Source organism: Idiomarina loihiensis L2TR, from assembly GCF_000008465.1.
Lineage (GTDB): Bacteria > Pseudomonadota > Gammaproteobacteria > Enterobacterales > Alteromonadaceae > Idiomarina > Idiomarina loihiensis.
In genome coordinates, this window is record NC_006512.1 from 2,534,847 (window position 1) to 2,650,189 (window position 115,343).

Consider the following 115,343-nt stretch of genomic DNA (forward strand, 5'->3'; position numbering starts at 1 on the left):
CGACTTACCGGATGACTGCGAAGACTATGTTCACCGTATAGGCCGCACAGGTCGCGCAGGCGCCAGTGGCGCTGCAATAAGCCTGGCGTGCGAAGAGTACGTATACAACTTACCGGCTATTGAAGACTATATTGGTCACACCATTCCGGTCACCAAATACGATGGCGATGCTTTGCTTTCTGATTTACGACGTCCGCGTCCAATTCAGCGCCGTCGTCGTCATAACTCAGGCGGAGGCAAGGGCAAACCTCGCGGCCGTCGCTCGGGACCTCCGCGCAACGCGTCATAATATGCCAGCCAAAAAGCGCAAACTTGCTGCCATCGACATGGGATCCAACAGTTTTCACCTGTTGATGGCAGAAGTTTCAATGACGGGGTTCTTTCCTAAACCCCGGATTCTTTCCCAGCATAAGCAGAAAGTTCGTTTAGCCGACGGCTTGAACGACAATGACAGCATAGACGACGCTGCCATTTCCCGTGGCATAGATTGCCTTACTCTGTTTGCCGAAGAGCTTAAGCGCTTCCAGCCTTTTGCAGTAAAAGCGGTAGCAACTGCGGCGCTGCGCAAAGCCAGTAATCAGAAAGAACTTCTTGCACGCTTTGAGTCGACATTAGGCTTCCCCATTGAAGTTATTACCGGAGAGAGTGAAGCTGAATTTATTTATGCCGGGGTTTGTAGTGCGTCACAATGCCGGGATAAAGTTCTGGTTATTGATATTGGTGGTGCCAGTACTGAGGTTGTAGCCGGTAATGGAACTCAGGCCAATGTGCTTCATAGTCTGGATATGGGCTGTGTGGTGTTTCAAAACCGTTTCTTTAAAGGTGGAGAAATTAACCCGGATAATGTAGAGCTGGCCATTCAGGCCGCTACCAAACTTATTAGGCCCTACATCGCTGATTATCAGCAGCATGGATGGCTACGAGTTCTTGGCGCCTCAGGTACTTTTCGTGCACTTACTGAAATAGCGGCGGCAGAGAAACAACCGGGGCTTACTCAAATCTGGTTAAGTGAACTGATTCAGCGTTGTATCCGGCAGGGGCAAGTTGAGTGTCTGAATTTTGCCGGATTACGTGATGACCGCCGCACTGTTCTAATGGGCGGAATCACTATACTTTTGGCGGCACTGAAAGCACTTAGTGTGGACGATTTTGAGGTGACTACAGGCGCGTTACGCGAGGGGCTACTCGCGCAACTTGCCAATGAAATAACAGCTTAGCCTTTCTTCGTTGCCAGACGTTCAGCTACCGATTTTGCAAAGTAGGTAAGAATGCCGTCAGCACCTGCCCGCTTGAAACCCAGCAAACTTTCTTCAATAACGTCCTGACCCAGCCAGCCATTTTTAATGGCCGCCTGGAGCATGGCGTATTCACCACTGACCTGGTACGCAAAAGTCGGCACGCCAAAGGTATCTTTTGCACGGCGCACAATGTCTAAATAAGGCATGCCCGGCTTCACCATCACCATGTCAGCGCCCTCCTGAATATCCAGTGCAATTTCCTGCAGAGCTTCGTCTGAATTAGCCGGGTCCATCTGATAGGTCTTTTTGTCAGCTCCCTTCAGATTGCCGGCAGAGCCGACCGCGTCGCGGAATGGGCCGTAAAACGCGCTGGCATATTTAGCCGAATACGCCATAATTTGAGTGTTGATAAAGCCTTCGGCTTCCAGTGCTGAACGAATAGCGCCAATACGCCCGTCCATCATGTCCGACGGAGCCACAACATCTACTCCGGCACGCGCGTGAGACACCGCCTGCTTTACCAGAACCTCAGTGGTAATGTCATTGACTACATACCCGCTGTTATCAAGAATGCCGTCCTGACCATGGATGGTAAAAGGATCCAAAGCAACATCGGTCATTACTCCTAGCTCCGGAAAGTCAGCTTTTATGGCTTTGACTGCACGCTGAGCCAGACCGTTATCGTCATAAGCCGCCTCAGCCATCTCCGACTTAGCCGAAGCAGGAGTCACCGGGAATAAAGCGACCATAGGAATACCTAACTCAACCAACCGAGCGCACTCTTGCAACAACAGGTCAATGCTCACACGGTCAACGCCGGGCATTGAACTGACCTGCTCACGCTGATTCTCACCTTCGAGAACAAACATAGGGTAAATTAAATCGTCCACGCTTAATTGGTTTTCTGCCACCAGCCGGCGGCTAAAGTCATGGCGGCGTAAACGTCTTAGGCGTCTGCCCGGGAAAGCACCCTGATTTGTCATTCTTGACTCCTGATTGATTACTGCACCGCTAATCTGTCACGGCCTTCATGTTTAGCCGCATATAGCGCGTCGTCGGCGGCTTTAAAAAGCTCATCTACATTATCAAAAATACGTACGCTAGTGGAGATCACACCAATACTCAGCGTGATCTTAAGCAAACCAGCATCGGTTTTAAATTCGGTATTACGAACCTTTTCCAGTAACTGACTGGCAAAAGCTTCAGCCTCCTGAAGGTCGGTTTCCGGCAAAATAATGGCAAACTCTTCACCACCATAACGGCAGACAATATCAGCGGCTCGTTTAGCGTGCTGCTGCATCAATTTTGCCAACTGCTGCAGAATCTGGTCTCCGGCAAGATGACCATAGGTATCGTTAACTGGTTTAAAATGGTCGACGTCGACCATCAGTAATGCAAGCGGTAACTCGCGGCGTAATGTGCGCCGCAGTTCACGTTCCAGATGCTGTTGGAAATAACGGCGGTTATACAAACCGGTCAACGGATCTTCCGTATTCTTCTGTTCCAGCTCTGTGTTAACGTCCTGGAGCTCGCGCAGAGCAACTTGTAGCTCGAACGTACGTTCATCAACACTTTCTTCCAGCTCGCGGTTATGACGTTGCTCGGCCTGCAGCCGCTCTTTACGTTGCTCGCTGTAGCGTACGGCCAGAACCCAGGACAACAGCAGAATTTCAATACCTGAACCTATCATAATGGCATGACGCTGAATGAACATGCTGTCGATGATGCCCAGATACCCGAGAGAATTCACAACTACAGAAACGAGCAAGCTACACCAGGCTAAGGTGAAAATGCGGGCGTAAACAAAACCCTTACGCCACATATATACGCCCACAACCAGCAGGAATAAACAACCAGGTACAGCTAAACTCAACAACACATGAATGCTAACTCGATAGTTGGCAAAAATAGCAATTAGCAGACTCAAACCAGCAAGGAATGCCATCACCATTAACCCTCTGCCCCAAGTGTATCGATAACGTTTTAGTTCAAGGAGCTGATAAGCAAACAAGGCAGCGGTCAGAAAGGTTAGACTACCAAATATAGGAATTCCCTTATCCTGCAAATACAGAGAGTCAGGCCATAAATAATGAAAGCCAAGCCCCTCTAATGACAGCATCAATCCGGCAAAAAATAACGTGTAAAGCGAATACACACCAAATTCGGGCTCGCGCGATGCAATAAAACCGAAAAGGTTATAAACCGCCATACAAAGCAGTACGCCAAAGTAAATTCCTTCGGCAATACGACGATTCATTTGTGTCTCAAAAAAACCAACTTCGGTACGCACGGCAATAGGCAAACGCATTGAACTTTGCGTATTGGTCTTGATATAGATTTCACCGCCGATGTCGTTGGGTAAAGGAACCGCAAATTCTGACGTTGGTATTGGACGCTCGTCGAAAGGCAAAGTGTCACCCATTCGATAAGTTCTTACCCCTTCCGGACTCATGATATAAATGGTCAGCTCATCGAGCAAAGGGTAGGCAATATGCAGAATACGGTCGTAAGGCTTAGCCTCGAGTTTAAAGCGAAACCAATATTCATCCGTGGTGTAACCAAAGGAGGCCCGGTCTGTATCCAGCTTACGCCAGTCAGTTGGAGGTAAGCTTTTTGCGGTTTCTAAGTCCAGCTTTTGCTGACTGTTAGTGTATTCAATTGACAGTTCTGACTGGCTCTCAGGAAGTATTTGCGCTGCCGCAGCGGATGCAGAAAAAAGCAGAGCCACTAGAGCTAAAAATAGCCACAGCAGTGCACTTACTCCGGAAGTTTTAGTCACTGTTCTCTCCCAGCCCGAAAAACCGTTCCGTATTAGCATAGGTCAGCTCGGCTAAATGCTTTACCGACACGTCAAGATAATGAGCCAGAGCTTCTCCAACTACTGGTAAAAGCGCAGGCTCATTCATTTTAGGACGCGGCTTCAGCCCCCGCGGTAATAAAAACGGTGCATCCGTTTCAAGTACCAACCTGTTCAGAGGCAAATACGGCAAAGCTGACACCAGTTCCTGGTTACGTCGCTCATCACATACCCAACCGGTAATGCCAAACCAATGGCCTCGCTCGGCATAACGGTTCAGAGCTTCAACGCCACCGGTAAAGCAATGAGTTAAGCAGGGTGTTGAGTCATTACAATACTGGTTTAACAGCTCTATTTGAAGGTCGATTGCATCGCGTTCGTGCAAATACAGCGGAAGGTTTAGCTCATTAGCCAGTTCAACTTGAGCAACGAATACTTCTTCCTGAACATCGCGGGGAGAAAAATTCCGGTTGAAATCCAGACCACATTCGCCAATAGCCACAACATAGGGCAAGCCGGCCAATTCCCGTAACTGCTCTTTGTAATTTGCTGGCGCCTCGCCGGCGTCGTGTGGGTGAATACCCGCGGTCATCACCAACTTATCAGGATACTGATGACACAATTTAGCGGCTTGTTCTGCCTCTTCAATAGAGGTCGATATAATCAGCTGTTTTTGCACATTGGCCTGCTCGGCACGAGCCATAACTCCGTCCAGATCGCTCAACAACCGTTTGTTGGTTAAATTGACACCGGCATCAAACCACATCGTCGTCTTCCTGCGGGGTGGGTGTATACCAACGGCTAACTTGTAAACCTAACTCAAACAACAACCACATAGGTATTGCCAGTAAAGTTTGGGAAATAACATCGGGTGGGGTTAGCAACATACCAATAGCGAACGCACCCACAATAATGTAAGGCCGTTTTTTAGCCAGTGACTCACGGGTACAGGTACCGGTCCAGATCAACAGCATAATGGCAACCGGCGTTTCAAAGGCAATACCAAAAGCAACAAAAATAGCCAGAATAAAGTCCAGATAACGGGAGATGTCGGTGGCAACCGTGACCCCCTCCGGCGCTGCACTGCTGAAAAATGCCATGGCAAGAGGCAGAACCACAAAATAGGCAAAGGCAATACCGGCATAAAACAGCAAAGTACTGGTAGCCAAAAGCGGAATTACTAAGCGCTTCTCGCGACCATACAAGCCCGGCGCTATAAAGCCCCATATTTGCCACAGTAAATAAGGGACGGTAAGAGCCAGAGCCACGACCAAAGTTAATTTAAAAGGGGTAAAGAACGGCGCCGCAACGTCTGTGGCGATCATTTGCGAACCAACCGGCATGTTCATCAGCAGGGGCTGGGCGACAAAATGATAAATATCATTGGCAAAGTAAGCGAGCGCAGCGAACACAACCAGAATAACCAATACCGAGCGTAATAGTCGGCTTCTGAGCTCCAGCAAATGATTTAATAAAGGGGAGTCACTCATTACCTTTACCCACATCGGTTCCGGGTTTTTCTTTGGGTTCGGAATCTGGCTTAGAATAGGGTCGCTGAACCTCTTCTGCCGCACTTCTTAATTCGACTAGCGAGCGTTGCAGTTCCGGACTTAAATTTTCAAGGTCCTGACTCTCAGCTTGTCTCAAATGTTCGTGCAGCTCTTTAATACGCAGTTCATGGTCAAGCTCATTCTGTACTTTTTGAGAGTACTGCTTAATACTCGACAAGGTTCTCTGAAAGCCACGAATAGCCGAAGGCAGGCGCTCGGGACCAAGCACCAGCAAGCCGACTATCGCAATCAGCAATAACTCCCAGAAACCAATATCGAACATTTAAGATTTCCCGGATTTATCCGAATTGGACTTATCGTCATGTTCTTCTTTGTGCTGCAAAGAGTCGTCTTTATCTTTGCTGTCATCTTCGTCGCCCATAGACTTTTTAAAGCCTTTTACCGCATTACCTAAGTCTGAACCCAGGCTACGCAGACGCTTGGTGCCAAACAGCAATACAACAATGACCAACAAGATGAGTAACTGCCAAGGTGATACACCCATGTTATTTCCTACCGTTTAAGTTAAACAAATTCATTATTCTTTGTTTTCGGGCGAGTGCGCCAGGCCATAAGGCCCAGCAGTACAGTGACAATACCCGCTCCAATCGTCACTTCTGAAAGCTCAGTCTGGTTCCAGAGCAGTGTCGTACAAATTAAGCCGCTGCCGGTTAACACAGTCCAGAACAGCGACGTCGATGCTTGTCTTTGTGTTAATAGCTGCTGCTTACGTAACTCTCGCTCGCGCTCATCAATATTATGTTGTTGACGAAGGTTTTCATACAACATCATTGGCATTTCCGGCAGTTTTTCCGCCCAGTACGGCGCGTTCTCTTTTACCGACCGCACAATCGCGCGCCAGCCCAGCTGTTCCTTCATCCAGCGTTCAAGGAAGGGTTTGGCGGTTTTCCATAAATCCAGCTCCGGGTACAACTGACGCCCCAAACCTTCAATGTACAACAGGGTTTTCTGCAGTAATACCAGCTGCGGCTGAACTTCCATCTCAAAGCGTCGCGCCGTATTAAATAAGTTAATCAGCACATGCCCGAATGAAATTTCCGCCAACGGCTTCTCAAAAATAGGTTCACAAACCGTTCTTATGGCAGACTCAAACTCTTCAATATTGGTGTGTTTGGGGACCCAGCCTGAATCAACATGCAGCTCCGCAACTTTGCGGTAATCGCGGTTAAAAAATGCCAAAAAGTTTTCAGCTAAATAACGTTTGTCGTCGCGGTTCAGAGTTCCGACAATACCAAAATCAATACCAATGTAGCGCGGATTCAATGGGTCATCTTTCGCCACAAAAATGTTGCCAGGGTGCATATCGGCATGGAAAAAACTGTCGCGGAATACCTGAGTGAAAAAGACTTCAACGCCCCGCTCAGCCAGTTTTTTCATATCTACGCCGCGGGCTTTCAAGGTGGCAATATCACTCACCGGAATGCCATCAATACGTTCCATTACCATCACGTTGTGGCGGCTGTAGTCGCTGTAAACCACCGGAATGTATAACATGTCGGAGTTTTCAAAGTTGCGCTTCAGCTGTATCGCGTTACCGGCTTCGCGCATTAAGTCCAGCTCATCCAGCAGGGTTTTGCGATACTCTTTAACCACTTCTTTAGGCTTTAAGCGCCGCCCGTCGGGTAAATGGTGCGCAGCTACCGAGGCCAGGGTTTCCATCAATTCTAAATCCGCATTAATGGTCTCGCGGATATCCGGACGAATAACTTTTATAACAATATCCGTTAGCTCACCGTCTCTGGTTTTCAGTTTCCCAGTATGCACCTGAGCGATTGACGCTGAGGCTAAAGGCGTTGTGTCAAAATCTGCAAAACAGTCATGGATGCTCTGCAAGCCTAAGGACTTTTCGATAATACGCTGTGCGGCATGACCATCGAAAGGAGGAACTTTGTCCTGCAGGCGTGCCAGTTCAATTGCAATATCAGGCGGTAATAAGTCGCGGCGGGTTGAGAGCATTTGCCCGAACTTGACCCACACCGGGCCCAGCTCTTCCAGTGCCAGTCTTAAACGCACACCGGCAGGCTTGTCTTTATGCTTATTAGGCAACCAGAAAAAAGCATGGCGGCCTAAACGGATAGTCCAGGGCAACCAACCCGCAGGGATAAGATCATCTAACCCGTAACTCAGTAGTGTTTTGGTGATTTTGTAAAAGCGGCGCGTCCGCATCATTAACCCTTCTTCTCACGACACTGGCGTTCAAGGCGCTCGATTTGAGCCCGCAGCTGTTGTAAATCGGTTTTAAACTGGTCAAATTCAGCTCTTACCGGTAATAATTTCTTCTCTTCGGTCAACACACCATGCACCCAGCGCTGCTGCTGTTGCCAATGTGTTTTTACCTGCTCACGGCTACGTCGCCACAGCTTTCCCAGCCAGTAGGCAGGCGCGTCACCAACGGTTTTCGCGAGCTCAGCTTCCCAGTCAACGTTCAGCGACTTAAACAAGCTAACCACTTGTTGCGCCAGCATGGGGTCACCATCAATATCCAGTAAGTCCGCTTTTATCAGCCGCGTGAGGTTAGCGGTATCCTGCAACTCCGGCAATACACCCATTTCTGTTGCAATACGGCAATCTACTTCGCTGTCATCAGAGGTACTAAGCTGAACACCATGGGCATCGACACTCACAGTGACTTCAAAGGGCAGTTCCTTCAGATGAAAACGCAGGCGCTTACCGTCCAGCCGCCGCAAACGTTCCGCCGATTCCGGGTCACGGTGCAGCACATTGTTTGCTAACTTCTCGACCAACAAGATTGGAATAAGCGGTAATAACGTCATCAGAACTTATACCCTCGGTGCAGTGCAACCACGCCACCAGTCATGTTCTGGTAGTCGACTTTTTCGTAACCAGCTGCTTCCATCATTGACTTCAGTGTTTCCTGGTCCGGGTGCATACGGATAGATTCCGCCAAATACTGATAGCTGTCAGAGTCGTTAGCAACAACCTGCCCCATTTTTGGCAAAATGTTGAACGAATAAAAGTCGTACACCTGATTCAAGGTAGCCGATACCGGCTTAGAAAATTCAAGAATTAATACCCGACCGCCAGGTTTCAGTACCCGCAACATAGAGCGAAGAGCTTTGTCTTTGTCGGTGACATTGCGCAAACCAAAAGCAATGGTAATAACATCAAAGGTATTGTCATCAAACGGAAGTTCTTCCGCGTCAGCCTGCACGTAACGAACATTGCCAATAATGCCTCTGTCACGCAGCTTGTCACGACCCACTTTCAGCATAGCGTCGTTAATATCGGCCAGCACAACTTCGCCCTCAGCACCAACACGGCGTGAGAACTGAGCCGTTAAGTCGCCAGTTCCGCCGGCAATATCCAATACTTTCATACCACGGCGAACACCACTGCAGTCAATGGTATAACGCTTCCATAAACGATGAATACCAAACGACATTAAGTCGTTCATAACATCATATTTTGCCGCTACCGACTGAAAGACATCAGCGACCAGGTTTTTTTTCTGATTACGGGCGACTTTTTGATACCCAAAATCAATGGATTCTTCGTTTTTATCGTTCATTCAACTATCCCGAACTGATTTTGTACTAGTGTACTTGATGATCACACCTGAGCATAGTGGTCACGACGCGGTAACCAACGCTCAATTAGCGCTTCTGCGCTTTGCGGATAATGCTCTAATACGTGCTGAGCAATATTTTGGGCTTCTGGTATTAACGCTTCATCGCGCTCTAAGTCAGCCACTTTTAATTCAGCTAACCCTGTCTGCCGGTGGCCTAGCAATTCACCCGGCCCACGAATTTCCAGATCGCGCTGTGCAATCACAAAACCGTCGTTACTTTCGCGTAAAACGCCCAGCCTCTGCTGTGCAGTTTGCGATAACGGACTGTGATACAGCAGCACGCAATGACTGGCTACAGAGCCCCGGCCAACGCGGCCGCGCAACTGGTGTAACTGAGCTAAGCCCAGCCGTTCCGGGTTTTCAATAATCATGAGCGACGCGTTGGGAACATCCACCCCAACCTCTATGACCGTCGTTGCGACCAATAAGTCAATATCACCCGCTTTAAACGCCTGCATCACCTGTTCTTTCTGCTCATGTTTAAGCCGGCCATGCACCAGGCCAATACTCAAGCCCGGCAATTGCTCCTGCAAGTCATTGGCGGTGTCTTCTGCCGCCTGACATTCAAGTACATCGGACTCTTCAATAAGGGTACAAACCCAATACGCCTGACGGCCTTCAGTGGCACAGACCTCCCGCACACGCTCCACAATTTGTTCCCGACGGGTATCCGGAATGGCAACCGTGGTTACCGGTGTGCGTCCGGGCGGCAATTCATCAATAACTGATGTGGCTAAATCCGCATACGCTGTCATAGCCAAAGTTCGCGGGATGGGTGTTGCAGTCATAATTAACTGGTGAGGATGCACGCCGGCCTGAACGCCTTTTTCGCGTAATTGTAACCGCTGGTGCACACCAAAACGGTGCTGTTCGTCAATAATCACCAATGCCAGGCGCCGATACTCAACATCCGCCTGAAACAACGCGTGGGTACCAACCAGTAAATGAATATCTCCCTGCTTTAACTGTGCCAGCAATTCCCGACGGGACTTACCTTTGGATTTGCCGCTCAACCAAGCGACATTAATACCCAGGGGCATCAGCCACTGGCTAAAAGTAATGGCGTGCTGTTCAGACAAAAGCTCGGTCGGCGCCATTAAAGCCACCTGATATCCAGCTTCAATGGCTGCCAGAGCGCTGAGCGCAGCAACCAGAGTTTTGCCTGAGCCGACATCACCCTGCACCAGTCGCATCATTGGCTGACCTTGCGCCATATCGCTGGTAATTTCTTTCACCACTCTTGTCTGCGCGCCAGTGGGTGAAAACGGCAACTGCTTTAAAAATGCCTCTTGTAACGCACCATTGCCTTTTATGGTAAAGCCCGCCTGAGCCTGTCGAGCCTGGCGTAACTGCAGCAAACTTAACTGGTGAGCAATAAGTTCTTCCGATGCCAGGCGCTGCTGCGCGGGATGCTCGCCTTGCTCCAGCAGTGCCAGGGGAACATCCACCGGCGGCCGGTGCAGAGTCAAAATAGCCTGCTCTAAAGAAAGTTGATGGGGTCTTAAATTTTCAGGCAGCAGTTCAGGTAAAGAGCCGGGCTGAAGGTACGTCAGTGCCTGCTCGATGATCTTGCGCAAAATTCCCTGAGTCACGCCTTCTGTCATGGGGTAGACCGGCGTCAGAGTTTCCTGCATATTCAATGGCTCGCCAGCTTTGACCATTCGGTACTCGGGGTGAACCATCTCCCAGCCGGTCATGCCCCGACGCACTTCGCCAAAGGCTAGTAACTGCGTGCCTTGTGCGAATTGCTTTAGCTGAGCCGCGCTAAATTGAAAAAACCGCAGACTGATACTGCCGGTTTCGTCGCTGGCCTGACAAATCAGCATACGCTTACGACCGTACTTGATATCGGCGTGCCGCACCGTGACCAAAACATTGGTCGCCACACCCGCACGTAAATTTGCAACGTCAGTTACCTGAGTACGATCCTCGTACCGCAACGGCAGATGCAACAGTGCATCACTGACAGAGGCTAAGCCAAGCTTGCGCAGCTTAACCGCAACCTTTTCGCCCACACCTTTAAGTACCGTCAGTGGAATGTGCTGCAGTCCTTTTACCGCCACCTTTGCTCCTTATCTTGCGCGCATCGCCAGCCACCAGGCTTCATCAGCGACAATTTGTCCATTTTCATCCAGCTCCGGGTAAGGCATATTCTTACGTTTACACGCCTTTGCATAAATTGGATGACCACCTTCAAATAACACCCTGTGCCGCTCTTCGGCGCTGATATGTGTTTTATCGTATAAGCCAGCCTGCTCTCGTTGTCGCTGCGCTTCATACAGCATCACCGCGCCAGCAACAGAGACATTCAGTGACTGTACCATGCCTACCATAGGAATCATTACGTGATAATCAGCAATATCCAAAGCTTCATCGGTAACACCATACTTTTCCTGCCCCAACAGAATTGCAGTTGGTTTGGTGTAATCCACTTCACGAAAATCCACCGAGTGTTCCGACAAGTGAGTCACTACAACCTGCATACCCCGACCTTGAGTTGCCTCAAGCGCTTCACCAACCGTTTTATGATTATGGATTTTCACCCAGTTTTGACTGCCCAAAGCTGTACCACCCGACAAACGCGCCTTTTTGGTCAGCCATATGGCGTGCATTTCATGTACACCTATCGCATCTGCTGAGCGAACCACCGCAGACAAGTTATGGTTTTTATGCACGTTCTCCATGACAACGGTAAGGTCTGGCTGACGTTTGTCCAACATTTGGTTAATTCGTTGATATCGTTCAGGACTCATTGCTTTTTTATGAAAATAGGACTAGATATAAGCAGTATACCCGAGAGATTCGGTCAGAACTAACCCTATGCTCCACTCAGGATAATAAGAATAACAATGTCGTACTCCTACATTGCGCGGCAACCTATTTTAACCAGAGACCAAAAAGTTTTTGGTTATGAACTGCTGTTCCGCAACAGTACTGAAAACAGTTTTCCGAATATTGATCCTAACGAGGCCACCTCTAAACTGCTTTTGCAGCAACATTTACTGGGTGACATTCAGACGCTTTGTATGGGAAAGCAGGCATTTATCAATTTTCATGCCCGTACTTTGCTAAATGACTTCCCTTCTTTCCTCAACGCCCGCACAGTGTGGGTAGAGCTACTGGAAACCGTGGGGGTTGATGCGCCTTTATTAGAAGCATGCAGTGCCACTCGCGCCAAAGGTTACCGAATTGCATTGGATGATCATGATTTTGCCGGGCAATGGGAACCTCTCATTCCTATGATCAACATGGTGAAAGTTGATATCCAGGAGCAAGGTTTAGAGCTTGATGAAAAAATTCGCTTCTTTAAAGAAAAGGGCGTTCCACTGCTCGCGGAACGGGTTGAAACCCGGAGCGAGTTCGAGCGTTGCCTGGAGTTAGGCTTTGATTATTTTCAGGGCTTTTTCTTCGAAAAGCCGCAAATAGTCCAGCAGAAATCACTCGCGCCTAACCGCATTAGTATGCTGACATTGTTGTCTGAGGCGCATAAAAAAGAGCTCGACTTAGATACCATACGACAGGCCATTGAGCAGGACTTATCACTCACTTATAGCTTGCTTAAACTGGTCAACAGCGCACTATACGGCGGCCGCAAGAAGATTGAAAACATCCAGCATGCCCTGGTCTATTTGGGGACTACCGAAATTCGCCGTTTTATCACTCTGATTGTTTTAGCTAATGTGTCAGCAGGGCCGCCTGAAGAGTTGACCATTAAATCGGTCACCCGAGCGCGCTTTATGGAATTGGTTACGGTTGAAATTCTTAACGAAAAGCACCGTTCCAGTGCTTTTTTAACAGGCATGCTGTCATTACTGGATATCATTTTGGGCGTATCTATGCAGGAGGTGCTTAGACAGCTTCCGTTGTCTTCAGAAATTACCAAAGCATTGAAAAACCGCGAGGGTGTATGGGGATATCTGCTGCAAATGACCGAGCTTTATGAGCGCGGCGAGTGGGAAGCTCTGGATAAGCACCCGCTAAAACAAAAATTGAACGGCACCGATATTGGCCAGCTTTATATCGATGCCAGCCAATGGTGCCGTTTAGCCCTGTTCTAAATGCCTTAGCTCATCCGTTTACGAGAAACTTCATAGATATCCGTACGACGATCCTTTTTATTGGTCACTGAACCTTCATGGTGCAAATAACGCAGCTCATCCAGATTTAAGTCTGAGAACATTAGCATTTCCGTGTTCGGCGTGGTCTCCGACATGATCGCGTCATGCGGGAAGGCGAAATCCGAAGGAGAGAATACTGCCGACTGCGCATATTGCACATCCAGACTTTCCACTTCAGGCAAGTTGCCCACGCTACCGCAAATCACCACATAACACTCGTTCTCTACCGCACGGGCCTGAGCGCAATGTCGTACACGCAGGTAGGCGTTACGGGTATCGGTCCAGAACGGTACAAACAGAATTTCTAATCCTTCGTCCGCCATTATGCGGCCCAGTTCAGGGAACTCCACGTCATAGCAAATTAAAATGCCAATGCGTCCGGCGTCGGTATCGAACACTTTAACTTCGTTGCCGCCTTCAATGACCCAGTCGCGCTTTTCGTGCGGGGTAATATGCAATTTGTACTGCTCTTCTACCGAGCCATCGCGACGACACAAATACGAGACGTTATAAATACTATCTCCGTCCTGCACCGGCATCGACCCGGTAATAATATTGACGTTATAGCTCACCGCCATTTGCGACATTTCACGCTTAAACAGATCGGTGTACCCAGCCAGAAAACGAATCGCATCCATTTGCTGGCTCTGGTCAGTTAACCCCATTAACGGCGCATTGAAAAACTCCGGGAAGACGGCAAAGTCACTTTGATAACCCGACAGAGCATCAACAAAGTATTCCACCTGCTTCAGTAGTTCTTCTACCGACTCCACCGAGCGCATTTGCCACTGCACCGCTCCTACACGGACGTTCTGAATACGAGTTGTCAGAATATTGTCTGAAGGCTCGTACAGGAAGTTATTCCACTCCAGCAATGTGGCAAAGCCGCGTGACTTTTTATCTTCCGGAAGATACTTACCCAACAGGCGTTTTACGCTAAAGTCATTAGCCAACTGAAAGGTCAGAATCGGGTCATAAATTTCGCGCCGCTGCACTTTGTCCAGATACTGGCTTGGTGTTAGTTCATTTGCATATTTGTGATAATTCACAATACGACCACCGGCCAGAATAGCGCGCAGGTTGGCCTGTCGGCACAGCTCTTTACGTGCATCGTACAAGCGACGCCCCAGACGATAACCGCGATACTCCGGATGAATTAAGACATCCAGCCCATAAAGCGCGTCACCTTTTTTATTGTTAAGAATGGCCTCTCTGTGACCAATTAAATCGTCATAGGCGTGAGGGTTAGAAAACTTGGTGTAGGCCACCTTAACCGTTAAGGCGACACCGACAATGCGGCCATTATCTTCCAGACAAAACTGACCTTCAGAAAAATCTTTTATCAGCTTTTCTATAGTGAACTGGCTCCAGGAGCCGCCTATGTCTGTATAGACAGCATCCATTAATTCTTTTAACTGTTCGTAATCTTCCAGCCGCAAATTTCGTATTTGCAAATGCAGTTCATCGGGGCTCATTATCTTTATCCTGATCTAAAACAACTTTACCGACAGTCTACACGTAATTGGAATAAGGTTGCATCAGGATAATTAGCTGTATAAACTTCTGGACGTCCAAATAAAAACAAGAAGGCTGACACATGACCAATGCTTCGCCACAACCGGCTAGCGCTAAAGCGCTGTTACCTCTGGCTTTATTCTTGATCCTGTTCTTAGGAACCGGATTGTATTTTCAAAGCGAAGGGGTCGAATACGCGTTTTACCAATTACCCAGCCCGGTTGCGATTCTGCCGGCCATAGTCCTTGGTATTTTACTCAGTAAGCAGGCATTTGAAGAGCGCATCGAAACCTTCGTTGGCGGCGTTGGCGACAACAACATTATTACCATGTGTCTCATTTACTTGCTGGCGGGTGCGTTTTCGACGGTGGCAGAGGCAACCGGTGGGGTCGACGCGATGGTGGCACTTGGGCTAAATGTTATTCCGGCTTCTTTCCTGCTGCCCGGGTTGTTTATTATTGCCGGGGTTATCTCTACCGCTATGGGCACCTCTATGGGCACACTGGCGGCGCTGGCTCCGGTGGTTCTGGGCATTGGTGAAGCAACCGATATTAGTTTGCCGCTGCTGGCCGGGGTACTTGTTAGCGGTGCCATGTTTGGCGATAACTTATCCATTATTTCAGACACCACCATTGCCGCGACTCGTACACAGGGCTGCACCATGCGGGACAAATTCCGCGCGAACTTAAAAATTGCCATACCCGCGGCTATCTTTACCGTAATTTGGTTAGTCACTTACGACACCAGCCAGGTGCCTTTAGAAATTCCGGAAGCTAACTTATGGCTATCATTACCTTATTTCATCATTATTGTTTTAGCGGTTATGGGGCTTAATGTTTTTGCCGTACTCGGGCTTGGCATTGTATTAGCAGCCGCTTTTGGCATGTTCACTGTCGACTACGAATGGGTGGCTTTTAGTCAGGATATCTACGAAGGTTTTGGCAGTATGCAGGAAATCTTCCTGCTGTCGCTGCTCATTGGTGGCTTATCGGCGTTAATTCGTCAGCAAGGGGGACTCGCCTTCTTAGCGGGCTTTGTCGAAAGCGCAGCAAATAAGGTCAGTAAACACAAGCAGCGGGCATCGGCTATTGGTGTGGCCGCCCTGACAGCTCTGACAAATTTATGCGTCGCCAACAACACCGTCAGCATCTTATTGGCCGGAGAAGTTAGTAAACGCCTGGCCAAAGTGGGGAATTTAGCGCCGCGCCAAAGCGCCAGCTTATTGGATATTTTTGCCTGCGTCGTGCAAGGAGCTTTGCCTTACGGAGCACAGGCATTATTGATGGGAGCCAGCTTTAAAATCTCGCCGCTATCGGTCAGTCTGCATACGGGGTATTGCTTTATTCTGGCAGCCGTGGCTATTGCTATTATCATCTGGCGCCGCCCTCTGGAAGACAGAGAGCCAACACCGGAATCAGCTTAGTTAATAGGTACTGGGCAGCTCCATAATACCGTCAATTTCAATCTGCGCGCCTTTCGGCAACTGCTTTACGCCGATAGCCGCGCGAGCCGGATACGGTTCTCTGAAATGCTTCGCCATGACTTCATTTACAATGGCAAACTGCCCCAGATCGGTCAGGTAAATCTGTACCTTTATCATGTCCTGCAGTTCGCCGCCGGATGCCTCACAAACAGCCGTCAGGTTTTTAAACACCTGCTCGGCCTGGGCCGTGAAGTCTTCGCTAACGAGCTCCATACTTTCAGGAACCAGAGGAATTTGTCCGGAAAGGTATACTGTCGTACCAATTTTTACCGCCTGCGAATAAGTGCCGATAGCTGCTGGCGCTTTATCCGTTGAAATAATCACTTTAGACATATTACTTCCTTAAGCGCGTCACGCGCTGAACATCCGGCATCTTGCGAATATGACGGATCACATCCGCTAAATGCTTACGGTTTTTTATCGTTAAAGCCACATCAATGAAATAAATGTTGGCATCAATTTCTTCGGTCTGCAGACCATCAATATTGCAGCCCGTGGTTGCAATAGCCGATGTTAACTTAGCCAGCACGCCCTGATTATTGACAATTTCAATGCGAATTTCAGAAATAAACTCGGCTTCGGGTTTGTTATCCCACTCAACCGGGAAGTAACGCCCCGGGTCATCTTCATGGCCACGAACGTTTTTACACTCACGACGATGAATAACCAAACCTTTACCCGGACTCACATGGGCAATGATATCGTCGCCCGGAATGGGGCGACAGCATTTGGCAAAACTGACCAGCAGGCCTTCGGCGCCTTTAATCGAGAGGCTTTTTTGTGATGCGTTGTCATCTTTTATCGGTTGTAAGTCGCCTAAAAGCCGCTTCGCAATGGCCACCGACATCATATTGCCCAGCCCAATTTGTTTCAGCAAATTCTCACGGCTATCAATTTTTGTTTCCTGCAATACCCGCTTAAATTCCGCCTCTGGAATTTCGTCGTAACTGACCTGCCCGAGTGCTGAGCGAAGTAAGCGCTCACCCAACTGTTGCGCTTCGTCAGCTTCCTGACTTTTCAGGTACTGGCGAATTTTAGCCCGGGCTTTACCGGTTACCACAAAGTTTAACCAGGCAATATTCGGCCGCGAGTTAGGTGCTGTTTTTATCTCAACCGTTTGCCCGGTTTCCAGCGGTTTACTCAACGAATAAGTACGATGGTTAACTCTCGCACCAATACAGGTGTTACCAACGTCGGTGTGCACAGCGTAGGCAAAATCTACCGCGGTAGCGCCCTGAGGTAATTCGGTAATTCGGCCATCGGGACTGAACACATATATTTCATCGGGGAATAAGTCAGACTTTACGCTTTCAATGAATTCAAACGAGTTGCCAGCGCTTTGTTGTAACTCTAACAAGCTTTGCATCCACTTACGCGCGCGCACCTGAGCCGTGGTGCTGGAATCGTCCGATTGTTTATACATCCAATGCGCGGCGACACCGCGGTCGGCCATCAGATCCATCTCTTCGGTACGAATCTGAATTTCTACCGGCACCCCGTGAGGGCCTTTCAAGGAGGTATGCAAAGACTGATAACCGTTCGACTTTGGAATAGCAATGTAGTCTTTAAACCGCGTTTCAATAGGCTTATACAAATTGTGCAGCGCCCCAAGAACCCGGTAACAAGTATCGACACTGTCCACAATGACGCGGAAAGCGTATATGTCCATGACCTGTTCAAACTTCACTTCTTTGGCCTGCATTTTCCGGTAAATGCTGTGCAGATGCTTTTCACGGCCAGACACCCGTGCCTGAATATTGTTACCGTCCAGGCGCGAACTGATTTCACTTTGCACTCGCTCGGTAAACTCGCGACGGTTACCGCGGGCACGTTTTACTTCTGACTCAAGCAATTTTCCACGCCAGGGGTACAGCGCCCAGAAGCCCAGTTGCTCCAGCTCATTTTTAATATCGTGCATACCCAGGCGGTGCGCTAAAGGTGCATAAATTTCTAAGGTTTCACGGGCAATACGGCGGCGTTTGTCGGGGCGCAAATGCTGAATGGTGCGCATGTTATGGGTGCGGTCAGCCAGTTTAATCAGAATAACCCGGATATCCTGCACCATCGCCATAATCATCTTGCGGTAGTTTTCGGCCTGGGCTTCTTCTTTGGAGTTGAACTGCAACTTATCCAGTTTAGACACGCCCTCTACTAAACTGGCAACAGTTGCCCCAAAACGCTCGGCCAGATCTTCCCGGCTGGTTTCAGTATCTTCAATAACGTCATGGAGTAAAGCCGCCATTAAGGTTTCGCAATCCAGCCTCATGTCAGCAAGCAGGCTTGCAACCGCAACCGGGTGCGTAATGTAAGGCTCGCCGCTGCTGCGTTTTTGCGAACTGTGGGCTTCGTTTGCTACAACAAAGGCATCACGAATACGTTCCACCTGCTCGGACGGAAGATACTCACTAACCTGAGCCTTTAAGCCTTCAAATAAGTACACCAGTTAACTCCCCGGGTAATACCGGACTATGAATATACTTTCAGAATAAGGGGATTTGACGGAATTGCCAACGGCATTGATGCCGTTGGCGAACAGAAACTTTTATTCGATACCGCGTAGTGCATCTACCGCACGCAGTTCTTCAGCGTCTTGCTGCTTTTGAGCCGCCTGATCTTCAATATCAAGGCGTTCATTGTCGATAAGGCCTTGCTCTATTTCACGCAAAGCAATAACAGTTGGTTTTTCGTTTTTTGTTTCAACTAATGGCTCTTTACCATTGGCCAACTGACGCGCGCGGCGTGAGGCTAACAAAATTAAATCAAAACGGTTACCAACACGGTCTACAGCATCTTCTACAGTTACGCGAGCCATGGTTTACTCCCAATAAAGCGTGAGTCGTATTTTTCGAAAGGCTAAGAATTATACGGAATTAAGGCCTATTATCCAAGCAATTCCTTCAATACGCTTGAATATCTTATTTGCTGATGCGGCATTTTTTGCCGCTGAGCTAAAACAATATGCTCCAGCGATGCCAGGCTGTTGTTAAAGTCATCATTTACCAGTAGATAGTCAAACTCATGATAATGCGACATTTCTGCCTGAGCTTTTGCCATGCGCTCAGCAATAACTTCGTCAGAATCCTGTCCGCGAACACGCAAACGTTCCTCCAGAATTTCCAGGCTGGGCGGAACAATAAAAACCGAACGCACTTCAGGGTGATGTTCACGAACCTGTTGAGCGCCCTGCCAGTCAATATCCAGAAACACGTCTTTGCCTTCAGCCAATAAAGACTCTACAACTTTACGGGAAGTGCCGTAATAGTTGCCAAATACACGTGCCCATTCGTAAAATTCACCGGCATCAATACGTTGCTCAAATTCTTCAGTACTGAGAAAGTGATAATGAACGCCCTGTACTTCTCCCGGACGCGGAGCACGTGTGGTGGACGATACAGACACCTGCATAGACTGATCAGGATGCTTTTCCAACAAAGCCCGAATCAGGCTCGATTTCCCTGCGCCACTCGGGGCCGCAATGATAAACAAATTCCCTAACACCGGAGACGCGGTCATAACGGGTTCTCTTTTTAAGAAACGGACGATCACTGTTGGCGCGAAATAATAACACGGTTTCACACCTCGATGAAAATTGAGTAAAGTATGGCTTTTAAGGACTCGTGGTATTACTTTGCAGACTCAACCGGCGCCTGTCGCAAAACCGTCTAAATTCCCCCTGCTGTTCGGCTTGCTCGTACTGGTATTGCTAGGACTTAATTTACGTCCTTTGCTGACATCCGTAGGGCCACTAACCGATGAGCTACAAACCATCACAGGTCTGTCTTTCAGTGAGATATCGCTGTTAACGACACTACCCATTCTAATGATTGGCTTAATGGCCTTATTTGCCGGGCGGGTGACAACAGCTTTGGGTTACCGGCAAGGTATTGGGCTGGGCTTGTTGATTCTGTGCGCAGGCCTTACTGCCCGGCTATTTGAGCCGACCAGCACCAGTATGATTACCAGTGCTTTAGTGGGCGGAGTTGGCATTGCGTTACTGCATATCGTTATTCCGGAACTGACCAAACAACAGTATTTGAATCGTTTGGGTATGGTCACTGGCCTTTGGTCTGCGGCACTCATGGGCGGCGCGGCGCTAGGTGCTGTCGCGACTCCATGGGCTGCCAATTTATTACCTGAGCGCTTTCAGGCACTAGGCAGCTGGTCTCTTTTGGCGGCAATAGTGCTGATTATTTGGTACTTACCATTTAACCGCACACCAGTTGCCAGCATTCCTCCCCGGCACCTGTTACTGCGGGCTCACCGTTACTCCCGGGCTTGGCTTCTGGGTATTTATTTCGCCCTGGTGAATGCCGGATACGCCGGATTTATTGCGTGGATAGCGCCATTTTATGGTGAATTCGGTTGGCCCGCACAAAAAGCAGGGAATTTACTGGCGCTATTTTCTCTGGTTCAGGTTATCGGCGCTTTGCTGCTGCCGGCTCTCTCGCGCACACAAGACCGAAGGTTGTGGCTAACAGCCGCGGTACTTATTCAAATGGCAGGCTTTGCGGGGTTAAGCTGGTTTCCGACCGAAGCTCCCTGGCTATGGTCGGCACTTTGCGGCTTTGGCTTAGGTGGTGCCTTCCCGCTATGTATTGTTATGGCGCTGGACCATATCGATAACCCTGTGCAGGCAGGACGCCTGGTTTCTTTTATGCAGGGTATCGGTTTTATGTTTGCCAGCCTGATGCCGTTGTTGACCGGATGGTTCAGAGACGTTTACGGTAATTACAGTTTAGGCTGGCAGTTACATATTATTGTCGGCATTCTTATTTTGCTTATAACCTGGCAATTTAACCCTAACAGCTACCGTGACCTGTTTAACTTGCGGGAATAATTCTCGCAATTATATCATCGGCCAAGCTTTCCAGCTGCTGCCGCGGAATTTCTCGCCTGGCCATGGTTCGTAAACCAATAATATTCGTCTGTAATAAAAGGCCCAGACGTTCAGGAGACTGCGAACTACCAATTTCTCCTCGCTGCTGCGCCTGCTGAAACGCCTCTGTAAAAAGCTGCTCGAATTTTTCAAGATAACTTTGTACCGGCTCGCTAAACGCTTTGTCTTCCGGCGTAAATTCCAGCAAGGTTTTTACCAGCATACAAGCCTGCGTTGGTGCACAGGTTGCTGTCATTACCGCAATGTTACGAAGGTACAAACTTATTCCCTGCAGCACCGAAGATTTTTGCGCTAAGGCTTGCTTAAACTCTTCCTCTGCGAGAGAGGAATATTCTTCAAGGGTCTCTTTAAACAGGGCTTCTTTATTGCCAAATGCAGCATAAATACTTCCTGGCCTCATATCCATTTCTTCCTCTATGTCTTTCATAGAGGTTGCGTGGTATCCCTTGCGCCAGAAAAGCTTCAGCGCATTGTTAAGCGCTGTTTCCCGGTGAAATTTAGGCGTTCTGGGCATTATTTTTATCCTTAATTATTTACCTGAAGGCAAGTATAGACCTGCTTGTTGTTAATTTCACTTTAAGAAGTGTTAAGAAAACATGATCTAAATATCTCGGGCTCCACTATTAACCCATACATTTCGTACTTAGAGGTAACACAATGGAGATTGTTCAATTCGGTTCTGATGATATCGAAAACACTTTATCTAAAATGTCAGATGACAAGTTAAACGACATTGCTTTTGGCGCTATTCAGTTAGACGCTAGCGGTAAAATTATTCAATACAACGCCGCCGAAGGCGACATTACCGGTCGTGATCCGGGCGCTGTCGTTGGCAAAAACTTTTTTAACGAAGTGGCACCATGCACCAACAGCCCTGAGTTTAAAGGACGCTTCGACGAAGGCGTTAAAAACGGCAATTTAAACACCATGTTTGAATATGTTTTTGACTACGAAATGCAACCGACCAAAGTTAAAGTTCATATGAAAAAAGCTTTAACCGGCGACACCTACTGGGTATTCGTTAAGCGACTATAAAGTGACAGACTCACTTCAGCAGCACCTTATTGTTACTGTCATAGGCGATCTTATCGCCGATGAACTTGCGCGTATGCGTCCGGCTGAAAGTGAGTACTGGAAGCGTCGCCAATGGCATGAAGACGACACGTTAGTGGCAAAAAACAAGTCAACCAAAGACAATGGCGAGGATGACGTTGTAGTTGATTCGCTGGAACGACTGGCCTTAGCTGGCCGGGTAGTTCAGTTCTTTCATATGGGGGACAGCGGAGTGGAAGATTACCTTCTGCGCCGTAACAGTCTGGCTGAATGGGCTGAAGTTGTTCTGAAATCGCGGCAAGTTCACACCCAAAACTTAACAGTTACCACTTCCGGCAGCACCGGCCAACCCAAAGCCTGCGAGCATTCATGGAGTGCATTAGTTGAGGAAGTGAGAGAGTTTGTCCGTATCTTTGACAACGATTATGAGTTATCTCCAGTTCGTATTGTCGCTTTAGTGCCAAGCCACCATATTTATGGGTTTCTGTTTACCGTATTGTTGCCACATCTTGTTGATGCGCCGGTTTTGCGTGGTTTTAAAGCTTATAGCCACGTTCGCAACGGTGGCTTACGTGCCGGAGATGCTGTTGTCGGTTTCCCTGAGTTACTCACTCAGTTATCGTCAGAGATGCCACCATTACCGCCCGGAGTGCTTTTTATTAGCTCTGCCGGACCATGCCCGGCCAGTACGGTGCACCAGTTGTATGCTATAGGCGCAGCTCGCGCTGTGGAAATTTATGGTAGTTCCGAGACTGCAGGTATGGCTTACCGGAGTAAACCAGAAAATAACTACCGTTTGTTATCCCGCTGGCGCAAAAATACAGAAAACCATCAGCAACTAATTGATAGGCAAACAAAGGTTATTTACGAAATACCAGATAATACCCAGTGGCATACAGAGGATGAATTCCAAATCACCGGACGAGTCGACAAGGCGGTTTCGATACGAGGAATCAATGTGTTCCCGGCTCATATTGCTAAGTGTCTGCGTCAACACCCGGCAGTTGCCGATGCAACGGTACGCCCGATGAGATCCGACGAAGGCTATGGACTGAAGGCCTTTATTGTTTTACAGGAGAATATTAGTGAAACGGTAACTGAACAAAGTGTTCAAACCTGGTTAAGTGACAACCTCTGCGCTGCGGAAATACCGGAGCGAATTAGCTTTGGAGAGCAATTACCCATAAATTCCATGGGTAAGGCGCAAGACTGGAGTATCGATAACTCGCCAACGGGTAAGCCGTTAAATTAATTCAACGCACGTAATAACACATCGTCAAACCTCAGATCTGTTATTTGTGCAGACTCCAACGCTATTTTATGCTCAATGCCGTGCTGCTCTAACAACTGCCGGGTAGCCTGCAGGCAATTCTTATTTTGCTCTGCTGACAGCGTTGACATGAGTACAACGATAATTCCTTTTCCTAAGCAACCCGGAGTGTCGTAATCCTGAATGTTCTGACGGACAATTTTGCTGACGGCTTTTAACGTTTCTGCGTTATTTGCAACGCGCACGACCATGACATAATACTGATGCTCAGAATGAGCCTGGTATAAACTAAAGCGCCGTTGCAGAGACTGCAGCATAAGCCGTCGATTATAAAATCCGGTGTGCTCGTCATTGCCACCGGTTTCCCTGAGCTTGAGCTCAAGTTCTTTATAGTCGGTAATATTCTGCGTGGTACCAAAAATAATTTCACGCCCGGCTTCGTCAATGCGATAAATCCCCGACTGCCGTAACCATCGGATTTCACCGTCGCCAAGCATAATACGATGCTCGACATCTCTCGCGCCAGACTGTTTAACGGCATTAATTGCGTCGGTTACCGCTTGTCTGTCTTCGGGATGAGTTCTTTCTAAAGTCAGGGCTAATGAGGGCGTTACCCTGGACTTGTCCAAACCATGTAAATTGTACATGGTATCCGACCACTGCGACTGCCCGGTTTCTAAATCAAGCTGCCAATGCCCGAGCCCGGCAACTCGTTCAGCAAGCATTAAATTTCGCTGGTTCTCTTCAACTTTCAGCTCCAGCATTTTTCTCTCAGTAATGTCCAGCATCTGTCCATTCCAGAGTGTACTGCCGTCGGCCTGTTGACTGGTCACTGCGTGCCCGTATATCCAGCTTACTCTTCCATTTTTAATCACTCGATACTCTTTCACCCACAAATATTGATAGCGGGCAGAGTTGTGCATACTGCTCAAAACAGATTGTAAGTCGTCGGGATGAATAATTTCACTCAGCAATGTCACGTCATTTGCCAGTGACTCAGCAGAGCACCCAAAAATGGCCTCAACGCCCTGACTGACATAATTAAATTTCAATTGCCCGTCCGGTGAGCGTTCAAGCTGGTATAGCGCACCCGGTACCGAGTTTGCTAAATGTTCAAGATTAACCAAGCTTTTTTCAAAATCCATAAACTGCAACATGACTCTTTATCGACAACTATAACAGCCATAATCTTAACCTACAGGCCAGAAACTAGACAGCAAATAAATGCAAAGTGACCCATTACAAATCTTTTTAAGTAGTCTATATATAAATAAATCATAATAAAAACAGGAGCTTTTATGTCAGCCGAGAAGCAAAAATGGCATTCTGCAATTTTACTGCCAGTATTTCTTCCTGCGGTTATCGTTATAGCTTTACTGGTTATAGGCACTTTAAGTGCCCCGGAAAAAGCCGGCGAGCTGTTTGACTGGACACTGGCTGGTATTACCGACAACTTCGGTTGGTTTTATATGTTAGCAGTCGCACTTTTTCTCATGTTTATTATTGGTGTGGCCGTTTCAAGTTGGGGCAAAATTAAATTAGGACCCGACCATTGCGAACCGGAGTACAGTTTTACGTCCTGGTTCGCCATGCTATTTTCCGCCGGATACGGTATTGCCTTGCTGTTCTTTGGTGTATCCGAGCCCATACTGCATTATGCCGAACCACCGGCAGGCGCTGCAGAAACCGTAAGTTCAGCCAAGCAGGCTATGCAAATTGCGTATTTCCACTGGGGTTTTCATATCTGGGCTATTTATGGCTTAGTTGGCTTAGTACTAGCTTACTTTTCGTTTCGTCACGGGTTACCGCTTTCTATGCGTTCAACGCTCTACCCGCTTATTGGCGACAGAATCAACGGCCCTATTGGGCATACAGTCGATACCTTCGCGATCCTCGGCACCATGTTTGGTATTGCGACAACCCTTGGGCTTTCGGTTATTCAAATTAATGCAGGCCTCAACTACCTGTGGGAGGACATTCCGGTTGGTAAAACGGTTCAGGTTATTTCGATTGGCGTCATCACGTTAGCCGCAATCGCCTCGGTCGTTGCTGGTATGGATAAAGGCATTAAACGGCTGTCCCTGATTAACATAACCTTAGTCATATTCTTGTTGCTGTTTGTTTTCGCGGTTGGGCCGACTATCCATATTCTGGAAACCTTCTTGCAAAATACCGGCGCTTACATAAGTGGCATTGTAGAGCGCACCTTCAATTTACAGGCCTATGAGCGCAGTGACTGGATTGGTAACTGGACATTATTTATCTTCGGCTGGACCATTGCCTGGGCACCTTTTGTCGGGCTGTTTATTGCCAAAATCAGCCGCGGCCGCACCATCCGCCAGTTTGTTTTTGGCGTTATGCTGGTACCAACCATATTCACTTTCTTCTGGTTTGCCGTATTCGGTGACACAGCGTTGAATATGATCATGAACGAGGGTTACACAACCTTAATTTCAGAAGTTCAGGATAACCAGGCAGTAGCGCTGTTTAAGCTCTACGAAAATCTGCCTATGACCAGTGTCCTGAGCTTCCTGACAGTACTGTTAATCATCACCTTCTTTGTAACGTCATCGGATTCTGGCTCATTGGTTATTGATTCATTGTCCTCTGGCGGCATGATGGAAACGCCTGTCTGGCAGCGTGTTTTCTGGGCGAGCACTGAAGGTATTGTTGCATCCGTATTGCTCGTAGCGGGTGGGTTAGGAGCTCTGCAAACCGCAGCTATTACCAGCGCGTTACCCTTTGCGATCATTATCTTAATATCGGCGGCGGGTATGTGGCGTGCGCTCATAATTGAAGGTCATCAGTCTAAAAGTCTTCAGAGTCACCGCCATTCTCATCGTCGCGGAGTCAACGAGGGAGCCGACTATTGGAAAAAACGTCTGGCTGGGCTGGTAGACTTTCCGAATAAAGAGTCAGTACTTAAGTTTATCAACGGACCAGCTACCGAAAGCATGAAAAAGGTGCGGGACGAGTTAAAAGATCAGGACTGGCCGGCAGAATTCCGAGCTGACGAAGAGCATAACCGCATTATTCTCAGCGTTGAGCGAAAAGGCGACTTAGAATTTGCTTACGAAATTCGCTTAAAAGACTACCTGCTGCCAGAGTATGCTTTAACTAACGATGAAGGCAGAGAAGTTTATTATCGAGCTGAAGTATTCCTCAGACAAGGTGGGCAGTCTTATAATCTATATGGTTATGAGCAGACTGATATCATCAACGATGTGATTAATCAGTTTGAGAACTATCTGCACTTCCGTCATAACAGTCCCGGAGTTCTCCCGTGGGACCTTGAAAAGCATGACGAAGACCTGAATGAAGACCTTGAATCACAAAAGTAAAAGGAACGTAAAGAAGCCGCTCTCCGGAGCGGCTTTTTAGTGGTCGGACTGTTGATAGCAGGAGACATGTGCGAGAATAGCCATATTGTCAGTATGGAGTTTAACTATCACTATGGAACGTGTTGATACAAGCCCGCAAAAGCTAAGCCCGATGCCCAGCATGTTACTGCGTTCTCTGTTAACGTTACAACGCAGCGATGAGTCAGCAGCAGAGTCTGAAACTTTGCTCAAAGAGTATTCTATTCCTGCGCCAACAGCTAAGCATCTGAGCCGTTATCAACAGTCGTTTGGTGGTTTTGTCAGTGATGTTCCTCTGGCCATGCTGTACTGCATTGCGCAAAGAGCTCATTTATCGCAAATGCTTGATGACAGCTTTCCCTGGCCTGCGCCTGGTCTGGTTCATGTCAGTAATAAAATTGAACGCCACCAGGTTATTTCTGCACAAGTGCCTTTTCAATTAGTATCCAAAGTGAAAGTACCCAAACGTGGTCCTGATGTTTCTCCGCGCCGACTGCGGCCTCAATTTGTGGTTGAGTTCTGGCAAAATAATGAGAAAGTAGCAACATGCTCCAGCGTTTATCAGGTTATGAGCGGACAAAACACCGGGTCAACGAAGAAATCGACGCCTCCAATAAAAGCATTTGAGCCGGAAGCCGGCTGGGAAAATCTCAGTCACTGGCAATTAGGCAGCGGTATGGGCAGACGCTATGCGCGCATCTCCGGCGACTTTAACCCTATTCATTTGCATCCGCTGGTATCACGCTGGTTTGGCTTTGAAAAACCAATTATTCATGGCATGTATATGATGGCAAGAGCTCAGGCTGAGCTCGAGCAACGTCAGCAGAAACCTGTAACTTATATCGACGTTACCTTTAAGCGCCCAGTTATTTTACCTGCACGGGTACAGCTATGGGCGTCAGAGCAAGATGATAAAACCAAATACGAAGTGCGCAGTGCGGATCACAGCTCACTAAAGCTGGAAGGGTCAGTTCGTTTCGACTAACCCTTCCGGGGTGCCTTACTGGTGCTTATAAACCTTGCCGTCTTTCATCACGAAGCTCACATTTTGTAGTACCGTGATGTCCTCCAGCGGATTCCCTTTTACAGCAACAATATCGGCCAATTTGCCTTCTTCAAGATGGCCAATATTGTCATTTTTCAGTATTTTCGCTGCTGTTTTAGTCGCTGACTGAATTGCTTCTGCTTCCGATACACCGGCCTCTACCATGTACTGGAATTCAAGCGCGTTATCGCCATGCGCTGAAACACCACTATCGGTGCCAAAAGCAAAGTTCACACCAGCCTTATAAGCCTTAGCAAAAGTGTCCTGAATTTGGGGTCCTATGGCACGTGCTTTTGGTCTGACAACATCGGGGAAATAGCCGTCAATTTCAGCTTTCTTAGCAACAAATTTACCGGCCATAATTGTCGGAACCAAATAGGTACCATGTTCTTTCATTGCAGCAATCACTTCGTCATCCATGTAAGTGCCATGTTCCACCGAGGTGATCCCCGCTTTTACAGCACGTAACATACCGGCTTTGCCGTGAGCATGGGCTGCAACGTGAAAGTTATAATCGTTAGCAATATCCACCAGAGCTTTTAATTCATCATCGGTAAACTGTGGGTTATCGCCACTACTGGCCATACTTAAAACACCACCTGTTGCGGTAATTTTGATGAAATCAGCTCCATCTTTATAATGCTGGCGTACGGCCTCACGTGCGCCCGCCGCACTGTTAATGACACCGTCTTTTGGTGTGGGACGCCCCATGAGTTCTTCCTTCCAACCATTAGTAGGGTCGGCATGCCCACCTGTCGTTGCCAACGATTTGCCCGCAGAATAAATTCTGGGGCCATCAACGACACCGTCATTGATGGCATCGCGCAGAGCAATAGTTACATTATAAGAGTCGCCCGGATTTCTTACCGTGGTAAAGCCCGCATTCAGCGTTTTCATACCGTAGTGCTGAGCAGTTAAAGCGAGATCGGCCGGGTTTTCAGTAAACTGTTTTATGTATGAATTCGGCCCGGACTGACCGTCAAGGTGCACGTGTAAGTCGATAAGACCGGGTAAACAGGTATGAGAACTCAAGTCGGTAATCGAAGCATCATCACCGGGTCGGTTCACTTTTACAGCGGTAATTTTGTTGTCAGTAACTTCAATATAACGCTCACCAGCCAGACGACCACTCTCACTATCAAAAACGTTTCCGCAGTGCAGCCATTCACCGGCTTGAGCGGAATGCCCGGCTAAAGCGACAGTCAATCCGATAGCTATCTTTTTCAGCATAGTTCCCCCTAATCTTCATTCTGGTTATTGTTCTTCTTTGATACTCCGAACTCTAACCAATTGCAACGGCAGCGACCAGCATTGAGACAAAAAGTCAGTCTTTGTCGATAGTTACCGGAATAGGGGTCCCCCAAAACTCTCTAATTTGTGCATCATTACTTACTAATGAAGCAAGAGTATAGCCCGCCAGAAAGTCGTAGAAGGTTTCTTTCCCCTGATTGATCACATGTTTCAGCTCGCAAACAGGAAAAATAGCGCACTCGGGTTTATGGCAGTCGACCCAGTACTCATCACCCTCCAGTCTGCGTATGACTTTATCCAGCCGTATATCAGCCGGTTCAATAGCCAGCAGGAAGCCACCATTTTTGCCTCGACGTGTTTCAATTAGACCTTCTTTGCCTAATTGATGAACGACCTTATTTAAGTGATTGCGGGGAACATTGAATATGCCGCTCAACTCATCAATAGTGGCGCGCTTCGTATCCTCTTTTGCAGCCAGATACATAAGAACTCGCAGACCGTAATCTGTGTACTTTTTTAATTGCATGGTGGCGCCCTTTTGCCGTTATTCGCTCTGTTGCTTAAATGTCATTTGACGGCCCCCACGAGTGCTCAATATCAAGCGCCCTTTATCATCAATATTCACTTGATAAACTCGCTCCAGAACACTTCTGAACTCTTGAGAGAGTTCGTTAGCCTCGCCATTGCAGGCCATTTTTGTGCTTCCGGTAACCCGAATTTGAGCTAGTTCTCCACCCATGTTGTAGTTTCCAAAATAACGATTACAGCCATTAAAACCGGCAAGCTGGCTGTCTTTCAAAAACTGAATGGTTGCCGGCTTAGAATGTATCGCATGGCCTTCAAATTCAGAGAGCTCCCAGGTAGCCCCCTGAAGTAACCATTCGCTATCGCCACCGCAGCCAGAATACATGCGGTCAGATTCTTGTAAGTCGACCTGGTATGGATATAAACGTCCGCTCATCGAATCGCGACATAGTCTGTCAATAACAATAAGATGTTTATCGGTCGTCGACTCAATACGCCATTCATAAGGTTGCTCAGAAACAACCTCCGCTGCGACTAAATCAATAATTGCTTCGCTCTCAGGAGTGGTCAGTGCCATATGCTGTGGATTTACCGCCACTTGCCAAAAAGGCTCATTACCTCTTGCCGTAAAGTGTTTGGGTAAAGTGCCTTGCTCAACACACAGCGGCATTTCCTGACCCCGCCAGGTAATATCGGCTTCGTTACCTTTATTCCAGACTTGAGTTAATGGCTCTTTATCATTTGAGTAACGAGCTCCGGAGCCACTCACAGCCCGAGGTAACTCTTCCTGTTGCGACCCGTAACTTAACAGCACACCGTTTTCTTTTTGCAGTACACTGAGCTCGCTGGCACCACACTGGTAATATGTCGGCACTTGCTCTTTCGGAGTTAACAGGGCGCAACCTGACAGCAGCATTACAACGAGAATAGAGACACTTCCTTTCATATGTATCGCGGGCATACTTGCCATCCTTATATTTTTAACCGTTAAGTTAGAATTCTATAGATCGCGCTGGTAATTGCATTAATTCTTCCAAGTCTTTTTCAAATCTGTGGAAGCAGCGCCAGAATCAAGAGCTAGATCAAAAAACAACGGAATCTATTATTGCGAATCATTCTTATTTTAATTATCATCCCCTCGAATTTAATTAATCTAAAATAACTTTTTAATAAAGGTGAACCGAGTCCGTTATGAAGAAAACGATCTTAGCCAGCACCATATTGGCCGCTCTTGCAACTCCCGCTATGGCCAATAACGCCAACGGCGATACTGATATCGAGCAAATCAAAATTATTGGCAGTAAAACAGACGCCCGCAATGTAGCCGGCTCCAGCGCCGTCATTGACGAAGAACAGATGCGCATTGAAGTTCCGAGCGACATCAACCAGTTAATGAAAACCATCCCGGGTGTTTATGTCCGTGAAGAAGATGGCGAAGGCCTACGTCCGAATATCGGTATTCGTGCTGCAACAGCAGGGCGTGTCAGCAAGGTCACGCTGCTGGAAGACGGAGTCATGATGGCTCCGGCACCTTATTCAAACCCGGCCGCCTACTACTTCCCGACTACCTTCCGTATGTCATCAGTTGAAGTATTAAAAGGCGCTCCTTTACTGCGTTACGGCCCACAGACAACCGGCGGAGTTTTAAACCTGGTGACAACACCCGTTCCGGAAGACTTTGGCGGCCAGGTACTAACTGAATTTGGCGAAAACAGCAGCCGTGACATTCACGCTCATGTGGGCGGTACGAAAGGTCAATGGGGCTTTTTATTAGAAACCGTTCAACGCAGCAGTGACGGCTTTAAAGAAATTGACCGTAGCAGCCGCGATGCCGGTTTTGATATTGAAGACTACGTTGCAAAACTGCAGTGGACTGGCGAGCGCCAGAGCTTGTTGGCCAAAGTTCAATATTCAGAAGAAATCTCAAACGAGACTTATCTCGGTTTGACCGATGAAGATTTCGCTCAGAATGAAAACCGCCGTTACGGGCTGTCTGAGATTGACCAGATGGATAACTCGCACAAAGGCTACAGCTTAAACTACGCGTTTGAAGCGACGGATAATCTCACTTTCACTATTTTAGGCTACTACAACGACTATGCTCGCAACTGGTTCAAACTGGATGGCGGTAATGCGTACGTCAGTGCGGCTAATAACGGTGGCGCCGAGGCATTGGCTATTTTGCTAGGCACTCAGGACGAAGCCGGTCTGAACTACAAAAACAACAACCGTGCTTATGAATCAAAAGGCATTGAAGCCAATGCTCAGTTTGTTTTTGGAACTCATAACCTGGAAGTGGGTGTTCGTGACCACAGCGACGAAATGGACCGTTTCCAGCCAGTTGAAATTTATGATCAGGTTAACGGTAGCCTCGTCTATCAGGGCGAAGTTATGCCTACCGGCGGCAATAACCGTTTAGAAGGCGCTGACGCAATCAGCTTCTGGCTGACAGATCGGTGGCAGGCAACAGAAGACCTTAATGTACACTTTGCGCTGCGTTATGAAGACGTAGAGTCTTATCGTAATCAGTTTGCTGATACGGCTCGCGAGCAACTGGACAGCGCGCGTTCAAACGATAGCGACGAGTGGTTGCCGGGCGTATCCTTCACTTATGACGTCAACGATAACTGGCAGGTACTGGCCGGCGCACATAAAGGTTTTTCTCCTTTAGGCGGCGGTGCGAAAGAGTTCCAGGAACCAGAAACCAGCAATAACTACGAAGCCGGCGTTCGTTTTAACCAAGGTTCTTTCTTTGCGGAAGCTATTGGTTTCTACAGCGACTTTAGCGACACCACTCAGCAATGTTCAATTGCTAACCCTTGTGACAACGGTGCTGAGTCGGGTAACTACGTATTGGGTGAGTCAGTAGTTCGCGGTTTGGAATTCCAGGCGAGCAATACCTTTGAAGCAGGAAGTTTCTTAATACCTATTGATGTTACTTACACCTATACCAAGGGTGAAATTAGCGAAGACAACCTCAATAACCTTGACGGCGACGAGTTAGCTGACATTCCACAAAACATGTTCAGTATGCGTATTGCACTCGATAACCAACAAGGATGGGTAAATTATGTTGTCGCCAAATATGCTGACGAAATGTGCGTCAGCACCGGCTGCAACCGAAGCAACAGCCGCTTTGACAAAACGGAGTCCGTTTTTGTCACCGATTTTGTCAGCCGCTACGAAATGAACAACAACATGGCGGTTTATTTCAAAGTTGAGAACCTATTCGACCAACAGAAGATCGTTGCTCGCTCGCCACATGGTGCGCGTCCGAACAAACCTCAAAGCGCTTCTTTCGGTGTGGAATACACTTTCTAAAAGACAATCCCTCCCTGGATTTATCGTGGCCCCATTTTTATGGGGCCATTTTTTTCTGGGCCACCTTATTGCGCTAAGCTAATCAGGTAATCCGCTAACGCGCCCATGCCTGTTTTCTTAACACCCGCTTCGCGTTCTGCACTTTGATTATAGTTAGTGTTGGTGTTCACATCGTAAACGTACAGCTCGCCTTTTGCGTCTTCGATAAACTCAATGCCAGCCACATCAATATCATTGGCTTTTAAAAAGGCTTCCAGCGCAAAAATAATTTCATGGTCATTAAAGCGCTGCGTAATAGTGAATTTATTGGGTTGATTGCCATCAGCAGGCGCTTCGCTGGTTGGACAAAACGCATCATCCACACTGCAAACATCGGCAGGGCATAACTCGAAGCCTTGCTCAGTATTAACGTTAACCGCGTAAACAAATTTCTGCCCGACAAACTCGCTGCGCGTAATATGCGGTTGCTTTGGCTGAATATATTCCTGTAACAGCCAAATGCCATCTAAAGGCTCTTCATAATCATCGCTGTTTATGTAGCTCTTTAAGCCAGCAACATCATCAAACTTAATAACACCTAAGCCTTTACCACCGCGGTTAGGTTTTAAAATCAATGGCCACTCGGCAAATTTCTCAGCGGCCTCGGTCAGCAGCTCTTTCCCCACCACAGCCTGTGTTTTAGGCACGTTAAGGCCGGCTTTTTGTAATGCCGCATACTGCGACAGCTTACACACCTCCAGCGCTAGCACCCGGGTACCATTAACCACGGTTCTATTACTGTTTTCCAACCAGGTTAACGCCATGCGAGTCAGCTCCGGTGCAAAACGATGTCCTCTTGTATGCGAGGAGGCACTCATACGATTATAGTAAACCGCATCTTCCGGAAGCTCGGAAAAAGGTATAACCCCCGTATCCAGGAACCATTCTTTGGCTTGCACACCGCGCTTCTCAAACTCTGCTCTTAGTGGCACCAGCCACTCTTCATTTTCGTGCAGAATAACAATATCTCGCATGGTTACCTCTTAGCGTCTCAGCTGATGTATCAGCAGAACTACGACAATAAAAATAAGCCCTGACAACAATACCTGCCAGGGAACAAAAACGGCCAGCCCAAGACAACTGACTAAACCTAGTATGGATACCCATTTAGGCACAAAACGATCACTTTTTGTGACCTTCAGTGCCGCTAAATTCGTGATGCCATAATACACTAAAACCGTGAAGGCACTGAACGACCATGCGGTCTTTATATCACCAATTGCGACCAACACCAGCATGACAAAACAAGTTAACCAGGTTGCCGGTGGCGCCGAGGTTTGTTGGTCATTTAAGTTAGCAAAGCGCATTGGCAAATCGGCTCTGCGCCCCATGGCCAGAACCACCCGCGACACCCCCAAAATTAAGTTGAGAATAACTCCGCCCATAGCGACCACTGCACCCGCGGTGACCAACCATTGTATAGGTCCAGTTGGCAACAAACTCGCCAAAGAGAAGTGCTCCGCCTGGAAGTCCGCTATGCTGGGAAAATGCAAGAGCGCGCTACCAACCCCCAAATACAGAAGCGTCACAACCGCCAGAGTTAAAATAACGGCCAGCGGAATAACCTGACGCGGATTTTGTACCTCTTCCCCCATGGTGGCAATACGTCCGTAACCTGTGTAGGCAACAAAAAGCAGAGCTGCCGCCTGCAAAACGTGCCACCACTCGACCGAAGCCCGCTCAACAACGGCGGTTTGTTGATGACCTGTAATAATAAAAGCCAACAGAGCCACTATGCTCACCGTAACAATGGCTGCATTAACCCAGTTTGTGCGCTTAACGCCCCCCAGTACTAATAACGTAAATAGCACCAATACTGCGGCGGCTATCCACTGTGCTAAATATTCAGGTATTGCCGTGACATTCGTCACATACCAGCCTACCGCCAGCGCAGCGGTTGCCGCTGACGCACTTTTTGCTACTACGAACAAGCTACCCGCCGTTACGCCATAAGCCGGGGTCAGAAACCGATAACCATATTCATAGGTGCCGCCGCTTACTGAATGTGCGGAAGCTAACTGAGCCGAAGACAGGCCATTGCATAAAGCCGTTACTGCCGCAATGAGAATGGCCCATAAAACGGCACCACCGGCAATATCCGCACCAATACCCACACTAACGAACGCACCGGTACCTAAAATGGAACCCAGCCCTAAAACTATAGCTCCGGCCAGCGAGGTGGAACGCACGAGTTGTTGACTCATAGGCTGCCCTTTTTTCTTTCGTTGGTGATTCAGTCACTTCTCTATTATCTTACAGGGTAAAAGATGAACTGGATGTGACAACCACTTAATGAAACATTTAGCACTGGGGCCCATAACCGCCCTTATTGTATTACTCACAACACAGCTGGCAAACATGCCGTTACCCGCGGCTCTAACCTTAAGCACCGTTGTCTGGGTGGCCTGGTGGTGGGTAACCGAGTGCATCCCTTTACCTGTCACCTCATTACTGCCTTTTGTGTTGCTTCCAACGTTTGGGGTTATCGACACACAAACCGCCGCAGGCGCTTTAGGCGACAACATCATTCTGTTGTTTATGGGGGCATTCATGCTGGCCAAAGCCGTTGAAGCCAGCGGTGTTCATAAACGCATGGCTCTGTCTTTGATTGCCCGCATTGGTGCTGACAATGGTCGCAAAGTGGTTATTTCCTTTATGGCAGCAACCGCCTTTCTGTCCATGTGGATATCGAACACAGCGAGTGTTTTAGCACTTTTACCCGTTGCTTTAGCTCTGGCCGATGCCAGCGACGACGAAAATTTCCAGCGCGCTCTGCTGTTAGGCCTGGCCTACGCCGGCTCACTTGGCGGCGTCGCGACGTTAGTAGGAACACCACCAAATCTGATTTTTGCGTCTATTTACCAGAATATTACCGGCGTAGAATTCAGTTTTACCCGTTGGCTGGGCATTGGTTTACCCATGGTTCTGCTGGGGTTACCTATTATCGCACTTTGGTTAACGCGTAACGTCAAACTGTCAAAGCCACTTGAGTTGCCAACCACCAGTGAAATGACAACCTACGAAAAGCGCGTGCTGATGGTATTTGGTACTGTCGTCGTTTTGTGGATAACACGTACCGCTCCCTTTGGCGGCTGGACTGGATTGCTTGGCGTTGGCAGCCTCAATGACGCGACCGTTGCCCTGGCCGGCGTTGTCTCTATGTTTGTTATTCCTACCGGAAATGCGAAAAACGAGAAACTGTTAAACTGGCCGTTGGCTAGAGATATTCCCTGGGGCATTCTGCTATTATTTGCCGGCGGTATTTGCTTAGCCCGCGGCGTTATGGAAAGTGGGCTTGGCGAACTTATTGGTCAGTCTCTCACGGCGTTGGACGCTCTGCCATTGTGGTTACTGATTTTTGTTTTGAGTCTGACCGTATCCTTCGTTACAGAAGTCACCTCCAATACAGCAACTGCCACCTTGCTGATGCCAATTCTGGCTGCCACGGCAACAGCACTTGAGTTACCTATCGAGTTACTCATGATACCGGCGGTTATTGCCTGCAGTTGTGCCTTTTGCATGCCGGTGGCCACACCGCCAAACTCTATTGTTTTTGCCTCTAATAGAGTCACTATAAAAGACATGGCGAAAGAAGGCCTGGTACTGAATATTTTGCTGGCCATTGTCACAACACTAGTGGTATTAATTTTTGTCTAGTGCGCCGACAGCTCTGACAGGCTATAATCGCACGCTTTCATCTCCTCAAAAGGATCTGACATGAGCGACTTCCCAGCCTGCCCTGAGTGTAAATCAAGCTTCACCTACCACGATGGTACCTTATTAGTTTGTCCTGAATGCGGACACGAATGGTCTGAAAACGAGCCAGAAACAACTGACGATGCACCCACTTTTCGCGATGCCAACGGTGCACCACTGGAAGACGGCGATACTGTCACTGTCATTAAAGATCTTAAAATTAAAGGTTCATCATCGGTCGTTAAAGTCGGTACCAAAGTTAAGAATATCCGTTTAATTGATGATGACCATGACATCGACTGTAAAATTGATGGTATTGGTGCAATGAAACTGAAATCTGAATTTGTTAAAAAGGTCTAAAATCGGATACCGGAAATTACTATGAGAACGCTTTTAGCTGTCTGCCTTGTTCTTTTTTCGTCATTTACTTTCGGGAAAAGTAATGAACAAACTGTGGTGCTTATTTCAATTGATGGCTTTCGTCACGACTATATTGAAAAACATGACGCCAAAAACATTGCAGAATTAGCTAAAAGCGGTGTGCGCAGTAAAGGGCTTATTCCTGTTTATCCGTCAAAGACATTCCCAAATCATCTATCTATTATCACCGGCCGTTATCCCACTAATCACGGCCTGGTGGATAATAATTTTTACGATACCGAACGCCAGCAAAAGTACAGCATGGGCGACGGCTTAGAGGACAGTAGCTGGATTACCGCTTTACCCCTATGGAACCTTGCCGAATTTCAGGGCGTAAAAGCGGCGACCTTTTTCTGGCCTGAGTCTGATGCCCGCATTAATGGCCGGACGCCCAGTTACTTCTATCATTACAGTACACCGGTTCCTAATAGCCAACGAGTAGACCAAATTATTGAATGGTTAAAGTTACCGGAGAAAGCGCGTCCAAGACTGGTTACTGGCTATTTTTCTGTCGTTGACACCATGGGTCATCGGTTTGGCCCGGACGCTAAACAAGTGAAAGGTGCAGTTCAGCACGTTGATAAGCTTATTGGCGAGTTATGGCAGCGAATGCAAACGGAAGTGGATGCGCCGGTTAATCTGGTTCTGGTTTCTGACCACGGCATGGCGCCAATAAAGGCCAACAAGATGATTGATGTTAATGAGCTGAATATTGATGAAGAGCTTTTTAACGTTGTAAATGCACAAACTCGACTGCTTATTTACGCAAATGAGGAGACTTCGGACAAGCAAGTGGACTCACTCCGACAACGCTTGAACCAAATGGCTGATGCCCCCTTTTATACAGAATCGGAAGCAGCGTTGGCTCAACGGCACTTCGTGAATAGCCCACGGGTTCCTGCCATTGTTTTAGCAACGGATGCTCCTACCAGCTTCGCTACACGGCCGCGTGATCAGTGGTCAGACGGCGGCACTCACGGGTATTACGGCACCCGCGATATGGACGGCTTTTTTGTTGCAGCCGGAACCGGTTTTCATCGTGGCCAGCAAATTGAGCGTTTTGAGAACATCCATATATACCCAATGCTGGCAGAATTACTCAATTTAGATCTGCTCACCGAAATTGATGGCCGGGCTGACGTACTCCGGCCAATCTTAAAAGCGAATTAATTATCGTCAAGTTGCGGTGTTTTCATAAATATCGCGACTATTGCTGCCGTGATGGTGCCGACAACAAGGGCAAAAAGCATTGACTGAATAATATAGCTACCTAAAGTAAAATAAACTTCTGCTTGCTCAGCGTCCATCCCACCTTCATTAACAGCAAAGTTACTAACGTTTTCAAAATAATTCGGTGAAATAATAACGTGTGTTATCCACTGGCTAATTGGCGTTAAAACCGCCACCACAATGGCTATAATCAGACCACTGATGAATCCCTGCTTCCAAGTCATTGATCCGTTAAGATCTTTTTCTCGTTTTTCTCTAAGTGCTAATACATAAATGGCGATAGCAATAAGTGCAAAGAAGTTCGAGTAAGTTGAATGGTAAGCAATGTAATTGTCATGAAGACCAACTAGCCTTGCTATTAATACCCACAACATACTGACTATAATAAAAATAACGCCCCACTTTATTTCTGTTGTTCGTGTTTTAAGCATTCTGGATTACCCTTTTGTAAAGATCCCTAAAAACAATAGCACTATTAAGGGATAGTCTGTAATTATAGTCCCGTTTTAAACGAATTAATTCAGGAGGATTCTCGTGGAAATACCCAGCATGCTCGCTATCGTGGCTGCACTGTGGGTTGTTCTGGTGATAGCCGGCGCTTTTGAGGCCGTTCGCCATTGGGCACTTGTCCGTAAAATTCCAGTGCGAGTCCATGTAAATGGTACTCGGGGAAAAACCAGCGTTACCCGGTTAATTGCGGCAGGATTACGCAGTGGTGGTAAACGCATTTGTGCTAAAACAACTGGTTCTGCAGCAGCTATTACCGACCCGGATGGTCGCGAATTTCCTATTTACCGAATAAGCGGTGCAAATATTATTGAACAAATGCGCACACTCAAAAGAATGGCAGCATTAAAGCCTGAAATTGTGGTTATGGAATGTATGGCACTGCAGCCTCAGTATCAGTCTTTGAGTGAATTGCGAATGGTTCGCTCAACTGTTGGTGTTATTACCAATGCCCGTGCCGACCATTTAGATGTTATGGGCCCCGGTGAGAACGATGTCGCCTTAGCTCTGGCAGGTAGCACCCCACTAAAAGGCGACTTATTCACCGCCGAACGCGACTTACTGGATGTGTTTAAACATTCATGTAACGACCGTAAAAGTGAACTGCATGGCGTAACCGAGGACGAAGTTAACGCTATTACCGATGACACCATGAAGCGTTTCCGTTACGCAGAGCACGCCGAAAATGTTGCTTTAGCTCTGAATGTCTGCCAGCACCTTGGTGTTGACCGGGAGAAAGCTCTGGATGGCATGGTTGCATTAGAGCCGGAAGCGGGTGCCATGCAGGTTCTTCACGTTAACTACTTCAAGCGCGAAATTGTATTCGTCAACGCCTTTGCAGCCAATGACCCTGAGTCTACAGGACGCATTTGGGAAAATATGCTGGAAAAACATGGCGAAGAGCGACGTAAAATTGTTTTGATCAACTGCAGGGCTGACCGCCCCCACCGCTCTCAGCAAATGGCCGAAGACATCGTTAAATGGAGTCCCGCAGATAAATACCTGTTAATGGGCTCAGGAACCTTCATTTTCGTCCGTAATGCCGTGAAATACGGCCTTGACCCCGAAAAGCTACTTGTTATGGAAAATGCTGAGATGACCGAAATTACCGAAACTATTTTAGAAGAATCCGGCAGCAGCGCATTAGTTGTCGGTATGTGCAACATTCACGGAGGTGGCGAAGAAGTCGCTCGTTTCTTCCAGAACCGGGCAATCAAGGAGGAAGATTTATGATTGCATTAAACATTCTTGCCGTTGCCATTGGTGTCGGTTTATTTTTTACTTTGTTACTCACACAAACATTAGGTTTAGCCGCCGGCGGCTTGGTTGTTCCGGGTTATGTTGCATTGCAACTGACTGATCCTCTAAGCTTGGCTATCACGCTTGTTGCGGCGCTTATTACCTACCTAATTGTCAGAGTTATTGCCAGCTTCGCTATTATTTATGGGCGTCGCCAAACCATTATCATGATTCTTACCGGTTATCTCATTGCCGGCTTGATGGATTTATTCCTTGGTAACATTGTTAACTGGGTAGATTTGCAAATGATAGCAGGCGGTGGTGATGCACAGGCTCAAGTTGCCACTCTTGAATCTAGCTTTATGATGTCGATTATGGAAAGTAGCATCGTCGGCTACATTATTCCCGGGCTTATCGCTATTTGGTTTGATCGGCAAGGCGTACTGCAGACCTTATGCGGACTCGCAGTAACTGCGGTACTGGTCCGCTTGGCACTTATCATCATTATGCCGGAATCATTACAAATGTACGAAGCAAGCCAAGCATTTCAGATGCCAGGCTGGTAACAGGAGGACGAATCATGAGTAGTTTTACAAAGATTTATTGGCGTTCGTCGGGCGTACCAACCTGGGGACTTATTTTTCTTATCGTACTGTCAGTAATCGTTATGGTTTCTGCGGAAAATATAAAACAACGCGATCCCGTCGTTGATGACAATTACGCAACCATGGTTAATGCGTCAAAAATAATGCGTGAAGGTATGCAGGTTCTTAAACCGTTGCGCGCAAAACTGGCTCCAATTAACCCGGAGTTCGACCCCCAACGCTCTGGCATGGTTGGTTTGGAAAACAGTATTGTTACCACTAACCATGGTAGTCGCGAATCCAAACAAACCACGGTTAACCCTAATTGGGCAGCGGTCGCGGTCAAATTAATGGCAGATGCTGGTGTGCAGGAAGGAGATTTAGTTGCAGTTACGGTATCAGGCTCCTTTCCGGCAATGAACCTGGCCGTCTATTCAGCTATCGAAGCGATGGGAGCAGAAGCGATTATTATCGCTTCCGCATCATCCTCGCAGTGGGGCGGAAACGTACCCAACTTTCTATGGCTTGATATGGAGCGAGAACTCCGCGAAGCCGGCGTACTCAGTTCAAAACCCGTTTACGCTTCTATTGGAGGTATTGAAGATCGGGGAATTGGTATTCCCGAAGAAGGCATTACCTCAATACGAAATACAATAGAAAGAGCCGGTATCAATTTTATTGATCCTGCAAGCTACCAGGAAGCCGTCGCTGACCGTATTGCCATATTTCGTGAATATTCAGCTGACCGTCAATACAAAGCCTTCATAAATGTTGGTGGTGGCGCAACTATAGTAGGCCCTCCTGGTATTGATGATATGTTCAAGTCAGGTCTTCAGAGGGACGCTCCTTCACGAGCTTTTGCTGTCGACACCATGATGGGCTATTTCCTGCAAGAAGATATTCCGGGTATTCACTTTAGTGGCATTAAAGATATGGCCACACGACATGGCCTTCCGTTAATGCCACAAGAAGTTGTGCCCGTTGGCAATGGCGGTATCTATTCAGCAACCGTTTATAACCGCTGGTTAGCACTTGGTTTAGGCCTTGGTTTATTCGCCATGACCTGGCTTATCGTCCGCTCTGCACGCATCACTAGCTTGTGGCGCCGAACCGGCGAAAGCGGTAAGAGCACGAAACCGATGGTTTAATAGATACCAACAAAGAGGGAGTTACTCCCTCTTTTAGGCTAGCTTACATACTGGCTAATTTAGTGCTAAAACTAACAGTAATATATTAGCGCTTATTAGTGAGATGAGAGCATGAACAAAAGGAATATTGTCTGGGCGGTGGTCATTATTGGCATCGCCCTTTTCGTTTATCTTAGTATCAACAAAGAGTCGACTAACTATGAAGGCATTGCCAGTGGCAATGGGCGAATAGAAGCCGTCGAAATTAATGTAGCCACGAAAGTTGCCGGTCGCCTCGACAACGTATGGGTTGAAGAGGGTCAGTTCGTGCTCACCGGCGACAAACTGGCAAAAATTGATACCACCACTCTGGAAGCTGAACTGCTTCAAACCCAGGCACAGTTTAAACAGACTCAAAACGCCATCAATACCGCCAAAAGCCAAGTTAACCAACGGCGCGCTGAAAAAGACGCCGCACAGGCCTTATTAAAACAACGAGAATCTGAGTTAGACCTTGCCAAAAAGCGTCTGGCACGCGTACAGAGCTTGTCCCAACAAGGCTCTATGTCGGCCCAGGAGCTTGATGATGCAAAAGCCGCTGTTGTTAGCGCAGAGTCGGCGGTAGCTGCAGCAAAATCTCAAATTGCTTCTACTGAAGCGGCAATTACCACGGCCATCTCACAGCGAGAAGAAGCCGAATCTGCTGCTGAAGCAGCCAAAGCAACCATCGAACGTATCCAAATCCAAATTGATGATAGTACCCTTTTGTCTCCCCGTGATGGCCGCATTCAATACATAGTATCAAGACCTGGCGAAGTTATCGGGAGTGGCGGTCGAGTAGTTAATATGGTCGATCTGAGCGATGTTTACATGACTTTTTTCTTACCAACCCAGATTATTGGAAAGATTTCAGTCGGTAGTGAAGTCCGCATTGTATTAGATGCCCTGCCGGACTACCGCATTCCGGCTAATGTCAGCTTTATTTCAGACGTAGCTCAATTCACACCTAAAACAGTAGAGACCCAGGAAGAACGCGAAAAGTTGATGTTTCGGGTCCGGGCCAGCATTGATAAAAATTTACTAGAACAACATCTGGAACGGGTAAAAACCGGGCTTCCCGGGGTAGCTTATGTCAAACTTGATGGACAGGACAGTTGGCCTATTGAGCTACAATCGGAGCTTGACTGATGTCAACAGACAATGACTCAGTAGTAACACTTAGCGAGATCAATTATTGCTACGGGAAACAACAAGCGCTTGAATCATTATCGCTTACTATTCCTCATGGTAAGCTCTGCGGTTTTATTGGTCCCGACGGAGTAGGGAAGTCCACCTTACTCTCATTGATTTCCGGGGCACGCGCGCTACAAACAGGCCAATTACACGTGCTTGGTGAAGACTTGAGTCAGTCGCGTCAACGCAAACATTTGTATCGTCGTTTGGCTTACATGCCACAGGGGCTCGGCAAAAACCTTTACCCGACTTTATCGGTTGAGGAGAACCTCAGCTTTTTCGCACAACTTTTCGGCATTGACGGTAAACAACGTCGGCGCCGTGTCAGTCGCTTGCTAAAAGCCACTCGCTTATGGGAGTTTCGGGATCGCCCCAGTGCCAAGTTATCCGGTGGTATGAAGCAAAAGCTTGGGCTTTGCTGTGCATTGATTCACGAACCCGAGCTACTTATTCTTGATGAGCCTACCACTGGCGTAGATCCTTTGTCTCGTCGTCAATTCTGGCAACTCATTACTGATATTCGTCAACAGAACCCTGACATGAGCGTTTTAGTCGCTACCGCTTATATGGATGAGGCCGAAGGCTTTGACTGGCTCGCCACTATGAGTGCAGGGAAGTTATTAGCCGCAGGCTCTCCAGACGAATTACTGCAGCAAACGGCAACATCGACTCTTGAAAAAGCCTATATCAAATTGCTGGGTGCGGGATCCAATCAAGGCTTTGATAATACCGCGCGCCTCCCGATAAAAGAAACATCGATTGCTATCGAAGCTCAGGATCTTAGCATGCAATTTGGTGACTTTACCGCCGTAGATAAAGCAAGTTTTCGCATTAAAAAAGGCGAGATTTTTGGCTTCTTAGGCTCTAACGGTTGCGGTAAAACCACTACCATGAAAATGCTGACTGGTTTACTTACCGCAAGCGCGGGTAAGGCCTGGCTCTTTGATCAGCCAATTGAGAATAACCCTCTTGAAACCCGAAAACGTGTAGGCTACATGGCTCAAAGCTTCTCCTTGTATGGAGAATTAACGGTTTACCAAAACTTAAAATTACACGCCCAGTTATTCGATATTCCTAAAAACAGCATAGAAGACAGAATAGACGTCGTTGCTGAGCAATTCGATTTACAGCGACTGTTTCGGCAATTACCGACCCAGCTTCCTGTGGGGGAACGGCAGAGATTATCTTTAGCGGTTGCAATGATCCACCAGCCAGAAATATTAATACTGGATGAACCAACCTCGGGCGTTGACCCTGTTGCGCGGGATAACTTCTGGCAAATTCTGCTAAAACTATCGCGCGATCATGGTGTCACCATATTTATCTCAACGCACTTTATGAACGAAGCTGAGCGCTGTGATCGCATATCCTTAATGCATGCCGGGAAGGTTCTAATAACCGATACCCCCGAAGCTATTACTAAAAGCCGTAATAGTGATTCGCTGGAAGATGCCTTTGTCAATTATTTAGAAGAGGCATCTGACTCTCAGCGAGCTGAACAGTCGATGGAAGACTCACCAGAGCTGCAACATAATGAAAAACTGAAACTCAGTCACGGTTTCAGCATTAAGCGACTGCTCAGCATCAGTCACCGCGAAACCCTGGAGCTTATCCGCGACCCAGTTCGCTTAGTGATGGCCTTAGTCGGTAGCGTTATTCTGATGTTTGTTTTGGGTTACGGCATTAATATGGACGTTGATGAAATTGATTTCGCGGTATTAGACCGTGACCAGACCAGCACCAGCCGGGACTATATTTTAAGCTTATCGGGTTCTCGTTATTTTAATGAAAAAACACCCCTGACAAGCTATGAACAAGTTGACGATGCCTTAAAAGCCGGAGAAATCAGCTTAGCTATAGAAATACCCAGCGGCTTTGCTCGTGATATGCAGCGTGGAGAAAACGTCAGTATAGGAGCGTGGATTGACGGTGCGATGCCAATGCGCGCAGAGACCGCGCAAGGTTACATTCAGGGCATGCATATTGACTGGTTACAAAAACAGCAACAACAATTAAGTAGCCAGTCAACAAAGCCAGCGACGGTCGATATAGCGTCGAGATACCGCTATAACCCCGACGTTAAAAGCTTGCCAGCCATGGTGCCTGCTGTCATTCCACTGTTGTTAATGCTTTTCCCATCGATATTGACGTCACTGTCGGTAGTGAGAGAGAAAGAACTGGGCTCTATTACGAACTTTTATGTTACCCCAACTCGCAAAAGTGAGTTTTTTATTGGTAAGCAACTCCCCTATGTCGTTCTCGCAATGGCGAACTTCTTAATATTGGTTGCTCAGGCGTTGTTTATTTTTAACGTAGAACTCACCGGAAGTTTTCTGGCCTTCTCACTCGCGACCTTTCTCTATGTTCTGTGTGCAACCGCACTTGGACTTATTATGTCAGCTTTTCTTAACAGTCAAATTGCCGCGCTTTTTGGTACTGCACTTGCCACCATCCTGCCTGCATCGCAGTTCTCAGGAATGATCACACCGGTTACTTCGCTGGAAGGTTTTGCTAAGGTTATCGGCGAAATTTATCCGACAACTTACTATATGATTGTCAGCCGAGGCGTGTTTTCGAAAGCTCTGTCGTTTAATGAGCTGCAGGTCATGTTAGTCGGGCTCAGCATCGCAGCCATTCTCTTCATTGCCATTGGTATTAGCTTAGTCAGGAAACAGGAGCAATAAATGCGATCAGTTAAAAATATTGCTCATTTAGGTGTGAAAGAGCTCATTAGCTTGTCGCGTGACCCTATGTTACTGCTGTTTATTATGCTGGCTTTTACCGTATTTATTTATACCGCGGCATCCGCCACGCCACAAACTTTGTACAAAACACCAATAGCCGTTATCGACAATGACCGTTCCCAGCTTTCTAACCAACTGATCAACAGTTTCTTAATGCCTTATTTTTTGCCTCCGGAAGCGGTTTCAGCTCAAGAAGCAGATGAGCTTATGGACGAGGGGCGCTACACCTTTATTATTGATATTCCTGAAGGGCTGCAGCGTGATTTGCTAAGCGGTGAGCAGCCTCAGCTACAGCTCATTGTTGACGCCACTCGAATGAGTCAAGCCTTTACTGGTAACGGTTACATTCAATCTATTATTAATCGCGAAGTCAGCTCCTTCACGCAGTCCGACACTCAGTTACCTGTCGATATAGCCGTAAGGGCGCAGTTTAACCCAGAGCTTGATAGCGGATGGTTCAGTGCCATTATGGAATTGATTAACCAAATTACCATGTTGTCGATTATTTTAACCGGTGCAGCCCTGATAAAAGAACGGGAACACGGCACCATTGAACACCTTATGGTAATGCCGGTCAGCCCTTTTCAAATTATGGTCAGCAAGGTTTGGGCTATGGCCTTAGTGGTATTAGTTGCCTCTGCGTTCTCACTCACTGTGATAATTAAACAGGCGCTTGCTATACCTACCAGCGGTTCCTTAACACTGTTTTTATTCGGTACCGCTCTGCACCTTTTTGCCACCACGTCTATTGGCATTTTCTTAGGAACCTATGCCCGCTCTATGCCTCAGTTCGGGTTACTGTTTTTGCTCATTATTATGCCAATGCAGATACTCTCCGGCGGCATGACACCTTTTGATAGTATGCCGGCTGCAGTTCAGGCTGTGATGTACTTTGCTCCTACCTCTCACTTTACCGAATTTGGTCAAAGCATCTTATTCCGTGGTGCAGGGTTAGGCATTGTTTGGCCACAGCTACTTGCACTAAGCGGTATTGGAGCCTTATTCTTTTGGGTTTCCTGGCGCCACTTTCATGAGCGATTAGCGGATATGGTGTGAACTATTTTTTAAGTCATAACAATGACAAATAGCCTGCCAAGCGTCTTCTGCACTATCCACAATCTGGAACAAATCTAAGTCGTATTCTGCAATAGTGCCTTCTTCTACCAGCAAATCGAAATCGATTGCCCGACGCCAAAATTCAGAGCCCACCAAAACAATAGGAACTGGCTCAGACTTTTTGGTTTGTACCAAGGTTAAAGTTTCGAATAACTCGTCCAGTGTTCCAAAGCCGCCGGGAAAAGCAACCAACGCACGGGCTCGTTGCAGAAAGTGCATTTTGCGAATGGCAAAATAATGAAATTGGAAGCAATATTCCGGGGTTATGTATGGGTTTGGGCGTTGCTCATGAGGCAGTACAATATTCAGTCCAATACTTTCACCTCCGGCTTCCATCGCTCCCCGATTCGCAGCTTCCATGATGCCGGGGCCACCGCCACTGACAATCATCAGGTTTTCATCGTTGTGACGGAGATTGTGTTCGGTCGCTATACGGGCAAACTCCATTGCCTGCTGATAATAAGCGCTATTTTTTAATGCCCGCTGAGCACGCTTTAAGTTACCCTTTAAGCTGTCGTTTCCCGGTTCTTCTGCTAATGCCTGCTCGGCCATGCGAGCATCATGTTGCGCCTGTTCAGGGGATAAGAATCGAGCACTACCGAAGACAACAATGGTTGCGTCTATCTGATGCTTTTCCAGAGTTAACTGAGGCTTTAAATATTCCAGTTGCAAACGTACCGCACGCAAATCGTCCTGAAGTAAAAAATCATGATCGGCAAATGCCAGCTTATACGAACTTTGTCCTTCTATTTTTGCGATAGATTCTTCAGACTGCTTTGCTGAAATTAAGCGGCGTCGATGTAATTCATTTTCTGTCATGGGAAGTCCGTATACATGAATTTAATGGCAATCAATAGCGGCTAGTTTATCTTAAATACAAGGCAAAGCCTTTTGAATTATTCTTTCTCCAGCCGCATAGCAACCATACCGCTATTCTCTCCGGCTTCGTGGAAGCCAAGGCTTTTATAGAGTGACCGCGCCGGCGTATTTTCGGGGTATACATTCAACGTAATAAACCGCGTTTGCTGCTGCGCCCAGGCATTTCCCAGTAAGGCTTTTACAAACAACCGGCCCAGTCCTTTGCCTCTAACTTTCGGGTTAACAATAAGGCAGGCTATGTGAATACCGTTCTCGACTTTTTCATAAGCCTGGGCAAAACCAACCAGCTCTTCATTCTGGTAAAACCCAAAAGTCCCGCGTTCGTTACCTTTAATCTGTTGCCAGATGGCCTCAGCCGGACTGCCATACCGAACTTTATCGCCAAACCACAGCCGGAACTCGGCGGCATTCTCAGGCCAGGTCAGCGCCTCTTTTAACTCGTTGATTTCAGCTTTCTTTAACATCGCTCTTTGTTTTAACAATGGGTTTCCAACTTAAATTAGCACAGAAGAAAACCTAACGTCGCGTTAGTTCGCTAACTAAGGTAATGTAAGGCAAATAAAAAATGACCTCCTAAAAGATGCAACTAACGGCGCCATGCTAAGCAATACCAAACTGCACCAGCAACTCGCTTTACCCTTGATTATTCTCTCTCAATTACTGGGCACGTCCTTGTGGTTCAGCATTAACGGTGTCTGGCTTCCTTTATCGGCAGAGCATCACCTTAACGAAGCAGACTTAGGCGCTTATACCCTGGCTGTGCAGCTGGGCTTTATTATCGGAACTCTAACGCTGGCGTTAACCGGTTTTGCTGATCGTTACCGAGCCAGTCAGATATTTTTACTCTCGAGCATTGCCGGTGCCCTGGTTAATGCCCTATTTATTGTTGCAATTGATCACTCAACTCTCGGCTGGCTATTACGTTTCTTAACCGGACTTTGCCTGGCAGGAATTTACCCAATGGGAATGAAACTGGTGATATCCTGGGTTCCACGCTACGCTGGCAGTGCCCTTTCCTGGTTATTAGCCATGCTAACGCTCGGAACAGCGCTACCACATCTTATGCGTGGCATTACTCTGGACTTTTCCTGGGAAATTCCTCTTTTAACTTCGTCAATACTGGCATTGCTTGGCGGTTTATTAGTGGGCTGGCTTGGTAGTGGGCCTCATTTACCTAGCGTAGCGACACCCCAAACGTTACGTTCCGGATTACGCGCATTAACCCAACCTAAGTTTCGTGCCATAGCAATAGGCTACTTTGGTCATGCCTGGGAACTCTACGCCTTTTGGATGCTGACACCATTGTTGGTATTGCACCCATTAGCGACTCTCAACGTGCCGTTAGGCACAGTGCCATGGCTGGCCTTTAGCATTATTGCTATTGGTAGCCTGGGCTGCATTGGCGGCGGTATCATGAGTAAAAAAATAGGCGGTTTACGCGTTGCCCGACTGGCTTTATTCAGTTCCGGTGCTATTTGCTTACTATACCCTTTAATGACAGAGCTTCCGGCAGGGTTTATTTTCGCTTTATTACTACTGTGGGGACTGACTGTTATCGCCGACTCCCCACAATTTTCGGCACTAGCCGCCCAGTTTGCGCCAAAGGAGAATATTGGTTCGGCACTGGCTATAATGAATGCCATTGGCTTTTCTTTAACACTACCGGCAATATGGCTAACCAGCAATTTGTGGTCTATACATAATGAATGGGTAACCTGGCTTTTACTGCCCGGCCCCGTTATTGGTTTATGGGCAATGCGTAAATTATCAGCATAGAGAAAAAGCATGACGACAGAACGGAAAGACCAGCGTATCTACAAACACGGCATTTTCACCATTGTCGGGGTAATTGCTGCTTTAGCTCTTATTTTTCTTATTGCCAGGTTTGGCTAAGTGAGTACTCGCTACCCCTCACTCACCCTGCAATGTCAAAACTAAAGTACGGGCGCCACCATGATCTCTATGTTCACATAGGTATATACCTTGCCATGTTCCCATATTCAGACCACCTTCGGTAACCGGAACCGTCACGCTACTTCCCAGAATACTGGACTTTAAATGCGCGGGCATGTCGTCAGAACCTTCAAATGTATGCCGGTAATAGGGCGCATTCTCCGGTATCATTTCATTAAAGTGGCTTTCAAAATCCTGCCGCACTGTTGGATCAGCGTTTTCGTTGATGGTCAGGGACGCTGATGTGTGCTTTATAAATACGTGTAATAGCCCCACTTTAACCACGCCGAGTTGCGATAAAGCTTGCTCAACTTCATGAGTAATAAGGTGAAACCCTCGTGTTTTGGGCTTTAACTGAACTTCGGTCTGTTTAGTAAGCATATGTAAACCTATTTGCCGCTTATGAAAGCTTGCCATATGCTGACAGCATACAGAAAATAAAAGTATAACTTAAAGGAAGAATAACCATGCGATACTTAATTATAGTTTTTACCTTGCTATTCAGCAGCGCGGCTTTAGCGCAAGAGAGCGTAGAAGAGGCTACAACGAAAGCTGTCGAGGGCTTTCTTTATGGCGCCAGCATTAACGACCCTCAAGCTCACGACCGTTTCTGGGCAGATGAGTTAACTTATACCAGCTCCAGCGGTAATCGCTTCGATAAAGAGCACCTTATGTCCGGCGTGAAAAGCTCAAAAACCAAAGAACCGGAAAACGTCGAAGTTTGGTACGGTGCCGAAGATATCGAAGTAAAACAATTCGGTGACACGGTGGTTTTTAATTTCACACTAACCGCCGAAGAAGAAGGAAAAGTGACAAAATACTATTACAATACCGGCGTTCTCATTGAGCTGGATGGTCGCTGGCAGGCAGTTAACTGGAACGCGACTGAAGTCCCTGAATAAAACCGACATAAACGCCGGGGGTAAAAATGGCAAGAGCACACGCATTACATATTTTAGTCGAGACTAAAGATGAAGCCGAAAAACTAAAAGAGCAACTGACCAAAGGTGCTAAGTTTGCCGAGCTTGCACGTAAGCATTCACTTTGCCCCTCGGGCAAAAAAGGTGGTGACTTAGGCGAGTTTAGCCGCGGACAAATGGTTCCTGCTTTTGACAAAGTAGTGTTCGGCAAGCCCACTCTTGAAGTGCATGGCCCGGTCAAAACCCAATTTGGCTGGCACTTAATTAAGACGTTGTCTCGCAGCTAGCTAGCCGGGGCGGTGCCGGACTTAATTATTTTGTTCCGGCTCAACGCCTTTCTCGTTTTCAGATTTTACATAAATAGCAATGCCTTCTCCGGTTTTATCAGTCAACCCAAAAGCCTTACCCACACTCACTCCTAAGCCCAAGTTACCAGAGTATTTCCCGGCACCGGTGCCGACATAAACAGAGTTACCTTCTTTTTCACCCGTTTTTTGAAGCAAAATTCCATTCGCCCCAACTTTTGCCGCTTCCTGTTTCAGGCGCTTTAATACAGCATCCATTTTCGCCTGCTCACCAAAGCTCCATGAGGAGTCGCTGGTTGCTTCAATTAAGGCAATTTCCTCATAGTTATCTGGCTTTTCTAAATAGACTTTTACCTGCTCAACCGGAATTTCCGGACGGGCATCACCAATAAGCACGGAAGAAGACGGTGACGCACAGCCCGCCATTAACAACGCCAGACCAAAAACTAAACCATAAGAAATGTTGTGTTTCATAATACGACTCTCGTTTTTAATTCCATCCTTAATCAATAGCACAGAAGTGGAGATTTCACTCAACTCTTTCAATATCTTTAAGGAGCCGTAGAATGCAGTTGGAATAAACGCTGTTCATGCTTTATTAAAAGAGGAGCTTTCAATTGGCGCACCAAAAACCGCACCTGCCCAGTAAGCTATGTTCTGTTTGCCAGCGTCCGTTTATTTGGCGTAAAAAATGGAAGGACTGCTGGGGTGACGTTAAATACTGCTCTGAGCGCTGTCGAAGACAAGGTCGTCAAAACTAGCCACACCTGATGATACCGAGGGTCATCAGCGCCAATAGTCGGGTGGTATTTTCGCCAATATTTCATAAAATTCTTTAGCCGCTTTTCTTCTATGCTAGCGTGGTTTTGTAAAGATTGGAATGTGTATACTGAACCTACGAACATAAAATTACGTACTAAATCGCACAGGAGAAAACCTGCTTAAAACAGTGGACAATGGTTTTGCTTAAGCGTAACCATGTCCATATTCCTATTTACACCAGCCGGGTCTTATATTTTCAATGAATAAAGCCGCGTTCGCCGATCTTGCCGAATACATGGATTTGCTATTAGATGCGATTTGCGTTGTTAATAAGCAGCACCAGTTCAGTTATTTGAGCCCGGGTGCAGCCCGTGTTTTTGGCTATACCCCTGAAGAAATGATTGGTCGTTCAATGTTTGACTTTATGCACCCCGATGACCATCAGGCAACCATGGCTATCGCTCAACAAGTCAACTCAGGTAACGAGGTTGTTCAGTTCGAGAACCGATACATACGTAAAGACGGCTCAATAGTGCATTTGCTATGGTCCGCGCGCTGGTCTGAACGAGACCAGATGCGGGTTGGCGTTGCCCGGGATGTATCTGAGCAAAAGCAACTTGAAGCAGAACGTGAAGCTTTAATAGCGCGCTTAGAGCATATGGCACTGACCGATCCATTAACCCAGCTCCCCAACCGCGCACTATTTTATGACCGGGTTCGTACATCACAAACACGAGCAGAACGCGATGGCGGCGGCCTGGGTCTGTTGTATTTAGATCTCGATAAATTCAAAGTTATCAATGACGCCTATGGGCACGCAACCGGAGACCAGTTACTGAAGGGAGTTGCTGAACGGATTGCAGCTTCAGTTCGTGCAACCGACACGGTAGCGCGCTTAGGTGGCGATGAGTTTGTGGTACTTATTGATGCGGTTCCGACAACAGATGAAGGAGTCGATATAGTGCGAACCGTTGCTGAGAAAATTCGTCAGGCAATGCAGGCACCATTAATACTGCCGCATGGAGAAGAGGTTGTTACCGCCAGTATAGGAATGGCTCTGTGGCCTAAACACGGAGACACCGTAGACGCTCTAATAAACCGGGCAGATCAAGCTATGTATCAGGCCAAGCGCGGCGGTGGGAATCGACTAAGTGAATAGCCAATGAAAGCAGCGCATCACCGCAGAGTTAGTGCGGTGATGCGCTGTATTTAGGGAAAAGATTTAAGAACTTTTCGTTTCGCTAATATAGTCGTTAACGAATTGCTCAAGTACATTAAGTGGTACCGGACCACTACCCAGCACAACGTCATGGAATTCACGAATATCAAACGCATCACCAAGCTCTGATTTAGCTTTTTCGCGCAATTCAAGAATTTTGTTCATACCAATTTTATAGGCTGTTGCCTGGCCTGGCATAACAATATGACGCTCAACCATTTTCACGGCATCGGCTTTCGCGTTCGGCGTATTGTTCACGTAGAAATCGATACCCTCTTCACGAGTCCATTTTTTGTCATGGATACCGGTATCAACAACCAAACGCACTGCACGCCAAAGCTCCATAGCTAAACGACCAAAGTCAGAGTAAGGGTCTTCATAAAGGCCAATCTCTTTTGGAAGTTTTTCGGTATATAGCCCCCAGCCTTCTGTATAAGCCGTGTAACGGCCATACTTTCTGAAACTCGGAATACCTTCTAGCTCCTGCGCCATTGCAATTTGCATATGGTGGCCCGGAATACCCTCATGATAAGCCAAAGCTTCCATCTGATACGTCGGCATAGATGACATATCGTACAGGTTGGCGTAATAGATTCCCGGACGTGAACCGTCCATTGACGGCTGCTGATAGAATGCTTTACCTGCAGACTTCTCGCGGAAAGGCTCTACCGCTTTTACCGTTAACTCAGCTTTTGGTTTATTAAGAAACAATTCATCAAGGCGTCCACGCATGTCATCAATAACCGCAGTGGCTTCATCCAGATAACGTTGACGACCTTCTTCCGTACTCGAATAAGTAAAGTCGTCACTGTTGCGCATATGTACAAAGAACTCCTGAAGCGTGCCGTCAAAGCCAACTTCTTTCATAATGCCGCGCATTTCTTCGTGAATACGCTCTACTTCGTCCAGACCAATTTGATGAATTTCATCGGCAGTCAGGTCGGTCGTGGTGGTGCGTTTTAATGCGTTATTGTAAAAAGCTTCGCCATCAGGAAATTTCCAGGCGCCGTCTTTAGTATCCGCTTGCTCAGCAATGCCCTCTACTGAGGTGATCAAGCTTTCATAGGCCGGTTTTACTGATTCCAGCATCGCTTTTTTCGCCGAATCTAAAAGCTCATCGCGCTGACTGTCATCAATATCTAAGCCGTCTATTTTCTTAGAAAAGTCTGCCCATAACGCGCTGGGTTCACCATCATCAAACGGCGCACCGGTAATGATATTTTCACTGTCGCTAATGACATAAGGGTAAACGAACTTAGGTGCGATAATGCCTTTCTCAGCCCGCAGCTCCAGGTTCTCTGCCAACTGCTCAAATAATTCCGGCAGGCCATTAAGACGCGCAATATAGTCTTCTGCATCATCCACTTCGCTAATACCGTGCTGATTAATTAGCAACGATGCTACGCTGGAGTGCATACCGAACATTTGGTTAACCGGGTAGTTATAGTGACGCCATTTAAAGTCAGCAATGTCGTTTTCCAGCTTCTGCTTCATTAGCGTCCAGCTAATTTTAGTCTGCTCGTTAAGCTTAGATTCATCAATAGCCATTACCCGTTCCAGCTGTGCTTTCTGAAACTCTAAATCTTCTTTTGCGCGCTCTTCAGAAATATCGTCCCATTTATCCTGATCATCTTTAATACCAAGGTAAGACTGATACATAGGGCTGCGCATAACATTTTCCATGAAAATGTCTTCAAACAGCTTATTCGCCTTTTCCGATTCGGTTTGCTCCGCATTTTGGGTAGTGTTTTCAGTCGTCGCAGTTTTCGACTCCACAGTTGCCGTCGTCGCTTCTTCTTTGGAAGCGTCAGAGCAGGCTGTTGTCATTAACACTAGCGAGACCGCCAGCGCTATCTTTTTATATTCAAACACGTGTTCTCTCCTTTCAGTTTTCTAAACTTGATATCTGTTGTAGCACAGTATGTCAACGCAGGCACGACCACAGGGTAAATTGTTAAGGCAGGCAGCTGCTTATTGCAGTCTATGTTCCCGGCAGGCTTCAATTTGCGCCGCAGGCAAGGACTCACCTATTACCGGTTCAAGAGCTAACTGCACTTTTGGGATCAGTGCCTGAAACTCCGCCAGCAAAACCTCTTCGCTTACGCTTTCATTAAACACAAGTGTCACCTTTAAGCTTTGCGGGAAACGCTGATAATTAACCTCGTGCGTCAGCCAGATAAAACCTTCATGATCAAACTTTGCGGCTTCGCACATTTGAGTCAGTTCGCGGATTATCTCGCGCTCAATTTTTTTGTCCGTTTTTCGCATAGAAACCTTTCGTATTCGTTCAACAGAAAGCCTCGGCTATATTGGTATGGAAAGCGTATTTATTACGGTGCTCTATGCTGGTAGCATGTGGTTGTCGATAAGTTAGGTAGAAGCCTTATAACGCGTACTTCGCCCACCGCCTTCTGTTTTATAAAGCAGCCCTTGTGCAACCATATCCGCCAAATGTCGCGTCGCCGTTGCTTTGCTCACCTTAGCCACCGACTTATACTGCGATGCATTAATGCCGTCCGAAAAATCACCATCCAACAACCGGTTAAGCACCTTTTGCTGATTTGGTTGAATATTTTTATCCGCGTGGTGAGCCCAGAATTTTGCCTTAGCGACAACCCTGTCAATTTTTATTAGGGCGGCATCAACAGCCTCAGCAAGTGTTTGTAAAAACCAAACAAGCCATGGCGTTATATCAACCCCATGTTTCTGAGTATATTCCAGTATGTCGTAATAACCCGTACGATTTGCCAGAATCGCTTCAGACATCGCAAATAATCGAATACTTTGTCTGTCCGCCTGAGCCAGAGCTCTGTCGGTAAGCGCTCGAGTTATTCGCCCATTACCATCCTCAAATGGGTGTATTGTCACAAACCACAAATGGGCAATAGCAGCACGTAACAAAGGGTCATAGTGCAAGTCCTGCTGCGTTTCGTTGTACCAATTAACAAAGCTTTCGAGCTCTGTTTCTATATTGGCTCTTGGCGGGGCTTCAAAATGAACGGTCGGCCGTGTAATAGGCCCAGAAACAATTTGCATGGGTGCTTCACCGCGCAAAACGCCAGGCTCTACTTTTTGCATAAGTGATTCATGATGTTCAAACAACCACCTATGCCAGTTTAGTAGCCTTTCTAAGTTAATTGTCTCATCCAGGTCTGTTACTGCAGAGCGCATTAAACTGGCTAACCCTTCCGACGAACCATCTGTCTTTACCGGTGATTTGTCATTGATACCAAGTTGCCGAGCTAAGGAGGAGCGCACCGCGTACACATCAACTTTTTCACTTTCTATCGCCGACGATGCAACAATATTTGCCAAGAGCGTATCCAGACTAAACTCAGCGTCATTCTCAACTAGTGCAGATTTACCCTTTAGCTGACCAAGACGATCATAAACACCACGCAACAAAGGCGTCAGCTGTTGTTGCTGCCACACCATGTTCGGCCAGTCTTTGTGCTGCCAAAGCCACGCGGTCATTTGCTGATTACCTTAGTTGCTTGCGTCGTGAGCTGAATACTAAAGTTATTCGGCTCGATTTATGAGCCAAATAGTAGGTGTATTCGGCTCATTTTGCAAACATTGGTACTTCTGTACCTTTTACCTGCTAAAGCCAATACGGGACTAAATCTACTAAAAGACTACCTGCGATCAGATACATTACCGCACTGATTAATGCATTGATAATACGCCAGGTTCTTGGTTTATTCAGTTTGTTCGCAAGTTTTTTTGCAACAAATACCAGTGTATAGAACCAGGCTGCCGAGGCACATAAAGCTCCGGCAACGAACCACGGTCTATAGACTTGCTCAAAGCCAGCAGTAACACCGCCAACCAGAACAACAGTGTCTATATAAACGTGTGGGTTTAGAAATGTCATTGCAAAAGCCATCAATAATGCGCTTTTAAGCGATGTTCTTTTGCTTTCACCCTTTTCTATCGATAATCGACTTTCACCTTTTATCGCAGCTTTTAGCGCATTACTTCCATACCAGATTAAGAAAATAGCACCCGCTAAGCTCAGCATTTGCCCCCAGATGCTTTCAATCGAAAAGAGCGCGCCAACGCCAAATACGCCCGCACCAATAAGTAGAATATCGCCGATAAAGCAAACGGTCGCCGCTGCAAACGGATGATTATTCGTTAGCCCGGTTTTTAACAGAAAGGCATTCTGGCTACCAATTGCAATAATCAATCCACCAGAAATTACGGCACCCATAACGAATACACTGACAAACTCGAACATTATCACTTCCTGCGTTGTTCTAATCGTTTAAGTCAACGATAATGGAAATTATCGTCAGTTTAATATAAAGAAACAAATAGTCAATATAATGACCGATAAAGATAAAACAGCTATTAACGAAGCTATCGCAAAACGCGTTTACACCTTTCGTAAGCAATACGGAATGTCCCTTGATGAGCTGGCTAAAAATGCCGAAATCAGCAAAGGAATGCTAGTGCAAATAGAGAAAGGGCGTGCAAACCCAAGTATCGGAATTCTATGCAAATTAGCCAATGCACTTGCCGTTTCTGTGGCGGATATAGTAGCTGTATCAGACGACCCTAAAGTAACGATTCGACAGCCTCAGGACATTCCGACACTCTGGAATGGTGATCATGGGGGGGTTGCTCGACTGCTTGCAGGTTCAAAGGGCACAATCATGATCGAGTTATGGCGATGGTCTATGTTTCCCAAAGAACAATTTGTATCTGAGGCGCACTCTAAAGGAACCATTGAACTCATTCACGTTGAGGGGGGTTGTTTAGACGTTTTGGTGAATGAAGAAACTTATACTTTATCGGCAGGTGACTCAATGACCGCCGAAATGGACGTTGCGCACACCTACCAAAACAGCACTAACGAACCCGTTCACTTCACAATGACGGTCTACGAAAAGTCGAGGTAGAGGTCTCATTGAAAGTTTCTCTTCAAATATCAAATCAAATTTTGACCTATGGACCCAAGTATCGTGAATTCCAACAGGCTTTATCTAATAGTCGATCTTGAAGCCACCTGCTGGGACGGCAATGTTGAAGGTTTAGACCGAAAGCAAACCGTCGATGATATGGAAATTATCGAGTTCGGTTGTGTTATCGCGGAAGACAATGGCACCGTAAGAGACTACCGCTCTTTCATGGTGCGCCCACAATCACACCCTAACCTTAGTGAGTTTTGTACACAACTGACCAGCATCGCACAAAGTGATGTTGACGCGGCTCCTGTTTACCAAAGTGTTGTCCCTGAAATAGACCAGTGGTTAAAGAATTATAAGTTAGAGGGTTGGGGGTCATGGGGTAATTACGACAAAAACCAAATTAGCGCGGAGCAAAGACGTCATAACCTGGCGCCAGAGTTTTTCTCACTGTCGCACATGAACATCAAGCAAGAGTGGCGGCGGGGCAAAGTGAATAGTCGTAGCGCTGACTTAGCCAATGCTATGAAATATCATGGTTTATCGTTTGAGGGAACGCACCATCGCGGTATTGATGATGCGTTGAATATTGCCCCGTTGTTGCGGTTTACTGACTTATGAGATCGCACCTGCGATAATAACCGCAGGCTACGTCAAAATGCATTATTCGATGTTCTGGATCTGCTCACGCATCTGCTCAATCAAAACCTTTAATTCCACCGCAGCCGCGGTAATGTCAGAGTTGATAGACTTAGAGGCGAGTGTATTTGCTTCGCGGTTGAACTCTTGCATCATAAAGTCCAGGCGTCGTCCGCAAGGGCCGCCTTTTTTCAGTATTTTGCGGGCTTCTTCCACGTGGGCGTCTAAGCGGTCGAGCTCTTCGGCTACGTCGGTTTTCTGCGCCAGCATCACCATTTCCTGCTCTACGCGCTGCGGCTCTAACTCAACTTTAGCTTCTTCAAAACGGGTTAGTAAGCGCTCACGTTGCCAGGCCATCACTTCCGGCATGCGCTCACGCACAAAAGCCACCTGCGTGGTCACACCGTCGAGGCGTTCCTGCAGCATTTTATCAATGGCTGCGCCTTCGCTTTTGCGGTTCTCGATAAAGTCGTTAGTGGTCTTTTCCAGTGCGGCCAAAACGTCTTTTTGCAGCTCGTCCATGTCCTGGTCCTGAGCAGCAACAACGCCAGGCCACTTTAAAACATCAATAGGGTTTAACTGCCCTGCAGCGGAATGCTGACTCACCCACTTGGCGCTGGCAATCACGCTTTTTGCCAGGTCTTCGTTAATCGACAAAGCGCTTTGCTGCGCTTCGTCTACCTGCAGGCTAAGCTTGCACTCGACTTTGCCGCGCTGCAGCTTTTTACGAAACTGCTCACGTAGTGAATTTTCCAGAGAGCGAAAGGTTTCCGGCAGGCGGAAGTAGGTTTCCAGATACCGTTGGTTAACGGAACGAATTTCCCAAACTGCGGTGCCCCAGTCGGCTTTTTGCTCGTAACGAGCATAACCGGTCATACTTTGAATCATGTCGGTTCCTTTGCTGCTAAGCAGCCGTTGCGGATGACGTTGTGATAACAATGTGCGCTGATATTACCTGTGATCCCGACCAAGGTGAAGTCAAAGCCTCGATAAATAAAGATGTCACACTTATAACGGCCAACCTGACTTTATTACTGAGTACGCAACATTAAGCCACACAGTAAACCGCCGTAGCCGGCCACAACAAAGGAAATAAAAGATGAAATCCACAATAGCCGTTATTTTGTCATTCATAGTCAATGCCAGTATGAACCCCACGTTCGCCAATGAACACTCAGACATTCTTTCAAGTCAGGTGTCGGGTAGCGGACAGGATATGCTGCTAATACCCGGCCTTACCAGCGACAGTCGAGTTTGGCAGGATACTGCACATAAACTTAGTAAAAATTATCGGGTTCATCAGCTCAGTATTGCCGGGTTTGGTGACCAACCACATTACCGGCCACTACGGCAGCAATTTACCCAGCCCGTCATGGCTGCCATAACCAACTATCTAACTGACCATACCTCTGGGAATGCGGTGATTGTAGGTCATAGTCTGGGCGGCTTCCTCGGTTACCAGTTAGCCGTAGCCGATAAGCCTGCCATAAGCTGTGTGGTTGCCGTTGATGGCGTCCCGTTTTTCTCTGCATTGGTGACGAGGAACCCGGCCTTAACTGCAGACCAGGCCAAACCTCAGGCACAGCAATTACTGTCGGTTTATCAGCAAATGTCTGCAGCAACCATGGCGGCTCAAACAGCGCAGGGAGTCTCCCGTCACACCGCTTTAACTCAAGGGCAAGAACTTATTGTAGATATGGCTAAATCGTCCGATCCGAAAACGGCAGGGCGTGCTATCTATGAGTTGATGACAACAGATTTAAGGCCTCAATTAACACAACTGGAGATTCCGGTGTTACAGATGGCAGCAACGGGTGCATTTCCGAAAGAGCAACGCGCTGCCGCTATGACGCATTACCAAAAACAAGTCAGTGGTAGCAACCTGATAACCTTGGTAGAGTTTGATCAGGCGCGGCATTTTATTATGTGGGACCAGCCGCAATCCTTTATTCAGCAAACCACCGACTTTATCGAGGAGCGTTGTCATGCACAGTAACATCGCTGCGTTAACTCAACACGTCAAACACGCGCAAGCCGGTGATAAATCAGCTTTTGCTGAAATTGTTCAGTGCACACAAAACCTGGTTGCCAGTGTCGCGCTGGCCATTGTTCAGGACGTTAAAGCTAGTGAAGATGTGGCCCAAGAAGCCTATATACTGGCCTGGCAGAAAATGAACCAGTTGAAACAGGCACAAAGCTTTTTACCCTGGCTGCGGCAAACCACCCGCCATTGTGCTTATCAGTGGCTTGAGAAGGAAAAACACAATCACCGGCAACACCAAAAACCTCTCGACAAAGAGCTGGAACAGCTAATAGCAACTGAACAGCCAGATGAGGACTTTACACAGCAACAGCGGAACCAAATTATTGCACAAGCACTCACTCGCCTGCCCGATGACAGCCGCGATATTGTGCTGCTGTACTACCGAGAGCAACAGTCCAGTGAGCACGTTGCTGAACTGTTGGGTGTTGACGCCGCAACGGTGCGTAAACGTTTGTCCCGCGCCCGCAAAATGCTTGCGGCGAACTTACTGAGTCGAGTCGGGAAAGCCGCCTTACTCAGTGCTCCGTCACTCAGCGTCACCACGATACTCAGCTCGGCACTAACATTTGGCAGTCCACCGGCAGCAGCGGCTGGCTTATCCGCTTCCGGCGCACTCGGTAGCGGAATCAAGTGGATCACCTTTTTGGGTATTGCAGCCATTGGTATTTTTGCCGCTTTAGCCGGCTTGTTTATCGGCTCTCGTCAAGCACAGAAGTACGCCCCAACACACCAGGCGAAACAGCATCTGGTTCGTTTGCGAAATCGGGCAGCCGTATTCTTGGTCGTTATAGGCGGTTTGTTTTTTGCCAGTTATGAGCTGGACCCCGGCTGGATTCTTCCGCTTGCGACTTACAGTCTTTTAGTGACTGGCATCATGTACTATCAAGTTCAGGTGCAGCGTCACGTTAATAACCCAAAATCAAAACGCTGGAGCTGCTATTTAGGCGCCATTCTGGGTTTTGGTGGCGGGGGAATATCATTCATTGCGGGTTTAATCATGAGTGGCCGACTCTAGTCGGCCGTTACCTTAATTAGTTACCGCTTAGCGTGCTTTTCACGGTTCTTTTGTTTCTGTTCGGCGTTCTTTTTCATCATTATGTAGGCTGCGCCGCGGCCACCATGCGGTCGCTGTGCGCTATGAAACGCCAGTACAGGTTCCAGCTCGCGCAGCCACTTATTCACGTAACTTTTTATCAGTGCCGGATGCGGCTTAGTGTGCTTGCCCATGCCGTGGATGATTAAAGCCGTACGTACACCCGCGCCGTGACAATCTTTCACAAAGTTAAACAGTGCCGTGCGCGCCTCTACCAACGTATGGTGGTGCAAGTTCAAACTGGCTTCCATGCTGTAACGCCCCTGTTTAAGGCGTTTATACACTCCAGCCTGAACACCATCGCGATGAAACTCAATAACGTCCTCCGGCTCAACCAAGTCTACATACTCAGTCGATAAAAAGTTTTCGTTTTCAGCTTCTTCTGCCTCAGCGGCACGGCGGCGCTCTTTTTGCGCCAGCGTCGGTTCAAAAGCCTGCTTAATATCAGCAACTTCTTCACCCGCCAAGGGCGTTACGTCAGTCATTTCCTGACGAAACAACTCAAATTCTTCATCATCTGAACGCGACATACTGCCTCCCGCTCATATTCTTTTGCTCGGTCTAGTGTAATACGTTGCTGCGCGAATCGCGATCCATTAATCGTCCAATTCTGCTACAATTGCGCTCAATTTATACATCGCGACATTCACTCAGTAAGGAGATGACATGCGTCCAAGTGGCCGTACGGCACAACAAATTCGACCGGTAACCATTACCCGTAACTTTACCAAACACGCAGAAGGCTCGGTTTTAATTGAGTTTGGCGAAACCAAGGTGCTTTGTAATGCCTCGGTAGAAAGAGGTGTTCCTCGCTTTTTAAAAGGTAAAGGCCAGGGCTGGGTTACCGCTGAATACAGCATGTTACCACGCGCAACTCATACCCGTTCTGCCCGCGAAGCCTCCCGCGGTAAACAAGGCGGTCGTACCTTAGAAATTCAGCGCTTAATTGGCCGTTCACTGCGTACCTGCATCGACATGAGCGCCTTAGGTGAGCACACCATTACTATCGACTGTGACGTGATTCAGGCCGACGGCGGCACACGTACCGCGTCTATTACCGGTGCTTGTGTCGCCTTAGTTGACGCGCTGAACTGGATGCGGGCGCAAGGTATGGTCAAAGTGAACCCGTTAAAAGAAATGGTCGCGGCAATTTCAGTCGGTATTTTAGATGGCGAGCCGGTCAGCGATCTTGAATACATTGAAGACTCAAAAGCCGATACTGACATGAACATAGTGATGACAGAAGCCGGTAAGTTTATCGAAATTCAGGGCACAGCCGAGGGCGAAGCCTTCAGTTTTGACGAAATGAACAGCCTGGTTGAAATGGCGCGTCACAGTATTCGCGAGTTGATTGATATTCAGAAACAAGCTTTAGCATAAATTTGGTGTAACAGTAGGTGAGGAACCCTTCGGCAATGAAAGCGTATCAAAAAGAGTTTATTGAGTTTGCCATAGAGCGTGGCGTATTAAAGTTTGGTGAGTTTACCTTAAAGTCCGGCCGCACCAGCCCGTACTTTTTTAATGCCGGGCTGTTTAATAAAGGTTCTGACTTAGCACGCTTAGGCCGCTTTTATGCCGCCGCGCTGGTCGACTCCGGTATCGATTTTGATGTGCTTTTTGGCCCGGCTTACAAAGGCATTCCTATTGCCACTGCCACAGCGGTCGCCTTATACGACCACCATCAGCAAGACACCCCATATTGCTTTAACCGTAAAGAAAAGAAAGACCACGGCGAAGGCGGTAACCTGGTGGGCTCAGCGCTGGAAGGCAAAGTGATGCTGGTGGATGACGTGATCACCGCAGGCACAGCTATTCGTGAAGCCATGGAGATTGTCGAAACGAACGGCGCCGAATTGTCCGGTGTTCTGATTGCTCTGGATCGTCAGGAAAAAGGCAAAGGCGAACTATCGGCGATTCAGGAAGTTGAGCGTGATTTTAATGCCCAGGTGGTTAGCATTGTAAGCTTGAATGATGTCATCAACTTTTTGAAAGATGACGACACTTTTAACGAATATCTTCCCAAAGTTGAAGCGTATCGCGCCGAGTTCGGCGTCGCCTGATACGAATGTGCGTAGCCTGACGTTTACGTCAGGTCCAATATCTCACCTGACATGAATGTCATATATGGTCCCCTCCCGTTTTGCAACGGCAACTCGTGGTAAATGTCGGGGCGCTCGCATATATACGGCCTGTTTATGGTGCGCGCTTTGCGCACCTGGCCTGGATGAACTCCGCACGACAACTGGCTTATCAGGCTAACGTACTTTATGTACGGACGTTCAACAGTCTCAGTTGTCGTCGGTTTACCCTATTTTACCATCCTGTTGACGTTTGCAACTCCCGGAAGGAATGAACCTTCGCTGTGCTCTTTTACTGAATGCTGTTAAGCAGCAGTCATCCGGTAATCTTCTTTATTCTTTAACATCGCCCAGATTATCCGGGCGTGCTTGTTAGCCAGTGCCACCGCTGCAACGTTGTTGCCTCTGCGTTTAGCGACATCCTGTGCCCAGAGGCTCAGCCTGTCGTGGCGCTGTTGTGCCACCCGCAGTGCCGAGCGGGCGCCATGCACCAGCAGTGTCCTGAGTTTGGTGTTCCCTTTTTTGGTAATACCGCCTAAACGGTCTTTACCGCCACTGCTGTTTTGCCGTGGTACCAGTCCCAGGTATTCCGACAGGTTGCGGCCGCGTTTAAATTCACTCACATCACCTATCAGTGCCAGCAGCGAGGTCGCTGTTATCGGTCCGATACCCGGCAGGGTCATCAGCCGCTGACTGTCTTCATTCCTTTCGGCCTGTGTCGCTAAGTGCTTATCCAGCGCTTTAACTTCTTCATCCACCGCTCGCAGCATCTGATAGAGCCGGTTGATGAGGTCCCGTGACTGAAGCGTCAGCGCATTGCTGTCGTCTTCCAGTACCTCCGGTACTCTCTGTAATATCGTACCGACTCGCTTCGGTAAAAGAATGCCGTATTCGGCCAGTTGCCCCCGCAACCTATTCGAGAACTGCGTTCTCGTCTGCACGAAGCCTTCCCGCTGATTGACCATCAATGCTAAGTCCTGCTGCTCAATGCTTTTCAGCCTGACCGTCTGACGGTTGGGTCGTGATGCCGCCTCGGCTATCGCCCGGGCGTCATTCGCATCGTTCTTCTCACCCTGCAGGTACGCTTTGACGAAACGCGGTGGCAACGCCACCGTTTTATAACCCAGCTTTTCACATTCGCGGCGCCAGTAATGACTCATGCCGCAGGACTCAACCGCTACTTCACAGTCATCCGTACGGCTCAGCGTCGCCAGCTTCGCTAACACTTTATTGCTGCGCAGTTTTTTATTAAAAACTTCCTGCTCATTTTCATCCAGCGCCAAAACCTGAATAAAATCCTTTGCCAAATCCAGGGCAATTCTGTTTACAATAGCCATTGGTCCTCTCCACTCCGTTCTATAGAATCTTCGAAACTCTATATTGGCACATTGCGATGCCGCTTAGGAGGGAGGGGACCATCTCATCAGGCTACCAGGAAAACGGCAATAAGTGATTGCCGTTTTCATTCACGCCAGGTGGAATATCGGGGAATAAGAGTGCGCCTGACGGTTGCGAGGGGTCTTGTGGAGGTGTGCAGCGCCGTGGATGGCGCTGCTCAAGTCCTACAAGGATGTATTCACGGGCGTCCTCCAAAAGACTCCTCGTAACCTCAGCACTCGCTTTCCCAGTTTCCCAGCCGCTACAGCTTTTCCTGTGGCTGCCAGGCAATACCAATGCTGCCGTTTACAATCTGGCATTCGCCACCTGAAGACTGCACGCGACTGGATTCCCCGCGCTGTGCAATTAGGCGGAAGTCTTTATTTAGCAAGCTAACCTGCTTACGCTCGCCACACAAAATGCGCATAGAATCGATTAAGCCACGATCACTGAGAAAGTTTGTTGTTGGCTCTTCCTGAACAACATCATCGCCTTTCGCAAACTCGGCGGTTTGTAATCCATACGGAGAGATAACCCCCGATGCTCCGGCGACCAGATAATGAAACGTAGCAGCTACGGCATTATCGGTTCCTTGTGCATCTTCCACCATAAACGCACCACGCTCACCAATAATGTTGAAAGCGCCGCTTTCTAAATTCACTTCCATTGCGGTGTTTTCGTCAATACCAATAGATAATGGTGTGGAACTCGCAGCCGCCAGACGCATTAAGCGCCCCTGCCGCCCGCGCTCAGAAAACTCAGTATCCAATGTGGCATAGTGAAACAAACTTAAGCCGCCCAGCGGATGGTAAGTCAGGCTATCAGGTCCAACATTCGGCGGACAGGTGGTGTCTAAATTGCAACCAAATGGAGGAGGATCGGAAGCAATCGCTCCCTCTTTTATGGCCTGAGCGGTTGTGCCATTAGAAATCATAGGCTTAGAAGTCATAACCGCAGTGCCGGCACCCGTTCCGCCAATAACCACTTCCTTTTGTTGCACAGCTGCAATAATCGTCTTCAGCACATCGCCGGGTTCATTATTCGCCTTAATAAAGGTTGAACGAGTCAGGTTCTGATCACCATCATTAAAAAACAGTCCATCGGCATCGGCCAGCATCTCTGCGGCCGCATCAGAATCTTTGCAAAAAGCGACTTGCTCCTGATACCGGTCTTTATGCACCCGGTCACGTTCATAAGCACCTAATTGCTTTTGCTGAATTTTTGCCAGTTCATCGCAACGACCTTCCCGCTGAGCTTTTACTACAGCAGAATCCAGTGGCAGCCAATGCACTTCTGCTCCCAGCTGTTCAAATACACTATTGTAAAAATCTATCTTATCGTACGGATTACGTGATGCAGAGGTCAGGAAATACACCTTTGGCTTCCGTTCATCTCCGGCAACTGACTGCGCCATTTCAACAAAGCGCTGAAAAATTGCTTTTGACTCACCTTTGAGGTTTTCATCCAGATTAACCACTTCACGTGCGGAATCCGGAACCGGTAGCTCAATTAAGTCAATAATCCGGTTCCACTCAGCATCTGACAACGAGTTATAAAGCTGTTGTGTCGCCCGCCGGGTAAACTCACGCAGAAAAACGCGCTCAGGAACAATGTCTTCTTTTAAACGCTCGTGAATTAATTCCAGCGCATCAGCAACTTTTTTGCGAGTTTCTTCACGGTAACTAGGCCAAACCGACTCTGCCGTTGCTCTCGAACGAAATTTTTTCGACAGGTTTAAATACCTGTCGGTGCGCATCGTTTCCTTATCAATCCAGTCAACGTCATCACAGTTATCCGACGCGAAACTGGAACAGGCCGTCAGACCGCCACCAGCCAACAATAAATGTCGGTATGTATCGTCATCGGCAGCATTTGACGGCGCCGCAAAAGCTGATGACAATGCCGCCAAAGAGAGCAAGGAAAACAACGACTTAACCATAAATAAAACCCCTAGTTACCGACGGCTTTCACCGCTAGAATATTTCAACTAACAAAATCAACAGGCTGCAACGCTAGAGCGTTAACAACCCAACTGTCAAATATAGGACAATAGATTAACGCATTTATTATAGACAGACCTAAAATTCTCGCAGAATTAACTTATGTGATACGGCATAGTAAACTCACTGTTAATAAGCGTAAACCTATGAAAATAAATAATTTTCAGGGCTCGTGACGAGCATCCGAACACTGCTATACTAATCTCTCTTTTATGAAATAAGATCACACGTGTTGTTATGAAGTCACCGTTACGTTTTTGCGTTCTGTTACTGCTCGCGGGCCTGCTCCCGATGACCAGTTTTGCCTTCTCAGAGCAGAAACTGACTTTCCGTGCTCCCGAGGAAGGTCCCTTTACGCAATATGTAACAGCGGTGCTTGAAGAGGCATACGAAAAACTCGGTATTGAACTCGAGTACATCGAACTTCCCCGCTTACGAGGTGAGCAGTTGGCTGCTGAAGGTACCATCGCCGGGGAGCTGGGAAGAACAGCGCTACTTGAAGACAAGCGCCGGCACCTGCGCCGGGTGCCTTTTCCACTATTCACTTTCGATATTATCGCGGTAGCCGATCGTCGTAACTGTGGTTACTGCCCATTGTCAGAAATGAAAAGTCTGGCCTATGTTAACGGTATGGACTCAATTACCAAATTGGTCGAAAACCTGCCTTACGAACCGTCTATTGTCACCCCTATTGATATTGAGCAAGTGGTAAAATTACTCGATTCGGGGCGCATTCAAATGGCATTTATGGGGGATTTTCAATTTGAAAATTCAGATCTGAAAGATAACCCTCATTTAATTACTCATAAGTTATCGACAGAGGTTGGTTTTCATTATCTGAATGAAGAGCATGCGAGACTGATACCTCAACTGACTTATCACCTGCAAACTATGCGCGACAACGGCCGGATGAAGGCACTGCGCGAGCAGTATGGTGTCACCCTGGAAACACCAATACAGCCCATAAAGCGTCCTGAGCAACTGACGGTTGTAGGAGCCATACACCAGGGCTTACTGAATGCCGACGGCACGGGCAAATTATGGAATTTGGCTAAATCCGTATTTCCGACTTTTACCTCCCGGCTCAATACGGTTGTCAGCAGTTGGCAGCGAAGTATTCAATTACTACAGGAAGGCCGTGCAGATGCGTTAATCGGTGTTCGTCCTGATCAGAAAATAAAAAATATCATTCTGTCTAAATATCATATTGGCTACGACGACAGCATTTTTCTTTTCACCCTTGAACAACCGAATGATGGTCCTATTTGTGTATCCGGCCCTCGCTTCATGCAAACCTTAGTGGATACCGACCGACCCTTTTACCGGGCCTCGAATTCACTGGACTGCTTTGCACTGCTGGATATGGAAAGGGTCAGTGCGGTAATAGACTACAAGGACAACCTGCCTGACTGGACCGAAAAGCCCTACAAGAAACAGAAGCTGTCGGGACCACAACCTTTATTCATGGCCTTTCTCGACAACAACAGAGGCCGTGCACTTCGTCAACTATTTGATAACACGCTGTTCGAACAGACAATTGAAAAAAGGGCTAAACAGCAAATTAACGAGCGCCTGTAAAATCGTTCTGGCGCCAGGCTTCATAAGCAAAAATAGCCACTGAATTGGATAAATTCAGGCTTCGGCTGGTGTCCGCCATTGGCAACCGCAACCAGTTCTCTTGTGGAAAAGTTTCCAGGACCTCCATTGGCAGCCCGCGAGTTTCAGGGCCAAACAACAAAACATCGCCGGCCTCATAAGCCACTGCAGAGTAATTTGTCTTACCTTTGGTTGTGCACGCAAAAATGCGGTTAAACGAGGTACTATTCAGAAAGCTCTGCCAGTCTTTATGGATATTTACAGAAGCTAAATCGTGATAATCAAGACCCGCCCGACGTACTTTTTTTTCATCCAGCTCAAACCCTAAGGGCTCAATTAAATGCAAGGACATGCCCGTGTTCGCCGCCAAACGAATAACGTTGCCGGTATTAGGGGGAATTTCAGGCTCAAACAGTACAAGGTGCAACATGGTCGTTTTCATCACTTGGGTAAAAGCGGTAGAATAGCAGAATATCTTTTATAAATGTGTACCGGTACTGTGGCAAATCAGAAAAACTACCAACAGAATTATGCTTTTTGGGTACGACTGGCTAGTACAGCGTCGGTTATCGTTGCCATAATCCTAATTACCATTAAGCTTTTTGCCTGGTTCCAGACAGAATCCGCCAGTATGCTGGCATCTCTCACCGATTCAATTTTAGACAGCGGCGCTTCCATATTCAGCTTTTTTGCGATTCGCTACGCTTTGCAACCAGCAGATGAAGAGCATCGATTCGGTCACGGTAAAGCCGAATCCCTGGCGGCGTTAGCGCAAAGCGCCTTTATTTCCGGTTCCAGCATGCTGCTTATTTTTCACAGCGTTCAACAGTTTATGCAGGGCGGCAGTGTGCCTAAAGTGGGTTACGGTATCGCGGTTTCTGCCATTGCTATTGTCATTACCTTTGTTTTAATTGTTATACAGCGTATGGCTATTCGTCATACCAACTCTCAGGCCGTGCAGGCCGATAATCTTCACTATCAGTCGGACATACTGCTGAACTTAGCCGTTATTGTGGCGTTAATTTTAAGTAGCTATGGCTGGCTCTGGGCTGACAGTATTTTTGCCATGGGCATTGCCGTTTACCTCATTATTGGCGCAGTTCGTATTGGCTGGGATGCATTTCAGGCACTGATGGATCGTGAGTTGTCAGAAGAGCTGCAAGAGCAGATTGCTAATATCACAATGGCGGTAAACGGCGTTAAAGGCTTTCACGGTCTACGCACACGGGAGGCAGGCCCGGTGCGCTTTATTCAGTTACACATTGAGCTGGCCAACGAATTGTCTTTATTACGGGCTCACGCCATTGCCGATGATGTTGAAGCACAGCTGATGAAAGCTTTCCCGGGCGCCGATATTATTGTCCACATGGATCCTGAAATTGTCGCCGTGGTAGAAGGTTCACTTAAGCGTTAGCAAGTTTCCGGGTTTCTTCAATAAGAGCGTCCAGCACAGGTTGACGAAACTTGTCAGTTTCCATCATAAGCTCGTGCGATGCACCTTTAATGGTCTCAAACCTAAAGTGGTCCCGGGTAACCGCAGCAGCTACTTTCTTTTGTCCTGACGCGGAAACCACTTTATCATTCCCTGCCTGAAACAGAATGACCGAAATGGTAATGTCATTTGCCAGTTTCTGCGCGTTGATAGCGGCACTGATGGCCTCATACAGCCAATTAAATGTGGGCCCGCCTAGCTGAACATCCGAAACATTATCATAAGCATCCCGAAACGCCTTATATCGCTGTCGGCTATGTGTCAGAACGTTCTCTTCAAAAGGCACCGGCTTATAATTTCCCATACCGAGAAAATACCACGGTTTTGCCAGCCAGCGGTTTAACCAGGCTCCCGCAAAAACTATCCAACGCGCGAACCAATAAGGCACTATTCCTGTTTCTATAGAAAACATAGGAGCAGAGAGTATGAGTTTTTTATAAGGATGCTGGTAAGTGGCACAGTAAATGGTCGCTATTGTTCCGCCCATCGAGTGAGAAAACAGTGTTTTGGGTACATCGCCAAATCGTGCCACTAACAGGTTGGTAAAGTCCGAAAAGTCACGTACAAAGTCATTAAAGTTTTCGACATGTCCCTGATGAGGGTTCGCCGTCAGGCGCCCCGACAATCCCTGCCCACGGTGATCCAGTGCCGCAACAGAAAAGCCCTGCTGTGCCAGCTCCCAAAACAGTTCCTGATACTTCAGTGCCGACTCTATTCGCCCCGGAGCAATAACCACTAAGGGTGCGGAGTCACTATGTCGGTAATAGGCAAAATGTAATTTGAGACCATCAAACGCAGCAAAATACTCAGAGGTAACTTGTTGTTCCCAAAAGACTTCGACTTGAGCCTTAAAAAACTCCAGCCATTCGGGCGTGTCGTCTGCAGGGCGTTGTTGTGTAGTAGGCGGTTGCTTCATTCTTTCTGTTCGGGCTGACTTTTGGGTAAGTCTAACACGACTTCAAGTCCCCCTTCAGAGTGATTATGAGCTTTTAATTCACCACCCAGAACAGCCGCCGCGCGATGACTCAAGGCTAAACCAAGACCAACGCCGGCTTTATGGTGTCGCGCCGGATCGCCGCGATAAAAAGGCACAAACAGTTTACTTATGGTGCTCTCATCAACCCCCGGGCCGTGATCCCGAATGCGAATATGACAGCCTTTGCCGTAATCGTCACAGGAAAGCTCTACGTTATCTTCGGTGTAGTGCAGTGCATTACGGACAATATTTTCCAGAACCAGCCGCAGCAATTCAGGGTCAGTATCAATAACCGGCCAGTTGCTACCATGCCGCAGCAAGCGCTCGCGTACTTCTGGATGCTGATAACACATATCATTAATAAGCTGCTGCACCAGTTCACCGCTATCCAGGCTTTCATGGTTCAGATCAACCAGCCCATTCTCCAGTCTCGACAGCGAAAGAATTCGCTCAATAATCACACTGAGACGTTCCGTATCGCGGCGCAATTGTTGCCAATTAGGGTCGTCCTCATTGCAATCGGCTAAATCCAGAGCCACCTGCATACGCGCCATAGGTGAACGTAATTCGTGCGATACATCGCTGAGTAATCGCCGTTGCGCGTCACGCGAAGTTGCTAAGTCGACCGCCCCTTGCGATAAAGCCCGTGCCAGTTCACCAATTTCATCACCACGTTTAGGTAAACGTTTAAGTTCAGGCGTTGCACTACCATCAGCCACTTCGCGCATTGCCAGAATCATTCGTCGTATAGGTCGAATAAGCCAAATACCCAGTAATACTGCGAGTAAACCGCTACCAACCATTAAGGTCAGTATGCGCGCGCGGGTCGATTCTGCTTCCAACCGCTCACGGTCAACCTGCTCTTCAATGCCTAAGGGCTTAGTCACCAGAATTTTATTGCCGTCGAGCTCGAACGGACCCATTAACAAACGCTCGTCCAGAGGAATCTGCTGCGGAGACTCTTGACCCAGCATACGCAATAGCGTGGAACCGTGACTTACGCGCAGCATCTCGTCCATTAATAGCTTTTCGCTGCCCTGCACCGACAACTGTGCGGCAACGCGGTAGTCGCCAGCAATAAGCCGGCCGGGTTGTAGAGAGTGAAAGGTTAACGCATCGCTCAATAAAGGCTGTAACGTCTGATAAATCTCCGGCTCCAGTGGTTTAAGTTCAGCTTTAGGTTTGTTCCAAACCGCCAACAAATAACCACTGGCCGCTGTGACCGAAAGCAGCGCCCAAAAAATGAAAAGTAATCTCAGAGCAAGCGATCGGTACCACCGCGTACGCCGGTTCTTCATAAGCTTGCAATCAGTCGGTAGCCGCGACCTCGTATAGTTTGAATACGATCAGGTTTTGCCGGGAATTTCTTCCGGATGTTACTGATATGCACGTCAAGACTGCGGTCAAAAGGCTCCATTTTTCGTCCCAGTGCCGCAACAGAAAGCTGATCTTTACTGACCATTTGACCGGCTTGCTGCATCAGACAACGCAAAATATCAAACTCAGTTGGTGTCAGAATCAGTTCAGCATCATCGCATTTTACTTCCGTAGTAGCCGGATCCAGCACTATGCCACAAACGTTCAGGCTTTCATTCTGCATGGTTGTGTTTGGCGTGCGACGCAGCAAAGCTCTTACACGGGCAATCAGCTCACGTGGATTAAAAGGCTTTGGCAGATAATCATCTGCGCCAAGCTCCAGCCCCATGACTCTGTCATCATCGTCACCACGAGCCGTCAGCATCAGCACCGCGGTATCACGATGTTGCTGGCGTAACCGCTGCAAAAGCTGCATACCATCAATGCCGGGTAGCATAACGTCCAGCAAAATAAGTTCGTAGTCACCGTTAAGTGCTTTATCAAGACCAGTGACACCATCTTCGGCGACACTTAAATCCACAGATTCACGTTTAAACAATTCTGTCAGCATGACAGACATTTCAGTATCATCGTCAATGAGTAGTACGGAATGTCTCATAACTTGTTGTTCTCTCCAGAAATAAATCCATGATCCAAAATGCCGGGGATGGATACGACCCTCTTTACATAACTTTTACTTTAGCAGAGTTTTCAACTTTCGGGTTAAGGTATTCCTTCCCCAGCCCAGCCATGCGGCTGCTTTTTGTTTATGTCCGGAAAAACGTTTTAAAGCAGTCTGTAACGCAACCTGCTCCAGCTGCTGCTGATAACTTTGCAGAACATCCTGCGAGTTTAACGGCTGCTGTTCCAGCTCAGTTTGCAAAAAGTGTAACCAGGTAAGCTCACCGCCTGGCTCTGTCGAACCTGGCTCTGAAGTCACCAGAATGTCTTCAGGCAAGTCCCGGGGACTTATTTGCTGCCCGGGCGCCATAACGGTTAGCCAGCGACAGGTATTTTCCAGTTGTCGGACGTTACCTGGCCAATTGTAACTCTTTAATGTGCTAAGCGTTTCATTTAACAATGTTTTTGGTGTGACATTCAACTCTTCGGCCGACTTTTTAAGAAAGTGTCTTGCCAGAGTATCGATATCTTCCGCCCGCTCACGCAGAGGCGGCAGCCGCAAACGGATAACGTTAAGACGATGATAAAGGTCATCCCTGAATGTGCCCTGGTTAACCAAGTGTTCTAGTTCCCGGTGGGTGGCGGCAATAACGCGCACATCCACTTTTACCGGTTGCAACGCTCCCACCGGGTAAAACTGTCCTTCGGCCAGAACTCTCAACAGCCGTGTCTGAACTGGTAAAGGCATATCGCCAATTTCATCCAGAAACAAAGTACCACCGTCAGCTTGCTGAAAACGCCCGACGCGTTTACGGTCGGCTCCGGTAAAGGCCCCGCGTTCGTGCCCGAACAGCTCCGACTCAATTAAATCGGCGGGTATTGCTGCCATGTTAAGCGCAATAAAAGGTTTATCCGCCCGTGGGCTGTGTTTATGCAGAGCTCGCGCGACAACTTCTTTGCCAGTACCGGTTTCTCCGGTAAGCAGCACACTAACGCTTGAGCCCGACAAGCGACCGATAGCACGAAACACATCCTGCATAGGCGTGGCTTCACCAATAAGCTCGGGAACTGAATTTGCGTCTATTTGCGCGGGCGCATTTTCACTTTGTCTGGCATGCTGCAGAGCACGGTCAACGGCGGTAATAGCTTCATCAATGTCAAAGGGCTTTGCCAGATACTCAAATGCGCCGCCCTGAAACGCTTTTACCGTTGTCTCGAGATCGGAATGCGCGGTCATAACCACAACAGGCAAATGCGCCTCGGTCTGATGCAGCCGCTCCAGTACAGCCAGGCCGTTTTCTCCCGGCATACGGATATCGGTGAGCACAACGGTTGGTTTATCGCTCTTTAGAGCCATGAAAAAGTCTTCGCCATTGGCAAAACTGCGCACGTGATAACGGCTATCAGCAAAGGCTTTTTCCAGTACCCAGCGAATAGAGTCGTCATCATCAATTATCCATAACTGAGCATTAGTGGTCATCCGTCACCTCATTACCATTTTCTGCTGAAAGATAAGGCAAATACACTGAAAATCGGGTTTTTCCGGGACTGGAATCAAAATCAATTTTCCCTTTATGCTGATGCACTAAATTTTGTGCCAGCGACAAGCCGAGTCCGGTTCCTTCAGCACGGCCGCTTATCAACGGATAAAACAGGGTTTCGCGCAACTCGGCCGGAATACCGGGCCCATTATCGGTCAAAGTAACCACCGCACATTGTCGATAGCGCTGTCCAAACAGAGTCAATTGGTGTTCTACCCGCGTTTTAATTGTAATAGTGCCTTCGCCTGACATAGCTTGTGCTGCATTTTGGGCAATATTCAAAAACACCTGTTCACAAGCTTCCGCAACCACCTGAATATCCGGCAGCGACGGGTCGTAATCCCGAACTAAATTCAGCGAGTCTCCATATTCGTACACCAAAGTTCTGGCAACTCTTTCCAACACTTCATGAATATTGGTTTCCTTCGACTCGCCCCTTTTTACCGGCCCTAATAACCTGTCGACCAAATACCTTAACCGGTCCGACTGGGTGATGATCAAGTCCGTATACTCTGTCAGGCTCTCGTCCGGAAGTTGCCGTGCCAGTAACTGCGCAGCGCCGCGTAAACCTCCCAGAGGGTTCTTTATTTCATGCGCCATACCGCGCAATAAGTGCTGGGTAGCGAATAGCTGATTACGCTGTTGATCTTCCTGATTTATTCGCCGCAACTGGTCTACTTGTTTTAATTCCAGTAGCAAAGCACGTCCAAAAGGTTGCTCTACTGTTTGAATACTGGTTTCCACCCGAATATTGTGCCCGGAATGCAGCGCGAACTGAGCTTCCGCATTCAGCACCGTTTGCTCGCTATTCAGGCACTCCATCAGCGTTTCTGACGCCAGCGAACACTGATAAAAAGCCGCAGTGAAAGGTTCGCCCAACAGGCGTTTTGCACTGTGATCGAGTAAGGATTCAGCAGACGAATTGACGTAACGGATGGTCAGGCGATCATCGAGGATGAGTATGCCTGTGAGTAGTTGGTTAAGTAGCGCGCTATCGTTCACGAAGGCAGGATAAATTACGCACCAAGTTGGTGCAACCGGGTAAGGCAAGACACCTTACCCGGCCAGTAACCATTAAACGCTGTAGTACATATCGAATTCTACCGGGTGGGTAGTCTTCTTCAATGTCTCTACTTCGTTGTACTTAAGATCGATGTAGGCATCAATCATGTCGTCGTCCATAACGCCGCCTTGCTTAAGGAAGTCGCGGTCTTTATCCAGCGCGTCCAGAGCCATTTCCAGTGAGTGACAAACGGTCGGAATGTCTTTCGCTTCTTCAGGAGGCAGATTGTATAAATCTTTGTCCATGGCATCGCCAGGGTGGATCTTGTTACGGATACCGTCAAGGCCAGCCATTAACAGCGCAGTAAAGGCCAGGTACGGGTTCGCACTTGGGTCAGGGAAGCGCACTTCAATACGGCGACCTTTCGCGCTGGAAACCAATGGAATACGGATAGAAGCCGAACGGTTACGGGCGGAATAAGCCAGCATCACCGGTGCTTCAAAACCAGGAACCAGACGCTTGTACGAGTTAGTAGAGGCGTTCGCAAAAGCGTTAATGGCACGTGCGTGCTTAATAATACCGCCAATATAGAACAGCGCGGTTTCGCTCAAGCCTGCGTACTGGTCGCCGGCAAATAAGTTTTCGCCGCCTTTGTTCAGTGACATATGCACGTGCATGCCAGAGCCGTTATCGCCAACCAGTGGCTTCGGCATAAAGGTTGCGGTCATGCCGTAAGAGTGCGCGACGTTATGCACCACATACTTATAAACCTGCAGTTCATCAGCTTTCTTAGTCAGAGTATTGAAGCGTGTAGCCACTTCGTTCTGACCTGCTGTTGCTACTTCGTGGTGATGGGCTTCAACAACCATACCCATGTCTTCCATTACTAAGCTCATGGTGCCACGAATGTCGTGCGCTGAGTCTACCGGAGGTACCGGGAAGTAGCCGCCTTTTACTCCAGGACGGTGAGCCAGGTTACCTTCTGAATATTCACGGCCTGAGTTCCACTTCGCTTCTTCCGCGTCAATCTTGTAGAACGAACCACTCATGTCTGTGTGGAAACGTACGTCGTTGAACAGGAAGAACTCAGGTTCCGGACCGAAGTAAGCGTCGTCTGCAATGCCTGATGAGCGCAGGAAATCTTCCGCACGCTTTGCAATTGAACGAGGGTCACGGCTATAGCCCTGCATAGTTTCCGGCTCAAGAATGTCACAACGTACATTCAATGTGACTTCATCAGTAAAGGGATCAATCACCGCAGACTCGTTGTCTGGCATCAGTACCATGTCTGATTCGTTAATGCCTTTCCAGCCGGAAATAGATGAACCATCAAACATTTTACCTTCTTCAAAGAAGTCTTCATCGATTTGCGACACCGGAATAGTGACGTGTTGCTCTTTACCTTTAGTATCGGTAAAGCGTAAATCGACGAATTTTACGTCGTGTTCTTTGATGGTATCGAAAATCTTATTAGCTGACATGTTGTCCTCCGTAGACAGCGTCTAAAAATACAGCTTGAGTATAGCAAAGCCTGTGCCAACTGACTTTTTTGTTTATATTCATAAAGTTAGTTCATTTAGCACTATAATGCGTAAATTAATACGCACCAGTATAGCGCATAACGCACAAAATTGGTGCAAAAGTAACATTCTAAGATAACGTCATAAAAATATAACGAACAAAAAACAATCAGGTCTTTCTTAATCCAACTCAAAAAGGTAGAATACGCCGCTATTTTTCACAAAACCCCTTGGACGGGTTTCATTCCCGGACAACTACAGGCAGTTCTTAATGACAATTCAGGTATTTGATATAGAAAAATTACGCAACATCGCGATTATCGCGCACGTTGACCATGGTAAAACCACCCTAGTCGACAAGTTGTTGCAACAATCTGGCACTTTAGAAAGCCGTGGCGAAATAGAAGACCGTATTATGGATTCCAACGATCTTGAAAAAGAACGTGGTATTACTATCCTCGCCAAAAACACCGCGGTTAACTGGCAAGATTACCGCATCAACATTCTGGATACTCCGGGACACGCCGATTTCGGTGGCGAAGTTGAACGCGTACTTTCTATGGCAGACTCCGTATTGTTAGTGGTTGATGCCGTTGACGGTCCTATGCCTCAAACTCGATTTGTCACGCAGAAAGCTTTCTCTCATGGTTTGAACCCTATTCTTGTTATTAACAAAGTTGACCGTCCTGGTGCACGCCCTGACTGGGTGATGGATCAGGTATTCGACTTATTTGATAACCTGGGCGCTACTGACGAACAGCTGGACTTTCCGGTAGTTTACGCATCAGCGCTTAACGGCTGGGCATCATTAGACATAGAAGATCAAGACGGCGACATGACGCCATTGTTCGAAACTATCGTTAGTAAGGTAAGCCATCCCGATGCTGACCCTGAAAGCGACCTGCAAATGCAGGTGTCACAGCTTGATTACTCGAGCTACTTAGGCGTTATTGGTATTGGTCGCGTTACCCGCGGTAGCGTTAAAGTGAACCAGCAAGTGACTATTGTTGGTGCCGACGGCAAAGAACGTAACGGAAAAATTGGTAAAGTCTTTAGCTACCTGGGTCTTGACCGCATTGAAGCGGACAAAGCTGCAGCAGGCGACATCTGCGCCATTACCGGTCTGGGCGAGCTAAAAATCTCCGACACCGTGTGTGCAGTTGGTAAAGCTGAAGCTATGAAGCCACTGACCGTTGACGAGCCAACAGTAACTATGACCTTCCAGGTAAACACCTCACCTTTCGCAGGTAAAGAAGGAAAGTTTGTTACTTCTCGTCAAATTCTTGAACGTTTGCAACAAGAGTTGGTTCATAACGTAGCTTTACGTGTTGAAGAAACTGACAACCCGGATCGTTTCCGCGTATCTGGCCGTGGTGAGCTTCACTTAGGTGTTCTTATTGAAAACATGCGTCGTGAAGGTTTTGAATTAGCCGTTTCTCGTCCAGAAGTTATCATCAAGTACGAAGATGGTAAGAAAATGGAACCTTATGAAACCATGACGGTTGATATTGAAGAGCAGCATCAAGGTGCGGTTATGGAAAAATTAGGCTTGCGTAAAGCCGAAATGACCAACATGACACCAGACGGTAAAGGTCGCGTTCGCGTTGATTTTGAAGTACCAAGCCGTGGTTTGATTGGCTTCCAGACAGAATTCATGACACTGACTTCAGGTACTGGCCTTATGTACCATACGTTTGACCACTACGGTCCGCACAAAGGCGGAACCATCGGTCAGCGTAGTAACGGTGTACTGATTTCAAATGCTCAGGGTAAAGCTCTGACTTACTCACTGTTTAACCTGCAGGAGCGCGGTAAGTTATTTGCATCACACGGTGATGAAGTTTATGAAGGCCAGATCATCGGTATTCATAACCGTTCAAACGACCTGACAGTAAACTGCCTGAAAGGTAAACAGCTGACTAACGTACGCGCTTCTGGTACTGACGAAGCACAGACCTTAAGTACACCAATTCGTTTAACGTTGGAGCAAGCACTGGAATTCATCAATGACGATGAACTGGTCGAAGTGACACCTGAGTCTATTCGTATTCGTAAACGCGCACTGACAGAAAACGATCGTAAACGTTTAGGTCGTGAGCCGAAGAACGGTTAAGATTTGCAGAGCTGTTATAAAAAGACGCCCGCTACTTTAGCGGGCGTTTTTTATAACCAAAATTCAGCTTATCAGCTAGTTCGCACTCAGCAACTCCGGTTGCGGCAATACAAAGTAGAAAATCGAGAAGAAATGGAAGACGCTGCCCGCCAATACAAACAAATGCCAGATGGCATGATGATAAGGCAGAGATTTCCAGACATAAAAGATAACACCCAGCGTATAAGCTAAACCGCCGGCGACAAGCAACATCAAGCCACCTGCATCCACATTATCAATCATCGGGTTAATCGCAATAATCGCCATCCAGCCCATTCCAAGGTAGAGAGTAAGCGACAGCCAGGCAATTCGCTTTTTCAGCGTCAGCTCAAGCACGACACCCACCAAAGCAATTCCCCAAGCCACGCCCAATAAGGTCCAGCCCCAGGCATCTCTTAAATTGATTAAAGCAAATGGCGTATAAGTACCAGCAATTAAAATGTAAATAGCGGCATGATCAAGCTGTTGAAACACCGCTTTCATTTTTGGCCAGGGAAACGCATGATAAAGCGTTGAAGCGGTATAAAGCAGAATAAGACTAGCACCGTAGATACTCGCAGCAACAACATGCCAACCATCACCGTAAGCCGCCGCCCAAATCAACATGAAAACTAAAGCAACAATACTTAAAACGGCACCAATGCCATGAGTTAATGCATGAGCCACCTCTTCCTTTACGGTATAGACTTTATGCTGATTGCTCATCCTCGTTCCATTCCCGGCGTCTCATAACCTTTACTGATATTCTTGAGTGCCCTTATAAACTGGTCATACTGTCTTTCATTGTCGTATTTTAAGTTATATGAGTTATGAAACTGCAGGGTTAGCGTGACACCATGCCCTTCCAAAAAAACGGTATAACCGTCATGGTCGGTATAAGCTTCTATTCCGTCCAAGTAGTGACGTCCCTGACGAGCTTCGCCATGAGTGTGGATCTTTTCGTACGCATCCAACATCAGTTTGTTATCAAGTTCGTTTTTCATCACACACCTCAGCGTTTTCTAACTAAATGTATACCCTTATTATTAGGGTCGAATGTCCATTCCACAACCGCTTTTACCTATTTGTTTCAAAAACCTTGTATCAGAATATACATACATAGGTGCATGATTAGGCAAAAGCCGCTATAATAATGAACGGATGTTAAGAAATAGGAGCCGAACATGGTTCGACGCACAAAAGAAGACGCAATGGAGACCCGCGCCAAGTTATTAGACGCTGCTGAGGCTTTATTCAGCGAGAATGGTGTGACTCAAACGTCGATGATGCAAGTGGCTGAAAAAGCGGGTGTCACTCGCGGTGCTATCTATCACCATTTTGAAAATAAAATGGATCTCATTGAATCGTTAATGGGAAGAATTTCTCTTCCGATCGATGAAATGCGGGAACAAATAGCCGAGAGTTTAGAATTCGATGCCTTAGAAGAAGTAAAAGCCCGCTCTAAAGAATTTTTAGCTCGCGTTCAAAATGAGCCCCAGGTACGTTCTATTGCCAGCATCCTTCTTCACAAGTGCGAGTACATTGACGAAGTAAATCCTATAAAATTACGGCATGTTAGCGGTCGTAACGAATGCATTTGTGAAGTCGAAAAGTTGTTTGAATCAGCTATCCAAAAAGGTCAGTTGTCCTCAAAAGCTAGCCCCAGGGTTGCGGTTATTGGCTTGTTTTCATTAGTGGACGGCCTTATTTATAACTGGCTGCTTGCTCCGGATTACTTTCCTTTAGTGGAGTACGGCAACCAGGCTATCGATAGCTATATTAACGGGTTAGCACGCTAAGGCTCGTTGCTGTCTGCACGTCCGCGGCGCCAGCCATTGTATTTTCGGTGCACGCCGCGGGTCAAAGATTGAAAAGTATCTTCCAGTAAGTCGACACCAAGCAATACACCAACAATTACCATCGACAACACAATACTAACCCCGTACATACCAAGACCGACTGCAATGCCAATTGCCGCCAGGGCCCAGATTGTCGCCGCCGATGTGACACCAACTACAACACCGTCCCGAGCCAACATAACGCCTGCACCAAGAAAGCCAATGCCGGTAATAATTTGTCCAATGACGCGGGATGGATCGCCGCCCTGACTGACAACCGAGGAGCCACCAGTTAAAAATAGATAGGTACCTAAGATGATAAGTGCAGCGGTCCTTATACCAACCGGTTTGCCTCTAACCTGTCGCTCGAGCCCGACAATGGCACCACAGAGCAGGGCAGTGCCGATGCCATTCCATGAGTAAGGACCCAGTTCCTGAACAACTTGCCAGTCAATCACTAGCTGGCCTCTCCTTGCTCTAAAAATTGCTTAAGAAAACTTTCATCCATTGCCGCAATGCTTTCGTCATTGGCATTCGGACAGCAGGCAAACAACGGCGCAGTCCATGCCTTCACATTGCCAAGAATGTCCCGCAAGTGGCTTAGCCCCCGAATGCCCCCTAACCCCCCGGGTGAAGCAGCAGCCAATAATACCGTTTTACCGGCCCAGGCCTGCGTCTCAACCCGCGACACCCAGTCAATCGCATTTTTTATCAGTGGAGAGACCGACGAATTATATTCAGGGCTGACTAAAACCACTTTTGAGGCTGACTGAATCTTTTCAGCCAACTTTTTCATCGACTCGGGAACACCATCTGCGGCCTCTAAGTCGCCATGGTAGATCGGCGCGTCCAGCGCATCGGCATCAACGATGTCATGTCGAATGCCATGCTTATCTGCAACTTCAGCCAAACGATGTTTGAGTTTGGCATTAAGCGAGTCTTTACGACGGCTACCACCAATGAATACAACGGTCATACGATTACTATCTCCTGATTATTCGGATTGAGAACTCTTCATTGCTTCAATAAAGCGGTTTGACTCACTTACCGCCGCTTCCATGTCTTTAATTAATGCGGAAATATCATTCTGCAGATTACCAAACTCACCGCGAATAGCATCAATGGCCTTAGCATTCAGGTTATGTTTCAGATAAAGCACGTTATCCTGCATTTTATCCAGCACCGGCTGCATCTTATCTGCCGCGCGCTCCATCACCCTCAGCAACTCGGCATAACGGCGTTCCGTCTGGCGTAACTGTCGCTCACTTTCGCGACGCATAGTGTCGTTACTGTATTCACCCAGCTCTTCGCTCCATTCGTCGAATAAGTCATTAGCTACTTCGTCAACTTCGTCGATACGGCTACGAACGCTCTCTGCTGCAGATTTACTGTCTTCGTAATCATCAAGCAGCGCGTTATATTGCTTTTCCAGATTACCACCATCAATGTTTAGCATAGCGTCCAGACGCTCTAATGCAGAACGGAACTCTTCCTGAGCATCGGTTTGTGAGTCACGTGCATCATCCACTCTATCGACTAAAATATCGCGCTTTTCTACGCCAAATTTTTCCATAGTGCCATAGTAAGCACTTTGACATGCTGACAGCATGAAGACCGTTACCAACGGCAATGTCCATTTTCTCATTTGTCACCTCGTGCAGCTTTAATAATACGTTCGTCGCGTTTGTCACGGTGATAACCATGCACCGCAATAATGGCGTGAAGAATAGCGATAATATAAAGAGCTCCCAGCGCACCAAGCGAGACAATAAAAAGTACTACGCCGACAATAGCGATAACCGCATTAAATATCGCCTGAAAAATTTTACCCGTCAGTAAAATAGCGACGGGGGGAAGTAAAATAGCTAAAATATACAACATTGTGTTCTCCTTGCACTTAACATGCAGCTTACCAATTAAGAGCCATTACTTTAGAAAAAGCAAACTAAATCAGTAAGGTAAACGACTACCATCCCAATGCCATAACGCTCCGGTATTTTCCGGTTTTAAGTTTTTCACTACAGCCACAATCCGCTCTGCAGAGAGTTCAGGCGAATACAGTTTGTCGGTGGATATTCGCTCCTGAAAAGGTTCAGACAAACGAGTGTCCGTTGTCCCCGGATGTATTGCCGCCACGATCAGGTTTTTATGAGTACGCTTTAACTCTATTGACGCCGTTTTCAACAGCATATTTAACCCGGCCTTGCTTGAGCGGTAGGCGTACCAGCCGCCTAAATAGTTATCCTCAATACTGCCGACTTTCGCTGACAACTGTACCCAAAAGCGGGTCTTCTTTCTGTCAAGAATTGGCAAAAACGCCTTAAGCGCCAGCATGGGTTTCACTGCGTTAACGGAAAATAACTTATTCAAGTTGTCTGCCGTAATATCGGTCAACTTTTTCTCCGGAAAGGTTTCTTCGTCATGCAACATACCTATGGTTGAGACGACGCCACTTAACTGTTCACCGTTATTTTTAAACTCACTAACCCAGGCGCCCAGTGCTTTCTCATCGTAGTCTTCTATTCGGCAATAAGTTACATCTGACGAGTCTGTTTCCGGCACCTCAGGCTGCCGCGACAACGCGAATATCCTCTCATCGGGATATTGCTTGCTTAATTCCAGAGTGATGGCCCGACCTAATCCGCCGCCAGCACCTAATACCACCATTGCCATTTGCACGACTCTCTATCATGATAGTTATTACTTCCCTACGTGAATAAAACTGGATTAGCTCAATACACCATGAAGCAAATTGAATGGAAATCGTATTTCAACCACACCTTAGGCTTTCTAAAGTACTTTGGGCAAAGGTTTAATAGCGACAATACCAATATCACCGCCGGTCACCTGACCTACGTCAGCATGCTGTCGCTGGTACCCCTTCTAGTCGTTATGTTTACGGTTTTCTCAGCATTTCCAATGTTTGATGAGCTGAAAGAGAATCTTGAGCAGGCACTTTTTGCGAATCTCTTACCCACTTCCGGTGAACAACTGGAAGAATATCTTAACGAGTTTGTGACTAATGCCTCCAAAATGACTGCAATTGGCGTCGGTTTCCTGTTTATTGTCGCCATTATGCTCATGTCAGCCATCGATAAAGCATTGAACAGCATATGGCGGGATTCCAGCAGCAGACATTGGTTGGTTTCTTTTGCTGTTTACTGGATGCTACTTACCCTAGGTCCGGTGCTTATTGGATCGGGCTTGGCTGCAACCTCTTACTTGATGTCGCTCAGCCAGTTTGCTGATGAATATGTTTCCGGCATACAAAGCTTTGTCTTGTGGTTCGTACCCATTGTGACCTCCTTTGTATTCTTTGTGCTCATGTATCAGTTAGTGCCTAACCGTCAGGTTAAATTCCGCTACGCGGCCTTTGGGGCGGTTATTGCCGCGCTTCTGTTCGAGCTGAGTAAACAACTGTTTTCACTGTACATTACTTTTTTCCCGACTTATCAGGCCATTTACGGCGCACTGGCAACCATCCCAATTCTTATCGTATGGATATATCTGTCATGGTTAATTGTACTCATTGGTGCGGTTTTAACCGTCAGTTTAGAGGAGTACCAGTTACAGCAGCCTGAGCCGAAGTCTGATTGACCTGCTTTGCATTTTCGCCGACCATAGCCGTTCTGTTTTTGAAAGGTATGTACTCATGATCGGACTCATTCAGCGCGTTAGCCGTGCCAAAGTCACTGTTGCCGATGAACTGGTCGGTTCTATCGGGCCCGGGCTGTTAATCTTATTAGGTGTTGAACACAAAGACGACGAAGCCAGTGCTGCCAAATTAGCTCAGCGCATAGCCAATTATCGCGTGTTTAGTGACGTTGAAGACAAAATGAATAATAGTGTTATCGATGCGCAGGGCGAAGTTTTGGTGGTTTCTCAATTCACCTTAGCGGCCGATACTCGTAAAGGACGGCGTCCCAGCTTTTCTTCAGCGGCAACGCCCGACCAGGCACAGCATTTGTATCAGGTTTTTTGTGAGCAAATGGCTGCGCAAGGCTTGCCGGTAAAAACCGGGCGCTTTGCAGCAGATATGCAGGTTGAGTTGGTCAATGACGGCCCGGTCACATTTGAATTGAAGGTATAACACCTATGTATCGCGTTATTACTCCGGAAACAGACGAACAACTCGAGCGTTATTACTACCTTCGCTGGCGGGTTCTGCGCGAGCCTTTTCAACGCCCTTTAGGCTCTGAACAAGACGAATACGATCAAGTTGGTCATCACCGAATGGTAGTCAATGAAGCAGAGGAACCCGTTGCGGTTGGCCGGCTTCACTTTAACAGCCCGGAAGAAGCTCAAATACGCTTTATGGCGGTTGCTCCTGAATACCGGGGGGAAGGGCATGGGGTCGCTATTATCTACGCTCTTGAGCTTGCTGCGCGCAAAGAAGGCGCAACGCATGTGGTGATCAACTCACGCGACAACACCATTGGCTTTTATAAAAAGTGTGGTTACGACGTAGCGGAAGAAGCCGATACCGTAAATAACCCCATGGCAGAACACCATTTACGCAAGTCCTTCACTGAGTACAACCGCATTATTTATCGGCCTGAGTGGTGTACCGAGCTACAGAAAACCTGGCAGGAAGACATACCTATTTCCGACGCCATGGGCATTAAAATCCATCAGTATACCGGTCGCGTATTCGAAACCCGCGCGGTACTCTCGCGAAACATTAATGTGCACGGCACCATGTTTGCCGGCAGCATTTACTCACTGGGTACCTTAACCTGCTGGGGATTGCTGCATTTACAGCTGTTAGAGCGGGAACTGGAAGGAGCCGTGGTATTAGGCGATGGTAACATTCACTATCACAAGCCAGTTACCCAGGAACCCCGGGCAATAGCGCGTTTGAGCGACGTTACCGGTGACTTTTCCGCGTTAAAACAAGGAAAAAATGCGCGTTTAACGATTAAGGCTCAGATACTGGATGAAGAGCAGCCGGTAGCAGAATTTACCGGCCGCTTTGTGGTTCTGGCAAAACGGGACTAGCCCGCAGAATTAAACTTCAGACAAAATATGCGGTAGTTTCACCACTGCCGCCAGCTCACCATTTTGAATCAGGTCACTAGCCGCTTTAATATCCGGCGCGAAGAAGCGGTCTTCAGCATAGTACGCCACTTGCTCACGCAAACAGTTAAACGCCGTTTCAACCGCAGCAGCACCTTTCAACGGGCGACGGAAATCCAGTCCTTGTGCGGCTTCTAACCACTCAATCGCAATAATGTCACTGACGTTTTTAGCGATATCCGTTAACCGACGCGCCGCAAAGGTTGCCATAGACACATGGTCTTCCTGGTTGGCAGACGTTGGCAGACTGTCCACAGACGCCGGATGCGCCAGGGTTTTATTCTCTGACGCCAATGCCGCAGCGGTAACTTGTGCCAGCATAAAGCCCGAGTTAACTCCGCCGTCATTGACCAAAAACGCCGGTAACTTGCTTAAATGGCTGTCTATGAGCAGGGCACTACGACGCTCTGACAAGGCACCAATTTCGCTGGCAGCAATGGCCAGAATATCGGCTGCCATAGCGACAGGCTCTGCGTGGAAGTTACCACCGGAAATAATGTCCTGCTCTTCGCTGAACACCAGTGGGTTGTCAGTAACTCCGTTGGCTTCGCGCACTAAAATACCCGAGGCATGCTCAATTTGGTCTAACACCGCACCCATTACCTGAGGCTGACAACGCAGAGAATACGGGTCCTGCACTTTTTCGCAATTCTCGTGGTCTTTAGCAATTTCAGAACTGTCGGTCAGCACGTGACGAAGCATTTCGGCGGCTTTAATCTGCCCCGGTTGGCCGCGTACTGCGTGAACACGTTCATCAAACGGCGCACGCGAGCCCATAGCGGCTTCCACAGAAGTCGCACCCACCACAATGGCGGCATGGAAATTACGCTCAATGCGGAACAGTCCGGCTAGAGCTAACGCAGTCGATGCTTGAGTGCCGTTCAGTAAAGCCAGACCTTCTTTCGGTGCCAACTCAAACGGCTCAATACCCGCTATTTTCAGACCTTCCTCAGCGTTTAGCACCTTTCCGTTGTGACGAACCGTACCTTCACCCACTAATGGCAATACCATGTGCGCTAACGGCGCTAAATCACCGGATGCGCCCACAGACCCTTTTTCCGGAATGCAGGGGTACACTTCGGCGTTCAATAGCTTGATCAGCGCATCAACCAACACTTGCCGTACGCCAGAAAACCCGCGCGACAGAGAGTTAATTTTCAGTAGCAGCATTAGACGCACAACGGAGTCTTCCATTAAATCGCCGGTTCCCGCAGCGTGCGATAACACAATACGACGCTGGAGATCAGTCAAGCGCTCAGGTGGAATACGGGTATTCGCCAGCAGCCCAAAACCGGTATTAATACCGTAAACTACTCGCCCTTGCTCAAGTACATCTGCAACGGTTTTCGCCGAAGTCGCAATGTTGTCCTTAGCTTCATCAGATAGCTTTAGTGTCTGATGCTGATAAAACCAGTCGCGCAGTTCACTTAACTGCAATTGTCCTGGCTGTAATTCAAAATGACTCATGCAACCTCCTTACTTCGTATCCAGCATAGGTAAATCAAGCCCTTGTTCACGGGCGCAGTTTTTCGCAATATCGTATCCGGCATCAGCGTGGCGCATAACGCCCGTACCCGGGTCGTTCCACAGCACCCGGCCTAACCGCTTGTCAGCTTCTTCGGTACCGTCGGCTACAATCACCACACCGGCGTGCTGTGAGTAACCCATGCCAACGCCACCACCGTGGTGCAGGCTGACCCAGGTCGCGCCGCCTGCTGTATTCAGCAAAGCATTCAGCAGAGGCCAGTCCGATACCGCGTCAGATCCGTCCTGCATCGCTTCGGTTTCACGGTTAGGGCTGGCAACTGAGCCAGAATCCAAGTGGTCACGGCCGATAACAACCGGCGCTTTCAGCTCGCCGCTTTTAACCATGTCGTTAAACGCGCGGGCAATGCGGGCCCGGTCTTTAAGGCCAATCCAGCAAATACGTGACGGCAGGCCCTGGAAGCTAATGCGTTCTTTAGCCATGTCCAGCCAGTTGTGTAAGTGCTCGTTATCCGGAATCAGCTCTTTCACTTTCTCGTCGGTTTTGTAGATGTCTTCCGGGTCACCCGAAAGCGCAACCCAACGGAATGGGCCAATACCTTCACAGAACAGCGGACGAATATAAGCCGGCACAAAGCCCGGGAAGTCAAAGGCGTTATCAACACCTACGTCTTTGGCCATCTGGCGAATGTTGTTACCGTAATCCAGTACTGCCGCGCCTTCTTTCTGGAAGTGCAACATAGCGCGCACCTGCACCGCCATAGATTCTTTCGCAGCATTTACCGTACCAGTGGCATCGCTTTCCTGCTTCGCTTTGTATTCTTCCAGTGTCCAACCCTGTGGCAAATAACCATGCAGAGGGTCGTGGGCTGAGGTCTGGTCAGTCACTACGTCCGGCGTCACGCCTTGCTGCTGCAATTCCGAATAAACGTCAGCGGCATTACCCAGTAAGCCCACTGAAATGGCTTCGCCTTTTGCCATCGCATCATTAATCAGTTTTAACGCATCGTCTAAGTTAGTAGCTTTATGGTCCACATAGCCGGTACGCAGGCGAAAATCGATACGTGACTCGTCACATTCAACAGCCAACATACAAAAACCGGCCATGGTTGCCGCTAATGGCTGAGCTCCACCCATGCCACCAAGGCCACCAGTAAGTACCCACTTACCTTTTGCGTCACCGTTAAAGTGTTGACGCGAAACCGAACCAAAGGTTTCGTAAGTGCCCTGCACAATGCCTTGTGAACCAATGTAAATCCAGGAGCCTGCGGTCATCTGGCCGTACATCATCAGACCTTTTTTATCGAGCTCGTTAAAGTGTTCCCAGTTTGCCCATTCAGGCACCAGGTTAGAGTTTGCAATCAGCACGCGCGGCGCGTTTTCATGGGTAGGAAATACACCTACCGGCTTACCGGATTGAATCAACAGCGATTCGTCTGGTTTTAAACGCTCTAAGGTTTCAATAATTTTGTCATAGCATTCCCAACTGCGCGCTGCACGACCAATGCCGCCGTAAACAACCAGCGCCTGTGGGTGTTCCGCCACTTCATCATCCAGATTGTTCATCAGCATCCGCTTTGCAGCTTCCACCTGCCAGTTGCAGGTGGTTAGCTCGGTTCCATGAGGGGCGCTAATTTTGCGGCTTTTATCCAAACGGGTGAATGACATGACTTACTCCTTAAAGGTTAAATGGCCGCCTAACTTAAAGCGGGAGCCCGGATGGGTCAGCGTGGCGAAAGTCACCACGCCACCTGAGCTCCAGGTGCGGCGCAAAATTCTGAGACAAGGTTCGTGACGGTCGATACTTAAGTATTGGCAGAGAGTATTGACCGGCAGAATAGCTTCAATTTGATGACTGGCTTCGGTGAGCGGACTAACCACACACAAATATTCGTGCGGGGTTACCTTGCTGTAGTCCTGCTTAAGATAATCGGGAACCAGTTTGGGGTTAACAAAACGTTCTTCCAGCTGCACCGGCAAGTCATTTTCATAGTGAGTGATTAGCGAATGAAATACCGGGCTCCCTTCTTCCAGCTCCAGCGCTTCAGCTACCTGAGTCGAGGCGGGTTGTTCTTTCAGCATATGCACTTTGGCGCGGTAATCGTGGCCACGTGAACGCACTTCATCGGCAATATTGCGAATGGCCATGAACGAGGTTTGCGATTTAATTGGCGCAACGTAGGTACCAGAGCCCTGAGTCCGAATGACCAGCCCCTCATCGGCCAGTTCCTGTAGCGCGCGTCTTGCCGTCATTCGACTGACAGAAAACTGCGCCGACAAGGCATTTTCTGAACTGACAGGGTGGTTTTCAGGCCACTCACCGGATTCTATCTTCAGATAAATATGCTGTTTTATCTTTGAGAACTTGTTCATCCCGACCCCAACATGTAAATGACATGATTCGATGTTTTTGAGGCTAAAAGTCTAGTTCAGAATAATTGTATATACAAGCAGATTTTGCTACTCTTTTATCAGAACCAACCTTAAAGGACTGTTATGCAACGCATAGAAAATATCAACGCAGCGACAATGACTGATGATAAGGGTTATGGCCTTATCCAGGACGCTACAGTCATTATTAATAAGGGCAAAATTGAATTTGTGGGTGCCGCTTTTGACGCCCCCGCCACCCCGACTGCAGAAGTCATTGACGGTAACGGTGGTCTGCTGACTCCCGGGTTAATTGATTGCCACACTCACCTGGTATGGGCCGGATCCCGCGCTAACGAATTCGCGCAACGCCTGCATGGCGCCAGCTATCAGGAAATTGCTGAGCAGGGCGGCGGTATCAAAAGTACGGTTAAAGCCACCCGCGAGGCCTCCGCAGAAGAGTTACTGACACTGGCGTTAGAGCGCGCAGAAACGCTCATGTCACAAGGAGTTACCACCATAGAAGTGAAGTCCGGTTACGGCTTGGATCTGGAAAATGAGCGCAAACAATTAACCGTAGCGCGTCAGTTAGCCGAACAGTTACCAGTGAACATTAAAACCACTTTGCTGGCGGCACACGCAGTGCCACCTGAGTTCAAGGATAACGCCGACGGCTATATTGAAGAAATTATTCAAAACATTTTACCGACGCTGGCTAATGAAGGCCTGGTCGACGCGGTTGATGCCTTTTGTGAAAGTATTGGGTTTAGCCCGGCACAAACCGAAAAAGTATTTAAAACGGCAAAAGACTTAGAACTGCCAATTAAGCTTCACGCCGAGCAAATCACCAACCAGAAAGGTGCCAAGCTGGCCGCGGATTATCAGGCATTATCGGCTGATCATCTTGAGCAATTGGATGAAGAAGGTGTTAAGGCCATGGCCGAAAATGGCACGGTGGCGGTGTTATTGCCCGGCGCATTTTACTTCCTGCGCGACACGCAAAAACCGCCAGTTGAGTTACTGCGCAAACACGGTGTTCCCATGGCCATTGCCACCGATGCAAACCCGGGTTCATCACCGATTCATAACTTACCGTTAATGCTGCAAATGGCTGCGACTTTTTTCCACATGACACCGGAAGAGTGTCTGCGGGGCGTTACCGTCAATGCAGCAAAAGCATTAGGCGAAAACCAGCGCGGCGTTATTGCAGAAGGCTGTTACGCAGATTTAGCACTATGGAGTTGCAAAGACGCCGCTGAGCTCACGTACCAGTTTGGTGTGAACCCGTTAAAAACCTTATGGTTTAACGGCGTCGCTCACGACCGTGTAAGTAAGCCGTGGTCAGCTCGCTAAGCAACTGTCCGCATATTTTCATGCCTTCGTCGAAGCCGGTACTGCACAAAGAAGGAGCGGCTTCGGCAAGGTGTAAATAACGCGCTTCGTTCACCTCTGCTAAGCGCTTAACGTACTGAAAACCCTGCCCCAGACTCAAACCAACATAGTTTACAGCGCTGGCTGGTACGGCATTTAATGCATCAACATCAACTTCAATACCTAGCGGCCTCTGCCAGGACACGGCTTTTGCTACCACTTCGTCCATCACCTCAACAAATGGACGCTCATATAAGCGATGCAGGGTATGATAACGCATGCCAGCGTCTTGCAGCTGACGCAGGCTACTGGCAGAGTTTTTGCCCTGATGCAAACCAACAATATGGTAAAACTCCAGCGCACCTTCCATATAAGCGTAACTAAAGCCATTGCCGGAGTGGCGGCCTTCGCGCGGACGAAAGTCTGCATGAGGGTCTAAATTGACCGCACCACAAGCTTCCTCTGTCACTTTATGCAAACTCTTCAGCAGCGGATACGCATTATTGTGACCCCCGCCAATAACAATCACCTCAAAACCCTGCTCGAATAACGGCGTCAGAATTTTCTCGACGCGGGCATCAACCTGCGCGCAAAGTTCACGTAAAGTGGCCAGATCATGGGCGTCTGTAGCATCGAGTTCAGCGGCCTTTTCGTTTAAGTCGTCGCAATTAACCGCTCCAACCAACAACAGTTCGTGCGTAGAAAGTAGCCCCGTTTTTTGCAGGTTTAAGAAGCTTTTCAAAAAAGCCTGCCAACCGTCATCGGCACCGGCGCGACCAAGGTTGGCTCGCACACCGATACTCTCGGGAATACCGACTAATGCTACACGCTGGCCGTCTTCCCAGGCTGCCGCCAGGCTTTCTTCGTAAGTGCCTTGTTCAGAGAGCCCCCGAATGGCCTGGCCAATTTTCGTTTCCTGTTCACGTACCGTGACCCATTTTGCCGGGTCGGTCAGTTCTAAGTAAGAGATGTCACTCATCATTCAATATCTAATGGTTCCGGAGACAAGATAACGCCAGTAGTATCGATATAAAGGTGGTCTTCCGGCAAAAAGGTTACGCCACCAAAGTTTACCGGCACATTCAGTTCACCTACGCCTTCGCTAATAGCGCCAACCGGAATAGAAGCAACGCCCAGAATCCCAATATCCAGCTCTTCCAGCGCGTCAACTTCGCGCACGGCGCCATAACAGACAATGCCTTCCCAGTCGTTATCCATGGCTTGCTCAGCAATGGCTGCATCAACCAGAGCGCGGCGCGATGAACCACCACCATCAATCAATAGAATCTTACCACCACCGTCGGCAGCAATGGTTTCCTCAATAAGCCCTTTATCTTCGTGGCACTTGATAATAACCAAACTTCCGCCAAAAGAGCTGCGGCCTCCGTAAGACTCAAACATGGGTTCAACCACATCGACCATATCGGGGTATAAATCGCAAAGTTCTGAAGTGTTGTATTCCATGATTGTATTCCTGACGTTGCTATAGCAGTAGCTGGCAGTATACCTGCTATCCGGTGCGGACAAAAGCAACCTGATAGCGGCAACGAAACCCTTGAATTATAGGATAAAAACCCGTTTAATCTAACTAACCATAATAATAATAAAGTGAATTGCTATTTTCATGCCCCAGCTTGACCTCATGACCAGTCTGGCTATAGAGACCTTTGCGCATTCAATACAGGCAGTTTTTCTGCTCGGATTTGCCGCTTTACTGATGTATTACCATAGATACTATCAGCGCGATTATCTAGGCTACTGGGCTTTCGCCTGCTGTGCATTTGGTCCCGGAGAAATCATCAGAGCCTTTCTGGCCGGTAGCGCCATGATCGCGCCTGAGTCTGCGCTTAGCTGGTCCAGTGGTTTACAGGGGGTTGCTTTAACCTGCCAGTACCTCGCCATTTCTTTTATTGCCCTGGGTGCCTCTTGCGCCGCTTTTAATAAAAAACCACAAAACTACTGGCAATACATAGCTTATGCGGCATCTTTGCTGGGCGGCATTATTTCATACTTTTGGCTGGAACCAACCATCAGCTACGCTGGTAGCACGCCCAATGCCGGGTTTATGAGGTTTCTGGTCACAGGTTCAGTCTTAGTGGCGGTCAGCTTGTTTATGTGGCGCAAATTAGGGAGCGGTCTCGGCCCTAAACTGGTATCCGGTGGCTTTTTCAGCATTGGTTTTAAAAACTTTATTGTACTCGGTGCTATTTTCTTCTTGCCCGGCAACGCCATTGACTGGATCCTCAGCTTTCAGGCACTGTTCACCGTTATCCTCATTGCAGCTGTCATTGTCGGTATAATTATTTGGCTACTGGAATCTGAACGCAATACTGCCGTGCGCGCCATTCAAAGAGCCGAGTATCTGCATACCCATGACGCACTGACCGGAGTCTCTAACCGTGATCAGCTAGTCAGTAAAATTCCTTTATTCATCGAGTATTGCCGCAGTAATAACCGCCAGTTAACCATTATGCTTATTGGCGTCAGTCGCTTTAAAGTGGTTAACGAAAACATTGGTATTCGCGGTGGTGACCAGGTGTTAAAAGAAATTGCCCGACGCCTGCAGAACTTTCGCAAACAGCCCCTGGCGGTATCCCGTATCAGCGGCGATGTCTTTGCTATTGCCTTTGATCATTTAAAAAGTCGCAGTCTTATAAAAGATTTAGCTGCAGAACTTCAGGACACACTGAGTAAGCCCATTGAAGTGGGTGAAAAAACGTTGAATATTGCCGCTGGTATTGGCATTTCCCGCTACCCTCAGCACGGCAGTCGCTCAGAAGTTCTGCTGAACAAAGCAACCATTGCGCTGACTCAGGCAAAGCAGTCACACCAGCCCAGTGTTACCGTTTATGAGCGGGGCATGGATGAGATGTACTCTTACCTGGTTGATATGGAGCCAATTTTGCGACGCGCGATGCGGGAAAATGAGTTCACCCTGTATCTTCAGCCGCAGTTTGATTTTGACCATCAACAGCTTTGCGGCTTTGAAGCCCTGATCCGCTGGCAACATCCTGATCGCGGCCTACTGAGTCCAGCAGAGTTTCTGCCATATATCGAGCAATTGGGGCTTTCCACCGAACTGGATGACTGGGTGCTGAACCACGCGGCGGCTATCCTTGCCTCCTGGAAACAAAAGTTTGGTCTCTGCTGGCCCATAGCGGTGAATTTATCCGCGCCGCAATTTCAGCATTTTCAATTAATCGAAAAAATGCAGCAACTACTGGAAGACTACAGTATTTCACCTGAATGGCTGGAGCTTGAGATTACCGAAAACGTAGCTATGTCAGATTTACACAACGGCATGAGTGTTATCCAGCGGTTGCGGGAAATGGGTTTTGGCATTTCTATTGATGACTTTGGTACCGGCCATTCTTCACTGGCTTACCTTCGCTCATTACCTATTAACAAAATTAAAATAGACCGCAGCTTTGTCAGCGAACTGCAGCAAAATAATAACGATGTCACCATTTTAAAAGCTATGATCCGTTTGTCTCACGGTCTGGGTAAACGCGTTATTGCCGAAGGCATTGAAACCGAAGAGCAACAGGACATGTTGCAAAAGCTGGGTTGCGACATGATGCAGGGCTACTTCTATTCACCACCAATGCGTCTGCAATTTGCCGAGCAGTTTATTGAACGCCAAATTCAGGGCGACAAAAAGCCGTTGCCACCCGGAGAGTTTGCAACGGCTTTCTAGCTCTACAATTTCTGCAGAGTTTTTTTACAGGATGAACCGGCTTAAGTCTTCGTCCTGTGACAGCTCACCGACATGTTCATTCACGTAGTCGGCATCAATAACCAGTTTCTCACCGCTGTGGTCAGTGGCATGGAACGAAATTTCTTCCATTAAACGCTCCAGCACCGTATGTAAGCGACGCGCACCAATATTTTCTGTGGTTTCGTTTACATGGAAGGCCACTTCAGCAATGCGCTGGATACCTTCTTCAGTAAAGCTTACCTCTACGCCTTCAGTGTTCAGCAGAGCATGATACTGAGTGGTCAGCGACGCGCTTGGCTCTGTCAGAATGCGAACAAAGTCACCACTAGTCAGTGCTTCCAACTCAACCCGAATAGGCAAACGCCCCTGTAATTCAGGGATAAGGTCTGACGGCTTGCTCATCTGGAATGCACCAGAAGCAATAAACAGAATATGATCGGTTTTTATCATACCATGCTTGGTATTCACCGTGGTTCCTTCAACCAAAGGCAGTAAATCGCGCTGTACACCTTCGCGGGAAACGTCTGGCCCGCTGGTATCACCACGCTTACAAATTTTGTCAATTTCATCTAAAAAGACAATGCCGTTCTGCTCAACCGACTCAATAGCGGCTTCTTTAACGTCGTCAGGATTCAGCAGCTTTGCCGCTTCCTCATCAACCAATTGTTTGTAAGCGTCTTTAATGCGCATTTTGCGCGCCTTGGTCTTATCGCTGCCCATGTTCTGGAACATGTTCTGCAATTGCGACGTCATTTCTTCCATTCCCGGCGGCGCCATAATTTCAACACCCATTTGCGGCATGGCTAAATCAATTTCTATTTCTTTGTCGTCCAGCTGGCCTTCACGCAATTTCTTACGGAATACCTGACGCGTGCCACGTTGGTCATCGTTTTCCGGCGTCTCTTCCTGTTGCTGAGCCCAACCAGAAGAAGACGTCTTAGCTGGTGGCAGCAGTACATCCAGAATACGCTCTTCCGCCGCTTCTTCAGCGCGGTAACGTACCTTCTGCATCATTTCTTCGCGCGTTTGTTTCACAGCAACGTCGGTTAAATCCTTAATAATGGATTCAATTTCTTTACCCACATAACCCACTTCTGTGAACTTAGTCGCTTCAACTTTAATAAAAGGCGCTCTCGCTAATTTAGCCAGCCGACGGGCAATTTCCGTTTTGCCCACACCGGTAGGACCTATCATTAAGATATTCTTAGGTGTTACTTCCTGACGCAGCTCGTCATCCAGCTGCATCCGGCGCCAGCGATTACGCAAAGCAACAGCGACAGCGCGTTTGGCTTTATCCTGACCAATAATATGTCGGTTTAATTCGTCTACAATTTCTCTTGGGGTCATCTCAGACATCTTATTTTTTCCCCTGCTTCGTTTTGTCTTCAGCAATAGACTCTTCTTCTTCAATGGTCTGGTTGCCGTTGGTATACACGCAAATATCGCCTGCAATGGTCAGTGCTTTTTGCACAATGTCGCGGGCATTTAAGTCAGTATTTTCCAGCAAAGCTCTTGCTGCCGACTGCGCAAACGGCCCACCGGAGCCAATCGCGATCAAGTCGTTTTCCGGCTGCACGACATCGCCATTACCGGTAATAATTAATGACGTTTCTTTGTCAGCAACCGCAAGCAATGCCTCCAGTCGGCGCAAAGCACGGTCGGTACGCCAGTCTTTTGCCAGCTCCACAGCCGCACGCATCAGGTTCCCCTGATGTTGCTCAAGTTTGGATTCAAAACGTTCGAATAGTGTGAAAGCGTCAGCGGTGCCACCGGCAAAACCTGCCAGCACTTTATCGTGGTATAGACGACGCACTTTGCGCGCGTTGCCTTTCATTACGGTATTACCCAGAGAAACCTGGCCATCACCGCCAATAACAACTTTATCGCCGCGGCGAACAGATACGATAGTAGTCAAATCAAGACCCTCTTTTTTGTCTTAGTGACATCGATGACAAGTATTTGAGGGTCTATATCGTATTTTTCAATGGTGAATGTCGACTAATCGATATTCCAGTTCCAGATTGCGCAGCCAAACACCTGATTACGCTGCAATTTATGGCGATCACGTTCGGCATCGCGTTTGGTTTCATAAGGCCCCAGAATGACTCGGTACCAAAGCCCATTACTGCCTTCAGTCGAGCGCACCTGAGATTCCAGCCCCGCCATCGCAATTTGTGCACGCAACCTTTCGGCGTCCTCCTGCTGACGGAAAGAGCCACATTGCATGAGTTTCGGTGGACCCACTTCACGTTCCGGCACATCCACTTCTACTTCTTTACTTCTTAACTCTTCAATATAACGCCAGCGCTCAGCCGATTTTTTCGGCAATAAATCCGCCGGAGGTGGTTGCACCTGCGGCTGTTCAACCTGTTCAGACTTACCACTAATTTGCACCAGAATATAGGTAAAGAAAGCAATGAGACCAATGGCAACAGCGACCACAAACCAGGGCACCGGTTTTCGCTCAGCAACCGGTTTTGCGCCGCGTTGCTGTTTTTTATTGGTTCCTTTTTTCTTAGTCGGCTTACGTTTCGGCGACTTTGGCTTACGATTCGCGTAATCCATAGTGCGTTACATTTTCTCCAGAGTTGGAATGCCCAGCAATTCCAGACCTTGCTTCAGCACATTAGCCGTTAACATCGACAATTTCAGGCGGCTGTTACGAAGCGCTTCGTCTTCCTGGTTCAAAATTGGGCAGGCTTCGTAAAAACTGGAGAAGCGACCGGCCAAATCAAACAGAAAACCACATAAGAAATGCGGCATCGCTTTATCCTGAACCTGATGCAGTACTTCGTTAAAACGGACCAACTGATTCGCTAGCGCCAGCTCGCGCTCATCACTCAGAATAATATCTGCGTTACGGTCAAAGGCGGTGTCGCCTAAACGGTCAAAAATACTGTTCACGCGGGTGAAAGCATAAAGCAGGTAAGGTGCAGTGTTGCCTTCAAAAGTCAGCATGTGGTTCCAGTCGAAAACGTAGTCGCTGGTACGGTTTTTCGATAAGTCCGCGTATTTAACTGAGCTAATACCCACTACTTCAGCAACTCGTTTCTGCTGCTCTTCGCTAAGGTCGGTAGTTTTTTGCTGCAATAGTTCCAGCGCACGGCGTTCGGCTTCATCCAGTAAGTCAGCCAGCTTGGTTACGCCGCCGTCACGACTTTTATAAGGTTTACCGTCTTTGCCCATTACTGTACCAAAACCGTAATGGTTCAGCTGTATATCGCCTTCCACAAAACCGGCTTTGCGCGCCAGCGTAAAAATTTGGTCAAAATGCAGTGCCTGACGGGCATCCACAAAGTACATCAAATGGTCGCCGCCCAGTTCTTTCTGACGGTACTCAATGGCGGCTAAGTCGGTAGTGGCATAAAGATAACCCCCACCTTTTTTCTGCACAATAATTGGCAGCGGCTCGCCTTCTTTGCCTTTGTATTCTTCAAGGAACACACATTGTGCCCCCTGATCTTCCGTCAACAGGCCTTTTTCTCGCAGGTGCTCAATAACACCCGGTAACTTGTCGTTGTAGGCGCTTTCAGCCATCACATCGTCACGAGTCAGTTTAACGCCTAAACGGTCGTAAACGTCCTGACAATGGCTCAATGACACATCAATAAACTGGTTCCACAGCTTCAGGCAGTATTCGTCGCCCGACTGCAGTTTTACGACTAGCTGACGTGCACGGTCAGCAAACTCTTCGCTTTCGTCAAAACGTTGCTTGGCGGCTTTATAGAAAGTCTCCAGGTTGCTCAGCTCATATTCAGCAGACTGATTATCCAGCGCTTCCATGTACGCTAAGAGCATGCCGAACTGCGTGCCCCAGTCGCCCACGTGGTTCTGGCGAATCACTTTGTGCCCTAAAAATTCACACACACGGGACACGGCATCGCCAATAATGGCTGAACGTAAATGGCCTACGTGCATTTCTTTGGCCAGGTTAGGCGACGAGTAGTCAATAACAATGGTTTTGCTTTCTTCTGCCACATCCACGTTCAGGCTGTCGCTGTTAAGCATTGCGGTTAGCTGGTCTTTCAGCTGGTCCTGCGAAATGGTGAAGTTAATAAAGCCGGGACCCGCAATGTCCATTTTTGACAGTAAAGAGTTTTCCGGAACCGCGGCAACAATGGCTTCTGCCAACTGACGCGGATTCGATTTCGCAGGCTTTGCCAGCATTAATGCCAGGTTTGTCGCAAAGTCACCGTGAGACTTATCGCGGGGTCGGTCCAACTGAATGTTTACTGAATGATCCGCCGGAATTGTGCCCTGTGCTTTAAGTTGACCAATGGCTTCGGCCAGTAACTGTTCAAGTTGTTCTTTCATTAATGCGACTACCTGTATGAAAAATCGAAGAGGAAATTCAAAGCGCTTAGTTTAATCGCTACGCTCGATAAAAAAAACCGCTTAGTTGTTAATCAGCTGAAGTCTTGTGGATCAATGTCCAGTGACCAGCGCACTTTTTTCAATAACGGCAAGGCGTTAATCTGCGGCAACAAGTGTTCGATAAGCTGAAAACGCAATTTACGTGACTGACAATGTAACAGTAATTGATAGCGGTAACGACCAGCTTTACGCTCCATTAAAGCTGGCATCGGCCCCAGTAAAAACGCACCTTCCACCTGCGGCATTAACTGCTGAATTTGGGTCATAGCCTGTACCACCGAGTCTCTGTCGGTTGCTTCGCCACGGAACAACGCCAAATAAGAGAACGGCGGCAGCTCGCTTTGCTGGCGTTCGGCTAAAGCCGTCAACGCGAAATGTGAATAACCGTTGTTGAGTAAGTCCTGAATTAAGTCGTGTTCCGGATGATGGGTTTGCAGCACCACCTTGCCGGCTTTGTGCTCCCGCCCGGCGCGCCCCGCTACCTGAGTATAAAGCTGGCCTAAACGCTCTGCTGCCCGGAAATCCGCACTGTAAAGCGCACCATCAACATCCAACAGCGCCACCAGAGTGACATGGGGAAAGTGATGGCCTTTTGCCAGCATCTGCGTGCCGACCAGCAGCGGATACTCATTGTTGGTGGCCTTTTGCAGGTAATCATCCAGTTGGCCTTTACGGCGGGTGGAGTCCCGGTCAATGCGCAGCACTCCACGACCCGGAAACATCTCCTTCAGGCTGTGCTCTAACTGCTCGGTACCCACACCATGTGAAATTAAGTGCGTGGAGCCGCAGGAACCGCACTGCTTAGGTATTCGCTGCTGACTACCGCAATGATGACACTGCAACTGGTGATGAGCTTTATGTACGGTGTAATAAGCGTCACAACGATGACACTGCGCCAGCCAGCCACATTCATGACACATTAACGCCGGTGCAAAACCGCGACGGTTAAGAAACAGCAATACCTGATTACCGCGTTCAATTTCTACCTGAATCTGTTCCTGCAACGCTTTGGAAACACCGGCTTTAATGGGCTGCTGCTTCAGGTCAATAAGCTCGTGTTTAACCATTTGCGCACCACCAGCTCGCTGCCCCAGCTTAAGCCAGTGAAAACGCTTGCTGACCGCGTTATTCAGCGTTTCCAGCGAGGCCGTTGCACTACCCAGTACCAGCGGAATATTCAGTAAAGACGCCCGTTTAATGGCAATATCCCGAGCGTGGTAGCGAAAGCCGTCCTGTTGCTTGTAAGACAAGTCATGTTCTTCATCGACCACGATAAGTCCGAGCTTCTGGCAGGGTGTGAACACCGCCGAACGGGTACCGATAATGATTGCCGCATGTCCGTGCTTCGCGTCCAGCCAGGTATTCAAACGTTCTCTGTCACTCATACCGGAGTGCAGCATGACCACCGGCGCGTCAAAACGCTCTTTAAAGCGCTGTAAAGTCTGTGGAGTCAGGCCTATTTCCGGTACCAGCACCAACACCTGCTCTCCACGCTCCAGCACCGGTTCCATGGCTTGCAAATACACTTCGGTTTTGCCACTACCAGTAACCCCTTCCAGCAACAACGTACTGTGCTTCTGCTGTTGGTTAATGGTCGAAACCGCCACTGCCTGCTCGGTATTTAGTGCATGCCCCTGCTCTTTTAGCACCGATGACTGCTTTTGCCAGCCCTGATTCTTAGTCGGTGCCTGCTCGCGCACTTCAATCCAGCCTTTATCCTGTAAGGTACGAAGCACGGCTGAGGTGACGCCTATATCGGTCAAGTCGCTGCGCCTGAGCGGCTGATATTTAAGCGCCGCCAGCACCTGCTGCTGTCTTGCAGCCCCTTTTAAATCATTAATGGACTGCGCCCGGCCTAAGTCGGTCAACGCATAAAAAGTTTCGGTCAGATATTCCGGCGCATCGCCTTTGCGCAACAGAACCGGCAGGCTATTAGCGGCTACATCCCCCAATGAATGATGGTAGTAGTCGGAAGACCAGCGCACCAGCTGCCAGATATCATCCGGCCACAGTCGCTGCTCATCGAGAACCGAAGCAACCGACTTCAGTTCAAATGTTGGCGGTTCGTCACTGGCTTCGGCAACCACGTAACCCACTAGCTGACGCTGGCCAAAAGGCACGCGCACGCGGACTCCCTGCGGCAGTGGCTCGGCACTTTTGCACAGATAATCATAGGTTTGTCGAAGAGGTAGCGGCAGTGCGACTTTATAACGTCGTTCGCTACCGGTGCTGGCTTGCTTCATGGCTCTATTCTGGAACGCTACCGCGCAGAATACAAGGCAGCAGATTCTACTTGATCACAGGCTCAGGATCACATAAAATGCGCGGCTCTTAATTCATTGATGTTTTTTTGCGCATGGTGTTCGGCTTTGGATCGAATGGCGATGCGGCCCATAACTGAGGTAACCCCATGAAACAAGGTATTCATCCTAAGTACGAGACTTTAAAAGTCAGCTGTTCTTGCGGTCACACGTTCGAAACGCGTTCAACCCGCTCAGAAGATCTTCACCTGGACGTCTGTTCAGAGTGCCACCCGTTCTACACTGGTAAGCAACGTGTAATGGACACTGGTGGTCGTGTTGATAAATTTAAGAAGCGTTTTGGTGCTCTGGGCAAGAAAGACTCCTAAGAAAACCTATAGAAAACGCTGCTTAATAGCAGATCTTAAGAGAAAGGCGCTAAACAGCGCCTTTTTTTGTGCCCGCTTGCCTAAACCTCCTATTGTTAACGAAAAGTTAACTGGTGTACTTTTGAACACTCATTAAATTTAGTTCTCGTCATTCGGCATAAAGACGGAGGTAAGATTTGTTTCTTAGCATAAAAGCGATAGACTGACTGGCATTCTGATAACCAGACTCAGGTATCACCGCATGACAGATTTTCGCCAACAGGCACTGGATTACCACGAATACCCGACCCCGGGTAAAATTTCGGTTGAACTCACCACTCCCGCAGAAACCAGCAAAGATTTAGCTTTGGCCTACAGTCCGGGCGTCGCAGAGCCGGTTAGGGAAATTGCTCAGGACCCGGACGCGGCTTACCGTTATACGGCCAAAGGCAATATGGTTGCGGTTATTACTAACGGAACTGCCATTCTTGGCTTAGGAAACCTGGGACCGCTGGCATCAAAACCGGTCATGGAAGGTAAAGCTCTTCTATTTAAACGCTTCGCCGGACTCGACTCTATTGATATTGAAGTGAATCATCGTACTACTCAGGACTTTATCAATACCGTTGCTAACATTGCCGATACCTTTGGTGGTATTAACTTAGAAGACATTAAAGCCCCTGAGTGCTTTGAAATTGAACAAGCCTTAATAGAGCGCTGCAATGTACCGGTATTCCATGATGATCAGCACGGTACTGCCATTGTGACGGCCGCCGGTATGCTGAATGCGTTAGAAATTCAGGGTAAAAACCTGGCAGAATCTCGCATTGTTTGCCTTGGTGCCGGTGCTGCCGCCATTGCCTGTATGGAGCTTTTAATTAAATGTGGCGCACAACGCGAGCACATTTATATGCTCGACTCAAAAGGCGTTATTCACACCCGTCGCGATGACTTAAACGAATACAAACAGCTGTTTGCCAACAATACTGACAAACGTACGCTAAAAGACGTTATTGAAGGTGCCGATATCTTTGTTGGGGTTTCAGGACCAAACTTACTCAGCGCAGAAGAGCTAAAACTTATGGCACCTAACCCGGTTCTGTTTGCCTGCTCTAACCCAGACCCGGAGATTAAGCCGGAAACCGCTATGGCCGCACGTGATGACCTGATTATGGGCACCGGACGCTCAGACTACCCGAACCAGGTGAACAACGTTTTATGCTTCCCGTTTATGTTCCGCGGTGCATTAGATGTGCGTGCTACTGCGATTAACGACGAAATGAAAGTTGCAGCAGTGGAAGCTATTCGTCAGCTGGCGAAAGAGCCAGTGCCGGAATCGGTATTGAAAGCGGCCGGTGTCAAAGAATTAACCTTCGGCCGTGATTATATTATTCCTAAGCCAATTGACCCGCGCTTGTGTCCACGCGTATCGCGCGCCGTTGCCGAAGCCGCGGTGAAGTCCGGCGCAGCTAAAATCGATTTACCAAAAAATTATATGCAGGATTAATCACGTAGCCTGACATTTATGTCAGGTGAGGTGCCATTCCTGACGTGAACGTCATATATGGTCCCCTCCCGTTTTGCAACGGCAACTCGTGGTAAATGTCGGGGCGCTCGCATATATACGGCCTGTTTATGGTGCGCGCTTTGCGCACCTGGCCTGGATGAACTCCGCACGACAACTGGCTTATCAGGCTAACGTACTTTATGTACGGACGTTCAACAGTCTCAGTTGTCGTCGGTTTACCCTATTTTACCATCCTGTTGACGTTTGCAACTCCCGGAAGGAATGAACCTTCGCTGTGCTCTTTTACTGAATGCTGTTAAGCAGCAGTCATCCGGTAATCTTCTTTATTCTTTAACATCGCCCAGATTATCCGGGCGTGCTTGTTAGCCAGTGCCACCGCTGCAACGTTGTTGCCTCTGCGTTTAGCGACATCCTGTGCCCAGAGGCTCAGCCTGTCGTGGCGCTGTTGTGCCACCCGCAGTGCCGAGCGGGCGCCATGCACCAGCAGTGTCCTGAGTTTGGTGTTCCCTTTTTTGGTAATACCGCCTAAACGGTCTTTACCGCCACTGCTGTTTTGCCGTGGTACCAGTCCCAGGTATTCCGACAGGTTGCGGCCGCGTTTAAATTCACTCACATCACCTATCAGTGCCAGCAGCGAGGTCGCTGTTATCGGTCCGATACCCGGCAGGGTCATCAGCCGCTGACTGTCTTCATTCCTTTCGGCCTGTGTCGCTAAGTGCTTATCCAGCGCTTTAACTTCTTCATCCACCGCTCGCAGCATCTGATAGAGCCGGTTGATGAGGTCCCGTGACTGAAGCGTCAGCGCATTGCTGTCGTCTTCCAGTACCTCCGGTACTCTCTGTAATATCGTACCGACTCGCTTCGGTAAAAGAATGCCGTATTCGGCCAGTTGCCCCCGCAACCTATTCGAGAACTGCGTTCTCGTCTGCACGAAGCCTTCCCGCTGATTGACCATCAATGCTAAGTCCTGCTGCTCAATGCTTTTCAGCCTGACCGTCTGACGGTTGGGTCGTGATGCCGCCTCGGCTATTGCCCGGGCGTCATTCGCATCGTTCTTCTCACCCTGCAGGTACGCTTTGACGAAACGCGGTGGCAACGCCACCGTTTTATAACCCAGCTTTTCACATTCGCGGCGCCAGTAATGACTCATGCCGCAGGACTCAACCGCTACTTCACAGTCATCCGTACGGCTCAGCGTCGCCAGCTTCGCTAACACTTTATTGCTGCGCAGTTTTTTATTAAAAACTTCCTGCTCATTTTCATCCAGCGCCAAAACCTGAATAAAATCCTTTGCCAAATCCAGGGCAATTCTGTTTACAATAGCCATTGGTCCTCTCCACTCCGTTCTATAGAATCTTCGAAACTCTATATTGGCACATTGCGATGCCGCTTAGGAGGGAGGGGACCATCTCATCAGGCTACGGCCACACGCACTGTTTAATCGTCCAACTCTTCATCGGTTGGAATAGGTAATCCCCGGGCTTCCAGCTCTTCGCGCACAGCTTTGGGGATTTTATTCGGGTTGGATTTTTGCAAGTCTTCATCTTCCGGCAGCGGCTGACCGGTAAAAGCGTGTAAAAACGCCTCACACAATAGTTCGCTGTTGGTAGCATGGCGCAGATTATTAATTTGGCGACGGGTTCGTTCATCGGTCAGTACTTTTAACACGCGCGTGGGTATTGAGACCGTAACTTTTTTCACCTGCTGACTCTTACGACCGTGTTCAGCATAAGGGTAAATATATTCGCCGTTCCATTTCATTGTTATTGTCCCGCTATATAACAAAACCACATAAGTTATAATGAATTGTACCCGAATGAACGACCCCGTCAAATTTTATCCGTCTAGATGGCTAAAAGTTGCTGACATTTGCCTGACAATATTTTAGCCTTAGTAGCAGTTACCTAATTCAAGCGAGTAGTTAAGGAAGGCGGAATGACAACAACTCAGCTCACAGAAGAGCAAAAGCAAGCCGTTGCCGACAGCGTTCAGGTGCATAAGTTTGGCGGCAGCAGTCTTGCTGATGCGTTCTGCTATCGCCGCGTTGCCCGAATTGTCACCGAGTACGCTGGTGCCAGCGACTTAGTCGTTGTTTCGGCAGCCGGAGATACAACCAACCGCATTCTTGCCATTATTAATGCTAAGGCGCAGCCAGGCGACACCGCCAGCATTCTGCTCGATCAATTAGAGAGTTTTCAGCAAGGGCTGATCACCGAATTATTAAGCGGTAATTTGCAGCAGCAACTTCTGCAACAGTCGCAACAAGACTTCGCTCGCTGGCGTCGTTGGTTAGCCTGCGACGAAACCATTAGCCATAACGCAGAGTTACTCTCGTACGGCGAGCTCTGGTCTGCCCGTTTGTTATCAGCTTTACTGCAAAAGCAGGGTACCCGCGCCGACCACATTGATGCCCGCGACTTTTTACTCGCCGCAGATGCTCCTGAACCCGTTATTCAGGTAGAACACTCGCGTGAAAAACTATTACAAAGAGTGGCTCCTCACTCGGGCACCCGCTTTATTGTTACCGGCTTTATTGCCCGCGGTTTACACGGCGAAAGTTTAACTCTGGGGCGTAACGGCAGTGACTATTCAGCAACCTTAGTAGGCAGTCTGCTGGATACACGTCAGGTTACTATCTGGAAAGACGTGGCCGGCGTTTACTCGGCAGACCCGCGCAAAGTTGAGCGCGTAGTCAGCTTACCCACACTTGACTGGACCGAAGCCGAAGAACTGGCGCGTCTTGGCAGCCCGGTTCTGCACCCAAGAACCTTTCAGCCGGTCGACCGCCAGCGCATGGTCATTTCCGTTCGTTCCAGTTTAAAAGTAGAAAATCAGCAAACGCGTATTGGTCAGTTCCAAAATACCCAGCCCCGCGGAAAAGTCTTCACTTCGCTGTCTGAGGTGGTGTTGTTTAAGGTTGAACTGCACGACAAAGCCTTAGTAAAACGTCTGGATGAACTGGAATTAGAGCCACTGGTCAGCTGGACCGAGCCGGAAAATCATCAGCAGTATCTGGTGTTTCATCAAAACCACTTAGACTACCTGACCGGCTGGTTGGACAGTCTGGGCGCCGGTGACGCCATTACTCAAATTCGCGGCTATTCCATGCTGGCCATTGTCGGTAACCGCATTCAGGAAACCGACCAGTTCTCGACCTTTAAACTGCAACTTTCCGAACAAAAAGTGCGGCGCTTTGCCCTGACACAAAATGGTGACTCTGCTGTTGCAATTCTGGAGCAGAAGCTTGATAACCGCTTGCTCAATCGTCTGCACAGTCAATTATTTAATTATCGTCGCAGCCTGGGCGTGCTGGTTATTGGTCGCGGCAACATTGGTACGGCCTGGCTGGAACTGTTCCGACAGCAGCGCGACCGCATTAACCAAGTGATGGACGTTCGGGTTATGGGCATAGCCAACTCGAGGCGTTTATGGCTGGATTACAATGGCGTAGAGCTTACTCAGTGGGCAGAAGACTTCGACCGCCTGGCACGACCCTATGTACTTACGGAACTGTTGCGCGAGCTACCAAATGCACCATACGACGAGCTGGTGGTGATTGATTTAACCGACGCCAAACAAGTCGCGCAGCTGTATCCCAGCTTGTTCGCAAACGGTCTGCACATTATCAGCGCCAACAAACGCGCGGGCTCCGCCGATGAGGCACTGTACCGTGAAATTCGTACCATTCAGCACGAGTATAAGCGTGAATGGCTATACAACACCACGGTGGGTGCCGGATTACCGCTGAATTATGCCATAAACGATTTGCGAAATTCCGGCGACGAAATTCGCAGTATCTCCGGTATTTTCTCGGGAACCATGTCCTGGCTGTTTGAGAATTTCACCAAAGGAGTCACTTTCAGTTCACTAGTAAAAGAAGCCAAAGAGCGAGGTTACAGCGAACCTGACCCCCGTGAAGATCTGTCCTGTCAGGACTTAGTGCGTAAATTACTGATTCTGGCGCGCGAAATTGGCTTAAAACTGGATTGGCAGGACATTGAAGTAAAAAGTCTGGTGCCGGAACATTTACGTGATTTGCCACTTAGCGAGTTTATGCAGCGCTTATCGGAACTTGATGAGCCCATGACAGCCATGCTGGACGAAGCGGCTAAAGACGGCAAAGTGCCCAGACTGCTGGCCAGCTTTACCGTCAGTGACGAACAACGGGTTACTGCTCAGGTTGGTATTGAGTACATTCCGGAAGGCGACATGCTGGCCAACTTAATACCCGGTGAAAACATCTTCGTTATCTACACCGACTGGTATTCAGAAATGCCGTTAGTTATTAGCGGGCCTGGCGCGGGTAAACACGTTACCGCCGGTGGCGTGCAGTCAGACCTGAATCAGTTGCTGAGTAAACTGGCAGTGGGAGCTTAACGCTCCCCTGCTTTTATTACGCCGATCTTAGCTGTTTAGAATAAGTCGTCGTCATCGTCTTCAAAGATGTCGCCGTTCGACTGACCGTTGTCGCGACTGTATTCAGTAGGCTCAGTGCCACGTATAAAATATTCAAACCGCGTTGTGTGATCGCTTTTGTGCGACAACTTCCCGCTTTCTAAGTCGATACGAACATTCACCACTCCCGGCGGAATGCCGAAGTCGCGAGACGGAAACAGAGGCAGTGCTTTTTCCATAAACAGGATCCAGCCCGGCAGCGCCGTTTTCGCACCCGCTTCACCGCCAGTTATTGCCTGCTGACTGGAGTCGACTTCAGGATGCTTCGACGTGCGTCCCAGCTTACGCGAAACATCATCAAAACCCACCCAGACAGTCGTCGCAAGATCCGATGTAAAACCTGAGAACCAAGTATCACGAACATCGTTAGTGGTACCGGTTTTACCGGCAATATTGCGGCCTACGGCTTCAGTAATAGGTTTAGAGCGCTGAATGCGCCACGAGGTACCGTTCCAGCCAGTGCCATTTGGCCAGCTGCCGCCGCCCCACACTGCCGAGTTCATTGCCTGTTCAACCAGAAACGCATTTTGCTCGCTAATAACCTGCGGAGCCTGATTGTCACAGTCAAAACAGGCGCGCACCGGGTCGGTTTCCTCAATCACATTGCCGTCGGCGTCTTCAATGCGTTTGATAAAGTATGGCTCTACCAGAAAACCGCCGTTCGAGAACGCCGCATAAGCACGAGCCACTTGCATGGGGGTCATTGACAACGAACCCAGAGAAAGCGATTCGTTTTCAGGAATTTTTGAGCGATCCAGACCAAACTTCGCCAAATGGTCCGCTACTTTTTTAACCCCCAGTTCGCGAATTAAGCGCACCGAAACCACGTTCTTGGACTTCGCCAGCGCCTTACGCAAGCGAATAGGGCCTTCATAGACTTCGGGTGAGTTTTTTGGCCGCCAGGCTATGCCAGAGCCCGAGTTCCACTGGTTAATGGGCGCATCATTCACCAGCGTAGCCAGAGTTAAACCTTCTTCAAAGGCAGCTGAGTAAATCAAAGGTTTAATATTAGAACCTACCTGACGCTCTGCCTGCAACGCACGGTTGTACTGGCTTAACTGGAAACTGTAACCGCCCACAACAGCGGCAACAGCGCCATCGTCCGGGCGCAAGGATACCACCGCAGAACTCGGTTCAGGAATTTGCGCCAGGCGCCATTCACTGTTGTCATTTACCCGACGCAGCCAAATAACATGACCCGGTTGCATAATTTCATCTGCGGTTTCCGGTGGCGGGCCCTGACGTTCCTCGTTCAGATACTCCCGGGCCCAGTGCATCGCTTTCCATGGCAGGGTTAATTTGCCCTCGCCCTTAACTAATACCTCAGCCGATTGCTCTTTAACTGCGGTTACAACCGCCGGCGTTACCGCCCCAATAACACGAAGTTGCTCCAGATACTGTCGTATAGCCGGTTCTTTAACAGGCTCTTCGTTTTTCTCTGCAGACCACAATATGCTGACAGGACCGCGATAACCGTGTCGTTCATCATAACTGTGCAGGTTATCCCAGATAGCCTGACGTGCGGCTAGCTGTACGTCACTTCTTATGGTTGTGTAAACCCGGTAACCTTCGTTATAGGCTTTGTCCTCACCATAACGATCCACCATTTCCTGACGCACCATTTCCGCCAGGTAAGGCGCGTGCACTGTCACCTCAGCGCCATGCCGTCGAGCTGTGACAGGAGCATTTGCAGCTTCTTCAAACTCAGCACGAGTAATTTTCTTCTCGTCCAGCATGCGCAATAAGACAACGCGTCGACGAGCTTTAGAGGCAGTAGGGTTTGAAATAGGGTTCAGGTTAGACGGTGCTTTAGGCAAACCGGCAATGGTTGCCATTTGCGCCAGCGTCAGTTCGTTTAACGGCTTACCGTAGTACACCTGCGCGGCTGCACCGACACCGTGGGCACGATGACCAAAGGTAATTTTATTCAAATAAAGTTCAAGAATTTCGTCTTTACTCAACAACTGTTCAATGTGGACAGCGATAAAAGACTCTTTCACCTTACGCATCCAGGCACGGTCAAAGCTTAAGAAGAAGTTTCGCGCCAGCTGCATGGTAATGGTACTGGCACCTTCCTGAATTTCACCGGTGGTGAGCAACACGCTAAAAGCTCTGGCAACACCTATTGGATCAACCCCAAAGTGCTGATAAAAACGGCTGTCTTCGGTAGCGAGAAAAGCGTCAATAAGCGGTTGAGGTACGTCTTCCAGTTTTACCGGAATTCGGCGCTTTTCACCAAATTGCGAAATCAATTCACCATCGGCAGTAAACACCTGCATAGGAGTCTGCAGACGCACCTCCCGCAAGGTTTCCACACTGGGTAGCTCCGGTTTTACATAAAAGTAAAGGCTGCCAACCGTTACCCCGCCAAGAATAATACACACCAGCAAGGTGTAGATTAGCCGCTTAAACCACTTCAATTATCTGCTCCATGACTTCATTTTTATTACGCCAGAATTTACGCCAGAACTTATTCCAGAAACACGCCAAAGTGTTGAAACCGAAATCACCGACATAAATTAGCTCATAACTCTTACTGACTATTATGGAGGATTTTTGTTCACAACACTACGCTTGCATCTGGCTTTTCTACAATAAGGATATTGTCTAATGTCATTACTTCGGCAACAACCACTTGCTGTGCAAATTAATCGTGAAAATTGTCTGGTTTTACAATTGTCCCGCCGGGGTCGGCATTTTGTTGTCGAACATTTTTCTCAGCAGCACCAGAGCAGCTTAACCGACAAGGGCTTAAAACCAGACAGTATTGTCTCGGCACTGGACTACAGCGCAACCCACTATCAGAAAATTCCGTTAGACAATAACCTGCAGGTTGAAGAGCAATTACTGGAAAAATTACCGCCCCAGCTAAAACGCAATACCGGTATAAGCTACGACTACTGCACCCATAACCACGGGCAAGAAGCAGAAGCGGTTATTGGCCAGCGTTCAGCACTGGAGGAATTGCTGGTCTTACTGGCCCCGCTAAAAATGCCGGTGCAAGTGGTTGAACCCGTTTATCAGTCAGTAGTACGGGCAGCTAATGCGGTTTTGCCTTACCTTTGGCCTGACAATACCAAGTTCGAGACTGACATGGCGTGGATAGTCGTTGAGCTCCGTCAGCAACAATCCATTTTGCTTTATTGTAAAAACGGCGTCTTTCAGCGGCTCGACTCTGTCGACACCAACAATTTGGTGGGCTTTTTGCTTAAGGCTCAGCTGTCTCATCAATTCAGCTGGGTAATGAGTTTTGGCGATAAAGCCATTCAGTCGCAACTTGAACGGCAACTTTCTAATCAACAACTGAAGCACCTGGCGCTTTCTACAGCACCCTTTTTCCAGAACAATGTTGCCCCTATTGTTTCGGCCTTAGATAACGAATTAGTGCTGCTGGGTTTAGCTTTGCGGGGGTTCAGTCAATGGCATCGCTAAACCTGTTGCAGTGGCGGGAACAAAGCCTATGGCTACGTTACCGTGCGCTGCATTGTCTGGGGATTCTCCTGCTGCTTATTGTCGGCGCTGTATCCGTGCAATGGGTCATTTCTTATGAGAGTTACCTGAGCAACTTAAAGCATCAACTAGCGGAGCAAAAGCTGGCACTGGAAGAGCAGAACATTCAGCTAAAGCGCTGGAAGCTCTACCAAAAACAGCAGCAGTTGCAAAAGTCCTTTATCCACCGAAAGCATACTAGCCACGACATGCTCAACGCATTTTACGCTCTGCTTGAGCGAACACAGCACCAACTCCAGCAGCGCGAGCTTTCCCTTAACCAGTCACAAATGAAGCTCACCGCCATCTACCGGCAGATACAGCAGGTTAATGAACAGTATTTATGGCTGGAAAAGCAGTTAGTAAAACCCGGACTAAAACAGCAGCTATTGCCTCAGCAAGGTGTGGTGTTCTCCTACACAAGTCCTCAGAAAAACGCGGACAGCGGAGCTGAACCTAATGGCTGAATCACTTAAAAAACCACTCTGGCTATGGGTCGGCGTTGTTGTGCTTTTCACGGTGACAGCTATTGGCGCCAGTTACTTTCTTACAAGCTATCAGGCGAGCCAGCTAAACGAGCAGCTTCGGACACAACAGAAACAACTGCAGCAGTCCGTTCCCGAAGTTCCCGAACAAACCGGGCCAGTTTTGAAGGAGCACCCAAAAACGGAAGTCTCCACTTTATTAACGCAGGCAGCAAGGCAACACAGTGTCGACCTTTATTATCAACAAAGCCCGGAAAACGCTGAGCAGTGGCTGGTTGGTGTGAACGGAACTTACCAGAACGCGTTGCGGTTGGTCGCTTCTGTCATGCAAGCGCAGCAGGAAATGCGACAACCGTTTCCATTTACGCAAACGCTAAAGTGGCGGGACGCCGGGGAAAACAACGGCAAATTAAGCTGGCAATTTCTCTGGTTACCGGCTGACAGCCCCACGCCCTCAGAACTTAGCTCTCATTCGTTGTTTAAATCAGACTTTCCGGACGTTATCGCAGAGCCTATCGAGTGTTTGGGCAAACCTGAAATAAAAAGCGACACTCGCATTAGTGACTGGTCGCTGGTGCAGTTAATTGCCACTCAAACCTTTCCGGTAAAAAAAGCCCTGTTGAAAATACCAAATCAACCACTGCTAACACTTGCGGAAAGTAGCTGGATAGCTGATCCGCTCATGCAGCTGCAAGGCGTTAACGGCGAGTACGCCGAATTTCAGCTTTGGGAAAAGCAAGCGGGATGCTGGTCAGCAAAGCCGTTGAAACTCCATTTAACTAAGGACAATTCCTCACAATGATACCAACACGACTCTCTTTTTATGTCTTTTTGCTGCTGGCTATTCTGAGTTTCCAGCCCGTGTCTGCAGTCTATGCAGCCGACAAAAACTGGCAAAGCCTGCTTAGCGAACAACAGCGCTTACAACCGGTATCTCTCAACACCCGTAAAATGCCGCTGCGCGACCTCATACAGCTATTAGCGGATCAGCACCAACTGAACATATTGATGACCGACAACGTGAAGGGTGAGTCCAGTCTGAAGCTGAATGGTGTGGCATGGCAGGACGCATTTGCTACGTTAATCGCCAGCCATGATCTCGCTATTCGTTTGCAGGGCTCTATGCTGCGCATTGATGTTGCCGGTGAACACACCACAGATAGCAACGAGTATCACTCGATTTTACTCAGCGTTAACTTCGCAAAGGCCAGCGACTTAGCCAAGCTACTAAAAAACGAGCAGCAAAGCTTTCTGTCACCTAACGGCGCGGTAAGCGTCGATGCACGTACCAATACACTTATTCTACGGGATACACCAGAGCAACTGGCAACTATCCGGCAACTGGTTAATGATCTGGACGTGCCGGTTAAACAGGTACTGATTGAAGCCCGCATGGTCACCGTAAAAGCGAATGTCAGTAAAGAACTGGGCATTCGCTGGGGTGTTTCGGAATACGGTCTGGCAATACCCGAAGACGCCGGAAGTTTTGTTAAAGGCATGCAGGTAGACTTGCCTACCGCCGCACCCGCCGGCACTTTTTCTGCTAATTTAGCGCGGCTGAGCGACGATATTCTGCTGGATCTCGAATTAACCGCGCTCGAGCAGGAGAACAAAGCGGAAATTATTACCAGCCCAAAAATTTTCACGTCGAACCAACAGCCCGCTTACATAGAGCAAGGTACTGAGATACCTTATGTAGAAACCGCCGCACACGGCGCTACCGCCGTGCAGTTTAAAAAAGCGGTAATGGGCTTAAGCGTTACACCGCAAATTACTCCCAACAACCATGTTTTAATGGAGCTGACCATAACTCAGAACACGCGCGGCGATACCGTTGCCACCCCAACCGGCCCAGCTGTTGCTATCGATACTCAGGAAATGTCGACCCGTGTGCTGGCAAAAAATGGCGAAACTATCGTTCTGGGCGGAATCTTTCAGGAACATAACTTGAATGATGACAGTCGCGTCCCCATCTTAGGGTCGCTGCCATTAATCGGGAAATTGTTCTCTCATCAGCAGCAACGCGATGAAAAGCGGGAACTTATGATTTTTGTAACACCAACGATATTGCCACAAAGTTAGTCCAAAAGCCGATTACTATTGCTAAAGTGGGCTCAAGTTGCGATAATCGCGCTTCTTTTCGTTGGGTTGGGGGACGTCTCCAGACACTCCGGATTCGTGAGTTACAGCTAATTTTAACCAATGATGTAAGCAGGAATATGGCTGAGAAACGTAATATTTTTCTTGTTGGGCCCATGGGGGCTGGCAAAAGTACGATTGGCCGTCAAATCGCCAGACAATTACATTTAGAGTTCTACGACTCAGATTCTGAAATTGAGCGCCGCACGGGTGCCGAAATCAGTTGGGTGTTCGAGCTTGAAGGTGAAGAAGGCTTTCGTGCACGCGAAGAAAAAGTGATCGAAGAGCTTACCGAAAACATGGGCATCGTCTTAGCGACAGGTGGCGGCTCGGTCATGAGCAAAGAAAGCCGTAATCGGTTATCGGCTCGGGGTGTAGTGGTGTATTTAAAGACCCCTATCGAGAAGCAGTTGGCTCGTACCCAGCGTGATAAACGCCGGCCTCTAATTGCCGAAGCTGAAGACCCACGCAAAGTGCTTGAAGAACTGGCACAAGAGCGCGATCCTTTGTACGAAGAAATTGCCGACATTACGGTGCAAACCGATGAGCAAAGTGCAAAGTTTGTGGTCAACGACATTATCGAACAGCTTGAGTCCATTAACGGTCTTGGGTAAGTAACAGGAGCTGCGTTCATGGCTGAGGTTAACGTCTCTTTAGGTGAACGCAGCTACACCATCTACATTGGTAACGCCCTGTTACCCAATTATGTAGAGCGCCTTCCGCACAAACTTAATCAACAACTGCTGGTCATCACCAACCCGACCATTAGTCAGTATTACCTTAAGCCGCTATTAAAAAGCCTTGCCGGTCATCAGGTAAAAGTGTTTGAAATGCGCGACGGTGAGCAGTTCAAAAGTCTGGACAGTTACGCCGAGGCCATGGATATTCTGATAGACGCAGGCTTTAACCGCGACTGTGGCATCATTGCCTTAGGCGGCGGTGTGGTAGGTGATTTAGCCGGCTTTGTGGCGTCAACTTTTCAACGCGGTGTCGATTTTTACCAAATTCCGACCACTTTATTGTCG

Annotated in this window: 111 protein-coding genes (2 of these 111 cut by a window edge); 48 read left to right on the top strand and 63 right to left on the bottom strand. The window is 48.2% G+C overall.

What is annotated here, in order from left to right; translation table 11 throughout:
- A protein-coding gene (gene rhlB, locus IL_RS12135; RefSeq protein WP_011235589.1) for an ATP-dependent RNA helicase RhlB crosses the window boundary here: on the top strand, positions 1–289 show its 3' portion. 989 nt of this gene lie to the left of the window's left edge; the window shows 289 of its 1,278 coding nt (coding positions 990–1,278); its start codon lies beyond the left edge, outside the window; the stop codon is at positions 287–289.
- A gap of 1 nt (position 290) precedes the next feature.
- Positions 291–1,217 carry a Ppx/GppA family phosphatase gene (locus IL_RS12140; RefSeq protein ID WP_011235590.1) on the top strand — a complete coding sequence of 309 codons (927 nt, stop codon included), beginning with the start codon at positions 291–293 and terminating at the stop codon, positions 1,215–1,217.
- Here IL_RS12140 and hemB read toward each other — a convergent pair.
- Genes hemB through trmH form a run of 11 tightly spaced genes read right to left on the bottom strand, consistent with a single transcriptional unit; the run spans position 1,214 to position 11,948 of the window.
- Positions 1,214–2,221 (bottom strand): porphobilinogen synthase, encoded by a 1,008-nt coding sequence (gene hemB / locus IL_RS12145; RefSeq protein WP_011235591.1) that lies wholly within the window; start codon positions 2,219–2,221, stop codon positions 1,214–1,216. The genes IL_RS12140 and hemB overlap by 4 nt on opposite strands.
- Before the next feature lie 17 nt (positions 2,222–2,238).
- Positions 2,239–4,017: a sensor domain-containing diguanylate cyclase gene (locus IL_RS12150; RefSeq protein WP_011235592.1), complete on the bottom strand. Its 1,779-nt coding sequence runs from the start codon at positions 4,015–4,017 to the stop codon at positions 2,239–2,241.
- Entirely contained in the window at positions 4,010–4,801 is a 792-nt protein-coding gene (locus IL_RS12155; RefSeq protein WP_011235593.1) for a TatD family hydrolase, read from the bottom strand. The genes IL_RS12150 and IL_RS12155 overlap by 8 nt, the downstream gene beginning before the upstream one ends.
- The gene (gene tatC, locus IL_RS12160) at positions 4,791–5,525 is read right to left on the bottom strand and encodes a twin-arginine translocase subunit TatC (RefSeq protein WP_011235594.1); all 735 of its coding nucleotides are present in this window, start codon (positions 5,523–5,525) and stop codon (positions 4,791–4,793) included. Before tatC ends, IL_RS12155 begins: the two co-directional genes overlap by 11 nt.
- Positions 5,518–5,868, bottom strand: a complete 351-nt coding sequence (tatB, locus tag IL_RS12165) for a Sec-independent protein translocase protein TatB (protein ID WP_011235595.1) — start codon at positions 5,866–5,868, stop codon at positions 5,518–5,520. The genes tatC and tatB overlap by 8 nt, the downstream gene beginning before the upstream one ends.
- Positions 5,869–6,090, bottom strand: coding sequence for a twin-arginine translocase TatA/TatE family subunit (gene tatA / locus IL_RS12170; protein WP_011235596.1), 222 nt, complete (start codon positions 6,088–6,090; stop codon positions 5,869–5,871).
- Positions 6,091–6,110: 20 nt separating this feature from the next.
- Entirely contained in the window at positions 6,111–7,772 is a 1,662-nt protein-coding gene (gene ubiB, locus IL_RS12175; RefSeq protein ID WP_193330469.1) for a ubiquinone biosynthesis regulatory protein kinase UbiB, read from the bottom strand.
- Between the two features lie 2 nt (positions 7,773–7,774).
- The gene (locus IL_RS12180; RefSeq protein ID WP_011235598.1) at positions 7,775–8,380 is read right to left on the bottom strand and encodes a ubiquinone biosynthesis accessory factor UbiJ; all 606 of its coding nucleotides are present in this window, start codon (positions 8,378–8,380) and stop codon (positions 7,775–7,777) included.
- Positions 8,380–9,135 carry a bifunctional demethylmenaquinone methyltransferase/2-methoxy-6-polyprenyl-1,4-benzoquinol methylase UbiE gene (gene ubiE, locus IL_RS12185; RefSeq protein WP_011235599.1) on the bottom strand — a complete coding sequence of 252 codons (756 nt, stop codon included), beginning with the start codon at positions 9,133–9,135 and terminating at the stop codon, positions 8,380–8,382. The genes IL_RS12180 and ubiE overlap by 1 nt, the downstream gene beginning before the upstream one ends.
- A gap of 41 nt (positions 9,136–9,176) precedes the next feature.
- Positions 9,177–11,258: an ATP-dependent DNA helicase RecG gene (gene recG, locus IL_RS12190; RefSeq protein WP_011235600.1), complete on the bottom strand. Its 2,082-nt coding sequence runs from the start codon at positions 11,256–11,258 to the stop codon at positions 9,177–9,179.
- Positions 11,259–11,267: 9 nt separating this feature from the next.
- Positions 11,268–11,948 carry a tRNA (guanosine(18)-2'-O)-methyltransferase TrmH gene (gene trmH, locus IL_RS12195; RefSeq protein ID WP_011235601.1) on the bottom strand — a complete coding sequence of 227 codons (681 nt, stop codon included), beginning with the start codon at positions 11,946–11,948 and terminating at the stop codon, positions 11,268–11,270.
- A 96-nt stretch (positions 11,949–12,044) separates the two neighbouring features.
- On the opposite strand from trmH, the gene IL_RS12200 reads away from it, so the two are divergent.
- On the top strand, positions 12,045–13,253 hold the full coding sequence (locus tag IL_RS12200; protein WP_011235602.1) for an EAL and HDOD domain-containing protein: 1,209 nt from the start codon (positions 12,045–12,047) through the stop codon (positions 13,251–13,253).
- Positions 13,254–13,258: 5 nt separating this feature from the next.
- Here the strand turns inward: IL_RS12200 and IL_RS12205 are convergent, their stop codons facing one another.
- The gene (locus IL_RS12205) at positions 13,259–14,788 is read right to left on the bottom strand and encodes a bifunctional GNAT family N-acetyltransferase/carbon-nitrogen hydrolase family protein (RefSeq protein ID WP_011235603.1); all 1,530 of its coding nucleotides are present in this window, start codon (positions 14,786–14,788) and stop codon (positions 13,259–13,261) included.
- A 122-nt stretch (positions 14,789–14,910) separates the two neighbouring features.
- On the opposite strand from IL_RS12205, the gene IL_RS12210 reads away from it, so the two are divergent.
- The gene (locus tag IL_RS12210) at positions 14,911–16,251 is read left to right on the top strand and encodes a Na+/H+ antiporter NhaC family protein (protein ID WP_011235604.1); all 1,341 of its coding nucleotides are present in this window, start codon (positions 14,911–14,913) and stop codon (positions 16,249–16,251) included.
- Here the strand turns inward: IL_RS12210 and IL_RS12215 are convergent, their stop codons facing one another.
- From IL_RS12215 to gmk, 4 genes are all read right to left on the bottom strand, one after another.
- Positions 16,252–16,644, bottom strand: a complete 393-nt coding sequence (locus IL_RS12215; protein ID WP_011235605.1) for a RidA family protein — start codon at positions 16,642–16,644, stop codon at positions 16,252–16,254.
- A gap of 1 nt (position 16,645) precedes the next feature.
- Entirely contained in the window at positions 16,646–18,751 is a 2,106-nt protein-coding gene (spoT, locus tag IL_RS12220; protein ID WP_011235606.1) for a bifunctional GTP diphosphokinase/guanosine-3',5'-bis pyrophosphate 3'-pyrophosphohydrolase, read from the bottom strand.
- Between the two features lie 102 nt (positions 18,752–18,853).
- Positions 18,854–19,123: a DNA-directed RNA polymerase subunit omega gene (gene rpoZ / locus IL_RS12225; protein WP_011235607.1), complete on the bottom strand. Its 270-nt coding sequence runs from the start codon at positions 19,121–19,123 to the stop codon at positions 18,854–18,856.
- Between the two features lie 68 nt (positions 19,124–19,191).
- Positions 19,192–19,824 (bottom strand): guanylate kinase, encoded by a 633-nt coding sequence (gene gmk / locus IL_RS12230; protein ID WP_011235608.1) that lies wholly within the window; start codon positions 19,822–19,824, stop codon positions 19,192–19,194.
- Between the two features lie 115 nt (positions 19,825–19,939).
- On the opposite strand from gmk, the gene IL_RS12235 reads away from it, so the two are divergent.
- Positions 19,940–21,148 carry a CynX/NimT family MFS transporter gene (locus IL_RS12235; protein WP_011235609.1) on the top strand — a complete coding sequence of 403 codons (1,209 nt, stop codon included), beginning with the start codon at positions 19,940–19,942 and terminating at the stop codon, positions 21,146–21,148.
- Here IL_RS12235 and IL_RS12240 read toward each other — a convergent pair.
- Complete coding sequence (locus tag IL_RS12240; protein WP_011235610.1) at positions 21,132–21,722, bottom strand: TetR/AcrR family transcriptional regulator; 591 nt, start codon at positions 21,720–21,722, stop codon at positions 21,132–21,134. The genes IL_RS12235 and IL_RS12240 overlap by 17 nt on opposite strands.
- Before the next feature lie 143 nt (positions 21,723–21,865).
- Here IL_RS12240 and pyp point away from each other — a divergent pair, with 143 nt between their 5' ends.
- Together pyp and IL_RS12250 are read left to right on the top strand one after the other, a co-directional pair.
- Positions 21,866–22,243 carry a photoactive yellow protein gene (gene pyp, locus IL_RS12245; RefSeq protein WP_011235611.1) on the top strand — a complete coding sequence of 126 codons (378 nt, stop codon included), beginning with the start codon at positions 21,866–21,868 and terminating at the stop codon, positions 22,241–22,243.
- 1 nt (position 22,244) lies between these two features.
- Positions 22,245–23,513: an AMP-binding protein gene (locus IL_RS12250; protein WP_011235612.1), complete on the top strand. Its 1,269-nt coding sequence runs from the start codon at positions 22,245–22,247 to the stop codon at positions 23,511–23,513.
- Here IL_RS12250 and IL_RS12255 read toward each other — a convergent pair.
- On the bottom strand, positions 23,510–24,676 hold the full coding sequence (locus IL_RS12255) for a PAS domain-containing protein (protein WP_231378596.1): 1,167 nt from the start codon (positions 24,674–24,676) through the stop codon (positions 23,510–23,512). The two genes, IL_RS12250 and IL_RS12255, sit on opposite strands and share 4 nt — an antisense overlap.
- A gap of 153 nt (positions 24,677–24,829) precedes the next feature.
- Between IL_RS12255 and IL_RS12260 the strand changes: the two genes are divergently transcribed.
- Both IL_RS12260 and IL_RS12265 read left to right on the top strand, forming a co-directional pair.
- Positions 24,830–26,872 (top strand): BCCT family transporter, encoded by a 2,043-nt coding sequence (locus IL_RS12260; RefSeq protein WP_011235614.1) that lies wholly within the window; start codon positions 24,830–24,832, stop codon positions 26,870–26,872.
- A gap of 112 nt (positions 26,873–26,984) precedes the next feature.
- Positions 26,985–27,875, top strand: coding sequence for a MaoC family dehydratase (locus IL_RS12265; RefSeq protein WP_011235615.1), 891 nt, complete (start codon positions 26,985–26,987; stop codon positions 27,873–27,875).
- Positions 27,876–27,890: 15 nt separating this feature from the next.
- Here IL_RS12265 and IL_RS12270 read toward each other — a convergent pair whose 3' ends face one another.
- The 3 genes from IL_RS12270 to IL_RS12280 all read right to left on the bottom strand — a co-directional run bounded on the left by IL_RS12270 (position 27,891) and on the right by IL_RS12280 (position 30,672).
- Complete coding sequence (locus IL_RS12270) at positions 27,891–29,165, bottom strand: metal-dependent hydrolase family protein (RefSeq protein WP_011235616.1); 1,275 nt, start codon at positions 29,163–29,165, stop codon at positions 27,891–27,893.
- Positions 29,166–29,259: 94 nt separating this feature from the next.
- The gene (locus tag IL_RS12275) at positions 29,260–29,712 is read right to left on the bottom strand and encodes an RrF2 family transcriptional regulator (protein WP_011235617.1); all 453 of its coding nucleotides are present in this window, start codon (positions 29,710–29,712) and stop codon (positions 29,260–29,262) included.
- Positions 29,713–29,730: 18 nt separating this feature from the next.
- Positions 29,731–30,672: an META domain-containing protein gene (locus tag IL_RS12280; RefSeq protein WP_011235618.1), complete on the bottom strand. Its 942-nt coding sequence runs from the start codon at positions 30,670–30,672 to the stop codon at positions 29,731–29,733.
- A 230-nt stretch (positions 30,673–30,902) separates the two neighbouring features.
- Between IL_RS12280 and IL_RS12285 the strand changes: the two genes are divergently transcribed.
- Positions 30,903–33,032 (top strand): TonB-dependent receptor family protein, encoded by a 2,130-nt coding sequence (locus tag IL_RS12285; protein WP_011235619.1) that lies wholly within the window; start codon positions 30,903–30,905, stop codon positions 33,030–33,032.
- A gap of 65 nt (positions 33,033–33,097) precedes the next feature.
- Here IL_RS12285 and IL_RS12290 read toward each other — a convergent pair whose 3' ends face one another.
- Entirely contained in the window at positions 33,098–34,045 is a 948-nt protein-coding gene (locus IL_RS12290) for an ATP-grasp domain-containing protein (protein WP_011235620.1), read from the bottom strand.
- Between the two features lie 9 nt (positions 34,046–34,054).
- Positions 34,055–35,275 carry an APC family permease gene (locus IL_RS12295; RefSeq protein ID WP_011235621.1) on the bottom strand — a complete coding sequence of 407 codons (1,221 nt, stop codon included), beginning with the start codon at positions 35,273–35,275 and terminating at the stop codon, positions 34,055–34,057.
- An 88-nt stretch (positions 35,276–35,363) separates the two neighbouring features.
- Here IL_RS12295 and IL_RS12300 point away from each other — a divergent pair, with 88 nt between their 5' ends.
- Genes IL_RS12300 through IL_RS12310 form a run of 3 tightly spaced genes read left to right on the top strand, consistent with a single transcriptional unit; the run spans position 35,364 to position 38,357 of the window.
- The gene (locus IL_RS12300; RefSeq protein WP_011235622.1) at positions 35,364–36,728 is read left to right on the top strand and encodes an SLC13 family permease; all 1,365 of its coding nucleotides are present in this window, start codon (positions 35,364–35,366) and stop codon (positions 36,726–36,728) included.
- A 60-nt stretch (positions 36,729–36,788) separates the two neighbouring features.
- The gene (locus tag IL_RS12305; RefSeq protein ID WP_011235623.1) at positions 36,789–37,127 is read left to right on the top strand and encodes a zinc ribbon domain-containing protein YjdM; all 339 of its coding nucleotides are present in this window, start codon (positions 36,789–36,791) and stop codon (positions 37,125–37,127) included.
- Between the two features lie 21 nt (positions 37,128–37,148).
- Positions 37,149–38,357, top strand: coding sequence for an ectonucleotide pyrophosphatase/phosphodiesterase (locus tag IL_RS12310; RefSeq protein WP_011235624.1), 1,209 nt, complete (start codon positions 37,149–37,151; stop codon positions 38,355–38,357).
- Here the strand turns inward: IL_RS12310 and IL_RS12315 are convergent.
- Complete coding sequence (locus tag IL_RS12315) at positions 38,354–38,848, bottom strand: DUF4199 domain-containing protein (RefSeq protein ID WP_011235625.1); 495 nt, start codon at positions 38,846–38,848, stop codon at positions 38,354–38,356. The genes IL_RS12310 and IL_RS12315 overlap by 4 nt on opposite strands.
- A gap of 103 nt (positions 38,849–38,951) precedes the next feature.
- On the opposite strand from IL_RS12315, the gene pgsB reads away from it, so the two are divergent.
- The 6 genes from pgsB (at position 38,952) to IL_RS12345 (ending at position 46,907) form a co-directional block, all read left to right on the top strand.
- Positions 38,952–40,157 carry a poly-gamma-glutamate synthase PgsB gene (gene pgsB / locus IL_RS12320; RefSeq protein WP_011235626.1) on the top strand — a complete coding sequence of 402 codons (1,206 nt, stop codon included), beginning with the start codon at positions 38,952–38,954 and terminating at the stop codon, positions 40,155–40,157.
- A complete protein-coding gene (pgsC, locus tag IL_RS12325) occupies positions 40,154–40,729 on the top strand; it encodes a poly-gamma-glutamate biosynthesis protein PgsC (RefSeq protein ID WP_011235627.1) in 576 nt (191 codons plus the stop codon). The genes pgsB and pgsC overlap by 4 nt, the downstream gene beginning before the upstream one ends.
- Before the next feature lie 14 nt (positions 40,730–40,743).
- A complete protein-coding gene (gene pgsW / locus IL_RS12330; protein WP_011235628.1) occupies positions 40,744–41,895 on the top strand; it encodes a poly-gamma-glutamate system protein in 1,152 nt (383 codons plus the stop codon).
- Positions 41,896–42,006: 111 nt separating this feature from the next.
- Positions 42,007–43,062 (top strand): HlyD family secretion protein, encoded by a 1,056-nt coding sequence (locus IL_RS12335; protein ID WP_011235629.1) that lies wholly within the window; start codon positions 42,007–42,009, stop codon positions 43,060–43,062.
- The gene (gene rbbA, locus IL_RS12340; protein ID WP_011235630.1) at positions 43,062–45,791 is read left to right on the top strand and encodes a ribosome-associated ATPase/putative transporter RbbA; all 2,730 of its coding nucleotides are present in this window, start codon (positions 43,062–43,064) and stop codon (positions 45,789–45,791) included. Before IL_RS12335 ends, rbbA begins: the two co-directional genes overlap by 1 nt.
- On the top strand, positions 45,792–46,907 hold the full coding sequence (locus IL_RS12345) for an ABC transporter permease (protein WP_011235631.1): 1,116 nt from the start codon (positions 45,792–45,794) through the stop codon (positions 46,905–46,907).
- Here the strand turns inward: IL_RS12345 and IL_RS12350 are convergent.
- Complete coding sequence (locus IL_RS12350) at positions 46,890–47,786, bottom strand: TIGR00730 family Rossman fold protein (protein ID WP_011235632.1); 897 nt, start codon at positions 47,784–47,786, stop codon at positions 46,890–46,892. The two genes, IL_RS12345 and IL_RS12350, sit on opposite strands and share 18 nt — an antisense overlap.
- A 77-nt stretch (positions 47,787–47,863) precedes the next feature.
- Complete coding sequence (locus IL_RS12355; RefSeq protein ID WP_227016380.1) at positions 47,864–48,328, bottom strand: GNAT family N-acetyltransferase; 465 nt, start codon at positions 48,326–48,328, stop codon at positions 47,864–47,866.
- A 115-nt stretch (positions 48,329–48,443) separates the two neighbouring features.
- Here IL_RS12355 and IL_RS12360 point away from each other — a divergent pair, with 115 nt between their 5' ends.
- A complete protein-coding gene (locus IL_RS12360) occupies positions 48,444–49,622 on the top strand; it encodes an MFS transporter (RefSeq protein WP_011235634.1) in 1,179 nt (392 codons plus the stop codon).
- Between the two features lie 135 nt (positions 49,623–49,757).
- Here the strand turns inward: IL_RS12360 and IL_RS12365 are convergent, their stop codons facing one another.
- Positions 49,758–50,180, bottom strand: a complete 423-nt coding sequence (locus IL_RS12365) for a secondary thiamine-phosphate synthase enzyme YjbQ (RefSeq protein WP_016341405.1) — start codon at positions 50,178–50,180, stop codon at positions 49,758–49,760.
- 86 nt (positions 50,181–50,266) lie between these two features.
- On the opposite strand from IL_RS12365, the gene IL_RS12370 reads away from it, so the two are divergent.
- Positions 50,267–50,701 (top strand): nuclear transport factor 2 family protein, encoded by a 435-nt coding sequence (locus IL_RS12370; RefSeq protein ID WP_011235636.1) that lies wholly within the window; start codon positions 50,267–50,269, stop codon positions 50,699–50,701.
- A gap of 26 nt (positions 50,702–50,727) precedes the next feature.
- Positions 50,728–51,006: a peptidylprolyl isomerase gene (locus tag IL_RS12375; protein ID WP_011235637.1), complete on the top strand. Its 279-nt coding sequence runs from the start codon at positions 50,728–50,730 to the stop codon at positions 51,004–51,006.
- Between the two features lie 21 nt (positions 51,007–51,027).
- On the opposite strand, the gene IL_RS12380 is transcribed toward IL_RS12375, so the two are convergent.
- A complete protein-coding gene (locus IL_RS12380) occupies positions 51,028–51,498 on the bottom strand; it encodes a hypothetical protein (protein WP_011235638.1) in 471 nt (156 codons plus the stop codon).
- Positions 51,499–51,641: 143 nt separating this feature from the next.
- Here IL_RS12380 and IL_RS13680 point away from each other — a divergent pair, with 143 nt between their 5' ends.
- Both IL_RS13680 and IL_RS12385 read left to right on the top strand, forming a co-directional pair.
- Positions 51,642–51,785: a DUF2256 domain-containing protein gene (locus IL_RS13680; RefSeq protein WP_011235639.1), complete on the top strand. Its 144-nt coding sequence runs from the start codon at positions 51,642–51,644 to the stop codon at positions 51,783–51,785.
- 260 nt (positions 51,786–52,045) lie between these two features.
- Positions 52,046–52,945, top strand: a complete 900-nt coding sequence (locus IL_RS12385; protein WP_011235640.1) for a sensor domain-containing diguanylate cyclase — start codon at positions 52,046–52,048, stop codon at positions 52,943–52,945.
- Between the two features lie 63 nt (positions 52,946–53,008).
- Here IL_RS12385 and IL_RS12390 read toward each other — a convergent pair whose 3' ends face one another.
- The 4 genes from IL_RS12390 to IL_RS12405 all read right to left on the bottom strand — a co-directional run bounded on the left by IL_RS12390 (position 53,009) and on the right by IL_RS12405 (position 57,245).
- Positions 53,009–54,832 (bottom strand): DUF885 domain-containing protein, encoded by a 1,824-nt coding sequence (locus IL_RS12390; RefSeq protein ID WP_050731334.1) that lies wholly within the window; start codon positions 54,830–54,832, stop codon positions 53,009–53,011.
- A 144-nt stretch (positions 54,833–54,976) separates the two neighbouring features.
- The gene (locus IL_RS12395; RefSeq protein WP_011235642.1) at positions 54,977–55,273 is read right to left on the bottom strand and encodes a hypothetical protein; all 297 of its coding nucleotides are present in this window, start codon (positions 55,271–55,273) and stop codon (positions 54,977–54,979) included.
- 102 nt (positions 55,274–55,375) lie between these two features.
- On the bottom strand, positions 55,376–56,479 hold the full coding sequence (locus tag IL_RS12400) for a Fic family protein (RefSeq protein WP_011235643.1): 1,104 nt from the start codon (positions 56,477–56,479) through the stop codon (positions 55,376–55,378).
- Positions 56,480–56,606: 127 nt separating this feature from the next.
- The gene (locus tag IL_RS12405) at positions 56,607–57,245 is read right to left on the bottom strand and encodes a LysE/ArgO family amino acid transporter (protein ID WP_011235644.1); all 639 of its coding nucleotides are present in this window, start codon (positions 57,243–57,245) and stop codon (positions 56,607–56,609) included.
- A gap of 88 nt (positions 57,246–57,333) precedes the next feature.
- Between IL_RS12405 and IL_RS12410 the strand changes: the two genes are divergently transcribed.
- Together IL_RS12410 and IL_RS12415 are read left to right on the top strand one after the other, a co-directional pair.
- Entirely contained in the window at positions 57,334–57,909 is a 576-nt protein-coding gene (locus tag IL_RS12410; RefSeq protein WP_011235645.1) for a helix-turn-helix domain-containing protein, read from the top strand.
- Positions 57,910–57,972: 63 nt separating this feature from the next.
- Positions 57,973–58,536, top strand: a complete 564-nt coding sequence (locus IL_RS12415; RefSeq protein ID WP_016341406.1) for a 3'-5' exonuclease — start codon at positions 57,973–57,975, stop codon at positions 58,534–58,536.
- Positions 58,537–58,578: 42 nt separating this feature from the next.
- On the opposite strand, the gene IL_RS12420 is transcribed toward IL_RS12415, so the two are convergent.
- A complete protein-coding gene (locus IL_RS12420) occupies positions 58,579–59,442 on the bottom strand; it encodes a YicC/YloC family endoribonuclease (RefSeq protein ID WP_011235647.1) in 864 nt (287 codons plus the stop codon).
- Positions 59,443–59,653: 211 nt separating this feature from the next.
- Between IL_RS12420 and IL_RS12425 the strand changes: the two genes are divergently transcribed.
- Positions 59,654–60,550, top strand: coding sequence for an alpha/beta fold hydrolase (locus tag IL_RS12425; protein ID WP_011235648.1), 897 nt, complete (start codon positions 59,654–59,656; stop codon positions 60,548–60,550).
- Positions 60,540–61,613, top strand: a complete 1,074-nt coding sequence (locus IL_RS12430) for an RNA polymerase sigma factor (protein WP_011235649.1) — start codon at positions 60,540–60,542, stop codon at positions 61,611–61,613. Before IL_RS12425 ends, IL_RS12430 begins: the two co-directional genes overlap by 11 nt.
- Before the next feature lie 20 nt (positions 61,614–61,633).
- On the opposite strand, the gene smrA is transcribed toward IL_RS12430, so the two are convergent.
- Positions 61,634–62,221, bottom strand: a complete 588-nt coding sequence (gene smrA / locus IL_RS12435) for a DNA endonuclease SmrA (protein ID WP_011235650.1) — start codon at positions 62,219–62,221, stop codon at positions 61,634–61,636.
- Positions 62,222–62,357: 136 nt separating this feature from the next.
- On the opposite strand from smrA, the gene rph reads away from it, so the two are divergent.
- Positions 62,358–63,071: a ribonuclease PH gene (gene rph, locus IL_RS12440; protein ID WP_011235651.1), complete on the top strand. Its 714-nt coding sequence runs from the start codon at positions 62,358–62,360 to the stop codon at positions 63,069–63,071.
- 35 nt (positions 63,072–63,106) lie between these two features.
- On the top strand, positions 63,107–63,751 hold the full coding sequence (gene pyrE, locus IL_RS12445; protein ID WP_011235652.1) for an orotate phosphoribosyltransferase: 645 nt from the start codon (positions 63,107–63,109) through the stop codon (positions 63,749–63,751).
- Between the two features lie 323 nt (positions 63,752–64,074).
- Here the strand turns inward: pyrE and IL_RS12450 are convergent, their stop codons facing one another.
- A complete protein-coding gene (locus IL_RS12450; RefSeq protein WP_011233734.1) occupies positions 64,075–65,106 on the bottom strand; it encodes an IS110 family transposase in 1,032 nt (343 codons plus the stop codon).
- 302 nt (positions 65,107–65,408) lie between these two features.
- Positions 65,409–67,085, bottom strand: a complete 1,677-nt coding sequence (locus IL_RS12455) for a cyanophycinase (RefSeq protein ID WP_011235653.1) — start codon at positions 67,083–67,085, stop codon at positions 65,409–65,411.
- A 298-nt stretch (positions 67,086–67,383) separates the two neighbouring features.
- Here IL_RS12455 and IL_RS12460 point away from each other — a divergent pair, with 298 nt between their 5' ends.
- Entirely contained in the window at positions 67,384–68,724 is a 1,341-nt protein-coding gene (locus IL_RS12460; RefSeq protein WP_016341407.1) for a hypothetical protein, read from the top strand.
- On the opposite strand, the gene trmL is transcribed toward IL_RS12460, so the two are convergent.
- A complete protein-coding gene (gene trmL, locus IL_RS12465) occupies positions 68,708–69,172 on the bottom strand; it encodes a tRNA (uridine(34)/cytosine(34)/5-carboxymethylaminomethyluridine(34)-2'-O)-methyltransferase TrmL (RefSeq protein WP_011235655.1) in 465 nt (154 codons plus the stop codon). The genes IL_RS12460 and trmL overlap by 17 nt on opposite strands.
- Positions 69,173–69,226: 54 nt before the next feature.
- Between trmL and IL_RS12470 the strand changes: the two genes are divergently transcribed.
- Positions 69,227–70,156, top strand: a complete 930-nt coding sequence (locus IL_RS12470; RefSeq protein ID WP_011235656.1) for a cation efflux pump FieF — start codon at positions 69,227–69,229, stop codon at positions 70,154–70,156.
- Here IL_RS12470 and IL_RS12475 read toward each other — a convergent pair.
- The 6 genes from IL_RS12475 to glnA form a co-directional block, all read right to left on the bottom strand.
- Positions 70,146–71,150 (bottom strand): alpha/beta hydrolase, encoded by a 1,005-nt coding sequence (locus IL_RS12475; RefSeq protein ID WP_011235657.1) that lies wholly within the window; start codon positions 71,148–71,150, stop codon positions 70,146–70,148. The two genes, IL_RS12470 and IL_RS12475, sit on opposite strands and share 11 nt — an antisense overlap.
- Positions 71,147–72,409, bottom strand: a complete 1,263-nt coding sequence (locus IL_RS12480; RefSeq protein WP_227016379.1) for a sensor histidine kinase — start codon at positions 72,407–72,409, stop codon at positions 71,147–71,149. The genes IL_RS12475 and IL_RS12480 overlap by 4 nt, the downstream gene beginning before the upstream one ends.
- A gap of 95 nt (positions 72,410–72,504) precedes the next feature.
- Positions 72,505–73,185, bottom strand: coding sequence for a response regulator transcription factor (locus IL_RS12485; protein WP_011235659.1), 681 nt, complete (start codon positions 73,183–73,185; stop codon positions 72,505–72,507).
- A gap of 75 nt (positions 73,186–73,260) precedes the next feature.
- Complete coding sequence (gene ntrC, locus IL_RS12490; protein ID WP_011235660.1) at positions 73,261–74,667, bottom strand: nitrogen regulation protein NR(I); 1,407 nt, start codon at positions 74,665–74,667, stop codon at positions 73,261–73,263.
- Positions 74,657–75,778, bottom strand: coding sequence for a nitrogen regulation protein NR(II) (glnL, locus tag IL_RS12495; protein ID WP_011235661.1), 1,122 nt, complete (start codon positions 75,776–75,778; stop codon positions 74,657–74,659). Before glnL ends, ntrC begins: the two co-directional genes overlap by 11 nt.
- Before the next feature lie 24 nt (positions 75,779–75,802).
- Complete coding sequence (gene glnA / locus IL_RS12500; RefSeq protein ID WP_011235662.1) at positions 75,803–77,212, bottom strand: glutamate--ammonia ligase; 1,410 nt, start codon at positions 77,210–77,212, stop codon at positions 75,803–75,805.
- 310 nt (positions 77,213–77,522) lie between these two features.
- Here glnA and typA point away from each other — a divergent pair, with 310 nt between their 5' ends.
- Positions 77,523–79,364 carry a translational GTPase TypA gene (typA, locus tag IL_RS12505; RefSeq protein ID WP_011235663.1) on the top strand — a complete coding sequence of 614 codons (1,842 nt, stop codon included), beginning with the start codon at positions 77,523–77,525 and terminating at the stop codon, positions 79,362–79,364.
- Positions 79,365–79,439: 75 nt separating this feature from the next.
- Here typA and trhA read toward each other — a convergent pair whose 3' ends face one another.
- Together trhA and IL_RS12515 are read right to left on the bottom strand one after the other, a co-directional pair.
- Positions 79,440–80,108: a PAQR family membrane homeostasis protein TrhA gene (trhA, locus tag IL_RS12510; RefSeq protein WP_011235664.1), complete on the bottom strand. Its 669-nt coding sequence runs from the start codon at positions 80,106–80,108 to the stop codon at positions 79,440–79,442.
- The gene (locus tag IL_RS12515; protein WP_011235665.1) at positions 80,105–80,386 is read right to left on the bottom strand and encodes a DUF3081 domain-containing protein; all 282 of its coding nucleotides are present in this window, start codon (positions 80,384–80,386) and stop codon (positions 80,105–80,107) included. The genes trhA and IL_RS12515 overlap by 4 nt, the downstream gene beginning before the upstream one ends.
- A 180-nt stretch (positions 80,387–80,566) precedes the next feature.
- Here IL_RS12515 and IL_RS12520 point away from each other — a divergent pair, with 180 nt between their 5' ends.
- A complete protein-coding gene (locus IL_RS12520; protein WP_011235666.1) occupies positions 80,567–81,181 on the top strand; it encodes a TetR family transcriptional regulator in 615 nt (204 codons plus the stop codon).
- Here IL_RS12520 and IL_RS12525 read toward each other — a convergent pair.
- The 5 genes from IL_RS12525 to IL_RS12545 form a co-directional block, all read right to left on the bottom strand.
- Positions 81,178–81,678 carry an MgtC/SapB family protein gene (locus IL_RS12525; RefSeq protein WP_011235667.1) on the bottom strand — a complete coding sequence of 167 codons (501 nt, stop codon included), beginning with the start codon at positions 81,676–81,678 and terminating at the stop codon, positions 81,178–81,180. The two genes, IL_RS12520 and IL_RS12525, sit on opposite strands and share 4 nt — an antisense overlap.
- A complete protein-coding gene (locus IL_RS12530; protein WP_011235668.1) occupies positions 81,678–82,196 on the bottom strand; it encodes an NADPH-dependent FMN reductase in 519 nt (172 codons plus the stop codon). The genes IL_RS12525 and IL_RS12530 overlap by 1 nt, the downstream gene beginning before the upstream one ends.
- A gap of 18 nt (positions 82,197–82,214) precedes the next feature.
- Complete coding sequence (locus tag IL_RS12535; RefSeq protein WP_011235669.1) at positions 82,215–82,865, bottom strand: DUF2959 domain-containing protein; 651 nt, start codon at positions 82,863–82,865, stop codon at positions 82,215–82,217.
- Positions 82,862–83,101, bottom strand: a complete 240-nt coding sequence (locus IL_RS12540) for a hypothetical protein (RefSeq protein ID WP_011235670.1) — start codon at positions 83,099–83,101, stop codon at positions 82,862–82,864. Before IL_RS12540 ends, IL_RS12535 begins: the two co-directional genes overlap by 4 nt.
- A gap of 69 nt (positions 83,102–83,170) precedes the next feature.
- Positions 83,171–83,893: an SDR family NAD(P)-dependent oxidoreductase gene (locus tag IL_RS12545; RefSeq protein ID WP_011235671.1), complete on the bottom strand. Its 723-nt coding sequence runs from the start codon at positions 83,891–83,893 to the stop codon at positions 83,171–83,173.
- A gap of 69 nt (positions 83,894–83,962) precedes the next feature.
- Between IL_RS12545 and IL_RS12550 the strand changes: the two genes are divergently transcribed.
- Genes IL_RS12550 through IL_RS12560 form a run of 3 tightly spaced genes read left to right on the top strand, consistent with a single transcriptional unit; the run spans position 83,963 to position 86,218 of the window.
- Positions 83,963–84,817: a virulence factor BrkB family protein gene (locus IL_RS12550; protein WP_011235672.1), complete on the top strand. Its 855-nt coding sequence runs from the start codon at positions 83,963–83,965 to the stop codon at positions 84,815–84,817.
- Between the two features lie 55 nt (positions 84,818–84,872).
- Positions 84,873–85,310 (top strand): D-aminoacyl-tRNA deacylase, encoded by a 438-nt coding sequence (gene dtd, locus IL_RS12555; RefSeq protein WP_011235673.1) that lies wholly within the window; start codon positions 84,873–84,875, stop codon positions 85,308–85,310.
- 5 nt (positions 85,311–85,315) lie between these two features.
- A complete protein-coding gene (locus IL_RS12560) occupies positions 85,316–86,218 on the top strand; it encodes a bifunctional GNAT family N-acetyltransferase/hotdog fold thioesterase (RefSeq protein ID WP_011235674.1) in 903 nt (300 codons plus the stop codon).
- A 9-nt stretch (positions 86,219–86,227) separates the two neighbouring features.
- On the opposite strand, the gene hutH is transcribed toward IL_RS12560, so the two are convergent.
- Genes hutH through hutC form a run of 3 tightly spaced genes read right to left on the bottom strand, consistent with a single transcriptional unit; the run spans position 86,228 to position 90,154 of the window.
- Positions 86,228–87,763 carry a histidine ammonia-lyase gene (gene hutH / locus IL_RS12565; RefSeq protein WP_011235675.1) on the bottom strand — a complete coding sequence of 512 codons (1,536 nt, stop codon included), beginning with the start codon at positions 87,761–87,763 and terminating at the stop codon, positions 86,228–86,230.
- A gap of 9 nt (positions 87,764–87,772) precedes the next feature.
- The gene (hutU, locus tag IL_RS12570) at positions 87,773–89,449 is read right to left on the bottom strand and encodes a urocanate hydratase (protein ID WP_011235676.1); all 1,677 of its coding nucleotides are present in this window, start codon (positions 89,447–89,449) and stop codon (positions 87,773–87,775) included.
- Positions 89,450–89,452: 3 nt separating this feature from the next.
- On the bottom strand, positions 89,453–90,154 hold the full coding sequence (gene hutC / locus IL_RS12575) for a histidine utilization repressor (protein WP_011235677.1): 702 nt from the start codon (positions 90,152–90,154) through the stop codon (positions 89,453–89,455).
- A 123-nt stretch (positions 90,155–90,277) separates the two neighbouring features.
- On the opposite strand from hutC, the gene hutI reads away from it, so the two are divergent.
- Positions 90,278–91,504, top strand: a complete 1,227-nt coding sequence (hutI, locus tag IL_RS12580; protein ID WP_011235678.1) for an imidazolonepropionase — start codon at positions 90,278–90,280, stop codon at positions 91,502–91,504.
- Here hutI and IL_RS12585 read toward each other — a convergent pair.
- Positions 91,455–92,504 carry a formimidoylglutamase gene (locus IL_RS12585; protein WP_011235679.1) on the bottom strand — a complete coding sequence of 350 codons (1,050 nt, stop codon included), beginning with the start codon at positions 92,502–92,504 and terminating at the stop codon, positions 91,455–91,457. The genes hutI and IL_RS12585 overlap by 50 nt on opposite strands.
- On the bottom strand, positions 92,501–92,986 hold the full coding sequence (gene rraA / locus IL_RS12590) for a ribonuclease E activity regulator RraA (protein ID WP_011235680.1): 486 nt from the start codon (positions 92,984–92,986) through the stop codon (positions 92,501–92,503). The genes IL_RS12585 and rraA overlap by 4 nt, the downstream gene beginning before the upstream one ends.
- A gap of 160 nt (positions 92,987–93,146) precedes the next feature.
- On the opposite strand from rraA, the gene IL_RS12595 reads away from it, so the two are divergent.
- Positions 93,147–95,219 (top strand): putative bifunctional diguanylate cyclase/phosphodiesterase, encoded by a 2,073-nt coding sequence (locus tag IL_RS12595; RefSeq protein ID WP_011235681.1) that lies wholly within the window; start codon positions 93,147–93,149, stop codon positions 95,217–95,219.
- 24 nt (positions 95,220–95,243) lie between these two features.
- Here the strand turns inward: IL_RS12595 and hslU are convergent, their stop codons facing one another.
- The 5 genes from hslU to priA form a co-directional block, all read right to left on the bottom strand.
- Entirely contained in the window at positions 95,244–96,596 is a 1,353-nt protein-coding gene (gene hslU, locus IL_RS12600) for an ATP-dependent protease ATPase subunit HslU (protein WP_011235682.1), read from the bottom strand.
- A 1-nt stretch (position 96,597) separates the two neighbouring features.
- Positions 96,598–97,155, bottom strand: coding sequence for an ATP-dependent protease subunit HslV (hslV, locus tag IL_RS12605; protein ID WP_011235683.1), 558 nt, complete (start codon positions 97,153–97,155; stop codon positions 96,598–96,600).
- 83 nt (positions 97,156–97,238) lie between these two features.
- Positions 97,239–97,805: an SPOR domain-containing protein gene (locus IL_RS12610; RefSeq protein ID WP_011235684.1), complete on the bottom strand. Its 567-nt coding sequence runs from the start codon at positions 97,803–97,805 to the stop codon at positions 97,239–97,241.
- 6 nt (positions 97,806–97,811) lie between these two features.
- Positions 97,812–99,554 (bottom strand): arginine--tRNA ligase, encoded by a 1,743-nt coding sequence (argS, locus tag IL_RS12615; RefSeq protein WP_011235685.1) that lies wholly within the window; start codon positions 99,552–99,554, stop codon positions 97,812–97,814.
- A gap of 92 nt (positions 99,555–99,646) precedes the next feature.
- Positions 99,647–101,857, bottom strand: coding sequence for a primosomal protein N' (gene priA, locus IL_RS12620; protein ID WP_011235686.1), 2,211 nt, complete (start codon positions 101,855–101,857; stop codon positions 99,647–99,649).
- A gap of 167 nt (positions 101,858–102,024) precedes the next feature.
- Between priA and rpmE the strand changes: the two genes are divergently transcribed.
- Together rpmE and IL_RS12630 are read left to right on the top strand one after the other, a co-directional pair.
- The gene (rpmE, locus tag IL_RS12625; RefSeq protein ID WP_011235687.1) at positions 102,025–102,243 is read left to right on the top strand and encodes a 50S ribosomal protein L31; all 219 of its coding nucleotides are present in this window, start codon (positions 102,025–102,027) and stop codon (positions 102,241–102,243) included.
- A gap of 241 nt (positions 102,244–102,484) precedes the next feature.
- Positions 102,485–103,729 (top strand): malic enzyme-like NAD(P)-binding protein, encoded by a 1,245-nt coding sequence (locus IL_RS12630; RefSeq protein WP_011235688.1) that lies wholly within the window; start codon positions 102,485–102,487, stop codon positions 103,727–103,729.
- A gap of 316 nt (positions 103,730–104,045) precedes the next feature.
- On the opposite strand, the gene IL_RS12635 is transcribed toward IL_RS12630, so the two are convergent.
- Together IL_RS12635 and metJ are read right to left on the bottom strand one after the other, a co-directional pair.
- On the bottom strand, positions 104,046–105,077 hold the full coding sequence (locus IL_RS12635; protein WP_011233734.1) for an IS110 family transposase: 1,032 nt from the start codon (positions 105,075–105,077) through the stop codon (positions 104,046–104,048).
- Between the two features lie 110 nt (positions 105,078–105,187).
- Entirely contained in the window at positions 105,188–105,511 is a 324-nt protein-coding gene (gene metJ / locus IL_RS12640) for a met regulon transcriptional regulator MetJ (protein ID WP_011235689.1), read from the bottom strand.
- A gap of 174 nt (positions 105,512–105,685) precedes the next feature.
- On the opposite strand from metJ, the gene IL_RS12645 reads away from it, so the two are divergent.
- Positions 105,686–108,127 (top strand): bifunctional aspartate kinase/homoserine dehydrogenase II, encoded by a 2,442-nt coding sequence (locus tag IL_RS12645; protein WP_011235690.1) that lies wholly within the window; start codon positions 105,686–105,688, stop codon positions 108,125–108,127.
- Positions 108,128–108,162: 35 nt separating this feature from the next.
- Here IL_RS12645 and IL_RS12650 read toward each other — a convergent pair whose 3' ends face one another.
- A complete protein-coding gene (locus IL_RS12650; protein ID WP_011235691.1) occupies positions 108,163–110,625 on the bottom strand; it encodes a penicillin-binding protein 1A in 2,463 nt (820 codons plus the stop codon).
- A 190-nt stretch (positions 110,626–110,815) separates the two neighbouring features.
- Here IL_RS12650 and IL_RS12655 point away from each other — a divergent pair, with 190 nt between their 5' ends.
- The 6 genes from IL_RS12655 to aroB all read left to right on the top strand — a co-directional run.
- A complete protein-coding gene (locus IL_RS12655; protein WP_011235692.1) occupies positions 110,816–111,637 on the top strand; it encodes a hypothetical protein in 822 nt (273 codons plus the stop codon).
- On the top strand, positions 111,625–112,161 hold the full coding sequence (locus IL_RS12660) for a hypothetical protein (RefSeq protein ID WP_011235693.1): 537 nt from the start codon (positions 111,625–111,627) through the stop codon (positions 112,159–112,161). Before IL_RS12655 ends, IL_RS12660 begins: the two co-directional genes overlap by 13 nt.
- Positions 112,154–112,981, top strand: a complete 828-nt coding sequence (locus IL_RS12665; RefSeq protein WP_011235694.1) for a hypothetical protein — start codon at positions 112,154–112,156, stop codon at positions 112,979–112,981. Before IL_RS12660 ends, IL_RS12665 begins: the two co-directional genes overlap by 8 nt.
- On the top strand, positions 112,978–114,261 hold the full coding sequence (locus IL_RS12670; protein WP_011235695.1) for a type IV pilus secretin PilQ: 1,284 nt from the start codon (positions 112,978–112,980) through the stop codon (positions 114,259–114,261). The genes IL_RS12665 and IL_RS12670 overlap by 4 nt, the downstream gene beginning before the upstream one ends.
- Positions 114,262–114,398: 137 nt before the next feature.
- Complete coding sequence (aroK, locus tag IL_RS12675) at positions 114,399–114,932, top strand: shikimate kinase AroK (protein ID WP_011235696.1); 534 nt, start codon at positions 114,399–114,401, stop codon at positions 114,930–114,932.
- A gap of 18 nt (positions 114,933–114,950) precedes the next feature.
- A protein-coding gene (gene aroB, locus IL_RS12680) for a 3-dehydroquinate synthase (RefSeq protein WP_011235697.1) crosses the window boundary here: on the top strand, positions 114,951–115,343 show its start. The gene runs 681 nt beyond the window's last position; the window shows 393 of its 1,074 coding nt (coding positions 1–393); its start codon is at positions 114,951–114,953; its stop codon lies beyond the right edge, outside the window.

Excerpts from the sequence above, each read along its gene's own strand:
- IL_RS12140 (WP_011235590.1), top strand. The coding sequence starts at position 291 with ATGCCAGCCAAAAAGCGCAAACTTGCTGCCATCGACATGGGATCCAAC.
- hemB (WP_011235591.1), bottom strand. The coding sequence starts at position 2,221 with ATGACAAATCAGGGTGCTTTCCCGGGCAGACGCCTAAGACGTTTACGC.
- IL_RS12155 (WP_011235593.1), bottom strand. The coding sequence starts at position 4,801 with ATGTGGTTTGATGCCGGTGTCAATTTAACCAACAAACGGTTGTTGAGC.
- tatC (WP_011235594.1), bottom strand. The coding sequence starts at position 5,525 with ATGAGTGACTCCCCTTTATTAAATCATTTGCTGGAGCTCAGAAGCCGA.
- tatB (WP_011235595.1), bottom strand. The coding sequence starts at position 5,868 with ATGTTCGATATTGGTTTCTGGGAGTTATTGCTGATTGCGATAGTCGGC.
- tatA (WP_011235596.1), bottom strand. The coding sequence starts at position 6,090 with ATGGGTGTATCACCTTGGCAGTTACTCATCTTGTTGGTCATTGTTGTA.
- ubiB (WP_193330469.1), bottom strand. The coding sequence starts at position 7,772 with ATGCGGACGCGCCGCTTTTACAAAATCACCAAAACACTACTGAGTTAC.
- IL_RS12180 (WP_011235598.1), bottom strand. The coding sequence starts at position 8,380 with ATGACGTTATTACCGCTTATTCCAATCTTGTTGGTCGAGAAGTTAGCA.
- ubiE (WP_011235599.1), bottom strand. The coding sequence starts at position 9,135 with ATGAACGATAAAAACGAAGAATCCATTGATTTTGGGTATCAAAAAGTC.
- trmH (WP_011235601.1), bottom strand. The coding sequence starts at position 11,948 with ATGAGTCCTGAACGATATCAACGAATTAACCAAATGTTGGACAAACGT.
- IL_RS12200 (WP_011235602.1), top strand. The coding sequence starts at position 12,045 with ATGTCGTACTCCTACATTGCGCGGCAACCTATTTTAACCAGAGACCAA.
- IL_RS12205 (WP_011235603.1), bottom strand. The coding sequence starts at position 14,788 with ATGAGCCCCGATGAACTGCATTTGCAAATACGAAATTTGCGGCTGGAA.
- IL_RS12210 (WP_011235604.1), top strand. The coding sequence starts at position 14,911 with ATGACCAATGCTTCGCCACAACCGGCTAGCGCTAAAGCGCTGTTACCT.
- IL_RS12215 (WP_011235605.1), bottom strand. The coding sequence starts at position 16,644 with ATGTCTAAAGTGATTATTTCAACGGATAAAGCGCCAGCAGCTATCGGC.
- rpoZ (WP_011235607.1), bottom strand. The coding sequence starts at position 19,123 with ATGGCTCGCGTAACTGTAGAAGATGCTGTAGACCGTGTTGGTAACCGT.
- gmk (WP_011235608.1), bottom strand. The coding sequence starts at position 19,824 with ATGACCGCGTCTCCGGTGTTAGGGAATTTGTTTATCATTGCGGCCCCG.
- IL_RS12240 (WP_011235610.1), bottom strand. The coding sequence starts at position 21,722 with ATGCCCAGAACGCCTAAATTTCACCGGGAAACAGCGCTTAACAATGCG.
- pyp (WP_011235611.1), top strand. The coding sequence starts at position 21,866 with ATGGAGATTGTTCAATTCGGTTCTGATGATATCGAAAACACTTTATCT.
- IL_RS12255 (WP_231378596.1), bottom strand. The coding sequence starts at position 24,676 with ATGGATTTTGAAAAAAGCTTGGTTAATCTTGAACATTTAGCAAACTCG.
- IL_RS12260 (WP_011235614.1), top strand. The coding sequence starts at position 24,830 with ATGTCAGCCGAGAAGCAAAAATGGCATTCTGCAATTTTACTGCCAGTA.
- IL_RS12265 (WP_011235615.1), top strand. The coding sequence starts at position 26,985 with ATGGAACGTGTTGATACAAGCCCGCAAAAGCTAAGCCCGATGCCCAGC.
- IL_RS12270 (WP_011235616.1), bottom strand. The coding sequence starts at position 29,165 with ATGCTGAAAAAGATAGCTATCGGATTGACTGTCGCTTTAGCCGGGCAT.
- IL_RS12275 (WP_011235617.1), bottom strand. The coding sequence starts at position 29,712 with ATGCAATTAAAAAAGTACACAGATTACGGTCTGCGAGTTCTTATGTAT.
- IL_RS12280 (WP_011235618.1), bottom strand. The coding sequence starts at position 30,672 with ATGCCCGCGATACATATGAAAGGAAGTGTCTCTATTCTCGTTGTAATG.
- IL_RS12285 (WP_011235619.1), top strand. The coding sequence starts at position 30,903 with ATGAAGAAAACGATCTTAGCCAGCACCATATTGGCCGCTCTTGCAACT.
- IL_RS12290 (WP_011235620.1), bottom strand. The coding sequence starts at position 34,045 with ATGCGAGATATTGTTATTCTGCACGAAAATGAAGAGTGGCTGGTGCCA.
- IL_RS12295 (WP_011235621.1), bottom strand. The coding sequence starts at position 35,275 with ATGAGTCAACAACTCGTGCGTTCCACCTCGCTGGCCGGAGCTATAGTT.
- IL_RS12300 (WP_011235622.1), top strand. The coding sequence starts at position 35,364 with ATGAAACATTTAGCACTGGGGCCCATAACCGCCCTTATTGTATTACTC.
- IL_RS12305 (WP_011235623.1), top strand. The coding sequence starts at position 36,789 with ATGAGCGACTTCCCAGCCTGCCCTGAGTGTAAATCAAGCTTCACCTAC.
- IL_RS12310 (WP_011235624.1), top strand. The coding sequence starts at position 37,149 with ATGAGAACGCTTTTAGCTGTCTGCCTTGTTCTTTTTTCGTCATTTACT.
- IL_RS12315 (WP_011235625.1), bottom strand. The coding sequence starts at position 38,848 with ATGCTTAAAACACGAACAACAGAAATAAAGTGGGGCGTTATTTTTATT.
- pgsC (WP_011235627.1), top strand. The coding sequence starts at position 40,154 with ATGATTGCATTAAACATTCTTGCCGTTGCCATTGGTGTCGGTTTATTT.
- pgsW (WP_011235628.1), top strand. The coding sequence starts at position 40,744 with ATGAGTAGTTTTACAAAGATTTATTGGCGTTCGTCGGGCGTACCAACC.
- IL_RS12335 (WP_011235629.1), top strand. The coding sequence starts at position 42,007 with ATGAACAAAAGGAATATTGTCTGGGCGGTGGTCATTATTGGCATCGCC.
- rbbA (WP_011235630.1), top strand. The coding sequence starts at position 43,062 with ATGTCAACAGACAATGACTCAGTAGTAACACTTAGCGAGATCAATTAT.
- IL_RS12345 (WP_011235631.1), top strand. The coding sequence starts at position 45,792 with ATGCGATCAGTTAAAAATATTGCTCATTTAGGTGTGAAAGAGCTCATT.
- IL_RS12350 (WP_011235632.1), bottom strand. The coding sequence starts at position 47,786 with ATGACAGAAAATGAATTACATCGACGCCGCTTAATTTCAGCAAAGCAG.
- IL_RS12360 (WP_011235634.1), top strand. The coding sequence starts at position 48,444 with ATGCTAAGCAATACCAAACTGCACCAGCAACTCGCTTTACCCTTGATT.
- IL_RS12365 (WP_016341405.1), bottom strand. The coding sequence starts at position 50,180 with ATGCTTACTAAACAGACCGAAGTTCAGTTAAAGCCCAAAACACGAGGG.
- IL_RS12370 (WP_011235636.1), top strand. The coding sequence starts at position 50,267 with ATGCGATACTTAATTATAGTTTTTACCTTGCTATTCAGCAGCGCGGCT.
- IL_RS12375 (WP_011235637.1), top strand. The coding sequence starts at position 50,728 with ATGGCAAGAGCACACGCATTACATATTTTAGTCGAGACTAAAGATGAA.
- IL_RS12380 (WP_011235638.1), bottom strand. The coding sequence starts at position 51,498 with ATGAAACACAACATTTCTTATGGTTTAGTTTTTGGTCTGGCGTTGTTA.
- IL_RS12385 (WP_011235640.1), top strand. The coding sequence starts at position 52,046 with ATGAATAAAGCCGCGTTCGCCGATCTTGCCGAATACATGGATTTGCTA.
- IL_RS12390 (WP_050731334.1), bottom strand. The coding sequence starts at position 54,832 with ATGACAACAGCCTGCTCTGACGCTTCCAAAGAAGAAGCGACGACGGCA.
- IL_RS12395 (WP_011235642.1), bottom strand. The coding sequence starts at position 55,273 with ATGCGAAAAACGGACAAAAAAATTGAGCGCGAGATAATCCGCGAACTG.
- IL_RS12400 (WP_011235643.1), bottom strand. The coding sequence starts at position 56,479 with ATGACCGCGTGGCTTTGGCAGCACAAAGACTGGCCGAACATGGTGTGG.
- IL_RS12405 (WP_011235644.1), bottom strand. The coding sequence starts at position 57,245 with ATGTTCGAGTTTGTCAGTGTATTCGTTATGGGTGCCGTAATTTCTGGT.
- IL_RS12410 (WP_011235645.1), top strand. The coding sequence starts at position 57,334 with ATGACCGATAAAGATAAAACAGCTATTAACGAAGCTATCGCAAAACGC.
- IL_RS12420 (WP_011235647.1), bottom strand. The coding sequence starts at position 59,442 with ATGATTCAAAGTATGACCGGTTATGCTCGTTACGAGCAAAAAGCCGAC.
- IL_RS12425 (WP_011235648.1), top strand. The coding sequence starts at position 59,654 with ATGAAATCCACAATAGCCGTTATTTTGTCATTCATAGTCAATGCCAGT.
- IL_RS12430 (WP_011235649.1), top strand. The coding sequence starts at position 60,540 with ATGCACAGTAACATCGCTGCGTTAACTCAACACGTCAAACACGCGCAA.
- smrA (WP_011235650.1), bottom strand. The coding sequence starts at position 62,221 with ATGTCGCGTTCAGATGATGAAGAATTTGAGTTGTTTCGTCAGGAAATG.
- rph (WP_011235651.1), top strand. The coding sequence starts at position 62,358 with ATGCGTCCAAGTGGCCGTACGGCACAACAAATTCGACCGGTAACCATT.
- pyrE (WP_011235652.1), top strand. The coding sequence starts at position 63,107 with ATGAAAGCGTATCAAAAAGAGTTTATTGAGTTTGCCATAGAGCGTGGC.
- IL_RS12450 (WP_011233734.1), bottom strand. The coding sequence starts at position 65,106 with ATGGCTATTGTAAACAGAATTGCCCTGGATTTGGCAAAGGATTTTATT.
- IL_RS12455 (WP_011235653.1), bottom strand. The coding sequence starts at position 67,085 with ATGGTTAAGTCGTTGTTTTCCTTGCTCTCTTTGGCGGCATTGTCATCA.
- IL_RS12460 (WP_016341407.1), top strand. The coding sequence starts at position 67,384 with ATGAAGTCACCGTTACGTTTTTGCGTTCTGTTACTGCTCGCGGGCCTG.
- trmL (WP_011235655.1), bottom strand. The coding sequence starts at position 69,172 with ATGTTGCACCTTGTACTGTTTGAGCCTGAAATTCCCCCTAATACCGGC.
- IL_RS12470 (WP_011235656.1), top strand. The coding sequence starts at position 69,227 with ATGTGTACCGGTACTGTGGCAAATCAGAAAAACTACCAACAGAATTAT.
- IL_RS12475 (WP_011235657.1), bottom strand. The coding sequence starts at position 71,150 with ATGAAGCAACCGCCTACTACACAACAACGCCCTGCAGACGACACGCCC.
- IL_RS12485 (WP_011235659.1), bottom strand. The coding sequence starts at position 73,185 with ATGAGACATTCCGTACTACTCATTGACGATGATACTGAAATGTCTGTC.
- ntrC (WP_011235660.1), bottom strand. The coding sequence starts at position 74,667 with ATGACCACTAATGCTCAGTTATGGATAATTGATGATGACGACTCTATT.
- glnA (WP_011235662.1), bottom strand. The coding sequence starts at position 77,212 with ATGTCAGCTAATAAGATTTTCGATACCATCAAAGAACACGACGTAAAA.
- typA (WP_011235663.1), top strand. The coding sequence starts at position 77,523 with ATGACAATTCAGGTATTTGATATAGAAAAATTACGCAACATCGCGATT.
- trhA (WP_011235664.1), bottom strand. The coding sequence starts at position 80,108 with ATGAGCAATCAGCATAAAGTCTATACCGTAAAGGAAGAGGTGGCTCAT.
- IL_RS12515 (WP_011235665.1), bottom strand. The coding sequence starts at position 80,386 with ATGAAAAACGAACTTGATAACAAACTGATGTTGGATGCGTACGAAAAG.
- IL_RS12520 (WP_011235666.1), top strand. The coding sequence starts at position 80,567 with ATGGTTCGACGCACAAAAGAAGACGCAATGGAGACCCGCGCCAAGTTA.
- IL_RS12530 (WP_011235668.1), bottom strand. The coding sequence starts at position 82,196 with ATGACCGTTGTATTCATTGGTGGTAGCCGTCGTAAAGACTCGCTTAAT.
- IL_RS12535 (WP_011235669.1), bottom strand. The coding sequence starts at position 82,865 with ATGAGAAAATGGACATTGCCGTTGGTAACGGTCTTCATGCTGTCAGCA.
- IL_RS12540 (WP_011235670.1), bottom strand. The coding sequence starts at position 83,101 with ATGTTGTATATTTTAGCTATTTTACTTCCCCCCGTCGCTATTTTACTG.
- IL_RS12545 (WP_011235671.1), bottom strand. The coding sequence starts at position 83,893 with ATGGCAATGGTGGTATTAGGTGCTGGCGGCGGATTAGGTCGGGCCATC.
- IL_RS12550 (WP_011235672.1), top strand. The coding sequence starts at position 83,963 with ATGAAGCAAATTGAATGGAAATCGTATTTCAACCACACCTTAGGCTTT.
- dtd (WP_011235673.1), top strand. The coding sequence starts at position 84,873 with ATGATCGGACTCATTCAGCGCGTTAGCCGTGCCAAAGTCACTGTTGCC.
- IL_RS12560 (WP_011235674.1), top strand. The coding sequence starts at position 85,316 with ATGTATCGCGTTATTACTCCGGAAACAGACGAACAACTCGAGCGTTAT.
- hutH (WP_011235675.1), bottom strand. The coding sequence starts at position 87,763 with ATGAGTCATTTTGAATTACAGCCAGGACAATTGCAGTTAAGTGAACTG.
- hutU (WP_011235676.1), bottom strand. The coding sequence starts at position 89,449 with ATGTCATTCACCCGTTTGGATAAAAGCCGCAAAATTAGCGCCCCTCAT.
- hutC (WP_011235677.1), bottom strand. The coding sequence starts at position 90,154 with ATGAACAAGTTCTCAAAGATAAAACAGCATATTTATCTGAAGATAGAA.
- hutI (WP_011235678.1), top strand. The coding sequence starts at position 90,278 with ATGCAACGCATAGAAAATATCAACGCAGCGACAATGACTGATGATAAG.
- IL_RS12585 (WP_011235679.1), bottom strand. The coding sequence starts at position 92,504 with ATGATGAGTGACATCTCTTACTTAGAACTGACCGACCCGGCAAAATGG.
- rraA (WP_011235680.1), bottom strand. The coding sequence starts at position 92,986 with ATGGAATACAACACTTCAGAACTTTGCGATTTATACCCCGATATGGTC.
- IL_RS12595 (WP_011235681.1), top strand. The coding sequence starts at position 93,147 with ATGCCCCAGCTTGACCTCATGACCAGTCTGGCTATAGAGACCTTTGCG.
- hslU (WP_011235682.1), bottom strand. The coding sequence starts at position 96,596 with ATGTCTGAGATGACCCCAAGAGAAATTGTAGACGAATTAAACCGACAT.
- IL_RS12610 (WP_011235684.1), bottom strand. The coding sequence starts at position 97,805 with ATGGATTACGCGAATCGTAAGCCAAAGTCGCCGAAACGTAAGCCGACT.
- argS (WP_011235685.1), bottom strand. The coding sequence starts at position 99,554 with ATGAAAGAACAACTTGAACAGTTACTGGCCGAAGCCATTGGTCAACTT.
- priA (WP_011235686.1), bottom strand. The coding sequence starts at position 101,857 with ATGAAGCAAGCCAGCACCGGTAGCGAACGACGTTATAAAGTCGCACTG.
- rpmE (WP_011235687.1), top strand. The coding sequence starts at position 102,025 with ATGAAACAAGGTATTCATCCTAAGTACGAGACTTTAAAAGTCAGCTGT.
- IL_RS12630 (WP_011235688.1), top strand. The coding sequence starts at position 102,485 with ATGACAGATTTTCGCCAACAGGCACTGGATTACCACGAATACCCGACC.
- IL_RS12635 (WP_011233734.1), bottom strand. The coding sequence starts at position 105,077 with ATGGCTATTGTAAACAGAATTGCCCTGGATTTGGCAAAGGATTTTATT.
- metJ (WP_011235689.1), bottom strand. The coding sequence starts at position 105,511 with ATGAAATGGAACGGCGAATATATTTACCCTTATGCTGAACACGGTCGT.
- IL_RS12645 (WP_011235690.1), top strand. The coding sequence starts at position 105,686 with ATGACAACAACTCAGCTCACAGAAGAGCAAAAGCAAGCCGTTGCCGAC.
- IL_RS12655 (WP_011235692.1), top strand. The coding sequence starts at position 110,816 with ATGTCATTACTTCGGCAACAACCACTTGCTGTGCAAATTAATCGTGAA.
- IL_RS12660 (WP_011235693.1), top strand. The coding sequence starts at position 111,625 with ATGGCATCGCTAAACCTGTTGCAGTGGCGGGAACAAAGCCTATGGCTA.
- IL_RS12665 (WP_011235694.1), top strand. The coding sequence starts at position 112,154 with ATGGCTGAATCACTTAAAAAACCACTCTGGCTATGGGTCGGCGTTGTT.
- IL_RS12670 (WP_011235695.1), top strand. The coding sequence starts at position 112,978 with ATGATACCAACACGACTCTCTTTTTATGTCTTTTTGCTGCTGGCTATT.
- aroK (WP_011235696.1), top strand. The coding sequence starts at position 114,399 with ATGGCTGAGAAACGTAATATTTTTCTTGTTGGGCCCATGGGGGCTGGC.